This window comes from Bradyrhizobium sp. HKCCYLRH3059, from assembly GCF_051168035.1.
In the GTDB taxonomy this organism is placed as follows: domain Bacteria; phylum Pseudomonadota; class Alphaproteobacteria; order Rhizobiales; family Xanthobacteraceae; genus Bradyrhizobium.
In genome coordinates this window covers 56,820-172,162 of record NZ_JBNPUF010000011.1, presented here as the reverse complement: position 1 = coordinate 172,162, position 115,343 = coordinate 56,820, and the positions used below count along the sequence as shown (strand labels likewise).

The 115,343-nt window shown below is 66.3% G+C and carries 96 protein-coding genes, 1 other RNA gene and 1 pseudogene (2 of these 98 cut by a window edge); 21 read left to right on the top strand and 77 right to left on the bottom strand.

Going from position 1 to position 115,343, the window contains the following annotated elements; genetic code table 11:
- The 3 genes from ACQR13_RS28775 to ACQR13_RS28765 all read right to left on the bottom strand — a co-directional run.
- Positions 1–928 carry the 5' portion of a sugar ABC transporter ATP-binding protein gene (locus ACQR13_RS28775; protein WP_316165959.1) on the bottom strand. 575 nt of this gene lie to the left of the window's left edge, so only the first 928 of its 1,503 coding nucleotides appear in the window; its start codon is at positions 926–928; its stop codon lies beyond the left edge, outside the window.
- Between the two features lie 13 nt (positions 929–941).
- The gene (locus ACQR13_RS28770) at positions 942–1,895 is read right to left on the bottom strand and encodes a sugar-binding protein (RefSeq protein ID WP_315713416.1); all 954 of its coding nucleotides are present in this window, start codon (positions 1,893–1,895) and stop codon (positions 942–944) included.
- A 500-nt stretch (positions 1,896–2,395) separates the two neighbouring features.
- Positions 2,396–4,675: a fused MFS/spermidine synthase gene (locus ACQR13_RS28765; RefSeq protein ID WP_316169805.1), complete on the bottom strand. Its 2,280-nt coding sequence runs from the start codon at positions 4,673–4,675 to the stop codon at positions 2,396–2,398.
- Between the two features lie 200 nt (positions 4,676–4,875).
- Between ACQR13_RS28765 and ACQR13_RS28760 the strand changes: the two genes are divergently transcribed.
- Entirely contained in the window at positions 4,876–6,477 is a 1,602-nt protein-coding gene (locus ACQR13_RS28760; RefSeq protein ID WP_316169806.1) for a phytoene desaturase family protein, read from the top strand.
- Between the two features lie 175 nt (positions 6,478–6,652).
- Here ACQR13_RS28760 and ACQR13_RS28755 read toward each other — a convergent pair whose 3' ends face one another.
- Positions 6,653–6,817: a Flp family type IVb pilin gene (locus ACQR13_RS28755; protein ID WP_315713419.1), complete on the bottom strand. Its 165-nt coding sequence runs from the start codon at positions 6,815–6,817 to the stop codon at positions 6,653–6,655.
- A 267-nt stretch (positions 6,818–7,084) separates the two neighbouring features.
- Here ACQR13_RS28755 and ACQR13_RS28750 point away from each other — a divergent pair, with 267 nt between their 5' ends.
- The 3 genes from ACQR13_RS28750 (at position 7,085) to ACQR13_RS28740 (ending at position 11,715) form a co-directional block, all read left to right on the top strand.
- Positions 7,085–7,981: a 50S ribosomal protein L11 methyltransferase gene (locus ACQR13_RS28750; protein WP_315752440.1), complete on the top strand. Its 897-nt coding sequence runs from the start codon at positions 7,085–7,087 to the stop codon at positions 7,979–7,981.
- A gap of 512 nt (positions 7,982–8,493) precedes the next feature.
- Entirely contained in the window at positions 8,494–10,317 is a 1,824-nt protein-coding gene (locus ACQR13_RS28745; RefSeq protein ID WP_315825270.1) for an aminopeptidase P family protein, read from the top strand.
- Positions 10,318–10,437: 120 nt separating this feature from the next.
- Positions 10,438–11,715, top strand: a complete 1,278-nt coding sequence (locus tag ACQR13_RS28740; protein ID WP_315769148.1) for a multidrug effflux MFS transporter — start codon at positions 10,438–10,440, stop codon at positions 11,713–11,715.
- A gap of 191 nt (positions 11,716–11,906) precedes the next feature.
- On the opposite strand, the gene ligA is transcribed toward ACQR13_RS28740, so the two are convergent.
- From ligA to murC, 10 genes are all read right to left on the bottom strand, one after another.
- Positions 11,907–14,054, bottom strand: a complete 2,148-nt coding sequence (ligA, locus tag ACQR13_RS28735; protein ID WP_434863471.1) for an NAD-dependent DNA ligase LigA — start codon at positions 14,052–14,054, stop codon at positions 11,907–11,909.
- Positions 14,055–14,161: 107 nt separating this feature from the next.
- Entirely contained in the window at positions 14,162–15,835 is a 1,674-nt protein-coding gene (recN, locus tag ACQR13_RS28730; RefSeq protein WP_315713425.1) for a DNA repair protein RecN, read from the bottom strand.
- A gap of 125 nt (positions 15,836–15,960) precedes the next feature.
- Positions 15,961–16,851, bottom strand: a complete 891-nt coding sequence (locus ACQR13_RS28725; protein WP_315713426.1) for an outer membrane protein assembly factor BamD — start codon at positions 16,849–16,851, stop codon at positions 15,961–15,963.
- A 391-nt stretch (positions 16,852–17,242) separates the two neighbouring features.
- Positions 17,243–18,202: a UDP-3-O-acyl-N-acetylglucosamine deacetylase gene (lpxC, locus tag ACQR13_RS28720; RefSeq protein ID WP_315713427.1), complete on the bottom strand. Its 960-nt coding sequence runs from the start codon at positions 18,200–18,202 to the stop codon at positions 17,243–17,245.
- A 347-nt stretch (positions 18,203–18,549) separates the two neighbouring features.
- Positions 18,550–20,388 (bottom strand): cell division protein FtsZ, encoded by a 1,839-nt coding sequence (ftsZ, locus tag ACQR13_RS28715; protein ID WP_316226152.1) that lies wholly within the window; start codon positions 20,386–20,388, stop codon positions 18,550–18,552.
- 90 nt (positions 20,389–20,478) lie between these two features.
- Positions 20,479–21,798 carry a cell division protein FtsA gene (gene ftsA, locus ACQR13_RS28710; protein ID WP_315713429.1) on the bottom strand — a complete coding sequence of 440 codons (1,320 nt, stop codon included), beginning with the start codon at positions 21,796–21,798 and terminating at the stop codon, positions 20,479–20,481.
- On the bottom strand, positions 21,795–22,844 hold the full coding sequence (locus ACQR13_RS28705) for a cell division protein FtsQ/DivIB (protein ID WP_315713430.1): 1,050 nt from the start codon (positions 22,842–22,844) through the stop codon (positions 21,795–21,797). The genes ftsA and ACQR13_RS28705 overlap by 4 nt, the downstream gene beginning before the upstream one ends.
- Before the next feature lie 288 nt (positions 22,845–23,132).
- Positions 23,133–24,134, bottom strand: a complete 1,002-nt coding sequence (locus ACQR13_RS28700; RefSeq protein WP_315752434.1) for a D-alanine--D-alanine ligase family protein — start codon at positions 24,132–24,134, stop codon at positions 23,133–23,135.
- A 70-nt stretch (positions 24,135–24,204) separates the two neighbouring features.
- Complete coding sequence (gene murB, locus ACQR13_RS28695; RefSeq protein WP_315752433.1) at positions 24,205–25,128, bottom strand: UDP-N-acetylmuramate dehydrogenase; 924 nt, start codon at positions 25,126–25,128, stop codon at positions 24,205–24,207.
- A gap of 202 nt (positions 25,129–25,330) precedes the next feature.
- The gene (gene murC, locus ACQR13_RS28690; RefSeq protein WP_434841423.1) at positions 25,331–26,734 is read right to left on the bottom strand and encodes a UDP-N-acetylmuramate--L-alanine ligase; all 1,404 of its coding nucleotides are present in this window, start codon (positions 26,732–26,734) and stop codon (positions 25,331–25,333) included.
- Positions 26,735–27,093: 359 nt separating this feature from the next.
- Between murC and ACQR13_RS28685 the strand changes: the two genes are divergently transcribed.
- Positions 27,094–27,831, top strand: coding sequence for a carbonic anhydrase (locus ACQR13_RS28685; protein ID WP_315769162.1), 738 nt, complete (start codon positions 27,094–27,096; stop codon positions 27,829–27,831).
- 4 nt (positions 27,832–27,835) lie between these two features.
- On the opposite strand, the gene ACQR13_RS28680 is transcribed toward ACQR13_RS28685, so the two are convergent.
- The 10 genes from ACQR13_RS28680 to rsmH all read right to left on the bottom strand — a co-directional run bounded on the left by ACQR13_RS28680 (position 27,836) and on the right by rsmH (position 39,841).
- Complete coding sequence (locus tag ACQR13_RS28680; RefSeq protein WP_315813927.1) at positions 27,836–28,558, bottom strand: hypothetical protein; 723 nt, start codon at positions 28,556–28,558, stop codon at positions 27,836–27,838.
- Between the two features lie 161 nt (positions 28,559–28,719).
- Entirely contained in the window at positions 28,720–29,823 is a 1,104-nt protein-coding gene (murG, locus tag ACQR13_RS28675) for an undecaprenyldiphospho-muramoylpentapeptide beta-N-acetylglucosaminyltransferase (protein WP_316174264.1), read from the bottom strand.
- Between the two features lie 45 nt (positions 29,824–29,868).
- Positions 29,869–31,020, bottom strand: coding sequence for a putative lipid II flippase FtsW (gene ftsW, locus ACQR13_RS28670; RefSeq protein WP_434863470.1), 1,152 nt, complete (start codon positions 31,018–31,020; stop codon positions 29,869–29,871).
- Between the two features lie 85 nt (positions 31,021–31,105).
- Positions 31,106–32,506 (bottom strand): UDP-N-acetylmuramoyl-L-alanine--D-glutamate ligase, encoded by a 1,401-nt coding sequence (gene murD, locus ACQR13_RS28665; RefSeq protein ID WP_434863469.1) that lies wholly within the window; start codon positions 32,504–32,506, stop codon positions 31,106–31,108.
- Between the two features lies 1 nt (position 32,507).
- On the bottom strand, positions 32,508–33,614 hold the full coding sequence (gene mraY, locus ACQR13_RS28660; protein WP_315713440.1) for a phospho-N-acetylmuramoyl-pentapeptide-transferase: 1,107 nt from the start codon (positions 33,612–33,614) through the stop codon (positions 32,508–32,510).
- Between the two features lie 186 nt (positions 33,615–33,800).
- Positions 33,801–35,177 (bottom strand): UDP-N-acetylmuramoyl-tripeptide--D-alanyl-D-alanine ligase, encoded by a 1,377-nt coding sequence (locus ACQR13_RS28655; RefSeq protein ID WP_316201735.1) that lies wholly within the window; start codon positions 35,175–35,177, stop codon positions 33,801–33,803.
- Positions 35,174–36,634, bottom strand: a complete 1,461-nt coding sequence (locus tag ACQR13_RS28650) for a UDP-N-acetylmuramoyl-L-alanyl-D-glutamate--2,6-diaminopimelate ligase (protein WP_315752423.1) — start codon at positions 36,632–36,634, stop codon at positions 35,174–35,176. Before ACQR13_RS28650 ends, ACQR13_RS28655 begins: the two co-directional genes overlap by 4 nt.
- A gap of 70 nt (positions 36,635–36,704) precedes the next feature.
- Positions 36,705–38,453, bottom strand: a complete 1,749-nt coding sequence (locus ACQR13_RS28645; RefSeq protein WP_315752422.1) for a peptidoglycan D,D-transpeptidase FtsI family protein — start codon at positions 38,451–38,453, stop codon at positions 36,705–36,707.
- Positions 38,450–38,842, bottom strand: coding sequence for a cell division protein FtsL (ftsL, locus tag ACQR13_RS28640; protein ID WP_315713444.1), 393 nt, complete (start codon positions 38,840–38,842; stop codon positions 38,450–38,452). The genes ACQR13_RS28645 and ftsL overlap by 4 nt, the downstream gene beginning before the upstream one ends.
- Positions 38,843–38,845: 3 nt before the next feature.
- A complete protein-coding gene (rsmH, locus tag ACQR13_RS28635) occupies positions 38,846–39,841 on the bottom strand; it encodes a 16S rRNA (cytosine(1402)-N(4))-methyltransferase RsmH (protein ID WP_434841425.1) in 996 nt (331 codons plus the stop codon).
- Positions 39,842–40,396: 555 nt separating this feature from the next.
- Here rsmH and ACQR13_RS28630 point away from each other — a divergent pair.
- Entirely contained in the window at positions 40,397–41,248 is an 852-nt protein-coding gene (locus ACQR13_RS28630; RefSeq protein ID WP_315713446.1) for a peptidoglycan recognition protein family protein, read from the top strand.
- A gap of 4 nt (positions 41,249–41,252) precedes the next feature.
- On the opposite strand, the gene ACQR13_RS28625 is transcribed toward ACQR13_RS28630, so the two are convergent.
- Together ACQR13_RS28625 and ACQR13_RS28620 are read right to left on the bottom strand one after the other, a co-directional pair.
- A complete protein-coding gene (locus tag ACQR13_RS28625; RefSeq protein WP_315752419.1) occupies positions 41,253–42,497 on the bottom strand; it encodes an RNA polymerase sigma factor in 1,245 nt (414 codons plus the stop codon).
- A gap of 34 nt (positions 42,498–42,531) precedes the next feature.
- Positions 42,532–42,885 (bottom strand): YciI family protein, encoded by a 354-nt coding sequence (locus ACQR13_RS28620; protein WP_315713448.1) that lies wholly within the window; start codon positions 42,883–42,885, stop codon positions 42,532–42,534.
- A gap of 139 nt (positions 42,886–43,024) precedes the next feature.
- Here ACQR13_RS28620 and rnpB point away from each other — a divergent pair.
- Positions 43,025–43,466: RNase P RNA component class A (gene rnpB / locus ACQR13_RS28615), an RNA gene on the top strand.
- Positions 43,467–43,513: 47 nt separating this feature from the next.
- On the opposite strand, the gene ACQR13_RS28610 is transcribed toward rnpB, so the two are convergent.
- From ACQR13_RS28610 to ACQR13_RS28600, 3 genes are all read right to left on the bottom strand, one after another.
- A complete protein-coding gene (locus ACQR13_RS28610; protein WP_315752418.1) occupies positions 43,514–45,331 on the bottom strand; it encodes an ABC transporter ATP-binding protein in 1,818 nt (605 codons plus the stop codon).
- 274 nt (positions 45,332–45,605) lie between these two features.
- The gene (locus ACQR13_RS28605) at positions 45,606–47,195 is read right to left on the bottom strand and encodes a DHA2 family efflux MFS transporter permease subunit (RefSeq protein ID WP_315752417.1); all 1,590 of its coding nucleotides are present in this window, start codon (positions 47,193–47,195) and stop codon (positions 45,606–45,608) included.
- 225 nt (positions 47,196–47,420) lie between these two features.
- Positions 47,421–48,752 carry an efflux RND transporter periplasmic adaptor subunit gene (locus ACQR13_RS28600; protein WP_316192833.1) on the bottom strand — a complete coding sequence of 444 codons (1,332 nt, stop codon included), beginning with the start codon at positions 48,750–48,752 and terminating at the stop codon, positions 47,421–47,423.
- A gap of 187 nt (positions 48,753–48,939) precedes the next feature.
- Between ACQR13_RS28600 and ACQR13_RS28595 the strand changes: the two genes are divergently transcribed.
- Both ACQR13_RS28595 and ACQR13_RS28590 read left to right on the top strand, forming a co-directional pair.
- A complete protein-coding gene (locus ACQR13_RS28595) occupies positions 48,940–49,578 on the top strand; it encodes a TetR/AcrR family transcriptional regulator (RefSeq protein ID WP_316192832.1) in 639 nt (212 codons plus the stop codon).
- A gap of 767 nt (positions 49,579–50,345) precedes the next feature.
- On the top strand, positions 50,346–50,921 hold the full coding sequence (locus tag ACQR13_RS28590) for a hypothetical protein (protein WP_316159281.1): 576 nt from the start codon (positions 50,346–50,348) through the stop codon (positions 50,919–50,921).
- 1,023 nt (positions 50,922–51,944) lie between these two features.
- On the opposite strand, the gene nikR is transcribed toward ACQR13_RS28590, so the two are convergent.
- A complete protein-coding gene (nikR, locus tag ACQR13_RS28585; RefSeq protein WP_316192831.1) occupies positions 51,945–52,436 on the bottom strand; it encodes a nickel-responsive transcriptional regulator NikR in 492 nt (163 codons plus the stop codon).
- A 174-nt stretch (positions 52,437–52,610) separates the two neighbouring features.
- Here nikR and ACQR13_RS28580 point away from each other — a divergent pair, with 174 nt between their 5' ends.
- Both ACQR13_RS28580 and ACQR13_RS28575 read left to right on the top strand, forming a co-directional pair.
- Positions 52,611–54,983 carry a TonB-dependent receptor gene (locus ACQR13_RS28580; RefSeq protein WP_410052251.1) on the top strand — a complete coding sequence of 791 codons (2,373 nt, stop codon included), beginning with the start codon at positions 52,611–52,613 and terminating at the stop codon, positions 54,981–54,983.
- A gap of 333 nt (positions 54,984–55,316) precedes the next feature.
- Complete coding sequence (locus tag ACQR13_RS28575; RefSeq protein WP_316174269.1) at positions 55,317–55,931, top strand: class I SAM-dependent methyltransferase; 615 nt, start codon at positions 55,317–55,319, stop codon at positions 55,929–55,931.
- A 101-nt stretch (positions 55,932–56,032) separates the two neighbouring features.
- On the opposite strand, the gene ACQR13_RS28570 is transcribed toward ACQR13_RS28575, so the two are convergent.
- Together ACQR13_RS28570 and ACQR13_RS28565 are read right to left on the bottom strand one after the other, a co-directional pair.
- A complete protein-coding gene (locus ACQR13_RS28570; protein ID WP_315713457.1) occupies positions 56,033–56,299 on the bottom strand; it encodes a hypothetical protein in 267 nt (88 codons plus the stop codon).
- A 278-nt stretch (positions 56,300–56,577) separates the two neighbouring features.
- Positions 56,578–57,762: an extensin-like domain-containing protein gene (locus ACQR13_RS28565; RefSeq protein WP_316192830.1), complete on the bottom strand. Its 1,185-nt coding sequence runs from the start codon at positions 57,760–57,762 to the stop codon at positions 56,578–56,580.
- 463 nt (positions 57,763–58,225) lie between these two features.
- Here ACQR13_RS28565 and ACQR13_RS28560 point away from each other — a divergent pair, with 463 nt between their 5' ends.
- Positions 58,226–58,996 (top strand): DUF2147 domain-containing protein, encoded by a 771-nt coding sequence (locus ACQR13_RS28560; RefSeq protein ID WP_316201733.1) that lies wholly within the window; start codon positions 58,226–58,228, stop codon positions 58,994–58,996.
- 78 nt (positions 58,997–59,074) lie between these two features.
- Here ACQR13_RS28560 and ACQR13_RS28555 read toward each other — a convergent pair whose 3' ends face one another.
- Together ACQR13_RS28555 and ACQR13_RS28550 are read right to left on the bottom strand one after the other, a co-directional pair.
- Positions 59,075–60,442, bottom strand: a complete 1,368-nt coding sequence (locus ACQR13_RS28555; RefSeq protein ID WP_316201732.1) for an ATP-binding protein — start codon at positions 60,440–60,442, stop codon at positions 59,075–59,077.
- Positions 60,429–61,199, bottom strand: coding sequence for a response regulator (locus ACQR13_RS28550; protein ID WP_316201731.1), 771 nt, complete (start codon positions 61,197–61,199; stop codon positions 60,429–60,431). Before ACQR13_RS28550 ends, ACQR13_RS28555 begins: the two co-directional genes overlap by 14 nt.
- 230 nt (positions 61,200–61,429) lie before the next feature.
- Between ACQR13_RS28550 and ACQR13_RS28545 the strand changes: the two genes are divergently transcribed.
- From ACQR13_RS28545 to ACQR13_RS28535, 3 genes are read left to right on the top strand one after another with little or no spacing between them, the layout of a single operon-like run.
- Positions 61,430–62,905, top strand: a complete 1,476-nt coding sequence (locus tag ACQR13_RS28545; RefSeq protein WP_316192826.1) for an efflux transporter outer membrane subunit — start codon at positions 61,430–61,432, stop codon at positions 62,903–62,905.
- A gap of 41 nt (positions 62,906–62,946) precedes the next feature.
- Positions 62,947–64,230, top strand: coding sequence for an efflux RND transporter periplasmic adaptor subunit (locus ACQR13_RS28540; RefSeq protein ID WP_316201730.1), 1,284 nt, complete (start codon positions 62,947–62,949; stop codon positions 64,228–64,230).
- On the top strand, positions 64,230–66,191 hold the full coding sequence (locus tag ACQR13_RS28535) for a MacB family efflux pump subunit (RefSeq protein WP_315713465.1): 1,962 nt from the start codon (positions 64,230–64,232) through the stop codon (positions 66,189–66,191). The genes ACQR13_RS28540 and ACQR13_RS28535 overlap by 1 nt, the downstream gene beginning before the upstream one ends.
- Positions 66,192–66,237: 46 nt before the next feature.
- Here the strand turns inward: ACQR13_RS28535 and ACQR13_RS28530 are convergent, their stop codons facing one another.
- From ACQR13_RS28530 to cyoA, 7 genes are read right to left on the bottom strand one after another with little or no spacing between them, the layout of a single operon-like run.
- Entirely contained in the window at positions 66,238–66,771 is a 534-nt protein-coding gene (locus ACQR13_RS28530) for a response regulator transcription factor (RefSeq protein ID WP_315713466.1), read from the bottom strand.
- Positions 66,761–68,113 carry an ATP-binding protein gene (locus ACQR13_RS28525; RefSeq protein WP_315769204.1) on the bottom strand — a complete coding sequence of 451 codons (1,353 nt, stop codon included), beginning with the start codon at positions 68,111–68,113 and terminating at the stop codon, positions 66,761–66,763. Before ACQR13_RS28525 ends, ACQR13_RS28530 begins: the two co-directional genes overlap by 11 nt.
- A gap of 46 nt (positions 68,114–68,159) precedes the next feature.
- Positions 68,160–68,993, bottom strand: a complete 834-nt coding sequence (locus tag ACQR13_RS28520; RefSeq protein WP_434841430.1) for an SURF1 family protein — start codon at positions 68,991–68,993, stop codon at positions 68,160–68,162.
- Entirely contained in the window at positions 68,993–69,352 is a 360-nt protein-coding gene (gene cyoD / locus ACQR13_RS28515; protein WP_315752397.1) for a cytochrome o ubiquinol oxidase subunit IV, read from the bottom strand. The genes ACQR13_RS28520 and cyoD overlap by 1 nt, the downstream gene beginning before the upstream one ends.
- Positions 69,349–69,978 carry a cytochrome o ubiquinol oxidase subunit III gene (cyoC, locus tag ACQR13_RS28510; RefSeq protein ID WP_315752396.1) on the bottom strand — a complete coding sequence of 210 codons (630 nt, stop codon included), beginning with the start codon at positions 69,976–69,978 and terminating at the stop codon, positions 69,349–69,351. The genes cyoD and cyoC overlap by 4 nt, the downstream gene beginning before the upstream one ends.
- On the bottom strand, positions 69,975–71,984 hold the full coding sequence (gene cyoB, locus ACQR13_RS28505) for a cytochrome o ubiquinol oxidase subunit I (protein ID WP_315752395.1): 2,010 nt from the start codon (positions 71,982–71,984) through the stop codon (positions 69,975–69,977). Before cyoB ends, cyoC begins: the two co-directional genes overlap by 4 nt.
- A gap of 24 nt (positions 71,985–72,008) precedes the next feature.
- A complete protein-coding gene (gene cyoA, locus ACQR13_RS28500; RefSeq protein ID WP_315752394.1) occupies positions 72,009–73,184 on the bottom strand; it encodes a ubiquinol oxidase subunit II in 1,176 nt (391 codons plus the stop codon).
- Between the two features lie 154 nt (positions 73,185–73,338).
- On the opposite strand from cyoA, the gene ACQR13_RS28495 reads away from it, so the two are divergent.
- On the top strand, positions 73,339–74,649 hold the full coding sequence (locus ACQR13_RS28495) for an MFS transporter (RefSeq protein WP_315752393.1): 1,311 nt from the start codon (positions 73,339–73,341) through the stop codon (positions 74,647–74,649).
- A 4-nt stretch (positions 74,650–74,653) separates the two neighbouring features.
- On the opposite strand, the gene ACQR13_RS28490 is transcribed toward ACQR13_RS28495, so the two are convergent.
- The 7 genes from ACQR13_RS28490 to ACQR13_RS28460 all read right to left on the bottom strand — a co-directional run bounded on the left by ACQR13_RS28490 (position 74,654) and on the right by ACQR13_RS28460 (position 82,627).
- Positions 74,654–76,366: a thiamine pyrophosphate-binding protein gene (locus ACQR13_RS28490; protein ID WP_316172372.1), complete on the bottom strand. Its 1,713-nt coding sequence runs from the start codon at positions 76,364–76,366 to the stop codon at positions 74,654–74,656.
- Between the two features lie 28 nt (positions 76,367–76,394).
- Positions 76,395–77,333 carry an AEC family transporter gene (locus ACQR13_RS28485; RefSeq protein WP_316172371.1) on the bottom strand — a complete coding sequence of 313 codons (939 nt, stop codon included), beginning with the start codon at positions 77,331–77,333 and terminating at the stop codon, positions 76,395–76,397.
- Between the two features lie 37 nt (positions 77,334–77,370).
- Positions 77,371–78,924 (bottom strand): AMP-binding protein, encoded by a 1,554-nt coding sequence (locus ACQR13_RS28480; protein WP_316172370.1) that lies wholly within the window; start codon positions 78,922–78,924, stop codon positions 77,371–77,373.
- Between the two features lie 81 nt (positions 78,925–79,005).
- On the bottom strand, positions 79,006–79,638 hold the full coding sequence (locus ACQR13_RS28475) for a hypothetical protein (RefSeq protein WP_315825299.1): 633 nt from the start codon (positions 79,636–79,638) through the stop codon (positions 79,006–79,008).
- Complete coding sequence (locus ACQR13_RS28470; RefSeq protein WP_315713478.1) at positions 79,635–80,165, bottom strand: c-type cytochrome; 531 nt, start codon at positions 80,163–80,165, stop codon at positions 79,635–79,637. The genes ACQR13_RS28475 and ACQR13_RS28470 overlap by 4 nt, the downstream gene beginning before the upstream one ends.
- Before the next feature lie 67 nt (positions 80,166–80,232).
- Positions 80,233–82,011 (bottom strand): PQQ-dependent dehydrogenase, methanol/ethanol family, encoded by a 1,779-nt coding sequence (locus tag ACQR13_RS28465; RefSeq protein ID WP_315825300.1) that lies wholly within the window; start codon positions 82,009–82,011, stop codon positions 80,233–80,235.
- Positions 82,012–82,102: 91 nt separating this feature from the next.
- Positions 82,103–82,627, bottom strand: a complete 525-nt coding sequence (locus ACQR13_RS28460) for a copper chaperone PCu(A)C (RefSeq protein ID WP_315825301.1) — start codon at positions 82,625–82,627, stop codon at positions 82,103–82,105.
- A gap of 140 nt (positions 82,628–82,767) precedes the next feature.
- On the opposite strand from ACQR13_RS28460, the gene ACQR13_RS28455 reads away from it, so the two are divergent.
- Entirely contained in the window at positions 82,768–83,481 is a 714-nt protein-coding gene (locus tag ACQR13_RS28455; RefSeq protein WP_315713481.1) for a GntR family transcriptional regulator, read from the top strand.
- A gap of 100 nt (positions 83,482–83,581) precedes the next feature.
- Positions 83,582–84,268, top strand: coding sequence for a GntR family transcriptional regulator (locus tag ACQR13_RS28450; RefSeq protein ID WP_315825303.1), 687 nt, complete (start codon positions 83,582–83,584; stop codon positions 84,266–84,268).
- A 121-nt stretch (positions 84,269–84,389) separates the two neighbouring features.
- Here ACQR13_RS28450 and ACQR13_RS28445 read toward each other — a convergent pair whose 3' ends face one another.
- The 29 genes from ACQR13_RS28445 to ACQR13_RS28305 form a co-directional block, all read right to left on the bottom strand.
- Complete coding sequence (locus tag ACQR13_RS28445; protein WP_315825304.1) at positions 84,390–85,757, bottom strand: sensor histidine kinase; 1,368 nt, start codon at positions 85,755–85,757, stop codon at positions 84,390–84,392.
- Positions 85,732–87,189, bottom strand: coding sequence for a sigma-54-dependent transcriptional regulator (locus tag ACQR13_RS28440; protein WP_315713484.1), 1,458 nt, complete (start codon positions 87,187–87,189; stop codon positions 85,732–85,734). The genes ACQR13_RS28445 and ACQR13_RS28440 overlap by 26 nt, the downstream gene beginning before the upstream one ends.
- Positions 87,190–87,197: 8 nt before the next feature.
- Positions 87,198–88,238 (bottom strand): hydrogenase expression/formation protein HypE, encoded by a 1,041-nt coding sequence (gene hypE / locus ACQR13_RS28435; protein ID WP_315825305.1) that lies wholly within the window; start codon positions 88,236–88,238, stop codon positions 87,198–87,200.
- Entirely contained in the window at positions 88,235–89,362 is a 1,128-nt protein-coding gene (hypD, locus tag ACQR13_RS28430; protein WP_315825306.1) for a hydrogenase formation protein HypD, read from the bottom strand. The genes hypE and hypD overlap by 4 nt, the downstream gene beginning before the upstream one ends.
- Entirely contained in the window at positions 89,359–89,595 is a 237-nt protein-coding gene (locus ACQR13_RS28425) for a HypC/HybG/HupF family hydrogenase formation chaperone (RefSeq protein ID WP_315713487.1), read from the bottom strand. The genes hypD and ACQR13_RS28425 overlap by 4 nt, the downstream gene beginning before the upstream one ends.
- Complete coding sequence (hypF, locus tag ACQR13_RS28420; protein WP_316172368.1) at positions 89,595–91,862, bottom strand: carbamoyltransferase HypF; 2,268 nt, start codon at positions 91,860–91,862, stop codon at positions 89,595–89,597. Before hypF ends, ACQR13_RS28425 begins: the two co-directional genes overlap by 1 nt.
- Positions 91,859–92,836 carry a hydrogenase nickel incorporation protein HypB gene (gene hypB / locus ACQR13_RS28415; protein WP_315769231.1) on the bottom strand — a complete coding sequence of 326 codons (978 nt, stop codon included), beginning with the start codon at positions 92,834–92,836 and terminating at the stop codon, positions 91,859–91,861. The genes hypF and hypB overlap by 4 nt, the downstream gene beginning before the upstream one ends.
- A complete protein-coding gene (gene hypA / locus ACQR13_RS28410) occupies positions 92,836–93,177 on the bottom strand; it encodes a hydrogenase maturation nickel metallochaperone HypA (RefSeq protein WP_315752375.1) in 342 nt (113 codons plus the stop codon). Before hypA ends, hypB begins: the two co-directional genes overlap by 1 nt.
- On the bottom strand, positions 93,170–94,270 hold the full coding sequence (locus ACQR13_RS28405) for a nickel-dependent hydrogenase large subunit (protein WP_315769233.1): 1,101 nt from the start codon (positions 94,268–94,270) through the stop codon (positions 93,170–93,172). Before ACQR13_RS28405 ends, hypA begins: the two co-directional genes overlap by 8 nt.
- Positions 94,267–94,770, bottom strand: coding sequence for a [NiFe]-hydrogenase assembly chaperone HybE (gene hybE, locus ACQR13_RS28400; protein ID WP_315769234.1), 504 nt, complete (start codon positions 94,768–94,770; stop codon positions 94,267–94,269). The genes ACQR13_RS28405 and hybE overlap by 4 nt, the downstream gene beginning before the upstream one ends.
- A complete protein-coding gene (locus ACQR13_RS28395; RefSeq protein WP_434863468.1) occupies positions 94,767–94,979 on the bottom strand; it encodes a rubredoxin in 213 nt (70 codons plus the stop codon). The genes hybE and ACQR13_RS28395 overlap by 4 nt, the downstream gene beginning before the upstream one ends.
- Positions 94,976–95,839: a hydrogenase expression/formation protein gene (locus ACQR13_RS28390; protein ID WP_315769239.1), complete on the bottom strand. Its 864-nt coding sequence runs from the start codon at positions 95,837–95,839 to the stop codon at positions 94,976–94,978. The genes ACQR13_RS28395 and ACQR13_RS28390 overlap by 4 nt, the downstream gene beginning before the upstream one ends.
- Entirely contained in the window at positions 95,836–96,282 is a 447-nt protein-coding gene (locus tag ACQR13_RS28385) for a hydrogenase accessory protein (RefSeq protein WP_315769264.1), read from the bottom strand. Before ACQR13_RS28385 ends, ACQR13_RS28390 begins: the two co-directional genes overlap by 4 nt.
- A gap of 237 nt (positions 96,283–96,519) precedes the next feature.
- Positions 96,520–96,810 (bottom strand): HypC/HybG/HupF family hydrogenase formation chaperone, encoded by a 291-nt coding sequence (locus tag ACQR13_RS28380; protein WP_315825312.1) that lies wholly within the window; start codon positions 96,808–96,810, stop codon positions 96,520–96,522.
- A gap of 22 nt (positions 96,811–96,832) precedes the next feature.
- Positions 96,833–97,420 (bottom strand): HyaD/HybD family hydrogenase maturation endopeptidase, encoded by a 588-nt coding sequence (locus ACQR13_RS28375; protein WP_315825313.1) that lies wholly within the window; start codon positions 97,418–97,420, stop codon positions 96,833–96,835.
- Positions 97,421–97,434: 14 nt separating this feature from the next.
- Positions 97,435–98,178, bottom strand: coding sequence for a Ni/Fe-hydrogenase, b-type cytochrome subunit (gene cybH / locus ACQR13_RS28370; protein WP_315752369.1), 744 nt, complete (start codon positions 98,176–98,178; stop codon positions 97,435–97,437).
- 13 nt (positions 98,179–98,191) lie between these two features.
- Positions 98,192–99,982, bottom strand: coding sequence for a nickel-dependent hydrogenase large subunit (locus ACQR13_RS28365; RefSeq protein WP_315713498.1), 1,791 nt, complete (start codon positions 99,980–99,982; stop codon positions 98,192–98,194).
- Between the two features lie 21 nt (positions 99,983–100,003).
- Entirely contained in the window at positions 100,004–101,095 is a 1,092-nt protein-coding gene (locus ACQR13_RS28360) for a hydrogenase small subunit (protein WP_315713499.1), read from the bottom strand.
- 233 nt (positions 101,096–101,328) lie between these two features.
- A complete protein-coding gene (locus ACQR13_RS28355; RefSeq protein WP_434863467.1) occupies positions 101,329–102,768 on the bottom strand; it encodes a nickel-dependent hydrogenase large subunit in 1,440 nt (479 codons plus the stop codon).
- Positions 102,765–103,781, bottom strand: a complete 1,017-nt coding sequence (locus ACQR13_RS28350) for a HupU protein (protein WP_315752484.1) — start codon at positions 103,779–103,781, stop codon at positions 102,765–102,767. Before ACQR13_RS28350 ends, ACQR13_RS28355 begins: the two co-directional genes overlap by 4 nt.
- Positions 103,782–103,796: 15 nt before the next feature.
- Positions 103,797–104,918: a HoxN/HupN/NixA family nickel/cobalt transporter gene (locus ACQR13_RS28345; protein WP_315752367.1), complete on the bottom strand. Its 1,122-nt coding sequence runs from the start codon at positions 104,916–104,918 to the stop codon at positions 103,797–103,799.
- Between the two features lie 176 nt (positions 104,919–105,094).
- Positions 105,095–106,411 carry a trypsin-like serine protease gene (locus ACQR13_RS28340; protein WP_434843163.1) on the bottom strand — a complete coding sequence of 439 codons (1,317 nt, stop codon included), beginning with the start codon at positions 106,409–106,411 and terminating at the stop codon, positions 105,095–105,097.
- A gap of 146 nt (positions 106,412–106,557) precedes the next feature.
- Positions 106,558–107,265, bottom strand: a complete 708-nt coding sequence (gene phoB, locus ACQR13_RS28335; RefSeq protein WP_315713503.1) for a phosphate regulon transcriptional regulator PhoB — start codon at positions 107,263–107,265, stop codon at positions 106,558–106,560.
- Between the two features lie 16 nt (positions 107,266–107,281).
- The gene (gene phoU, locus ACQR13_RS28330) at positions 107,282–107,998 is read right to left on the bottom strand and encodes a phosphate signaling complex protein PhoU (RefSeq protein WP_315713504.1); all 717 of its coding nucleotides are present in this window, start codon (positions 107,996–107,998) and stop codon (positions 107,282–107,284) included.
- 30 nt (positions 107,999–108,028) lie between these two features.
- Positions 108,029–108,850: a phosphate ABC transporter ATP-binding protein PstB gene (gene pstB / locus ACQR13_RS28325; protein ID WP_315713505.1), complete on the bottom strand. Its 822-nt coding sequence runs from the start codon at positions 108,848–108,850 to the stop codon at positions 108,029–108,031.
- Positions 108,847–109,728 (bottom strand): phosphate ABC transporter permease PstA, encoded by an 882-nt coding sequence (pstA, locus tag ACQR13_RS28320; protein ID WP_315713506.1) that lies wholly within the window; start codon positions 109,726–109,728, stop codon positions 108,847–108,849. The genes pstB and pstA overlap by 4 nt, the downstream gene beginning before the upstream one ends.
- 3 nt (positions 109,729–109,731) lie before the next feature.
- A complete protein-coding gene (pstC, locus tag ACQR13_RS28315; RefSeq protein WP_315713507.1) occupies positions 109,732–110,730 on the bottom strand; it encodes a phosphate ABC transporter permease subunit PstC in 999 nt (332 codons plus the stop codon).
- A 97-nt stretch (positions 110,731–110,827) separates the two neighbouring features.
- Positions 110,828–111,838, bottom strand: coding sequence for a phosphate ABC transporter substrate-binding protein PstS (gene pstS / locus ACQR13_RS28310; protein ID WP_315713508.1), 1,011 nt, complete (start codon positions 111,836–111,838; stop codon positions 110,828–110,830).
- 949 nt (positions 111,839–112,787) lie between these two features.
- The gene (locus ACQR13_RS28305) at positions 112,788–113,717 is read right to left on the bottom strand and encodes a LysR family transcriptional regulator (RefSeq protein WP_315752365.1); all 930 of its coding nucleotides are present in this window, start codon (positions 113,715–113,717) and stop codon (positions 112,788–112,790) included.
- Between the two features lie 117 nt (positions 113,718–113,834).
- On the opposite strand from ACQR13_RS28305, the gene ACQR13_RS28300 reads away from it, so the two are divergent.
- The 3 genes and pseudogenes from ACQR13_RS28300 to ACQR13_RS28290 all read left to right on the top strand — a co-directional run.
- The gene (locus ACQR13_RS28300) at positions 113,835–114,161 is read left to right on the top strand and encodes a Dabb family protein (protein ID WP_315713510.1); all 327 of its coding nucleotides are present in this window, start codon (positions 113,835–113,837) and stop codon (positions 114,159–114,161) included.
- 68 nt (positions 114,162–114,229) lie between these two features.
- Positions 114,230–115,132 (top strand): annotated as a pseudogene (locus tag ACQR13_RS28295) (NAD(P)-dependent oxidoreductase); the annotation flags it as partial.
- Positions 115,133–115,145: 13 nt separating this feature from the next.
- On the top strand, positions 115,146–115,343 hold the beginning of the coding sequence (locus ACQR13_RS28290; RefSeq protein WP_316192816.1) for an intradiol ring-cleavage dioxygenase. It continues 687 nt past the right edge of the window; 198 of the gene's 885 nt are visible here — the first part of the coding sequence; its start codon is at positions 115,146–115,148; its stop codon lies beyond the right edge, outside the window.

The following is a 115,343-nucleotide window of genomic DNA, read 5'->3' as shown; positions in this document are numbered from 1 at the left end:
GCAGCGGCTCGACGCCGAAGATGCCGCGCGCGAGCTCGGTGCGGCCGGAGCCGACGAGACCTGCAAGCCCGAGGATCTCGCCGCGCCGGAGCTGCAGGCTGACGGCCTGGTTGGGATAGGTCGCGGTCACGGCCTCCACCACGTCGAGCACGGCCTCGCCGGGCGGCGCGGCCGGCGGCACGTAGAGTGACCGCAGGTCCCGGCCGATCATCAGCCGGATCATCGCGGCAGGACTGAGCTCGTCCCGCGTGAGCGCGCCAACCATGCGGCCGTCGCGCAGCACGATCGCGCGATCGGCGCATTGCATGACTTCGTTCAAGCGATGCGTGATGAAGATGACGCTGACCCCGCCCGCCTTCAGGCCGGCGATGACCTGCATCAGCCGCTCGGTTTCCGACAGCGTCAGGCTGGAGGTCGGCTCGTCCATGATCACGCAGCGCGCATCGAGCGACAAAGCCTTCATGATCTCGACCAGCTGGCGCTGCGCCAAAGACAGCTCGGCAAGCGGCGTCTCCGGCTCGAAATCGGCCCCGAGGCGCGCGATCAGCGGGCGCACCCTGGCCCGCAGCGTCGCCCGGTCGATCAGCCGCAGCGGACCGCCATAGACCGGCTCGCGGCCGATGAAGACGTTGCCTGCGACATCGAGATTGTCGAACAGGTTCAGCTCCTGGTGGACGAAGGCGATGCCGGACGCGATCGCGTCCGCCACCGTGTAGCTGGTCCGCGCCGTGCCATCGATCCGGATCGTGCCGCTGCTCGGCTCGACGACGCCGCCGAGCACGCGCATCAAGGTCGACTTGCCGGCGCCGTTCTCGCCGACCAGGGCGATCACCTCGCCGGGCGCGACCGACAGGCTGGCGTGGTCGAGCGCGACCACGCCAGGATAGGTCTTGCCGATGTCGATCAGCTCGAGGAAGGGCTCGCGCACGCCGGCCGTCGCGCTACTTCTTCAGCATCTGCTTCATCTGCGCCATGAAGTCGTCGACGTTCGACTTCTCGATCACCTTGCCGGGCACGATGATGATGCCGTTCGCCGGCACGCCCGACTTGTCGCCCTCAACGACCTTCGCCATCAGCTTCATGCCCTGATAGCCCCACTCGAACGGCTGCTGCACGACGGTGCCCTCGATCGCGCCGTCCTTGACGCCGCCGAGCGTGATCGGATCCTCGTCGAAGCCGATGATCTTGATCTTGCCGAGCTTGCCGGCCTCCTTCAGCACCTCATAGATGCGCGGGGTGTTGTAGGAATAGAAGCCGACCAGGCAGCTCACGTCCGGCATCGCTGCCAGGATGTCCTCGACATTGCGCTTGGCCCGGGTCTGGTCGATCTCGTCGCCGCGCACGTCGACCAGTTCGACCTTCGATCCCTTGATGGTCTCCTTCACGCCTTCGATGCGCTCGCGAGCGTTGTCAGCCCCGAGCAGGCCGACGAAGCCGACACATTTGCCGCCGTTCGGGAGCGCCTTCAGCATCAGCTTGCCGGCATCCTTGCCGAGCTCGGTATTGGAGGAGCCGATATAGGCGATGCGTTTGGATTGCGGGGCGTCGCTGTCGGTGGTGAAGAGCACCGTCTGTGCGGCAATCTTGTTCAGGTGCTCAGTCTGGTTCTTCGGATCGACGGCGCTCACCATGATTCCGGCGGCCCCGGCCGCGACGAGGTCATCCAGCATCCGCTGCTGCACGGCGGCTGCCGCCTGCTCGGGATATTTGAGCTGCAGGTTGTAATTGGGCAGCTCGCCCTGCGCCTTCTTCACGCCGGCCTCGGCGATCTTCCAGAAGTCGGAGGCACCGTTGACGACGAAGGCGAGGACCTTCTTGTCCGCGGCTCCCGCGGAGCCGAGACCGAGCGCCATCGACAACAAGGCAGACGCACCGGCAATCCAAAGACGCTTCATTGAACCCCTCCCATGTGAAGCCGGCCTGCTTTGATGCGGCCGGCATTTGGTAGTCGAACGATATCTAGTCGCGAACAGTCGTCTCTCGTCCGAACCGCTGGCTCCGCCCGGACGAACAGCACCTCGATCTGGACAGCGTCCGCGCGATCGTTCGCTCAGGGCAAGACGACCAGACCGGTCCCTCACCGCTCAGTTTGCGATCCAGCTCGACTGCGCGTGCGTGCCCCAACCCACCCATTCGAAGACGCGCAAAGTACCGACCTCAAATGAGGGGCGCACCTCAAGGTAGCATGGTCATGACGGGCACGCAACAGAGGCCCGCGCAGAAAGCGCGAAACCACTGCGTTTTGCGATGCGGTACAGCAAAGTCGGCGATCAGACGCTCGAGAAATCGATGCGGCAATGCAACCGAGGCCCGCCGCTGACGAGGCGCGCACCTCTTTGGGCGCCATCATCACGGCGATCCAGGCCCGGCGACGTCGAACGGCGGCAGTGCCCTGTTACTCGCCGTCGCGAAGCCGCCGATACACCGCGCCGAGAATGTTCGAATAATCGTCGGTCCAGACCCGTTCGCCGTCGGTCGGCTCAGTTTCGGTCCACTTGTCCGAGGAGGCCAGCTTGCCGACGTCGGCGTCCTCGCGCGCGCTGATGACGACGTCGGTGGAGAAGATGTACTCGTCGTCGCGGCCGGAGTCCTCGTTGTAGACCCAGCTCTTCAGGTCGTTGGCGTCGGCGATGCCGACAACGACGCTCTCCAGCTCCAGATGCCGATTGGAGACGTGCATCACGACGGCGCCCTGCGGCGCCAGCTTCGCCTTGTAGATCGCCATCGCCTCCTCCGTCGCCAGATGGATCGGAATCGCATCCGAGGAATAGGCGTCGACGATGATCAGATCGTAGGCGCCGTCCGGCTCCTTGGCAAAGGTCAGCCGGGCATCGCCGATGACGGGCTTGATGTCCGGCGCGCAGTTCCTGATGTAGCTGAAATATTTCGTGTCGCTGGCGGTGTCGACCATGGTCTGATCGATCTCGAAGAATTTCCAGCTCTCGCCAGGCTCGGCTGCGCATGTGAGCGTGCCGGCGCCGACGCCGATGACGGCGACCTTGAGCGGCGCGCCCTTGCGCTCCCGGATCGCGGTGATGGCGCGGCCGATGCCGCCGTCCTTGTGATAGTAGGTGATCGGCTCGGGCCGCCCCGTCACCTTGGAGCCATCGGCGTTGAGATATTTCTGCGCGCCGTGAATGGTCGTGCCGTGCATCAGCACGTGGTAGTGCCCGTCCGATGTCACCACGATCTTGTGCACGCCGAAGAAGCTGCGCACCGTCTCGACGCGGCCGTCATCGGCCGGATAGGCGCGGATCAGGACGAGCGCGAGCGCGGCCGTCGCGAACACCTTCCAGCGGCCACCGTTCAGCAGCAGAGCGAGCAGCGCTGCGAGCACGCCTACGGCGCCCGCGACATAGACGCGGTGGTCCTCGAGATAGGTCGTGACCTTGCCGGTCATGCCGGCGGGCACCAGCAGCGCGACGGCGATGACCGCGAGCGGGAGCCAGTACCAGCGCGTGATCCCGGGCAAGCGCTCGTTGGCCGCGGGCCGGCACAGCGCCGCCAGCGCCAGCAGGATCGGATATTCGGCAACCCATGAGAAGGTGAAGGGGGCGATCAAGCCGGCGAACAGGCCGCCGACCATGCCACCGAACGACAGCGCGACATAGAAGCCGGTGAGATATTTGGCCGGCGGGCGCGTGCGCGCGAGCTCACCATGGCAGGCCATGGCGATGATGAAGAAGCAGAGCTGGTGACCGCCGAGCGTGAGCGCGAGATTCTGCTCGCCGCCGAAGGCGAGCAGCACGACGACGCCGGCGATCGCCAGCGGCTGCAGCGCCAGCATCCATTTGTGCGGCAGCAGCGGCCGCGACTGGAACACCAGCACCCAGGTCAGCAAATAGAGCGACAGCGGCAAAACCCATAGCAAGGGGGCGGCCGCGACGTCGGTGGAGATGTGCGCGGTCACCGCGATCAGCAGGCCGGAGGGCACTGCGGCCAGGAAGATCCAGCGCAGGCGCAGCAGCCAGCGTGGCGCCGGCGCATGGCTGTCGCCGGTGTGCAGCAGGCTCGTCACGATCACGGGCGACCGCAACAGCAGGACGCCGCAGCCGGCGATCAGCGCGATCAGGAGGCCATAGCCACCGGTCCAGATCAGGTTCTGCATGCGCAGGCTGAAGATCGGCTCGATCAGCAGAGGATAGGACAGCAGCGCCAGAAAGCTGCCGATGTTCGACGACGCATAGAGGAAATACGGGTCGGGCGCGGCCGGATGACCCGTGCGCACGAACCACGCCTGCAGCAGCGGATTGTTGGCGGCGAGCGCGAAAAACGGCAGGCCGATCGACACGGTGAACAGGCCGAGCAGCCACAGCCCGTAGCCCGAGGTCGGCGGATCGCCCCAGCTACTCGCGATCGACAGCGGCAAGCCCAGGATGGCGAAACCGAGCAGCAGCAGATGAATCGCGATCGGCAGCACCCGGCTGCGCAGCTGGGTGAGAAAATGCGCATAGGCGTAGCCCGCCAGCAGCAGGGTCTGGAAGAACACCATCGCCACCGACCACACCGCCGGCGAGCCGCCGAGCCGCGGCAGCACCATCTTGGTGAACAGCGGCTGCACCGAGAACAACAGCAGCGCGCTGACGAAAATGGCGGCGGTATAGACGACGAGCACCAGCCGGTTGCGTGCGGCGGAGGGCTGAGCGACGGCGGCGGGCGAGGCGATTGAGGTCATGACAACTCCGGCAGCAGCGCGGCCGGCATCAGATGCCGAGGCCGGACCGCGATGAGCAGACGAGACATAGCGGATCGCAGGGCGGTATGGCGAGCAGCTGAGGCAAAATGGAGTTTTCCTTGACGTCGCAGCCTTCCGGCGCGACAGCACCAGCCGAGGTTCCCGGTGCGGGCCATTAAACAGGGCTTCTTGAAGCTGACATGAATGAAACCGACGCCATCATCATCGGCGCGGGCCACAACGGCCTGACCTGTGCGGCCTATCTCGCCATGGCGGGCCTGCGGGTGCATGTGGTCGAGCGTCGCAAGGTGGTCGGCGGCGCTGCGGTGACCGAGGAGTTTCATCCGGGCTTCCGCAACTCCGTCGCGTCCTACACGGTGAGCCTGCTCAATCCGCGCGTCATCTCCGACCTGAAGCTGCTCGAGCACGGGCTCGAGATCGTCGAGCGCCGGGCGCAGAACTTCCTGCCCTCGCCGGACGGTCGCTATCTGCTGACGGGCGAGGGTCGCACGCTGGCTTCGGTTGCGCGGCTGAGCCAGCGCGACGCCGACGCGATCGGCCCGTTCTCGGCCCGGCTCGAGGCGATCGCGGATGTGCTTCGCAGCCTCGTGCTGCGGGCGCCACCGAATCTGGTCGCCCAGTTCGGGCTGTCGGCGATCCGCGAGGCGTTCAACGCGCTCGGCACCGCCAACACCCTGCGCGCACTGTCGCTGGAGCAGCAGCGCGACCTGCTCGACCTTTTCACGCGCTCGGCCGGCGAGATGCTCGACGAGATCTTCGAGACCGACCTGGTGAAGGCGCTGTTCGGCTTCGATGCCATCGTCGGCAACTATGCCAGCCCCTACGCTGCCGGCTCGGCCTATGTGATGCTGCATCACGCCTTCGGCGAGGTGAACGGCAAGAAGGGCGTCTGGGGCCATGCGATCGGCGGGATGGGCGCGATCACGCAGGCGATGGCCGGGTGCCTGAAAGAGCTGGGAACGCTGGTCGAGGTCGAGGCCGGCGTGCGCGAGGTGATCGTCGAGCGCGACCGCGCGGTCGGCATCGTGCTCGAGGATGGCCGCACCATCCGCGCCCGCCATGTCGTCGCCAACGTGAACCCGAAGCTGCTGTATACGCGCCTGGTGCCGGCCGGTGCCGTGCCCGAGCCGTTCCTGAGCCGCATCCGGAACTGGCGCTGCGGTTCGGGCACGTTCCGCATGAACGTGGCGCTCGACCGGCTGCCCTCGTTCAGCGCGCTGCCGGGCGAAGGCGACCATCTGTCCGCGGGAATCATCCTTGGCCCGAGCCTCGGCTACATGGACCAGGCCTATCTCGACGCGCGGGCGCATGGCTGGAGCCGCGATCCCGTGGTCGAACTGCTGATCCCCTCCACGCTCGACCCGACGCTGGCGCCCGCGGGCCGGCACGTCGCCAGCCTGTTCTGCCAGCATGTCGCGCCCGAGCTGCCGGACGGCCGCTCCTGGGACAATCATCGCGACGAGGTCGCCGACCTGATGATCGCGACCGTCGACCGCTATGCGCCGGGCTTTGCGGCCAGCGTGCTCGGCCGGCAGGTGCTGTCACCGCTCGACCTCGAACGCCAGTTCGGGCTGATCGGTGGCGACATCTTCCACGGCGCGCTGACCTTGAACCAGTTGTTCTCGGCCCGCCCCATGCTCGGTCACGCCGACTATCGCTCGCCGCTGAAGGGGCTCTACCATTGCGGCTCCGGCAGCCATCCCGGTGGCGGCGTCACCGGCGCCCCCGGCCACAATGCGGCCCAGGCGATCCTGGCGGACCATCGCGCTTTGTTCGGCTGAGGATAAGGGGTGGAAAGGCGCGGCACACCCCTGTGGACAAGCGGTGGATCAACCGCCAAAGAAGCAGTGCACGGCCGTGTGGATATGCTGTGGACCCGGCGTTCGATACGCCCTCTCAAGAGCAGAAAAACCGGGCGCTGAGGCCCGGTTCTTCGAGGACGCCGCGGCGGTCGGATTACTTCAGCGACGTGTTGATCGATTCGAACTTGCTGCTGAGCGAGCTGCCCAGGCCGTTGACGGCGGCAATGATCGCCAGCGAGATGCCCGCTGCAATCAGGCCGTATTCGATGGCGGTGGCGCCGGATTCATCACGCAAGAACTTCGACAGAATGGACTTCATCTGAACCTCGTTTCCCAACCCAGGAACCGAGGATCATCCGGTTCCCATGACGGGAAAATTAGGGGCCAGGACCCTAAAGTCGGGATAATGCCCCCAGTTCAAGTTGCAGAGATTCTTCGCTGCAATTGAACCTCAACTTTTATTCGGATCAGGAAAGGCATTATACAACCGCCGGATGTGCAGATCCGGCCGCATTGCGGCCCTATCGCTTGCGTTGGCAGGCAATTCCCTTAACCACGCCGTCAAATCTCGCCAGGATCCACCTTGATGACCTCAACGACCACGCCCGCCACCCACAAGGCCAGCTTCACGGTTGCCGATGAAGCGACCGCCCGCCCGGCGGTCGACGTCCTGACCGAGGTGTTCTTCGAGGGCGACGCGGCGGTGGCGGCGTTCGAGCGTCCGGACGGGCGCTGGGACGTCACGGTTCATTTTGCCGACCCGCCCGACCAGGCGCTGGTGCGCGAGTTGGTCGGCGGGGCGGCAGGCTCCGACGTGGCCCAGACCCTGGCGTTCGAGGTCGTCGAGGCCAAGGACTGGGTCAAGGCCAGCCTGGACGACCTCGTTCCGGTGCCGGCCGGCCGCTTCATGGTCCATGGCAGCCATGACCGGCAGCGGGTGCCCGGCAACAAGCTCGGGATCGAGATCGAGGCGGCGCTCGCCTTCGGCACCGGCCACCACGGCACCACCCGCGGCTGCCTGCTGCTGCTTGATCACGTGCTCAAGACGCGCGCGCCGCGACGGGTGCTCGACCTCGGCACCGGAACCGGCGTGCTCGCCATCGCCGCCGCCAAGGCGACGCACCGGTCCGTGCTGGCGAGCGACATCGATGCGCCCTCGGTCATGGTGGCGCGGGAGAACGCCCGGCTCAACGGCGCAGGCCCCCTGGTCCGGGTCATCCGCGCCACCGGCTTCGCCGCCCCGGACTTTGCCCGGTGCGGCCCGTTCGACCTGGTGCTGGCGAATATCCTGGCCAACCCGCTGCGCCAGCTGGCCGCGCCGATGCTGCGCCACCTCGCGCCTGGAGCCTTCGTGATCCTGTCGGGCCTGTTGACCCCGCAGGCACGCGCCGTCCGCGCCGCCTATCGTGCTCGCGGCCTGGTTCCGATCCGGCATTTGAGAATCGAGGGGTGGAGCAGCCTGTTGCTGCAGAAGCAGCAGTAAGGCGGATCAGCTCGCGGCGTGGATCGAACCTGCACGGTAACCTTCACGCTGGTGCGGCAAGCTCGCGACTACGTCTTCGGCTGGCTCTGCTGGGAGGTGGAGTCGGACTGATTACGCGAGGCACGTCGACCGCGCGGCGCAACGAGACGATTGACGAGATCGGCCAGCGCGCTGCGCGGCTTCTCGGCCGGTGCGGACGCCGGTCCGCTTGGCGCGGGCGCCGATAGTTTTTCGAAGGTAAAAGCAGGCATCGTGCATCCCCTCGCCGTTGAGTTGAGGCACTCCCCGGATCATGCGACCGACCGCGGATGATCTTTACGATCGCGGTCGTCACGTCCATACGTTTCCTCGCCGCACCTCTTTCGGATGACTGGCATGCGACAGCAAATCTTTTTGCACAGGCGAATGCAAGGAGATTCTTCGTGCACTGCACTGTCGGCTGAAGGAGTATTCGTCGCCGACGCGGCAAGATCCACTTCTGCGGCAGGATCCACTTCTAAAGTATGAGACCGATGTTCGAAGCTCTGTTCCAGACGTTCGAAGAACCCGAAACCGGCGTGGCGCTGACCGCGCGGCTGGCCGCGCTCCGCGAAGAGCTGGCCAGCCGCAAGCTCACCGGATTCATCGTGCCTCGCGCCGACCAGCAGCAGAACGAATATGTGCCGCCATCGGAGGAAAGGCTGGCATGGCTGACCGGCTTCACCGGCTCGGCCGGCCTCGCGATCGTGCTGCCGCAGGCAGCCGCGATATTCGTCGACGGCCGCTATACGCTGCAGGCCGGCAAGCAGGTCGACGGCAAGGCCTGGATGGTGGAATCGCTGATCGAGCCGCCGCCCGAGAGTTGGCTGACGCGACACCTGCAGAGCGGTGACCGCGTCGGCTTCGATCCGTGGCTGCATACGACGGCCGCGGCCGAACGTCTGGCCGCCGCTTGCGCCAAGGCGGGCGCGGAGCTGGTGCCGGTCGAGCGCAACCCGGTCGACAGCATCTGGACCGAACGGCCGCTGCCGCCGCTCGGCGCCGTCTCCATCCACGGCGCGGAATTGTCCGGCGAGAGCGAGGCGGACAAGCTCGGCCGGATCCGCCAGGAGATCGAGCGCCTCGGGGTCGAGGCGCTGGTGCTGTCCGATTCCCACAACGTCGCCTGGACCTTCAACATCCGCGGCGCCGACGTCTCGCACACGCCGCTGCCGCTGTCCTATGCGCTGGTGCCCAAGGCCGGACGTCCGACCATCTTCATCGATTCCCGCAAGCTCTCGAACCTGACGCGCGATCATCTCGAGCAGAGCGCTGATGTGGCGGAGCCGGACACGCTGACACTGCGCCTGAGCGAGCTCGCACAATCCGGCGCAGCCGTCGCGCTCGACAGCGCCACGGCCGCCGATGCCCTGACGCGGCTGATCCAGGGCGCCGGCGGCAAGGCGGTGCGCGGCGCCGATCCGGTCAGCCTGCTCAAGGCCGCCAAGAACGCGGTGGAGATCGACGGCACGCGGCGCGCCCATCAGCGCGATGCGGTGGCGCTGGCGCGCTTTCTCGCCTTCATCGATCGCGAGGCGCCGAAGGGCACGTTGACCGAGATCGATGCGGTCGAGGCGCTGGAGAGCTTTCGCCGCGACACCGGCGCACTCAGGGACGTCTCGTTCCCGACCATCTCGGGCACCGGTCCCAACGGCGCCATCGTGCATTATCGCGTCACCCGCAAGAGCAACCGCCGCATCATGCCGGGTGATCTGCTGCTGATCGATTCCGGCGCGCAATATCAGGACGGCACCACTGACGTCACCCGCACGATCGCCGTGGGCGCGCCGACCGAGGAGATGCGCGACCGCTTCACCCGCGTGCTGCGCGGCCACCTCGCGATCGCACGCGCGATCTTCCCCGACGGCACCACCGGTGCGCAGCTCGACACCCTGGCGCGGCAGTTCCTGTGGCAGGCGGGCATCGATTTCGAGCACGGCACCGGCCACGGCGTCGGCAGCTATCTGTCCGTGCACGAGGGACCCGCGCGCATCTCGAAACTCGGCACGACGCCACTGAAGCGCGGCATGATCCTGTCCAACGAGCCCGGCTACTACAAGACCGACGCCTTCGGCATCCGCATCGAGAACCTTGAGCTCGTTGTGGCGAAGGACGTCGCAGGCGCGGAGAAGCCGATGAACGGCTTCGAGGCGCTGACCCTGGCGCCGATCGACCGCCGCCTGATCGATGTCGTCATGCTGACCGCCGAGGAACGGGCATGGCTCGACGCCTATCATGCCCGGGTCAGGGAAACCGTCCGTGCAGCGCTCGACGACAGCGACCAGCGCTGGCTCGATCAGGCGACTGCGCCACTGTAGTCATCCGGACTGTCCAGCTACGAACTGTCCCGCTGCCCGCATGGGCGCATGCCGAAACAGGCATTTCCGCGAAGCGGAAGGCCGCTACAGTCAGGGCGTTCACCCGATTTGAGCGGCAGCATGCATGGAATGATCAGCAGACCGCCTGGGGCGGCGCCACCGCGCGCCGCTCCCTCGCGCACGCTGCTGGTCCTGCTGGTCGTAATGACCGGCCTGGCGCCGATCTCGCTATACCTGCTGGTGCCAGCCCTGCCGATGCTCGCGACCACGTTCGGGCGCGACGCCTCCGTGGTGCAGATGACGGTGTCGTTCTACATGGCCGGCATCGCGATCTCGCAGCTGCTGCTCGGGCCGCTGTCGGACCGCTTCGGCCGCCGCCCCGTGATGCTCGCAGGGCTCGCGCTGTCGATCGTCGCGAGCGTCAGCTGCATCTTCGCCGACACCCTGCCCCAGCTGATCGCGGCGCGCTTCTTCCAGGCGCTCGGCGGCGCCAGCGGCATGGTGATCAGCCGCGCCATCATCCGCGATCTCTATCCGCGCGAGCGCATCGGCGCGATGATCAGCCTCGTCGTCGCGGTCATGATGATCGCGCAGATGCTGTCGCCGCTGACCGGTGGCCTGATCGAGATCGCGTTCGGCTGGCACGCCATCTTCTACGTCGTCGCCGCGCTGTCGATCGTGATCGCGATCGCCGTGACCATGGCGCTGCCGGAGACCCGCCCTGCCCGCGTCGAAGACGCGAGCTTCCGCCGCGACGTCGCCATGCTGGTGAAGAGCCGCGCCTTCCTCGGCTACATGCTGTGCCAGGTGCTGGCCTCGCAGATCATCTTCGCCTTCGCCGGCGGCGGGCCGTATATCGTCGAGGTGCAGATGGGCCGCTCCTCGGCGGAGTATGGCGCGTGGTTTGCGACCACCGGCTTCGCCTATTTCGTCGGCAACCTGTTCTGCGTGCGCTACGCGCCGCGCCATTCGCTCGATCGGCTGATCTGGTTCGGACTGGGGCTGCAGCTCACCAGCGCCGCGCTGAACTTCACGTGGAGCCTGTTCGGCTTCAACCAGGTGCCTTCGGTGCTGTTCGGCACGCAGATGCTGCTGATGTTCGCCAATGCCGCCGTGATGGCGAACTCCGCCGCCGGCGCCATCAGCGTCCGGCCGGGCGCGGCCGGCACCGCCTCCGGCGCGATGGGCTTCCTGCAGATGGGCGTGGGCGCGCTGACGTCGCAGCTCGGCGCCTGGCTCGGCGGCCATTTCAGCAGCACGCTGCCGCTGACATCAGCGATGCTCACCCTGTCCCTCGCCTGCGCCTGCAGCATGATCTTCCTGGTCCCGCGCACGCAGATGAAGGTGACGAAGGAGCTGATCGAGACGGCGGAAGAGGACGAAGCCGGGGTAATGTGAGGGAGGTGCGTGAGCGACTGCACGACCGCGCGTCACTGTCGGCGTCATACCCCGCGCAGGCGGGTAACCAGCAGGCCGAAGCGTCCTGGCTCCATGACAAATGCCTCTGGAATACTGGATCATCCGCTTTCGCGGATGATGACAATTGTTAGGGCGCATCCAGCGTCTGTCGCACCGACACCGCGGAGCTGCTACTCCCCGATCAGCTGCAGCCACTCGTCCTCGGTGAGCACCTGCACGCCGTGCTTCTGCGCGTCCTTCAGCTTTGATCCCGCGCCGGGACCGGCGACGACGTAGTCCGTCTTCTTCGACACCGAGCCCGAGACTTTCGCGCCGAGCCGCTCGGCGGTCGCCTTGGCTTCATCGCGCGTCATCTTTTCCAGCGTGCCGGTGAACACCACGGTCTTGGTCGCGATCGGCGAATTGCGCTTCGGCTTCTCCGCGTCGAGGATCTTCACCTCTTTCGTCAGCCGCTCGACGATGCCGCGATTATGGTCCTCGCCGAAATAGGCGGCGACGCTCTTGATCACGGTGTCGCCGATCTGGTCGAGCGCATCCATCTCCGCGATCGCCTCCTCGTCGCCGTTGGCGACCTTGAGACAGGCTTCGTGGAACGCATCCCAGGAGCCGTAGCCGCGCGCCAACGCCAGCGCCGTGGTCTCGCCGACATGGCGCATGCCGAGCGCAAAGATGAAGCGCTCCAGCGCGATCTCGCGCCGGGCGTCGATGGCATTGAAGAGATTGCGCACCGAGGTCTCGCCATAGCCCTCAATCTCCTCGAGCTTCAGCTTGGCGTTGCGCGCGGCCAGCGTGAAGATGTCGGCGGGCTCCTTGACCCAGCCCTGGTCGAAGAAGAATTGGATCTGCTTCTCGCCCAGGCCGTCGATGTCGAAAGCGCGGCGCGAGGCGAACAGCTTGAGGTGCTCGATCTTCTGGAACGGACAGGCGAACTCGCCGGTGCAGCGGGCGCGCGAGCCCTCCTCGCCGGTCGCAATCTCCTCCCGCACGACGTCGGTATGCAGCGGGCACGGGCACGTCTTGGGGAAATGGAATTCCTTGGCGTTCTTCGGCCGCTTGTCGATGAGGACGTCGACCACCTGTGGGATGACGTCGCCAGCGCGCTGGATCACGACGGTGTCGCCGATCCGGATGTCGCGGCCCTCGCGCAGAACCTCGCCCTTGTTGCCGATCCCCTTGATGTAGTCCTCATTGTGCAGCGTCACGTTCTGCACGATGACGCCGCCGACACCGACCGGCTCAAGCTTGCCGACCGGCGTGAACGAGCCGGTGCGGCCGACCTGGATCTCGATGTCCTTGAGCACGGTCATGGCGCGCTCGGCCGGAAACTTGTGCGCGATGCCCCAACGCGGCGTGCGTGACACGAAGCCGAGCCGCTCCTGCCAGTCGATGCGGTCGACCTTGTAGACGACCCCGTCGATGTCGTAGTCGAGCTCGGCACGCTGCTCCTCGATGTGACGATGGAACGCGATCAGTTCCTGCACCGAGTGGCAGAGCCTGGTGAGCGGATTGGTCGTGAAGCCGCAGCGCTCGAACCATTTGATCATGCCGCTCTGCGTCTCCGCCGGCATCGCGCTCATTTCACCCCAGGCATAGGCGAAGAAGCCGAGGGGACGCGAGGCGGTGATGGCCGGATCCTTCTGCCGCAGCGAGCCTGCGGCGGAGTTGCGCGGGTTGGCGAAGATGGTGTCGCCCGCTTCCTTCTGGCGCTCGTTGAGCGCGAGGAAGGCCTGCTTGGTCATGTAGACCTCGCCGCGCACTTCGCAGATGTCGGGCAGGTTGCGGCCGTGCAGCTTGTGCGGCACGTCCTTCAGGGTGCGGATGTTGGCGGTGACGTCCTCCCCCTCGGCGCCGTCACCACGCGTCGCGGCGGTGACCAGCTCGCCGCCCTCGTAACGCAGCGACATCGACAGCCCGTCGATCTTCGGCTCGGCCGAGAAATCGATGCGATCGTCGGCAAGCTTGAGGAAGCGCGCAATGCGGCCGACGAAGTCGCGCACGTCCTCCTCGGCGAAGGCGTTGTCGAGCGACAGCATCGGCACCGCGTGCCGCACTTTCTTGAACCGGCCGGAGGGCGCGGCGCCGACCTTCTGCGACGGAGACTCGCTGCTGACGAGCTCAGGGAAACGCTTCTCGATCGCATTGAAGCGGCGACGCAGCTCGTCATAGGCGCCGTCCGAGATCTTCGGCGCGTCATCCTGATAATAGAGCCTGTCGTGGGTCTCGAGCTCCAGCGCCAGCCGTTTCCATTCCACCTTGGCCTGGGCCTTGGTGAGATCGGCAACGTCGATGAGCTGCTTCGGTTTTGCTGTCTTGGGCATGCGTATGATCTGCTCGTCGTTGCGGGACGGCCCGGAGGCCGTTCCGAAACGACGGTGTACACAATGCGCACGCCGGAGCCAAAGCGTTCGGCCCGCTCCGTTTCCAGCTACGCCGCCGCAGCCTCCAGCAGCCGGTCGGCGGCGGCGCGGGCTTCGGCGGTGACCTCGGCGCCGGCCAGCATGCGGGCGATCTCCTCGCGGCGGTGCAGGGTGGCGAGCGTGTTGACCCGGGTGACGACACGCTTGCCGCGATCCAGCGCATCCTTGGAAATCAGGAGATGCTGGTCCGCCCTGGCCGCGACCTGCGGCGCATGGGTCACGGCCATCACCTGAACCCCGTGCGCGAGCCGCGCCAGCCGGGCGCCGATGGCATCCGCGACCGCGCCGCCAACACCCGTGTCGATCTCGTCGAACACCAAGGTCGGCGCCGAGCCGCGGTCGGACAGCACGACCTTGAGCGCCAGCAGGAACCGCGACAGCTCGCCGCCCGAGGCGACCTTCATCATCGGGCCCGGCCGCGTGCCCGGATTGGTCTGGACCCAGAACTCGACACGGTCGATGCCCTCCGGCCCCGGCGCCTCGGCGTCGCTGTCGACCTGGGTCATGAACTTGGCGCGCTCCAGCTTGAGCGGGGCGAGTTCGGCATGGACGGCCCGGTTCAGCTTCTCTGCCGACTTGGTCCGCGCCGCCGACAGCTTGGCCGCCGCCGCGGCATAGCGCGCATCGGCTGTTGCCGCCGCCGCCTCCAGCTTCTTCAACTGCTCGGCGCCGGCATCGATCAGGACGACATCCGCGGCATATTTGGCAGCCAAGGCCGCCAGCCCATCCACCGGCGTCGAATATTTGCGCGCAGCCGCGCGCAGCGCGAACAGCCGCTCCTCGATGCGCTCCAGCTCCAGCGGATCGAAATCGGTGGCCGCGAGCGCCACCGTCAGATGCTGATCGGCCTCCTCCAGGGCGTTGATCGCCGAATCGATCGCCTTCACCGCCGGATCGACCAGCGCGGGCGAGCTGACCGCGCGTCGCTCCAGCCGGCGAACGGCCGCGGCCAGCGCGGCGATCGGCGACTGGTTGCCGCTGACCGCATCCTGCGCGTCGCGCAGATCGCCTGCGATCTTCTCGCCCTGCATCATGGCCGTGCGGCGGGCGGCGAGCTGCGTCTCCTCGCCCTCCTTCGGCGCCAGCTTCTTCAGCTCGTCCGAGGCATGCCGCAGATAGTCGGCCTCGCGGGCCGCGCGCTCCATGCCCGCCCGGTGCTCGTCGAGCGCCGTGACCGCGGTCCGGCGGGCCGCCCAGAGGGCCTCGACCGCGGCGACGTCCTTCTCCAGGCCCGCAAAGGCATCCAGCAGCCGGCGGTGGGTGGCGGCATCGACCAGCGCACGTTCATCATGCTGGCCATGGATCTCGACCAGGGTGGCGCCGATCGCTTTCAGCGTCTGCACGCTGACCGACTGGTCGTTGATGAAGGCGCGGGTGCGGCCGTCGCCGAACTGGACGCGGCGCAGGATCATCTCGCCATTGGCATCCAGGCCGTTGGCGGCGAGGATCCTGGCCGCGGGATGATCCTTGCCGATCTCGAACACGGCCGTGACCTGCCCCTGGTCGGCCCCGTGGCGCACCAGGCTGGCGTCGCCGCGACCGCCGAGCGCGAGAGCGAAGGCGTCCAGCAGGATCGACTTGCCGGCACCGGTCTCGCCGGTCAGCACCGCAAGTCCATGGGAGAATTCGAGATCGAGTCGTTCGATCAGGACGATGTCACGGATCGACAGTCGCGCCAGCATGGAACCGAAGTCCTTCGTAACGGGGCGGAACGCCCCTGAGCGAACGACTCGATGCTAGCAGCAAATAGAGAACAAAACAAGAATATAGAACAAAGCCAGATCAAACGAGCGATCCGGCCGATTGCTCAGCCCAGGCCGAGCTTCTTGAAGGCGCGCGAGATGTAGGAGCCCTTGTTCTCCTCGGGCTCGACGCCGCCCGACTTCACGAGATTGTAGGCGTCCTTGTACCACTTGCTGTCGGGGAAATTGTGCCCGAGCACGGCCGCCGCGGTCTGGGCCTCGCCGACGATGCCGATCGTCATGTAGGCCTCGGTCAGGCGATACAGCGCTTCCTCGACGTGCCGCGTGGTCTGATACTGCGTCACCACCGCCTTGAAGCGGTTGATGGCGGCCGTGTAGTCGCGCTTCTGCATGTAATAGCGGCCGACATCCATTTCCTTGCCGGCGAGCTGGTCGCGGGCGCCCTCCATCTTGGCCTTGGCATTGGTGGCGTATTCGGAGGTCGGATATTTACGCACCACCTCTTCGAGGGAGGCGATGGCCTTCTCGGTCCGGCCCTGGTCGCGGCTGATGTCCGGGATCTGGTCGTAATGCGAGGCAGCAATCAGGTATTGCGCATAGGCCGCGTCCGGGCTGCCCGGGTGCAGGGTAACGTAGCGGGTGGCGGCGCCGATGCAGCCATCGTAGTCGCCGGCCTGATAGGAGGCGTAGGCCGACATCAGCAGCGATTTGCGGGCCCAGTCGGAATAAGGATGCTGGCGGTCGACCTCCTCGAACTTCTTGGTCGCGCCTTTGACGTCCTTCTTCTCGTTCATCAGGTACAAGCCCTCATTGTAGAGCTTGTCCGCGGGCTCATCGACGAAGGTGTCGTCCTTGGCGAGGAACTTGTCCCAGAGTCCGCCGGTGCCGCAGCCGCTCAACGGCAGCGCCAGCAGGATCAGCGACGCGGCGAGCCGGAGCCGGCCGATGCTTGCTGCGGGATGACGGAGGTCGCGCGTGAGACGCTGTATCGACATGCTTCTTTGGAACCCGATGCCTGTGATCTGATCTACGCCGTGCACCATGAAGGTCGCTTCATGACCGCGAAGGAAGAGCCCCGCCAGTGGCACGCATCACGCGGCCCCGGCCTCTCTAGCCGAAAACACTTCATCAACCAACCGCATAGGAAGCCAATCCGCCCGGATTAAGGCAACACCGAGGCTGCCGCCGCGCATCATGGTTACCGCTGAAGAAGCCGTTGGAAAACATCGAAATGCCGATGATCCAGCCACGGAGAAGACGTGGCCAGTAACAAACATTGACAAAAAAGCAGCCGGAAAAAACCGAACGAAGTCGAAAGCAAAGCTCCCGGCAATGCCGCGCGTCGCGCAACCCCGTCGACGGATCAGCCGAGCGGCAGGACGGCGCTCAGGACACGTCCGGGCCGTAGGCCGGCGCAACCATGCCACCGACCATGCCGCCAACGACCTCCGCGGCCACGCGGGGACGCCGCACGGTCTCGCCTTCGACGATCCGCCAAGCCGTGCGATCCGCCATCAGAGCAGTCAGCACCGCATGGTTGAGCTTGTGACCACCACGGACCGAACGATAGGTTCCGAGCATCGGCAGGCCGGCCAGCGCCAGATCGCCGATCGCATCCAGCACCTTGTGGCGGGCGCATTCGTCGGCGTAGCGCAGACCTTCGGGATTGAGCAGGCGGTCCTCGTCGAACACAAGCGTGTTGTCGAAGGACGAACCGAGCGCGAAGCCGGCGCTCCACAGTCGCGACACGTCGCTCATGCAGCCGAAGGTGCGGGCGCGGGCGATCTCGCGGCGGAAGCGCTCGGGGCTGAGCTCGAAATGATAGGCTTGGCGGCCGATCACGGGGTTGGTGAAATCGATTTCGGCTTCGACCCAGAAGCCGGAGCTGTTTGGACGCAGCTCGCCCGTGGAGGCGCCGATGGTCACCTGGACCGGCTTGAGCACCTGAATGTAGCGCCGCGGAGCCGACTGATTGACGATCCCGGCCTGGTCGATGGCAGCGACGAACGGTGCCGCACTGCCATCCATGATCGGAACCTCGGGACCATCGACCTCGATCAGCGCATTGTCGACACCCATGCCGCGCAGCGCGGCGAGAACATGCTCGGCGGTGGACACCAGCGGACCGTTGCGGTCACCGAGCACCGTCGCCAACTCGGTGGCGATCACCGAGCCGAAGGACGCCTGGACCTCGCGGTCGGCGCCATCGAGGCCGGTGCGGAGGAACACGATCCCCGCATCGATCGGCGCAGGCCCGATCGTCAGGCTGACAGGCGCGCCAGAGTGGACGCCTACACCGGTGACGGTGGCTTGCGAACGAAGCGTTGTTTGCCGGCTGAATTTCATCGACGATCGCCCAAGACCCCGCCTGATCCCCTCGTCAGCCCGCCCCTCGCGAACCGACTCACTTTCAGGCATCCCCAAGTCACGGCAGAACTTAACGAGAGCCCCAAAGAGCGCCAACTCACGCTTCTTTACGGATTGTTACCCCATCTCTGCCGTATTCGCGCCAACCCTTAACCAAACTGGAACGAGGCCTTAACCCTCCCGGTTCCCGATCTAAACACCGAAAGAATAATTAATCATTTAAAATCAGTTAGTTGAACGGCAATCACGGAGCCCCGGCGGCCCATGGAAAAGGCCCGGCTCTCGCGAGCCGGGCCTGTTCAGCACCATCAGGGCTGTAACAATTCTCAGGTTGCCTGCCGGCGGAGGAAGGCCGGGATATCCAAATGGTCGTCTCCCTGTGGCGCCGGGGACACAGGCGCAGGACGGCCATGGACGTCCAGACCCTGCGGCGCGGGACGGCGGGCATATTCCGAGACAGGCGATTCGTGGCTCGCAACCTGCTGAGCAACGTTCCGCTGCGACTTACGTTCCGGCAGGGGCGGCATCTGCGGCATGGCAGGACCCGCGGTCCGCACCGGCAGCGGCGGCTCGGCGTCCTCGTCCCGGCGGCCGAGACCGACATTGGCGAGACGCTGCAGCAGCGACATTCGGGTCTTCTGCGGATGCTCGTCGCCCTCGTCGCCCCTCGCCTGACGGATCTCGGCCTGGGCCGGCATCGGCAGGTCCTCGAACTTGGGCATGCGCGGCGCGCGGACCGGAACCCGCTCAGCGGCCTGGGGAATGAAGGTCTCGGGCGGGGCCGCCGGCTCGATCGGAGCCGCGCGCTGCGCCTCGGGCTCCGGGAACAGGGACGGCTTCTGCGCAATCGGGCGGACCGTCACGTCGCCATAAGAGGCTGCCGGCGCCGGGGCAGCCGAGGGCGCGGGCTCGCTTGCCATTGCGGCGGCAACGGCGGCCAGCGTGTCGCGCTCGAGATTCGGCGCCGGACGCGGCGCAGGCGCCATCGGCGCGGGCGCCGCGGCGGCGACGGCCGGAGCCTGCGACGCCTGCTGCTCGAGCTTGGCGGCGCGTTCAGCCAGGCGCTGATTGTCGGCGCGCAGGCGCGCAGTCAGATCGGCGAGGCGGCTTTCAGGGAGACCCGCGGCAGCGGTCGGGGCGGCGGCAATCGGAGCGACAGCCGCCGCCGGCTGTGAGGTCGTGACGTTCCGGTTGAACTGCGCCTGCTCGATGCCGGTCGCGACCACCGAGACCCGAATCAGCCCGTCGAGCGATTCGTCGAAGGTGGCGCCGACGATGATGTTGGCGTCCTGGTCGACCTCCTCGCGGATACGGGTCGCAGCTTCGTCGACCTCGAACAGCGTGAGATCCTTGCCGCCGGTGATCGAGATCAGGAGGCCGCGCGCGCCCTTCATCGACGAATCGTCGATCAGCGGGTTGGCGATGGCGGCTTCGGCGGCAGTGAGCGCGCGCTTGTCGCCGGAGGCTTCGCCGGTGCCCATCATCGCCTTGCCCATCTCACGCATAACAGCGCGGACGTCGGCGAAGTCGAGGTTGATCAGGCCTTCCTTGACCATCAGGTCGGTGATGCAGGCGACGCCGGAATAGAGCACCTGGTCGGCCATCGCGAAGGCGTCGGCGAAGGTGGTCTTCTCGTTGGCGACCCGGAACAGGTTCTGGTTCGGGATGATCAGCAGCGTGTCGACGACCTTGTGCAGCTCGGAGATGCCCGACTCCGCGGTGCGCATGCGGCGCGCGCCCTCGAAGTGGAACGGCTTGGTGACGACGCCCACGGTGAGAATGTTCATCTCGCGCGCGGTCTTGGCAATGACCGGAGCTGCACCGGTGCCCGTTCCGCCACCCATGCCGGCGGTCACGAACACCATGTTGGCGCCCGAGAGATGATCGCGGATCTCGTCGATCACCTCCTGCGCGGCGGCGGCGCCGACGTCCGGCTGCGAGCCGGCGCCGAGGCCTTGGGTCACCTGCGTGCCCATCTGGATGATGCGCTGAGCCTTGGACATGGTCAGCGCCTGCGCGTCGGTATTGGCGACCACGAAGTCCACCCCCTGCAGGCCGGCCGTGATCATGTTGTTGACGGCGTTGCCGCCCGCGCCACCGACACCGAACACGGTGATCCGGGGCTTCAGCTCGTGGATATCAGGAGGGGTAATAGTGAGTGCCATGATTGCCTCTCGATCACGCGCGGGTGGGTTCGCCCCGGCCGCCGGCCGCGGTTGGTGTTGTTGAAAATCGCATGGGGTGGAAACCGGTCATCAGAAGCCCTCGCGTAGCCATCGTCCGACCTTTCCGAAGTAGCCGTCGGTTCCTGTCCCGACCTGCCGCGTATGCCGCGGTTCGACGTGTTCCAGGTGCGCGTATTGCGGATAGACCAGAAGCCCGGTGGGCACCGCGAAGGCGGCGTTCTTGGCCTCGTTGGGGAGACGGCCGAAACCGAGCGGACGGCCGACGCGCACCGGGCGGTCGAGGATCCGGGTCGCAAGCTCGACCAGCCCCGTCAGCTGGGAGGCGCCTCCGCTAAGGACGACGCGCGCCTTGGGTTCTGCCGCAAAGGGCGAATCCTTCAGCCGGTCGCGGACCATTTCAAAAATCTCCTCTGCGCGGTGCCTGACGATGTTCGCGATGGTGGCGCGGGACACGATCTGCGGAACATCCCGCTCGTTGTCACCGGCCGTCGGAACAGACATCAACTCACGCGCGTCGGACCCGCCAGTCAGCACCGTGCCATATAACGTCTTGATTCGCTCGGCATCTGCAATGCACGCTGATAGTCCGCGCGCAAGATCCATGGTCACGTGATGCCCGCCGAGCGCAAAACCGGAGGCATGGACGAAGCGGCCGCCGGAATAGATCGCGATCGTCGTGGTGCCGGCCCCCATTTCGACCACCGCCGCGCCGAGATCGGCCTCGTCGTCGGTCAGCACCGACAACCCGGCAACATACGGGCTTGCCGCCATGGCCTCGACGTTGAGATGGCAACGCTCCACCACGAGCATCAGGTTCTTGGCCACGGTGGCGTCGGTCGTGACCACGTTCATGTCGACGCCGAACTGCCGCGCCAGCATGCCGCGGGGGTCGCGGATGCCCTTCACGCCATCGAGCGTGTAGCCGACGGGCAAGGCATGCAGCACCGCGCGCCCGTCGCCGGTGGCGTGGTGCATGCCGGTTGAGGTCACGCGGCTGACATCGGCCTGGGTCACGGCGCCGCCGCGAATGTCCGAGGTGGCCTCGATCAGATGGCCCATGACGCGGCCGCCGGCGACCGGCAGCAGCACGGACTCGACCCGCACCTTGGCCATGCGCTCGGCCAGCGCGACCGCCTGCCGCACGGCCTGCTCGCATTCGACGGGATCGACGACGGCGCCGGCCTTGACGCCGCGCGACTGGATCTGGCTGTAGCCGATCAGCTCGACCGTGTGGGTGCGGCCGCGCAGCGCGTCGCTGGGCGGCGCCGGCTTCAGCCGCGCGATCATGCAGGCGATCTTGCTGGTGCCGACATCGAGAGAGGCCACAAGCGCGGTGCGCTTCTGGCCCATCGGGCGCGTCTTCGGAGTCTGGCGATCGAAGCCGGTCATGCGTCACCGGCCTTCTTCTTGGACTTCTTGTCCTTGAACAGCTCGTCGTGCGCCTTCGCTGCGTCCTCGGACAGTTGCACCGTCAGCCGGTCCGACAGCCGCAAGTCGATGGCGACGATGTCGCGCGAGAACAGCTTGTCGTCCTGGTCGAGCTGGGTCAGGGTCGCGAGCGCATTACCGACATCGTGCTCGGGCAGGCGAATATCGAGGCCGTCCTTGGTCCGCAGGTTCCAGCGACGCTCGCCGACGAACACGGCGGCCTTGGTGACCGCGCGCACCTGCGGGTAGCGGGCGAGCAGCGCCAGGAAATCACGCGCCCGGCTTTCGGCTCCCTTGCCGACCACGAGCGGCAGGGTCAGGAAACGGCGCGAGACATATTGCTCGAGCACGGCGCCGTCATCGGCGATGACCGAGAGGCGGCCCTCCTGCTGCCAGAGCGCGAACGCCTTGCGCTCGACGACGTCGATCTGGAGCTGGTTCGGAAAGAACTTCTGCACCGTGGCGTCGGCGATCCAGGGGTTGGCCTTGAGCCTGTCGCGCACCGCGGCGGCATCGAGGAACAGCAACGAGGAGCGGCCGGTGACGCCGCCGACGGCGAGGATCTCGTCCTGGGTGAGCTGCTTGCGGCCATTGATCGCCACGGCCGTGATGCGGAAGCCGGCCGCATTGGCCAGGGCATTGCGGGTGTCGGACAGGGCCGCGCTGACGTCCTGGGCGTGGCCGCCCTTGACGATGCCGAGCCAGACGCTGCCGAACAAGAGCACCACGGTCGCCACGGTGCCGAGCCGGCGCGGCAGATAGCGCTCGACGAGCTCGACCACGCGCGGCGGCGCCTCGCGCTCGACCATCGGCGCGCGCGCGGCCTGCATCGACGCCAGATCTCTTCGGCTCGACCGCCTGCCTTGCTTCGTGCCGCCGTGCGCGAAGCGGATACGCGGAAGGCGGGCCGAGACATACTCGCGCAGCAGGATTGCCGCGCCAAGGGCAGCGGCTTTCAGGTTCGCTTGAGGCCTCTGCGATCGAGCGAGGCGTCCTGCACCATCCATTGCACGAGCTCATCAAACTGTTGCGCCCGCAGATACTCGCGGACCCACGCCTGCGCTCCCGGCCGGCCGGACGCTGGTGACGTCGCGATGCGTGACGTCACGACCCGGCAGCCGAGCACCACTGAGGCGCCAGCGTTAACCTTCGGACGTCCTGGTAAACAAAAAGTAAAATCGGTCCGGAGAGACGAATTTTTTCTCCGATTTATGAGGACCTTGCCCGGAATTCTTAAGCATTTTACGGGTTACAGGAACCACCGGGAGACGCCGGGCCGGGTTCCTGCGGGGCGTCTACCGAACGCCGGATCGACGGCTGCGCCCCTCCGCCAAGGCGATCTGCTGATTGAGGAAATCGACAAAAGCGATCCCCTGCGCCGCGAGCGCCTTGGGATACAGCGAGGCCGCGGTCAGCCCGGGCAGCGTATTGGTCTCGAGATAAACGGGACCATTGGCCGAGACGATGAAGTCGGTCCGCGAATAGCCGCCGCAGGACAGCGCGCGATGCGCCTTGATCGCCTCCGTCTGCAGCGCGGCCGTCACCTCCGGACTGAAGCGGCCGGGACAGATCTCCTTCGTCGCCGCGGCGAGGTACTTCGCGAAATAGTTGAAGGCGCCGTCGGCGGGGAGGATCTCGATCGGCGGCAGCGCGATCAGCGAGCCGTCTACCTGTTCGAGCACGCCGCAGGTGGCTTCCGTTCCGGTGACGAACGGCTCGATCAGATACTCCTCGGTCGCGGCCGCCGCTTTGACGGCAACGAGGTCCTGGCTGGCGTTGACGAAGATCAGCCCAAAACTCGATCCGTCCTTCACCGGCTTGGCGATCAGCCGGCCGTAGCGCGCCAGCGCCGCTTCGGCGTCATCGAACGCGACGCCCTCGGCCGCTGTGACCCCGCCGAGCACGGCGAAGCGCTTGGCGGCAACCTTGTCGAAGGCGAGGTGCGAGGCGGCCGAGCTCGAGCCGGTGAACGGCACGCCGCGAAGCTCGCACATCAGTTGAAGCTCGCCATTCTCCGCCCGGCCGCCGTGGAGACCGAGCACCAGAACCCGATCCTCGGCCCTGGCGCGATCGAGCGCCTCGGCGAGCGTCCCGATACTCTCACCATCGGCGGTGAACGGCTCCTCGAACGGCTTGGCATGAGCCGTGAGCGCCGGGCCGCTCGCCTGATGCACCGTGTCGTCGGCCTCCCAGAACCAGAGGTCAGCCTCGGGCAGCGCGGCATGCAGCGCTTTGGCGCTGGCGACCGAGACGAGGCGCTCCTTGTTGGAGCCGCCGAACAAAATCGTGGTGCGCATCAATGTCTTCTCGGTTGATCTCACAACCGCAGTCGCGATTGCGCTGACGTCACTTGAGCAGGCGGGGCGATCAGCTCGCCTTGACTCCGATCCGCTTGATCTCCCACTGCAACTCGATGCCCGATTTCGCCTTGACCCGCTCGCGCACGGTCTCGCCGAGAGTCTCGATGTCGTCAGCGGTGGCGTTGCCGGTGTTGATCAGGAAGTTGCAGTGCATTTCTGAAACCTGGGCGCCGCCGACCTTGAGACCGCGGCAGCCTGCGGCATCGACCAGCTTCCAGGCGGAATGTCCCGGCGGATTCTTGAAGGTCGAGCCGCCGGTCTTCTCGCGGATCGGCTGCGCCGTCTCACGATGCGCCTGCACCTCGGCCATGCGCGCCCGGATCGCCTCCGGCGCCGACGGCGTGCCGCGGAAGCGCGCTACCGTGAAGATCAGCGACGGATCGACGCCGCTCGCGCGATAGGTGAACTTCATCTCGGCATTGTCGAAGCGGTGCGTCTTGCCATGGCGGTCAATCGCGATCGCCTCGACCAGGATGTCCTTTGTCTCGCCGCCATTGGCGCCGGCATTCATCCGCAGCGCGCCGCCGATCGTGCCGGGAATACCGAACAGGAATTCCAGGCCCGCGAGATTGGCCGACGCCGCGATCTCGGCGACGCGCTTGTCGAGCGCGGCGGTGCCGGCGGTCACGATGTCGCCCTCCGCCTTGACCTCGCCGAACGCGCGCGGCGCCAGCCGGATCACGACGCCCGGCACGCCGCCGTCGCGCACGATCAGGTTGGAGCCGACGCCGATGACGTAGAGCGGCAGATCACTGGACAGGTTCTTGAGGAAGTAGGCGAGGTCGTCAGCATCCGCCGGCGTGAACAGCACCTGCGCCGGTCCGCCGACGCGAAACCAGGTGAGAGGCGCGAGACTCTCGTTGGCGAGGAGCCGCCCGCGCAGCTCCGGCATTGCGGCTTTGAGCTCGGGCGTAATGTCGGGGAAACTCACGCGGCTGCTCTCACATCGTGCGCCGACATCGTCAGGGTCGGCACGCACTCTCCGTTCCCTCCCCCCTTGTGGGGGAGGGTCAGGGAGGGGGGTGAGCCCCAGGCGCCGGCGCTCGTGGTCCCCCCCTCTCCACCTCTCCCCCACAAGGGGGGAGAGAGCAGAGTATGCCGCGTAGCTGCCAGCTCGCCCAACGACACAGCCCTCATCCCAGCGCCTTCAACTCACCGGGCAGCGCGTAGGCCCATTGCGTGATGTTGCCGGCACCGAGGCACACGACCAGGTCACCGGGCTTGGCGAGACCCTTGACGATGCCGGCGAGATCGGCGGCCTTCGGCAGCGGCACCACGTCGCGATGGCCGTGGGCGCGCAGGCCCAGAACGAAGTGATCGCGATCGATGCCCTCGATCGGCGCCTCGCCGGCCGGATAGACGTCGGCAACGACGACCGCATCGGCGTCGTTGAAGCAGGTGCAGAACTCCTCGAACAGCGATTGCAGCCGGGTGTAGCGATGCGGCTGCACCACGGCGAAGACCTTGCCATTGGTGGATTCGCGCGCCGCCTTCAGTACCGCCGCGATCTCGACCGGATGGTGACCGTAGTCATCGATCACGGTGACGCCATTCCACTCGCCGGTGCGGGTGAAGCGGCGCTTGACGCCGCCGAAGCCGGCAATCGCCTTGCGGATGGCCTCGTCGGACAGGCCGAGCTCGCGCGCGACCGCGATCGCCGCCGTTGCGTTCGAGGCATTGTGCCGGCCTGGCATCGGCAGCGCGATGGCGGCAATCTCGTGCGTCTCACCGCTCTTGCGGTCGCGGAACACGACCTTGAACGACGAGCCGCCGCCCATCGGCGCGAGGTCGACAAGGCGGACATCGGCTTGCGGGTTCACACCGTAGGTGATGATGCGGCGGTCCTCGATCTTTCCGACCAGCGTTTGCACCACCGGATGATCGATGCACATCACGGCGAAGCCGTAGAACGGCACGTTCTCGACGAAGGCGCGGAAGGCGTCCTGCACGGCCTCGAAGGTCTTGAAGTGATCGAGATGCTCGGGATCGACATTGGTGACGATCGCGACATCCGCCGGCAGCTTCAGGAAGGTGCCGTCGCTCTCGTCGGCCTCGACCACCATCCATTCGCCGGCGCCAAGCCGCGCGTTGGTGCCATAGGCATTGATGATGCCGCCATTGATGACGGTCGGATCGAGCCCGCCGGCATCGAGCAGCGCCGCGACCATCGATGTCGTCGTGGTCTTGCCATGGGTGCCGGCGATGGCGACGCAGCTCTTCAGCCGCATCAGCTCGGCCAGCATCTCGGCACGCCGGACGACGGGAATGCGCTGGGCGCGCGCCGCCATCAGCTCGGGATTGTCGCGCTTGATGGCGGTCGAGACGACGACGACGTCGGCACCCGCGACGTTCTCGGCCTTGTGGCCGACGCTGACGGTGATGCCCTTCTCGCGCAGGCGTGCGACGTTCGCATTGTCCGAGGCGTCCGAGCCCTGCACGGTATAGCCGAGATTGCACAGCACCTCGGCGATGCCGCTCATGCCGATGCCGCCGATCCCGACGAAGTGGATGGGTCCGATCTCGCGCGGCAGTCTCATGGGGGCATCTCGTCTCAAGGGTTCCGGGCGCCCGGCGGGAGGGGAGCGGCCGCGAATCATCAGCCCTTCTTGCAAGACATGACCGACCTGGACAAGTGCGGCCAGGCCGTAAGAACTGCCAAATTCGCAGCCGTTCGCCCGATTTTGGCCGATTTTGGCAGCCCAGCCGGCGCGATCGGCCAGGAGTTCCCGCTCGATCCCACCTTTCACAAATTGTTAAGCGCGATCCCACGCTGCCCCCTCCCAACAGGATACCTGCAATTTTTGCGCGCTCACCGCGTCAGTTCGCGTGGCATGAGTAGCGGGCGGCCGGCGTGCCGGGCACGCATATTTCAATCTTTGATGGAGAACCCTCGCCGATGTGCTCGCTGTGTGAAACGCACCCTCCCGTATTGTCCCGGCGCCGGCTGCTCGGCGGCGGCGCAGTGCTGGCTGCCGCGGCGGTCGGCGCACTTCCGGCGTTTGCCAAAGAAGCCAAGCAGGCGAGCGACAGCGCGATGCCCCCCAACGCCATCTCTCCGGACGACGCGATGAAGCGCATCGTCGATGGCAACGCGCGCTACGTCGCCGGCAACCTCGACAACAAGGATTTCTCGGCCGGCCGGGCAGCGCGCGCCGCGGCCCAATACCCGATCGCCGCGATCGTGAGCTGCGCCGATGCCCGGGTCGCCCCCGAGCTGGTGTTCGATCAAGCGCCCGGTGAGCTGTTCGTGGTCCGGGTCGCCGGCAATTTCGTCAACGACGACGGTCTCGCCAGCCTCGAATATGGCGTCAAGTTCCTCGGCACGCCTCTCGTGTTGGTGCTCGGTCACAGCGGCTGCGGCGCCATCGATGCGACGATCAAGGTACTCAAGGACGGCACCAAGCTGCCAGGCCACCTGCCCGCACTGATCAATGCGCTCAAACCCGGCGTCGAGGCTGCGATCGCGAAGAAGCCGCAGGATCTGCTGGCCGAAGCCACCGCGGAGAACGTGCGCAGCAACGTCCGGCGCCTGTCGACCGCCAAGCCGATTGTCGGCCGCATGGTCGCCGAAGGAAAGGTGAAGATCGTGGGCGGCATCTATGACATCGGCACCGGCCGGGTCACGATGATCTGACGCCTCAAGCTGGCCGCAGCACGCGATCCGCACGCGCGGCTGCGGCCGCGAGCCAACACACTTGGTGGCAGAACCAGGCCTCCACGGAGGCCACGAAACCCGGCGTCAGCATCAGATGCCGGCGCCCGTCGCCGAAGCGGAGCAGACCGCGCCCCTCCATGGTCGTCAGGAGATTGCGGATATGGGAGCGCGAAACGCCGAGCGAGCTCGCAAGCTCCGCCGTCGAAATCGCGACGGCCTCGCGCCCAACGGCGGACCGGGCGACGAGCGTCAGCGCCAGATGGATGCCGCTGTCGTGCTCGTCGGTCCAGGCGAGATCGGGAAATCCCGTCAGGGGCCGATTGTCGCGGCACAGCCAGCTCGCACATTGCCGGATCGTCTCCGCATAGAACGCGGCGTCATCCTGCAGACGAAGGCTCAGTCCGCCGGCATGCGTCAATCGGGCGTGGCAATCCAGATGCATGGCAAGCCAGCCTCGCAGCCCCTCAAGGATGACGGGGCCGGGCACCAGGTAGCGGAGACGGGCATCCTCGGGATCGCGCTCGACGGTCACCAGCGACAGACCGCGCAACACCGCGACGAACGCCGCCGTCTGCCGCGGACCCGGCAGTCGCCTCTGCAGGCGTGTCAGGGTTGGCCGCTCGACCGGCTTGCGCGCCGACATGTGCATCATCACGATGTGCGCGGCGATTTCCGTCGGAGCGCGCTGACCGAACAGCTTGATCATCAGGCGTTGACCGCGCAGCGGCGCAATCAGCCGGTCGCAAAATCCGACGAGCACAGGCACAAAGGACGGATGGCGCCGCAAGTGCATCGGATGATCGTCAAGCAGGATAGCGCCATCGTCGGAGCTCCGGTTCATCATGGGATCACCGTGCGCTTGCGCGACTAGAGCGCCGCAGTCCTGATCACGAGATCGGCCAGCCGTTCCGCGGCATCGAGCCGCCCGGCTGTGCGCGCAGCCTGGGCCATCGCGGCGAGACGCGTCGGCTCGGCGGCGAGCGCCGAGATCTCGGAAGCCAGCCTGTCGGAGGTGAATTCGCTCTGCACGATCCGGATCGCGGCGCTCGCGTCCGACAGCACGCCGGCATTCGCGAACTGGTCCTGGTCGATGGCGCCCGGCAGCGGCACCAGGATCGAGGGCCGGCCGATCGCGGCGAGTTCGGCCACGGTGCCGGCGCCGGAGCGCGAGATCACGAGATGATTGGCGGCAAGCCGCGCCGGCAGGTCGGTGAAGAAGGGTTGCAGGTCGGCATTGATCTTCAGCCGGTCATAGACCGCGCGCACCCGCGCCATGTCCTCCTGGCGCACCTGCTGGGTCAGCACCAGACGGCCCCACAGCGCCGGCTCCAGCCGCTCGATCGCGCCGGGCACGATATCGCTCATGATGCGCGCGCCCTGGCTGCCGCCGACGACGAGCAGCCGCAGCGGCCCGGCGGTCTCCGGCGGGACATAGGGCACGCCCGCGGCTTCGAGGATTGCAGGTCGCATCGGGGTGCCGACCGTGGTCGTCTTGCCGGCCAGCGCAGGATCGCGGTCCAGCACGCCCGGCAACGAGGTTGCAATCGCCTTCACATGCGCGGACAGGAAACGATTGGCGCGGCCGAGCACGGCATTGGCGTCGTGGATCAGGCTGGGCACGCCGGCGAGGCGCGCCGCCAGCAGCGGCGGCACGGTCGGATAGCCGCCGAAGCCGATCACGGCCGCGGGCTTGAGCCGCCGCATCAGGTTGAAGGCCGCGATGGTGCCGGTGCCGAGCAGCAGCGCGGTGCGCGCGAGCGCGACCGGGGAGCGGCTGCGCACCGTCTCGCTCGGCACCACGTCGATCATGTCGTTGGTGAACAGGCCGCTGTAGCGCAGCGCGCGCGCGTCGGTGACGAGACGGACGCGATAGCCGCGCCTGATCAGCTCGACGCCGAGCGCTTCAGCGGGAAACAGATGGCCGCCGGTGCCGCCGGCCGCGAGCAGAATGAGAGGCGCGGTTGAGGTCATGCGCTGATGTTTACAGGCAATGTCTCGTCATTGCGAGCCAGCAGCCTAAGCGTAATTGCGCAGCGCGCCGGCTGCGTCGCCGGCCTCGAGCTCCATCCGCGGCCGCTGTCGGGTCAGCGCCAGCATCATGCCGACGCCATAGGCCAGCGACACGATCGAGGAGCCACCGTAGGAGATGAAGGGCAAGGTCATGCCCTTGGCCGGGATCAACTGCAGATTGACCGAGATGTTGATGGCCGCCTGGATACCGAACAGGATCGCGAGGCCCGAGGCCGCGAAGCGCGCAAAGCTATCCTCGGTCGCATAGGCGCGCGACAGCGTGCGGATCACGATGAACGCAAACAGCGAGACCAGCGCCAGGCACAGGATGATGCCGAACTCCTCGGCAGCGACCGCGAACACGAAATCGGTGTGGCTGTCCGGCAGGCTGCGCTTGGCGATGCCCTCGCCCGGCCCCAGCCCGAACCAGCCGCCGTTGGAGAACGCCTCCATCGCGGTGTCGACCTGGAAGGTGTCGCCGGAGGCCGGGTTCATGAAGCGCTTGATGCGGCCGGCGACATGCGGGACCAAGAGATAGGCGCCGAACAGGCCGGCGGCGGCGGCGCCCGCGAGGCCCGCGACCCAGATCATGCGCATGCCGGCGATGAAGAACAGCGAGCCCCAGACCATCAGGATCAGCATGGTCTGGCCGAAATCCGGCTCCATCACCAGGAGCGACACCAGCATCAGCAGCAGCACCAACGCCATTGTGGTCGCCGGCATGTCGGGCCGCCGCGCGGATTCCGAGAACAGCCAGGCGGAAACGACGACGAAGGCCGGCTTCGCCGCCTCGGACGCCTGGATGTTGACGCCGATCAGCGTGATCCAGCGCCGCGAGCCCTTCACCTCCGGGCCGATCGCGAGCGTCAGCACGATCAGCACGATGGCGATCGTGAACACCACCAGCGCGCTGCGCCGGATCTGGCGCGGCGACAGGAAGGAGACGCCGATCAGCACGATGAACGACGGCAGCAGGAAAAGGACGTGGCGGTTGAAGAAGTGGAACGGATCGAGCCCGATCCGGGTCGCCACCGGCGGGCTGGCCGCGAGCGACAGGATCACCCCGCACAGCATCAGCGCGAGGATGGAGCCGAGCAGCGGCTTGTCGATCGTCCACCACCAGTCGGACAGCGGATTGCGTTCTTCACGGGAGAGCATCGGGCGTCCACCTGAGCCGAATATTCGGCCCATTGGCGCCCAGGATGGTTATCGAAGGGTTAAGAAAATCGCTGGCAACGCTGCCTCAGGCCACCCGCTCTACGCCCGGTAGCGCCTGCACCAGGTCGCGGAAATGCGCGCCGCGGATTTCGAAGTTGCGGAACTGGTCGAAGGAGGCGCAGGCCGGCGACAGCAGCACCACGACATCCTTCAATCCCGAGGCCTCCGCATCGGCGGCCGCCTGTGAGACCGCGACCTCCAGCGTGCCGGACATGTCGTGCGGCACCTTGTCGCCCAGCGTGCCAGCGAACTCCGCGGCCGCTTCGCCGATCAGATAGGCCTTGCGGATGCGCGGGAAGAAACCCGCGAGGCTGGTGATGCCGCCGGCCTTCGGTTTGCCGCCGGCGATCCAGAAGATGTCGGCGAAGGACGACAATGCGTGCGCGGTCGCGTCTGCGTTGGTGCCCTTGGAGTCGTTCACGAACAGCACGTTGCCGCGACGGCCGACCTGCTCCATGCGATGCGCCAGGCCCGGGAAGCTGCGCAGCCCTTGCTGCAGCACGTCCTCCTTCATACCGATCGCGAGCGCCGCGGCGGCGGCGCAGGCCGCATTCTGAGCATTGTGCTGGCCGCGCAGCGAGCCGATGCCGCCAAGCCGGGCGACCTCATTGCGAGCCCCGCCTGCACTGCACACAATCGTCTCGTGCTCGACATACAGCCCGTCCGCCAGCGGGTTCTTCACCGAGATGCGCACGACGCGCTTGCCGGCCCGGTCGAGCCGGTCGGCGATCGCGCGCGAAAAACCGTCGTCGACGCCGACGATCGCGGAGCCCTTGGACTGGACATTCGCCACCAAGCGCTCCTTTACGGCCGCATAGTTCTCGATCGTGCCGTGCCGGTCGATGTGGTCCTCGCTGACATTGAGCAGGATGCCGACGCTCGGATCGAGCGATGGTGTCAGGTCGATCTGGTAGGACGACATCTCGATGACGTGGACGCGGCCCATGCGCGGCGGCTCGAGGGACAGGATCGCGGTGCCGATATTGCCGCCCATCTGGGTGTCGTAGCCGGCGACGCGCATCAGATGCGCGATCAACGCCGTCGTGGTCGATTTGCCGTTGGTGCCGGTGATCGCGACGAACGGCGCATCCGGCGCGTGCCGCCTGCGCTCGCGGCAGAACAGCTCGATGTCGCCGATCACCTCGACCCCGGCCTCGCGCGCCTTCAATACGGTCCAATGCGGCACGGGATGGGTCAGCGGCACGCCCGGCGCCAGCACCAGCGCGGCGAAGTTCGCCCAGGAGACGGTGCGCAAATCGGCGGTGATGAAACCCGCCTTCGCCGCTTCCGTCACCCGATCGGCGCCGTCGTCGGCAGCGATCACTTCGGCGCCGCCGGCCCGCAGGGCATGACACGAGGCCAGCCCCGAGCCGCCGAGCCCGAACACGGCGACGGTCTTTCCGGCAAATGCGGTGACGGGGATCATGTCAGCGCAGCTTCAGCGTCGAGAGACCGACCAACGCCAGCATCACCGAGATGATCCAGAACCGGATCACGATCTGCGGCTCGGTCCAGCCGAGCTGCTCGAAATGGTGGTGGATCGGCGCCATCTTGAATATGCGCTTGCCGGTCAGCTTGAACGAGGCGACCTGCACGATCACCGACACGGCCTCCAGCACGAACAGGCCGCCGATGACAGCCAGCACGATCTCGTGCTTCACCGCGACCGCGATCGATCCGAGCATGCCGCCGAGCGCCAGCGAGCCGGTGTCGCCCATGAAGATCGACGCCGGTGGGGCGTTGAACCAGAGAAAGCCGAGGCCCGCGCCGAGCACCGCGCCGCACAGCACGGCAAGCTCACCAGTGCCCGCGACATAGTGGATCTGCAGGTAGTCCGAGAACACCGCATTGCCGGCGAGATAGGCGATCAGGCCGAAGCTGGCGGAGGCGATCATCACCGGCACGATTGCCAGGCCGTCGAGCCCGTCGGTCAGGTTCACGGCATTGCCGGCGCCGACGATGACGAACGCTCCGAAGATGACATAGAGCCAGCCGAACTTGATCACCAGATCCTTGAAGAACGGAATGGCAAGCCCGGTCGAGGACGGATCGCGCCCGAGCCGCACCAGCGCGTAACAGGCGACCAGAGCGATCGCAGCCTCGATCAGCAGACGCAGTCTGCCGGCAAAGCCGGAATGCGACTGCTTGGTCACCTTCAGATAATCGTCATAGAAGCCGACGAAGCCGAAGCCGAGCGTCACCGCGAGCACGATCCAGACATAGGGGTTGAGCGGATTGGCCCACAGCACGGTGGAGACGACGAGGCCCGACAAGATCATCAAGCCGCCCATCGTGGGCGTGCCCTTCTTGCTGATGATGTGCGATTGCGGGCCGTCGGTGCGGATCGGCTGGCCCTTGCCCTGGCGCAGGCGAAGATGATCGATGATCCAGGGCCCGAACAGGAACACGAACAGCGCCCCGGTGACGACGGCGCCGCCCGTACGGAACGTGATGTAGCGGAACACGTTCAGCAATCCGCGAAAGACGGACAGGCTCGGAAACGTATTCGTCAGCTCGATCAACCAGTAGAACATCCAACCCGCCTATGCCGCCTCACCGAGACCGCGAACACGAATTCGGTCGCGAATCCGGTCCAGCCTCTTTTAACCATGATCGGGGCCGGGTGCGAATCATAGCCCGGCGGAATGACCCATCCGGCATGACCGCTTCGACCACCAGTGGAAAATATCCTTCTGCCGCGCCGCGATATCGCCCGATTTTCAAGTGGGCCGCTGCAGCGCCGCGGCGAGCTTCGACACGAACTTATTGACCCAGAAGATCTTCTTGCTGCCCTTGATGACGACGACGTCGCCCGGCGCAAGCAGCGCCGCGACCCGACCGGGATCCAGAGTCACCGGATCCTCATGCCAGCCGAGCCGCTTCGCGTGAGGCAGGCTATCGAACAGGTGACGCATCAGCGGACCGACGCAATAGACGCCGTCGACCCCCGCGAGATGAGCGACCATCCCCTGATGATAGGCCGGCGCCTCGTCGCCGAGTTCGAGCATGTCGCCGATGATGGCGATCCGCCGTCCCCGCACCGGTCGCGCCTGCAGACTGTCGAGCGCCGCCGCCATGCTGGCCGGGTTGCCATTGAAGCTGTCGTCGATCAGAACAATGTCGCCGACGGTCTGCTCGACGCCACGGCCGGTCATGATGCCGACATCGCCGAGCGTCGGCGCGAGCAGCGCTGGATTGAGCCCGGCCGCTGCGATGGAGGCGAGCGCCGCCAGCGCATTGTGCAGGCGATGCGGCGCACCCGGCGTCAGCGTGAAGGCGACGCGGCGACCGGCGATGTCGGCGCGCACATCCCAGGTCTCGCCGCGCGAGTCGTGCGAGAGCTCGCGGACGTCAGCGCCGCCACCGAAGCGGATCACCTTGCCGGTCCATTCCGGTGCTGCGAGATCGGCCGGCAATACGAGGACGCCGTCGGCCGGCAGCCCAAGCGCGATCGAGACCTTCTCTTTCCTGATCGCTTCCAGGCTGCCGAGCTTCTCCAGATGCACCGGCTGCACATTCACGACCAGCGCCACCGTCGGCTGCGACAGCTCCGTCAGCCGCGCGATCTCGCCTTTTTGATTCATGCCCATCTCGACGACCCACACCGAAGCGGAGGGATCGGCGTTGCACAGCGTCAGCGGTACGCCCCAGAAATTGTTGAAGCTCGACGGACTCGCAGAGGCACCGGGATAGGCGGCGATGAACTCCTTGGTCGAGGTCTTGCCGGCGCTGCCGGTCAACCCGATCACCGGGCCATGGAAGCGCGCCCGCGCGGAGCGCGCCAGCGCCCACAGCCCATCGATCAGCGTGTCCGGCACCACGAGCTGCGGCACCGTGATCCCATCGATCCTGTGGGGAACGATCATCGCCACCGCGCCGGCCGCTTCGGCATTCGCCGCGAACTCCCAGCCGTCGCGGCTGGAGGCGAAGCTCGATACGAAGCCGCCACTCGGTGTGCCACTCAGTGCCACGAACAGGCTGCCGGGCTTCACCGCGCGACTGTCCTGCGTGACGAAGTCGATCGGGGTCTCCGGGTAGTCCCCGGCGAGGCCGAGCGCGCGCGCCGCCTCTGCCACGGTCCACAGCGCCTTCGTCATGATGTCCTCGCTGCCAACGCGTCCGCGACCGCTTCATGATCGCTGAAATGCAGAATAGTGCTGCCGATGATCTGTCCGGTCTCATGGCCCTTGCCGGCGATCACGAGCGCATCGCCGGGCTGCAGCTCGCCGATCGCGACGCGGATTGCCTCCGTTCGGTCGCCGATCTCACGCGCACCGGGCGCGGCGGCCAGGATTGCAGCGCGGATCGCAGCCGGATCCTCGCTGCGCGGATTGTCATCGGTGATGATGACACTGTCGGCCTCTTCGGCGGCGATCGCGCCCATCAAGGGGCGCTTGCCGGTGTCACGGTCGCCGCCGGCGCCGAACACGACGACGAGCTTTCGCGGAGCATAGGGCCGCAGCGCATGCAGCGCCTTGGCGAGCGCATCCGGCTTGTGCGCGTAGTCGATGAAAATGGGTGCGCCATTGTGCTCGCCGACCAGCTCGAGCCGGCCCTTGGCGCCCTCGAGCTGCTCGAGCGATTCGAACACCGCTTGCGGATCGCTGCCGGTGCCGATCGCGAGGCCCGCCGCGACCAGCGCGTTCTCGATCTGAAACGCGCCGACCAGCGGCAGGCGGACCGCATGCATGCGGCCGCAATGCTGGATCTGGAGCTGCTGCGCAAAGCCGTCGATTGCAACGGCCACGAGGCGAATGCCCTCGCCTGCACCGTCGCCATGCGTCCCCACCGTCATCAGGCGAAGACCGCGCGTCTGCGCCGCAGCGATGACTTCCGGCGAGCACTCATGATCGGCCGAGATCACCGCAGGCCCGCCCGGCGGCACGAGATCGCGGAACAGCCTCAGCTTGGCGTTGAGGTAGTGCGCGATGTCCGGATGATAGTCCATGTGGTCGCGCGACAGGTTCGTGAACCCGCCGGCCGAGACCCTGACACCGTCGAGCCTGAACTGATCGAGCCCGTGCGACGAAGCCTCGAACGCTAGATGGGTGACGCCATCCTGCGTGATCTCGTCGATCTGCCGATGCAGCGCGATCGGATCTGGCGTCGTCAGCGAGCCGTAGACGGTGCGCTTGTCCGACACCAGCCCGACGGTGCCGATGCTGGCCGAGCTGTGGCCGAGGCGCTGCCAGATCTGGCGCGTGAAGGCCGCGACCGACGTCTTGCCGCTGGTGCCGGTGACGGCGGCAATCGTCGCCGGCTGGCGCGGATAGAACCGGGACGAAGCGAGCGCGAGTGCCCGCCGCGGGTTCGGCAGCGCGATGAATGGAACGGCCAGCCCTGTTCCAGGGCCCGCCGCACCGGCCACGGCGACCGCACCGGCCGCGATTGCCGCCGCAATGAAGCGGGAGCCATCGGTCTTGGTGCCGGAGAGTGCAAAAAACAGGTCGCCGGGCCGCACGGCTCGGCTGTCGACGGCGAGGCCGGATATCTCGACTGCGGCGATGGGAGCGTCGAGCGTCGCCTGATCGCCCAGGAGGTCGTGAAGTTTCATCCTGGTTCCGTGCCAGTCCTGGCCCCGCCCGGGATGGCGGCAGCTCCAAAGCCTGCGATTCGACGACGGCTTACTGTGTCAGCCGCGATGCCGCAAGAATTTGGCGGTCGGACGGCGGGAGGTCGAAACGGGGCTCAATTCCCAGCAGCGGCCCGATCCGGGAGATCACGTTGCCAGCGGTCGGCACCGCGTTCCAGCCCGAGGTGATGAAGCCATAGGTTTCCTTCAACGGCTGCGGCTCGTCCAGCATGATCAGGAGCTGGTATTTTGGCTTGTCCGCCGGGATCACGGCGGTGAAGAGGGTCAGCACCTTCTTCTTGGCGTAGCGGCCGTTGATCACCTTCTCGGCGGTGCCGGTCTTGCCGCCGATGTAGTAGCCCTTCACGTCGGCCTTGCGCGCGGTGCCGACCTCGGCGTTCAGACGCATCAGATACCGCATCTTCTCCGAGGTCTCCGGCTTGATCACGCGCTTGGCGACCTGCATCGCCTCTGCCTCGGTGCGCTTCATGAAAGTCGGCGGGATCAGATAGCCGCCATTGACCAGCGCACTGACGCCCATCACACCCTGCAGCGGCGCCACCGCCATGCCGTGACCGAACGCGATCGTGACCGTGTTCAATTCGCCCCAGCGCTTGGGCAGGATCGGCGAGGCGCTCTCAGGCAGCTCGGTGCGCAACCGGTCGAACTGGCCCATCTTGCGCAGGAACGCCTTGTGCGCTTCCACGCCCTGCGTCAACGCGATCCTGGCAGCGCCGACGTTGGACGAGAAGTAGAACACTTCCTTCATGTTGAGGAAGCGGCCCTTCGGCTCGTCGTCATGAATCGCGAACTTGCCGTAGTGCAGCGGCCCGCGTGCATCCCACAGCGAATTGAGATCATATTTGCCGGTGTCGAGCGCCATTGCCAGGGTGAACGCCTTGAAGGTCGAGCCCATCTCGTACACGCCCGTGGTCAGGCGGTTGATCCGGTCGGGATCGTGCGCTTCCTTCGGGTTGTTGGGATCGAAATCCGGCAGCGACACCATGGCGATGATCTCGCCTGTCCTGACATTGACGACGAGACCGGAAGCTGCCTTGGCCTTGAACTTGTCCTTGGCCTTGAGCAGTTCGTCGCGCAGCGCGTGCTCGACGCGCAGATCGACCGAGAGCTCGATTGGGCGCTGCAGGCGATCGGTGGCGAAGCCCGCGCGATGCAGGTCGGCAAGGCCCTGATTGTCGAGCCACTTCTCCATGCCGGCGATGCCCTGGTTGTCGATGTTCACCAGGCCGATCAGATGGGCCACCTCGTTTCCGGTCGGATAGACGCGCTTGTTCTCGCGCAGGAAGCCGATGCCCGGCAGGCCGAGGCGATGAATGTCCTGCTGCTGCTTCGGCGTCATCTCGCGCTTCAACCAGACGAAACCCTTGCGCGACAACAGTCGGTCGCGGACCTCGCCCGTATCGAGATCCGGCAAGGTCGCCGTCAGAAGCTCGATTGCCTCGTCCTTGTCGATGAGACGACGCGGCTCGGCGAACAGGCTCGGCGTCTTCACGTCGGTGGCGAGAACGGCGCCATTGCGGTCGACGATATCGGGGCGCGCGGTGGCGATGGCGTCCTGCTGCGCGGCGCGCCGCGCGCTCGGACCATCCGAGCCGATCGCGAACATCACGAGGCGGCCGCCGATGACCGCGTAGACGGCAGCAAAGGCAATGATCGCGAGGCCGACTCGCGCGCGCGCCTTGGCAGTCCGATCGACATCGCGCCCATACAGCAGCGTGCGCACCAGACGTTGCCGCCAGGGTTCCTGCGGCTTGACGTCGGGCCGAAGCTGATCGGTCATTGCTGATCCTCCGGGCGACGCACCGACCCGGTCACGGGGGGCTCTTCGTTGATCGCGTCGATCGCATCGATCATCGATCCGATCGGATCCGGATTGTCCGGTCGCGCAAATCGCGGCGGCCGCTCCGGCAGATTCTTCAGGCTGTCGTATTGTGTGGCGTTGAGCGGCTTCAGCGGCAGATGCCGCTCGACCAGCCCTTGCAGCCGCAGCGGCGCGTCGAGCTTGGCCCATTCCGCGCGCAACACTGCGATGGCCTCGCGCTGCTCGCGGATCTCGGCGCGCAATTGCAGCACGCGCTCGACCCGCGCCGTGGAGTCCATCTTGATGCGATAGACATAGGCCGCCGCGAAGATCAGCGAGCAGATCACGACGAGATGCAGGAGGCGCATCGGTCACCCTCCTCGCAGGACATCGGCCAGCCGCGGCCAGGGCGACGAGGATGCCGAAGCGTGCGCCGGCGCCGCCGTGCGCTCGGCACCGCGCAGCTTGGCGGACCGCGCCCGCGGATTGGCTTCGGTCTCAGCCTCCGCGGCCACGACCGGCTTGCGGTTGAGCAACTGGAAGCTCGGTGCCTCCTGCGCGATCTCGGGCAGATGGCGCGAGCCGCCGCCGGTCCTGCTGCGCTCGGCGAGGAACGTCTTGACGATGCGGTCCTCGAGCGAATGGAACGAGACGACCGCCAGCCGGCCGCCCGGCGCCAGCACGCGCTCCGCTGCCGACAGCGCCTGTTCGAGCTCGTCCAGCTCCTCATTGACGAGAATCCGCAGCGCCTGGAACGTGCGCGTCGCCGGATGGATGTCGCCAGGCTTGGATCTCACCACGCGCGCGACGATGTCGGCGAGTTGCCGCGTCGTCGTGATCGGCTGTTCCTTGCGCGCGGCGACGATGGCCCGCGCCACGGCGCGGGAGTGCCGCTCTTCGCCAAAGATGTAGATGACGTCGGCCAAAGCGCGCTCGGCAGCGTTGGCGACGACATCGGCGGCCGTCGGTCCCGTGCCGCCCATCCGCATGTCGAGCGGGCCGTCGAACCTGAACGAGAAGCCGCGCGCGGCGGAGTCGAGCTGCATCGAAGAGACGCCGACATCCATCACGATGCCATCGACATGCGCAAGGCCTCGCGATGCACAGATGTCGGCCAATGCCGAGAAACGGTTCTCGACCAGTGTCAGGCGACCGCCCGCCTCAGTGAGGAGACCTGCGCCGCCGGCGATTGCGGTGCTGTCGCGATCGATCCCGATGACGTGTGTTCCCGCCATTGCCAGGATCAGGCGCGTATAGCCACCGGCGCCAAAGGTCGCATCGACGTAGGTTCCGCCGCCGCGTGGCGCCAGCATCTCGACCGCTTCGGGGCCGAGCACCGGGATGTGCCGCTGGTCAGCCGTGCTCACCCGGCCGCTCCGCACGCGCGCCGTTGCTTCAGACTGACTTTGGTTGGCAGCGAGCCCATCGCGCCCTCGATCCTCGCGCCCCGTCAATTCGCCAAGCCATCTCCCGGGACGCTCCGTCATCCGTCGCGCCGTCACGACATCAGCAGCACGATCCGGCCATGTCGAGATCCTCGATCCGACAGCGATCGCGCGGCGCCGGAGCGCCCCGGAACCGCTTTCGATCGTGATCTGCCGTGCAGGACCTTGCATCGTGGCGGCTTGCCGTCCCGAAAGCCGGCTTGGCTCTTCACCACTCAGTAACGGCGTTTAGCGTTAACAAACCGTTGATGGTCTGTGGCGGATGTTGGGCACTTGGACCGCGAGGCGGAGCTGCCCGGTAGACCTTTCGTCCTGCTCGCCGCCGTGCCGTTCGGCGGACCGGCGATCGCGATACAACGGTCCGCTCAATAGCGAGGGCTCGCATGCGATTTCGATTGCGGCTGGGTCATGTAAAAGAGTAGTGCCTGCCCATATCCGGTTTGAGCCACCGCCGCCGCCGTCCGCTTCGAGTCGTTCATGCCAAGTCCCTCCGACAAGCCGGAATCGAAGCGTCCTCGTGCGCTGCAGATCCCCAAAGGCGTTTCCAACCTGCCGGTCTTCACGCCGGACTCGTCGGTCGCCTCCGACGTGATCCCGTCGGCCAATTTCGGCGAGCGCAAGGGTGGGCGCCAGCCGGACATGATCATTCTTCATTACACCGGCATGCCGGATGTCGAAGGGGCGATCACCAAGCTGTGCACCGCCGGCAGCGAGGTCTCCGCGCATTACGTCGTGCTCGAGGACGGACGCATCGTCCAGTGCGTGCCGGAGGCCTTGCGCGCTTGGCACGCGGGTCTCTCGTCATGGGACGGCGAGGAGGACATCAATTCCTGCTCGATCGGCATAGAGATCGTCAATCGCGGCCACGATTGGGGCTATCCGGATTTCCCACCGCGGCAGATCGCGGCGGTCATCGCGCTGTGCCGGGGCATCATGCTCCGCCGCAATGTCCCGGCGCATCGCGTGCTCGGGCATTCCGACGTGGCACCCGCGCGCAAGAAGGATCCGGGTGAGAAATTCCCGTGGCATTCGCTGGCGAATTCGGGCGTGGGCCACTGGGTGCAGCCGGCGGCGATCACCAAGGGCGAGACGCTGAAGCTCGGCAGCATCGGCGACGACGTCAAGGGCTTGCAGAAGGCGCTCGCCAAATACGGCTATGGCGTGCCGATCACGGGTAAATTCGACGGCATCACCATGGACGTCGTCACCGCGTTCCAGCGGCACTTCCGCCCCGAAAAGATCGACGGCATTGCCGACCGCTCGACCTTGTGGACGTTGCATGCGCTGCTGACGAGCCTGCCGGCCGAGGATCAGGCGCCGCGCGTCTGACACGTCAGGCCTCCACATCGAGCTCACCGAGCCGCCGTGCATAGAGACGCTTGAGCGGCGCGAGCTGCGTGGCTGCGCTCGCCTCGCGGTAGGCGGCGCGCGCCTCGTCGCGCCGACCGAGCCGCCGCAGAAGGTCTGCCCGCACCGCCGGCAGCAGATCGTACTGCTTCAATCCGCCGCGCGCGGCCAGCGCATCGACCAGTGCCAGCGCCCGCGCCGGGCCGTCGACCATCGAGACAGCGGCCGCATGATTGAGCTCGATCACAGGCGATGGCGCGATCCGCAGCAGAACCTCGTAGAGCCCCACGATCTGCCGCCAATCCGTTTCAGCGTAGCTGGCGGCCTGAGCATGAAGCGCGGCAATCGCGGCCTGGACCGTATAGGGCTGCGGGAGCCCCTTCATGCCCAGGGCCTGTTCGACCAGCCCAAGCCCTTCGGCGATCTGCTCACGATTCCACAGCGAGCGGTCCTGCTCCTCCAGCAGGACGATGTCGCCCGCCGCATTGGTACGGCCGGCGCGCCGCGCATCGTGCAGCAGCATCAACGCGAGCAGGCCCTTGATGTCGCGCGCCTCCGGCATCAAGCCAAGCAGCAGGCGACACAGCCGGATCGCCTCGCGCGCGAGATCCTCGCGAATCAGCTCGGTGCCTGAGGTCGCGAGATAGCCCTCGGTGAACACCAGATAGATCACGGTCAGGACGCCGCGCAGCCGCTCCTCGAGCGCATCGCGTCCCGGCACCTCGTAGGGAATGCCGGCGAGGCGGATCTTCTGCTTGGCGCGCACCAAGCGCTGCGCCATCGCCTCCTCGCCGGTGACAAGAGCGCGGGCGACCTCGGCCGTGGTGAGGCCGCAGACCGTGCGCAGCGTCAGCGCCACCTGGACCTCCGGCGCGAACGACGGATGGCAGCAGGTGAAGATCAGCCGCAGCATGTCGTCGTCGAGATCGGCCGGCGCGTCGGCGTCGTCGTTGGCGGCATCACGCTCGATGGCGTGAACGATCTCCGCCTCCTTGTCGCGAAAATTGCTCCGCCGCCGGATCCGGTCGATCGCCTTGTTGCGGGCGACATTGACCAGCCACGCCCGCGGGTTGGCGGGGGCGTCGGACCCCCGCCATTTGAGCAGCGCCGCAGCGAACGCATCCTGCAGCACGTCCTCGGCCAGATCGAAGTCACCGACGAGCCGGATCAAGGTCGCGAGTGCGCGGCCGGCCTCATCGCGGAACACCTTGTCGATCGCATCAAGCGTCATCGGTGACCCTTCTCGGCCGCGAACCGCACCGGTCTCAATGATTATATTGCCAGACCGGCCGCACCTCGATCGAGCCAAAACGGGCGCCGGGAATCCGCGCGGCAATCCCGATCGCCTCGTCGAGATTCTTGGCCTCGATCATGTAGTAGCCGCCGAGCTGCTCGCGGGTCTCGGCGAACGGACCGTCGGTGGTGAGGATCTTGCCGTCGCGCACCCGCACGGTCGTCGACGTCGTCGTCGGCTGCAGCCGGTCGCCGCCCTTGTAATTGCCGCTCGAGATGATCGACTGGGTGAAGGTCTGGTACTCCGCCAGCATTTTGCCCTCGGCCTCCTTCTCCATCTTCGCGTAGTCGACTTCGTTCTGGTAGATCATCAACAGATATTGCATCGAACTTGCTCCCTTGTTTCGGCCGGATCGCCGACATCCAGTCGAATGGCGCGCTCACGTAACGACACGCCCAGGATAATATTTTTGCAGGCGCAGCGATGGCTTGACCTGATGGCCGGGAAGCCCCATTCAAGCTGCGTCAGTCGGCCGGACGGCCGCTCCGGCAGGCGCCGAAAGGCCGCCGGGGAGGAAAGTCCGGGCTCCATCGACATGCGGTGCCGGATAACGTCCGGCGGGGGCGACCCCAGGGATAGTGCCACAGAGAACGAACCGCTTCCTCCCGCGAGGGAGGCGAGTAAGGGTGAAAAGGTGCGGTAAGAGCGCACCGCGGGGCCGGCAACGGAACCGGCATGGTAAACCCCACCGGGAGCAAAACCGAATAGGGACGGCCACGCGGAGACAATCGCCAAGGCAGATGATGCCAAGGCGATGACGTCCGCGGGAGCGATGTCAGGCTCGCCGTCCGGGTAGGTTGCCCGAGGTCGCGCGCAAGCGCGATCCCAGAGGAATGGCCGTCACGTATCGTCATGCGCAAGCATCACGGTGCCCTACAGAACCCGGCTTACAGGCCGGCTGATATGTTCATGAGGGGCTCGGCGCAGCAGCGCCGGGCCCCTCACCATTTTTGTCAACCGGCGGCCGAGAGCTGGCCGAACTCGGTGGCCTGGCGCTCGAACAGGCTGCGATAGAGTCCGCCGGGTCTGCCAACCAGCGTGGCGTGGCTGCCCTGCTCGACGATACGGCCGCGGTCGAACACCAGGATGCGATCGAGGCTGCGGACGGTCGCCAGCCGATGCGCGATCACGATCGCCGTCCTGCCCTTCATCAGCCGCTCCATCGCCTCCTGGATCAGCGCCTCGGATTCCGAATCGAGGCTCGAGGTCGCCTCGTCCAGGATCAGCACCCGCGCGTCCGCCAGGAACGCCCGCGCCAGCGCGACCCGCTGCCGCTCGCCGCCCGACAGCTTGACGCCGCGCTCGCCGACCAGCGTGCCGTAGCCCTTGGGCAGGCGCGTGATGAACTCATGCGCGTTGGCGAGCCGCGCCGCCTGCTCGATCTCGGCCTGGCTGGCGCCAGGACGGCCATAGGCGATGTTCTCGGCCAGCGAGCGGTGGAACAGGATCGGCTCCTGCTGCACGATCGCGATCTGGCTGCGCAGCGAGTCCTGCGTGGCATGCGCGATGTCCTGCCCGTCGATGAGGATGCGGCCGCCGCCAACGTCGTAGAGCCGCTGCACCAGCTTGACGAAGGTCGTCTTGCCGGAGCCGGAGCGCCCGACGAGGCCGATCCGCTCGCCCGGCCGGATGTCCACCGACAGCCGGTCGTACAGCGGGGTGCGATGGCCGCCATAGTGGAACGTCACCGCATCGAACACGATGTGCCCACCGGTCACCGCGATCGGCCTGGCGTCCTTGGCATCGATGATGCCGATCGGCTCGCTGTGGATCGCCACCAGCTCGTCCATGTCGTTGACCGCGCGCTGCAGGTTGTTGATATGCATGCCGACGTCACGCAGATACGCATGGATGACGTAGTAGCTCGTCAGCACATAGGTGACGTCGCCTGGCGAGGCCTTGCCCGCCATCCACAGCAGCACGGCGCCGCCGATCACCGAGGAGCGCAGGCACAGCAGCACGCCGAGCTGCACGGCCGCCGTCGTGTTGTAGCGCAGCCAGGTTCGGTTGACGCGACGGCTCCAACGGCTGACGACGCGCATCAGCCGGCCGTCCTCGCGGGCTTCCGCCCCGAACGACTTGACCACCGCATTGCAGCTCAGCGCGTCCGCCAGCGTGCCGCCGACCTTGGTATCCCAGGCGTTGGAGATCCGTGCGGCCGGGGCGATGTAGCGGGTCGAGAACACGACCGTCATCGCGACATAGAGCGCCGCCCCGACGGCGATCACGCCGCCCAGCGCGCCCCAGTGCAGGCCGAGCAGCACCATCGAGCCCAGCAACACCGAGAGCGACGGCAGCAGCGCCAGCAGGATGGTGTCGTTGTAGAGGTCGAGCGCCCACATGCCCCGGGTGATCTTGCGCACCGTGGAGCCGGCGAAGCTGTTGGCGTGCCAGTCGGTCGAGAAGCGCTGCACGCGTACGAATGCGTCGCGCGCCACGTCGGACATGATGCGCAGGGTGAACGGCACGATCAGTTGCAGGCCCGACAATCGCAGCACGATCGAGGCGAAGCCAAGGGCTACGATGGCGGCGAACGCCACCAGCGCGCTGTGCCGTGCATCGGCATTGCCTGGGCCCAGGGTGAGCGCATCGACCAGCCGGCCGGAGAACAGCGGCATGAACAGATCGGCAGCGGTGGCGCCCAGCAGCGCGCACGCAATGCCGAGCGTCATGCGTGGCTGCTTCAGCCAGTGGCGGGTCACGAACGGGATCACGACGCGGATCGCGGCGGGACGCTTGTCGGCCTTCAGGCCGGAGACGTCGACGGTCATGGCATCATCCGGCCGCGCTCGCAGCGCCAGCCGGCTCCAAATAGTGCAGACGCGACGCGGCGCGCGGTCTGCGGATGAGTAACTCAGGCGTTGGGAAGTTAAGCGATGGTGCTCAAAGCGAGCGGCCGAACACCAGAACAGGCATCGAGCGGGTGCATGCGATCTGCAGATGCGATGTGGTCATGCAAATCTCCCCGGTTCGAGCGACAATTCTTGTTCCATACCATCGACGGTATGATTTGGCAACCCGCGGCGCGCGCAGGAGCCGCTCACGTCAATGTGCGTCGCCGCCGCCCGCCATCGGCGAGCTCGGCTTGTTGAGCAGCATCACCATGAAGCTGAGCCCGATGTAGAAGCAGGTCAGCATGAAGAACGCATCGCCATAGCCCATCACGACGGCCTGGCGATGCACGATCTGCGACAGCTGCTTCATCGCCATCAGGGCCGAATCGCCCATGCCCTGCAGCTTCTGCTGCAGCATGTTGAGGGTCTCGACCGCGGTGGCATTGCCCCAGTTGACGCGCTCGTGGAGGCGGGAAATGTGCAGGTCGGTGCGATCGTTCAGCACCTGGTTGATCACGGCAAGGCCGACGGCGCCGCCGAGATTGCGCATCAGGTTGAACAGGCCGGATGCATTCTTGACCCGGTCCGGCGCCAGGGTGCCGAGCGCGATGTTGTTGGTCGGCACCATCGCGAACATCATGCCGACGCCGCGCAGCACCTGCGGCAGGAAAAGCTCCCAGAAGTCGTAGTCGCGGGTGATGCCGGTCATCTGGTAGGAGCCGATCGCGAAGATCACGAGGCCGAACGCGATCATCAGGCGCATGTCGATCTTCAGCATCAGGCGGCCGACCACCGGCGCCATCAGGAACATGGTGACGCCCGAGACGAACATCGTCTCGCCGATCATCAGGGCGCTGTAGCCGCGGACTTCGGCGAGATAGCGCGGATAGATGTAGGTCAGGCCATAAAGGCCGATGCCGATGCAGAATTGCAGGAGGCAGCCGACCGCGAAGTTGCGGTTGCCGAAAGCGAAGAGGTCGACGATCGGCTCGTCGGCCGTCAGCACCCGCCAGAAGAAGCACACCGCCGAGACGGCGCAGACCGCGGCGAAGATCGCGACCGAGGTGTCCTGCAGCCATTCATATTGCGGCCCCTCCTCCAGCACGTATTCGAGCGAGCCGAGGAAGCCGGCCATGAACAGCAGGCCCCACCAGTCGAAGCGGTCGAGCAGCTCGAAATGCGGCTCGTCGAAATCCACCAGCGCCAGCACGCCTGTCGTGATGATGATGCCCGGCACGATGTTGACGAAGAACAGCCAGTGCCACGACATCGCGTCGGTGATGTAGCCGCCGACCGTTGGACCCACCGTCGGCGCCAGCGTCGCGACCAGGCCGATGATCGGACCGACGATGTGGAATTTGGTGCGCGGGAACACCGTGTAGGCCGAGGCGAACACGGTCGGGATCATGCCGGCGCCGAGGAAGCCCTGCAGCGCGCGCCACACGATCATCTGCTCGATCGACGAGGCGAAGCCGCACAGGAAGCTCGAGATGGTGAAGCCGGCCGCCGAAATCGCGAACAACAGCCGCGTGCCGAGCGCGCGCGACAGGAAGCCGGACAAGGGAATCGCGATCACCTCGGCGATCAGATAGGCCGTCTGCACCCACGACACTTCGCTGGAGCTCGCCGACAGTCCGGCCTGGATCTCGCTCAGCGACGCCGAGACGATCTGGATGTCCAGGATCGCCATGAACATGCCGAACACCATGATCAGGAACGCGATCAGCCGCCGCGGCGCGATGCGGTCCGACGGCGCGGCCGGTGCGCTCATAGTGGGGTCGGCTGTCGTTGCGGTGGCCATGTTCTAATGAGTCCGCTGGAGTCGATGACCGCGCCTCGTCACAGGTGCGCTCCCCTCCCCCCGCGCGAAGCGGAGCTTCGCTAGGCGGGGAGGGGTCGGGGGTGGGGGTCCCCAACGGCGGTCTCGCCCGGAGACCCCCCACCCCACCCCTCCCCCGCAAGGGGGGAGGGAGCTGACTTCCGATGACGCAACAGCGAATGCAATCGCGTCAGTTAGATCACCTCGCTACTTCCCCTGCACCGTCGCCGGCGCGTCGAGATCTCCGTCGCTGTCGGCATCCTTGGCGCCGACGGTGGTGTCGACGGTGACGTAGACCGACATGCCGGCGCGCAGCAGGTTCTGCCGCGCCACCTCCTTCGGCACGCGGATGCGCACGGGCAGGCGCTGCACGATCTTGGTGAAGTTGCCGGTCGCGTTGTCCGGTGGCAGCAGGGTGAACACCGAGCCCGAGGCCGGCGAGATGCTGTCGACCACGCCCTTGAAGCCGCGTGCACCATAGGCGTCGACCTTGATCGTGACCGGCTGGCCCGGACGGATACGCCTGAGCTGGGTTTCCTTGAAGTTCGCGTCGATGAAGACGTCGTCGAGCGGCACGACGTTGCCGAGCCGCTGGCCGACCGCGACGAAGTCGCCGGTGCTGACGAGACGGTTGGAGAAGGTGCCGTCGACCGGCGCGCGCACGGTGGCGAATTCGAGATCGCGCTCGGCCTTGGCAAGCGATGTCTTCAGCTCGGCGAGCTGCGCCTGGGCCTCGACCTGCTGCGCCTTCGTCACCTCGACATTGTCGCGCGCGGCGTCGTACGCGGCACGGGCGGCGCGGACCGCCGCCATGCCCTGGTCGCGCGCGGCTTCCGACTGCTCGAAGGTCGCATGCGAGGCAAAACCCTTGCTGCTCAGCGCCTGCTGGCGCTCATAGTCGAGCCCGGCGCGCTTCATCGCGGCTTCGGATGAGGTGAGATTGGCCTGCGCCTGCTCGGCGGCACTCTGCTGTGCGGCGACCTGGCGACCGATGCGCGCGATCGTCGCCTCCTGCGTGGCGATCTTGGTGCGGGCGGCATCGACCGCGATCTTGTAGTCGCCGTCGTCGATACGGAAGATCACGTCGCCCTTGCGAACCACCGAATTGTCCCGCGGCACGATCTCCTGGATGTGCCCGGAGACGCGCGCGCCCAGCATGGTGTTGTTGGCGCGAACGTAGGAATCGTCGGTCGAGACCATGAAGCGGCCGACCAGATAATAGTGCGTGGCGTAGCCGGCGGCAGCGAGCGCGAGCAGCACGCCGATGCTGGCCAGCACCCGCTTGCGCTTGCCTGATTTCGGAGCGGGGGCGGGCCCGGCTTGCGGCGTCGTGGCTGTGGGAGCGCCGGCCGGCGCGGGCCGTTCGGGCTGAGCCTCGGTGCTGACGTCGGCCTTCGGGTCGGCCGGCTTAGCATCAGCAGGCTTGCGCTGCGCCGTGTCGCTGGCCTGCGGCCGGACCGGCTCAGACCTCGTCTGTTCCGGCGCCTCCTCAGCGTCCGGACGGCGCGCCCGCACAGCCTGATCTCTCGCAGCGGCCATCAGAGACTCCCACCCATGACAGCGGGGCCGTCCAGGCCCCGAAAATCCCGACCGAACCGTTCGGTCAATCCACATCTATCATTGACCGAACCGTTCGGTCAATTTATATCTTCGCTATCGCAACATATCCGCGCAGATGCGTTTGTGACGTTGGCGCCGGCCAAATCTTCGGGAACAGCCTAAACCAATGATTGAGGCGGACCACAACACCACCCAGGCAACGTCGGACGACGATTCCTCGAAGCGCCGGCAAATCCTCGCGGGTGCCCGCAAGGTGTTCATGGACATGGGTTTCGACGGCGCCAGCATGGGCGAGATCGCGCGCGTTGCCGGCGTCTCCAAGGGCACGCTCTACGTCTACTTCGCCGACAAATTCCGCCTGTTCGAGGCGATCGTCGAAGAGGAGAGCGTGCATCGGGGCGCCTCGAACTTCAGCTTCGATCCCGCCCGCGATGCCACGACCGTGCTGTACGAGTTCGGCACCGCGTGGATCGCGGTCGTCTGTCGCCCCGGCGGCGGATCGGCGATCCGCACCGTGATGGCGATCGCCGAACGCATGCCGGAGGTGGGACGGCGCTACTATGATTGCGTCATCGAGGGCACGATCGGCCGGCTCGCCGCCTATCTGCAGGCCCGCGTCGATGCCGGGGAGCTCGCCATCGACGATTGTCACCTCGCCGCATCGCAATTCCAGTTGATGTGCCAGGCCACGCTGTTCCTGCCCTTCATCTTTCAGGGAGCCCCCGCCCCCTCGCCCGACGAGACGCACAAGGTGGTGGCGAGCGCCGTCCGCATGTTCCTCGCGACCTACGGCATCAAGAGTTGAGACGCCGCTGACCGCCTTGATGCGCGCGGCGATGTCGGCCCAGAAGATGTCGGTCCAAGCGACGTCGATCCAAGACATGCGCTCTCCTTCTCGCGGCGGGTGACGCCCGAGCTCTGCAATCGGATCACCCTCGAACTGATCGGAGGGTGCAGGGAAGGCCGGGCGCTGGCCGCGCCCGTGGCCCGCCTGCTCAAAAAAATGCAGGCGGCAGGTACCACAGGTCTGGCCGAACACACCCGGCCCTCCCCGCGCGATGGGCTTACGACTTATACGTAATCTCCCCGGTGTCCGGGCTTGTAGCCACCGTCGCCATCCGGATCATCACCGAACGACTTAGCGCCAGCATCGGGGCGCCAGGACCATACGACTTCATCGTCCTGCCGGTCGCGTTCGTCCGCTCGCGATTCCAGCGCGCTGCGCGCCGACAGGCCACCGCTCCCCGCCTCCAACGCTCGTGACGACCGCGAAACGTCCCTCTTCGATCGAGGCGGGATGGCGGTAGACAACCACGAAATTCGGAAAAATGGAAGAACAAAATTTTTACGCGAGGGACTGGACAGGGCAAATCAGTTTGATCGGGCAAACGAAATCGGATTCTGCGCGCAGCCGGTTTTAACCGCGCGCGACCGCAGCAGCAGCGGGCGACGATACCACGGCGCCGTATCCGCGGAAGGAGCCTAGCGTCCGAGAAGGGTCGCGAGCCGACCTTGCAAGCGGTTGCGGATTGGGGCAATCGAAGCTCGGCAGCTGCGCATCCTGGGCCTACCATGTCAAAGTTCTTCGCTATGGAATCCGTCGGATCTCCCTGGGGTGACTACGGCGATATTCTTTTGAACGGCCTCGTTGAAGCGACCGAGTGCGTCGGGCCGCCGATCATCCGCATCTTGCGCACTGGCCCATATGTGCCGCCGATGACCCAGCCATTCGGCTTCATCATCGTCACCGACGAATTTCGACGTGACCTTGAACGCAGCCAGTTGACTGGCTTTGACTTCGAGCAGACTCAGTATGGGAAAGTCGTCCGCCTCGATTGGCAGACTTGGAGCACGGACACCAATGAGCCGATGTCGTATCCCGAGACAGGCGAACCAGAGGACTACATTTTGGGATGCCCCCACGACCCCACTCTTCTGGCGCAGATGCCTCGGTTGTGGGCTCTCGCCGTCCGGCCTACGCCCGAATTGCAGGTCCAGGGCACACATTCCTTCCGCGCAGATCGACATCCGGGCACGGACATCGCTCGTGAGCATACGCTCCATTGGGTAAGCGAGCGTATGAAGGTTTGGCTCGAAAGATCGTCGGCGGCGAGATGGATTGCGTTTCGTTCGATAAGGCCGAGATGAACAATGTCCGCTTCGGGACGAGACTGTTGACTAAGCCGCTGCTTAACGAGAACTGTCGTCGCCAACAACGTCTCGCTGCTGGTCCAAAATGCGCCTCAGCACCGACGAGGGTCGACGAATTGCTCGCTTGGCGCGTCGGCCAATCGATCTGCTGTGTCGGAAAAACGCATAACCAGCGAGCAGAATTGCAGTGACGCCAGAAATCACGTGACCAGCCGCTAGAGTCGCAAAGCAGAGCGGCCCACCGACGCAGATCACACCGGTCCATAGTAGACAGAATCCAAGGTAAGTCTTGCCTGTCGGGATGCCGCTGCTCATGGTCACAACCGTAGCGCCTTTATGATCTCTGGGCCCCGGCAAAATCGTCCGCGCCGCATCCGCACGTGGCCAATGGTGAATCTAGGATTGACGCTATCTGCCATTGTCCCGGTCGGACCAGGCGCTAGGTGTTTCGCCGACGGCATCCGCAGGCGCATGACCGGGCGCTGGCCCGCCGGCTCTGGGAGCGCTCGGAGCAGTTGCTCGACGCAGCCCCGACGATGTCACGCGCAGCCGTGCGGGCCATCTGATGGGTATCGGAAACATCAGTTGTAGGGTGGGCAAAGTAGCCGCCTGCAGGTCGGTCGCGTGCCCACCATCGCCCCGCGCACGAGAAAGCGGGATGGTGGGCACCGCGCGCGATGCATCACGTATGATCAGCGGCATCGGGGGCGCGCCTTTGCCCACCCTACCCTGTCGCCAACACAAGCGAAGCAGTCAGAGGCGCGGGAAGAGTCTGGATTGCTTCGGCGCAAGAGCGCCTCGCATTGACAGAGAGTGGGCAGGCTCCGCGCCAAAACCTCAACTGTCGTCGCCCGGCCCGACCGAGCGATCCAGTATTCCGCGGCGGCTGTGATGACACGCGACGTCATGGCGTACTGGATGCCCGCCGGAGCCTGCCCTCGGGCTCGCCAAAGGCGAGACCCGGGGGGCGGGCATGACATTGGAGGATTTGGCCGGCAGTGTGCCAAATCTCTTTCTGCTCTACTTCTTACCGCTCTTGGTCGTGTGGGAATGCGAATGGCTATGACTATGGGCGTGGCTATGACTATGCGCGTGCCCGTGGTCATGCGCCGGATCGACCGGCATCATCGCGACGTGGCCGTGGCGGACGCCGCGCTCGGCGATGACGTGGTCGGCGAACGCCTTGACCTCGCGACGCTCGCCCTTGAGCACGGTGACCTCGAGGCAGCTCTCCTGGTCGATGTGGACGTGCAGGGTCGCCTGGGCGAGGCCGGAATGGTCGTGCGCCTCCTGGGTCAGGCGCTTCGGCAATTCGCGCGCGGCATGGTCGTAGACGTAGCTGAGAGTCGCGATGCAGTGGCGGCTGTCGGCGGCGCCGGCATCGGCCGTTTCGAGGCCGCTGCGCAGCAGATCGCGAAACGCCTCCGAGCGGTTGTCGTAGCCACGCCGGGCCATGAAGGCGTCGACCTCGGCCAGAAGATCGTCGTCGATCGTGATCGTCAGGCGCTGCATGTCCCGTCTCCCTGAGCTGCGCGACAAGCGCCTATCCACCCGATGAGTATGATGTTTTCACGTTGACATCATACTGGTGTCACCTTAGCGTTCTTTAACACTCGACATCAGGGCGAACCAAGTGCGCGTGTCGCGGGCCAACGACGGCTCGCGGCAGATGATGACGCACGCCCGATGACGAGACCGAGGGGCGTGACGATGCGGTGGCGTGGGGCAAGTGTTGGCGTGCTGATGGCGGCATTGGCGCAGCAGGCAAACGCCCATCCGGAACGGGCCCCGGCCGAACTGCCGACGGTCGACGTCGATGCCCCCCGACGCGCGGCCAAGCCGAAACCGCAGGTCCGGCGCGAGGCGCAGCGGCCGAAGCCGGGCGCCGCCCGTGCGGCGACGAATGTAACGCCGGCCACCGCGGCGGCGGCTGCACCGTCCGGCGCGCCCAATGTCGGCTCCGGCCCCGCGCGGCCGCAGGGCATGGCGAGCGAGGTCGTGATATCCGGCGAGGAGATCAACGCCCGCCCGGCGACCCGCCCCGGCGAGGTGCTGGAAGCGGTGCCCGGCCTGATCGTCACGCAGCACTCCGGCGAAGGCAAAGCCAACCAGTATTTTCTGCGCGGCTACAATCTCGACCACGGCACCGACCTCGCACTCCATGTCGATGACGTGCCGGTCAACATGCGCACCCATGCCCACGGCCAGGGCTATGCCGATCTCAACTGGCTGATGCCGGAGACGATCGGCCGTGTCGACGTGCGCAAGGGGCCCTACTTCGCCGACGAGGGCGACTTCGCCTCGGTCGGCAGCGTCCATATCGGCCTGGTCGACAGCGTGCCTAAGGCGATCGCGCAGGTGACGGCGGGCAGCTTCGGCTATCGCCGTTTCTTCAGCATGGATTCGGTGCATGTCGGCGATGGCCATCTGCTGATCGCCGGCGAGGCCGGCCGCTATGACGGACCCTGGACCACGCCCGACGACGCCAAGAAGCTGAACGGCCTGATGCGCTATTCGCAGGGCACGGCGACCGACGGCTTCTCGATCACCGGCATGGCCTATGCGAACCGCTGGACCTCGACCGACCAGGTGCCGGAACGCGCCATCACCTCGGGCGATCTCGGCCGCTACGACGCATACGATCCGACGGACGGCGGCAAGACCAACCGCTTCGCGCTGTCCGGCCGCATCGCCGGCACCGACGAGGCCGGCTCGTGGAAGGCCAACGCCTATTTGGTGAAAAGCCAGCTCGATCTCTACAACAACTTCACCTACGCGCTGAACAACCCGACCTATGGCGACCAGTTTCACCAGCACGACGACCGGCTGATGCTCGGCGCCAATGCGTCACGCACCTTGAACGGCAGCTTCGCCGGCCGCCCCATGGAGACGACGTTCGGCGTCCAGACGCGCTACGACGACATCGCGCTGGCGCTGACCAATACGCGTCAGCGGGTGCTGCTCTCCGACATCGATCCCTTGAGCACCGGCGTCGTTCGCGCCGACAAGGTCGGCGAAGGCAGCGTCGGGCTCTATGTCGAGAACACCGTGCGCTGGACCGACTGGCTGCGCACCACGGTCGGCTATCGCGGCGACTATTATCAGACCCACGTCTATTCGCTGACCAACGGCAACAACACCGGCGATGCCGCGGCCAGCCTCGGCAGTCCGAAATTCAGGATGGTGATCGGGCCGTTCGACAAGACCGAGTTCTTCGTCGGCGCCGGCTATGGCATGCACAGCAACGATGCCCGCGGCGCGACCACTACGGACGATCCGGCTGCGCCGGGCACCAGGATCGACTCTTCGCCCCTTCTGGTGCGCACCAAGGGCGCCGAGGTCGGCGTGCGCACGCGCATCGTCCCCGGACTCGACTCGTCGCTGAGCGTGTTCATGCTCAACCAGGATTCCGAGATCCTGTTCTCCGGCGATGCCGGCAACACCGAGGCCAGCCGGCCGAGCCGGCGCTACGGCTTCGAGCTGACCAACCACTATCGCCCGGCGTCGTGGATCGACATCGATGCCGATCTGGCGATGACGCATGCGCGCTTCGTCGGCGACAACACCGACCAAGCGGCGGTCTACGCCTCGCTCGCAGGCTACCCCCAGGCCCAGCTCGGCAATGCGCCCGGCAACTACATCCCCAACGCGCCGGCGATGATCGCGTCGGCCGGCATCACGCTCGGCGAGAAGACCGGCTGGTTCGGCGGTCTGCGCTGGCGCTATCTCGGCTCCACGCCGCTGACCGAGGACAACTACTTCCGCTCCACCCCGACCAGCGTGTTCAACGGCCGCATCGGCTTCCGCGACGCCAATGGCTGGCGCATCCAGCTCGACGTGCTGAACCTGCTCAACAGCAAGGCCAGCCAGATCTCCTACGGCTACGGCTCGCTGCTGCCGACCGACCAGCTCTACCAGGCGTGCTACGGCTCACCGGCCTCCCCGTTGCCGCCCCCGCCGGTGCCGCCGGCCCAGGTCTGCCAGACCGGCGTGATGGACCGCGTGCTGCATCCGATCGAGCCGCTGACGTTCAGGGTGACGGTGGCGGGGACGTTTTGAGGCGGAGCTTGCTAGGTCTCACGCCCTCTCCTCGCGGACGGTGAACTCCCCTCCCCCTTGCGGGGAGGGGTTGGGGGTGGGGGACCACGAGTCCCGCTGTTCGTGATGGAGAGTCGATCTATCAAGAACACTGGAGAATCATCGCGCGCGTCGAACGACCGCAGTCGAACGCGTGAAATCGTTCACGCGTGAAGTGTGCCCCATGGAACGTTCAGCGCGTGGGGACCCCCACCCCCGACCCCTCCCCGCAAGGGGGAGGGGACTCACCGCCGGCTGGGCAAGAGTTCGAGCCGTCACGTGCTATAATGTGTGCCTCTCCTCGGGACCGAAACCATGTCCGACCGCACCACCCATTGGCAGACCGTCTACACCACCAAGGCCGAGACCGAGGTGAGCTGGTACCAGGACGACCCGGCGACGTCGCTGCGGATGATCCGCGAGGCCGGTGCGACACCGACATCGCGGATCATCGACATCGGTGGCGGCGCATCGCGGCTGGTCGATGCGCTGCTCGCGGCCGGCTACGGCGCGCTCGCCGTGCTCGACATCTCCGACGCGGCACTGGCGACGGCGCGCCGCAGGCTTGGCGCGGCGGCGGCCGGGGTGACGTGGATCGCCTCCGACGTCACCACCTGGACGCCGGACGCGCGCTACGAGGTCTGGCACGACCGGGCCGCCTTCCATTTCCTCACCGCGCCTGAGGACCGCGCCGCCTACGTCGACCGCCTGCGCGCGGCCGTGGTGCCCGGCGGGGCCGTCATCATCGGCACGTTCGCGTCCGATGGTCCGGAGAAGTGCAGCGGACTGCCGGTCGTCCGCTACGACGCCCACGGACTGGCCGCTGCGCTGGGTCCTGCTTTCACGCTGGAGGACAGTTGCACCGAGGTGCATCGCACGCCATGGGACTCGACGCAGCAGTTCCAGTTCTGCCGCTTCCGCGCCGGTTAGAGCATGATCCGGAAAAGTGGAAACCGGTTTTCCGAAAAGATCATGCTCAAACAAGGAGATGAGATCATGATGCGATTCCGTGGAATCGCATCATGATCTAGTCAGCAGCACAGAGGCGGGCCATCCGACACGACGAGAACCTCGGTGTCGGCATCCTCGCTGCGCGCGGCATCCTCCGCTCCACCAGCCGACGTCTCGCTCTCCGGCGGCGTGCGCCAGGGAATCGGCTTCGGCGGCATCCGCTCCAGACGCTGTGCATCGGCGACGGCGCGGCGTGCCGTCTTCAGCGAGCGGCAGACCAGCACGGCCTGCTCGGCGGTGCCGACCTCGAAGCCCGCCCCAATCGCCTTGATGCGATACGATGCCATCTCCGCCTCTCCCAATCCGGCAGCAACCAGAACCCCGCGCGCCTTGTTCCTGGCGACTGTGGCAGGTCTAGTGTCGGCCAAAGGCGGACGGCAAAACTGGTCAACGGACTCCTAATCCGCAGCGCGTGACGTCGGGGTTTCCGTTTCGGGGCGGGACAGAGCGCGGTCAGGCGCGGCTGACGGCGAAAGAAATCCACAGCCGCGCACAGGAATGGCGAATGGCGAGCAGGTGATCGTCCCGATCTCGATTCGCTACTCGCTGTTCCCTATTCGCCCTCTCAATAGTCCCGGAATTCGTCTTCCTCGTTGATCAGCTGGCCGATGCTGCGCGGCTGCTTGCGCGACGGGATCGAGCTGGTCACGTCGGGCTCGCGCTGGCCGTAGCCATAGCGCCGCTGCTGCGCACGTGCCGCCACCGCCTCGCCGGATTGCGCGGCTGGCTGGCAGATCATGCGGCGGCTGGCGCGGCGCATCAGGTCCACATGGATGTGGTCGTAGTGATAGACGTTGGAGCCGGGCGCCAGCACGGTGGTGAACTGCTGGCACGCCCCGCCCTGGATGTCGCGCAGAAAGCCCTGCTCCTCCGGCAGGCCGATCCAGCCGTCCTTGACGCTGATGCGGCGGCCGTCGGCGAGCGTGAAGGCGGCGATGTCGAGCGCGTTGCCGAAGGCATGCTCGGAAATGTGCGCGCTCGGATTGCCGTTCATGCCGCGGCAGGAATAGGCCGAGATCTGCTTGATCTCGACGACCTTGGTGCCGAACCAGCGCTGGGCTGCCGGCTGCACCGACTCCGCGATCCAGCGGTCGAGTGCCGAGACGATCGGACAGGCGAGCGTCGCGGTCGGCTTCACCGCGACCGGGCCGACGGTGCCGACCGGATCGCGCGACGGTCCGAGCCGCGGCGGCGGTTCCTGCTGCGGATAGGCGGTGCGAGCGCCCGGCTGACCGCCAGAGGGCGAATAGGCCGCGTCGGCCGGCTGATTGACGTCGTCCTCGCCGACCGGCGGCTCGAGCTGCAGTGGCGCGCCGGGAGGGGCGCCATAGGACGGCGATGCCGGACCCGGATAGGCCGCGCTCGACGACGGATAGGCGGGCTGCGGCGCCGCCTGTGGCTGATAGGTCGCGGGCGGGGCGTAGCGTTGCGGCGGCTGGTTGATCGGCCAGCGCGGCTGGCCGCCGATCGCGGCCGGCGGACGCAGGCTTTCATCGGCGAAGCCATAGCTCGTGGTCGCTTCGCCGAGCGCTGCCACCTTCAGCGGATAGTCGGCGCCGCACATGCCGGGGCCGGAGATCGGATTGATGCGGACGATATCCGCGCTCTCCTTCACCGCGCCAGATTTCAGGCAGGCGATCTCGGCCTCGGCCCGCCACGGCTCGCGCTCCTGGAAGAATCCACGGCCGCAACCCGCAAGCGAGACAAGGACGATGGAGCCGACGAGATACAAACGAACTCCGCGCGTCATATGCAGAGGTTTGCGGCAATTTGCTTAAGGACCTGTCAATGCCGTCCATTTACGGCGCGCAAACCATCGTGACGTGAAAGGCAGTCCATTTACGGGGAAGCGACAACCGCGCTGTCTTTTTTGCCGATGCCGATCGGATATGTGTGGCGCGCGCTTTGCGGAGCAGGCGTCAAGCGCGAGCGCACGCCAGGTGCGCGAGATGCGAAACGGGAGCGGTCCCATGAGCCTTGCCGATCGGCTGAGCATGGTGGTCACGTATGTCGTGTTTGCATTCGTCGGCGCGATCATCGTCGGGATGATCTGATCGCTGCGATCCGACCTCGATCGATTGACGGGCCGCGGTGGGCCGCGTGCGGCCCCAGCCGCATTGGCCTTTCGGCTGTGACCCTTGTCACAGATCGCGCCGTCACCCGCGTCTAAGAGTTCCCTCCAGGTTCACGACGCCGTCCGAGGGAGCTCATTCATGAAGACCGTGTATCTGGCCGCAGCAGCCGTTCTGATCGCGAGCAGCGCCGCGCAGGCCGGCAGCTCGATCGCGTTCAATTTCGACGGACACAAGATCCGCGTCACCGTGCCGCGCAACTGCCAGTCGCTGTCCTGCCTGCAGGTGTCCGGCATCGACCTCAGCGGGCTGAAATCATCCAAGCTCGACGATGACGATGCGCCGGCAGGCAGCGCGCCTGCGGCCGGCGCTCCGGCCCCCGCGGTCGCGGCGCCCGTGGCGGCTCCGCCGGTCGTCAACGCGCCGGCGCCCGCCGCCACCGCGCCAGCCGCGGCCGCGCCAGCCCCCGCATCGCCCGCTTCCGCTGCGCCATCCACGACCGTGCAGATGCCGGCGGCGCCGGCGCCGGTCGCGGCGACCGCGCCTGCTCCACAGCCAGCCCCGGCACCCGCGCCGGTCACGGTTGCCGCGGCGCCTGCCGCAGTTCAGCCGGCGCCGGCAGCCGATCCGAACTCGCCGCTCGGGCTGTGGGCCACCGAGGGCGGCAAGGGCAATGTCGTGATCGAGCCGTGCGGCGCCAACATCTGCGGCTTTGCCGAGAAGACGCGGGAGAAGATCCTGATCAACATGAAGCCGAAGGACAGCAAATGGGTCGGCCGCATCCACGATCCGGACGGCGGCGGCAACTACGACTCCACCGTGGTGCTCAAGAATCCGAACACGCTGCGGGTCCAGGGCTGCGCCTTCGGCGGCCTGTTCTGCGGCGGACAGACCTGGAAGCGCGTGAGCTGATTGCCGTCCCTCGACATCGGCGAACGCAAAGGCCCCGCCGGGATCAGCACCGGCGGGGTTTCCTCCTCGTGGCGTCTGCTACGCCACCTTGGCGGGGATCGCCGCGGGCATCGCGAGGCGCAGCGGCAGCGACAGCCGTACCCGCAGGCCGCGCGGGGCGTTGGGCATCAGCGCGATGCCGCCGTCATGCTTCTTCATGATCTCCTGCGCGATCGACAGGCCGAGGCCGAAGCCGCCGGCGGAGCGCGCCTGGTCGAGCTTGACGAACGGCTCCAGCGCCCGCGCCTGCAGCGCCTGAGGAATGCCCGGACCGTCATCGGCGACCTCGATCGCGATCATGCCGTCGGCCAGGGTCGACAGGCTGACCACGACCTCGCTGCCATGCTTGACCGCGTTCTCGACCACGTTGGTGACGGCGCGCGACAGCGCCCGGGCCCGGCCCTCGCAGACCAGCCGCGACGGTCCATCGAAGGTGACGGCGTGGCCGACATCGGCGAAGTCGCAGCAGATCGTCTCGAGCAGGCTCGCCAGCTCGATCCGCGCCGGCTGCTCCGCCTTGGTGTCGTCGCGCAGGTAATCGAGCGTCTCGTCGAGCATGCGGCTGACCTGGTCGATGTCGCGCAGCATCGCGCTGCGCATCTCGCCCTGCCCGATCCGCTCCGAGCGCAGCCTGAGCCGCGTCAGCGGCGTGCGCAGGTCGTGGCTGATCGCCGCCAGCATCCGCGTGCGGTCGTCGAGCAGCGCGCGGATGCGCGCCTGCATCTCGTTCAGCGCCTCGGCGACCTGGGCGATCTCCCTGGGCCCGCGCCGGCTCAGCGGCTCCTGCGCGCCCGGCGAGCGGCCGAATGCGGCCGCCGCGCGCGCCATCTCCGACAGCGGCCGGATGATCGCCCGCGCCGCGTAGATCGACAGCAGCACGCCCAGGATCAGGATGAGAAACAGGAACACCGCCGTCGGCTTCAGCACCATCGACCAGAATTCGAGGCGCGGCACGTCGTCGAACACCAGCGCACGCTCGCCGTCGACCTGGACGATGATCTGGGTCGGCGGCGCCGCGCCATAGCCGACGCCGTGGAGCAAGGTGACGTCACGCAGCACGCTGAGCTGACGGCGAGCCAGCCGCGAGGTCCATGGCACGTCGCTGACCGGCTTGGCGAGCAGCGTCAGCGAGGTCAGCGGCACCAGCTCGACCTGGATGCCGGAGCTGCGCAGGCTCGACAGGCTGCTGTCGACGGCCACGGGATCATTCGTGGCGCGGACGAAGTGCACCGCCTCGGCGACGCGCGCGATGCCGTAGGCCGGCGATTCCTGCTCGTCGGGCGGATCGAGAAACAGCAGCGCGGCCGCGATCATCAGCACCATGCCGAACAGCACCGACAGCGACGCCAAGGTCACGATCTGCGTGGTGAGGCCGAGGCGCGGGCACGGCTTGTTATCTGGCGTCATCGATGGTCTCGACTCTTGGCGTGAAGACGTAGCCGCCGAGGCGCACGGTCTTGATCAGGGTCCAGCTCCTGGCGCCGGGCTCGATCTTCTGGCGGATGCGGCTGATGTGAACGTCGATGCTGCGCTCGACCGGCCCGGCCTGCCCGCCGTGCGCCAGCTCGATCAGCTGCTCGCGCGACAGTACGCGGCCGGCATTGCGGCAGAACGCCAGCAGGATGTCGAACTCGGCGCTGGTCAGCGTGATCTTGACGCGGTCGGGATCGAACAGCGTACGCGTCGCCGGCTCGATGCGCCAGCCGTCGAACGTCATCGGCGCCTGCCGCGCCGCGATCACGGCCGGATGCAATTGCGACCGGCGCAGCAGCGCGCGGATGCGCGCCACCAGCTCGCGCGGATTGAACGGCTTGACGACATAGTCGTCGGCGCCGAGCTCGAGGCCGAGGATGCGGTCGATGTCCTCGCCCTTCGCCGTCACCATGATGATCGGCACGGTCGAGATCTGACGCAGGCGGCGGCAGATGCTCATGCCGTCGTCGTCCGGCAGCATCACGTCGAGCATGATGAGGTCGACCTGCTCGCGCTGCAGGAGGTCGTTCATCGCGGCGGCGGAGGATACGAAGCGCGGCGCGAAGCCGTGCTCCTGTAACAGCTCGGTGAGCAGCGCCGCAATCTCCCGGTCATCTTCGACGCAGAGAATGCGCGCGGCTGCCGGCATGTTTGCGTCTGCGGCCACGACGGTATTGTGTGACGACATCATGCGCGGAACATGGTCGATTTTGGTCGAAAAGAACAGCCCGAAGCGGCGCGCGATCGTGGCGAAAGTAAGCTGTATTGTTAAGGCGGAAACATTTCTTCACGCGACTTAACCCTGCGCAATCGTTAACCTGCCTAGGCTCTGCGCATCAAACAAACACCAACGGGGAAGTCCTGCGGCGTGGCCGACCAGCCGGCGCGGCCTCCTTTCGAACCGCGATAGTATCAGCCGCCGTGAAGCCCGTTTTGCTCGCACTCTGCCTCGCCACGCCGCTGCTCGCCGGCTGCGCCGTCGGCCCCGATTACGTGACGCCAGAGTTCGGCGTGCCGAAGCGCTGGAGCAGCGACCGCAATCGGCCGGCGCAGATTCTGAAGCTCGCGCATTGGTGGCGCAACCTCAACGATGACCTGCTCGATCAACTGATCAGCGAGGCGGTTGCCGGCAATCTCGACGTCGCCGCCGCCAAGGCGCGCATCCGCGAGGCGCGGGCGACGCAGCGCCAGGCCGTCGGCGCGCTGTTTCCCACGGTGAGCGGCACCGGCACCGCGACGGAGACCCGCAGCGCCAGCAGCTCGACAAGCGGCATCGCGATCGCTCCGACCACCTACAGCCAGTACCAGGCCGGCTTCGATTCGAGCTGGGAGCTGGATCTGTTCGGCGCCAACCGCCGTGCGGTCGAGGCCGCGACCTACGGCGTCGATGCCGCCGAGGACGATCTGCGCGCGACCTTGCTGACGCTGGTCGGCGACATCGCCTCCAACTACATCGATGCCCGCGCCTACCAGGCGCGCGCGGCACTGGCGCGGCGCACTGCCGCCTCGCAGCGCGAGACCGCGGCGCTGACCGAGCGCAAGCAGAATGCCGGTTCGGCCTCGGCCGTCGACACCGCCAAGGCGAGCGCGCTGGCCGCCAGCACCGAAGCAACCATCCCGACCTATGAGAGCAGCTATCAGCAGGCCGTGCACCGGCTCGGCGTCCTGCTCGGCCGCGACCCGACGGCCCTGAATCTCCGCCTGTCGCGCGCGACACCGATCCCATCGCCGCGCCTGCCGCTGCCGAAGGGCATCCCGGCCGACGTGCTGGTCATGCGGCCCGACGTGCGCAAGGCCGAACGGCAGGTCGCGCAGTTCACCGCGAAGATCGGCCAAGCCACCGCCGCGCTGTACCCGGATGTCAGCCTGACCGGCACGGTCTCGACCACGGCGCTGAAGCTCGGCGATCTCGGCAAGAGCTCGACGATCGGCTGGTCGATCGGCCCGAGCGTCTCGGTGCCGATCTTCAACGGCGGCAAGCTGCAGGCCGCCGTCGAGGTCGCGGAAGCGCAGCGTGACGAATACCACGTCGCCTGGCGCAGCGCGGTGCTGAGCGCGCTCGAAGACGTCGAGAACGCCATCGTGAGCCTCGGCCAGGAGCGCATTCGCATCCGCAGCCTGAGCGAGTCGGCGCGGCGCTATGGCGAGGCCGCGCGGCTGTCGCGCTCGCTCTACCAGACCGGCTCCAGCACGTTCCTCGACGTGCTCGATGCCGAGCGCTCGCAATTCACCGCCGAGGACAGCCTGCTCGCGAGCCGCGCTACGCTCGCGAAGAACTACGTGGCGCTGGCCAAGGCGCTGGGCGGCGGTTGGACCGCAGCGATCGACAGCTCGCTGCCCGAGGTCGTCGACAGCGGCACCGGCCCGCATCTCGCACAGGCCGTCGCGCCCAAATAATCTACGATCTGAACTTCAAAAAGTGCCTCCGAAGTGATCCGATGAACGCACCCTTATCCTACATGCCCCGACCGGTCGCGGTCGATGGCGGCCTCGCGCCGGCGCCGAAGCCGAAGCGGCCACGCCGCTGGCCGCTGCTGATCGCCGGAGCGCTCGTCGTTCTGGCCGCCGCGATCGTGCTGGTCATGAGGCTGACCAGCAATCCCAACGCCAATCTCGTCACCGCGCCCGTCACGACCGGCGACATCGAGCAGACCGTGCTCGCCACCGGCACGCTGAAGCCGGTCAAGCTGGTGGCGGTCGGCGCCCAGGCGTCGGGACGGCTGGTCGCGCTCAACGTCAAGCTGGGACAGAAGGTCAGGGCCGGCGATCTGATCGCCGAGATCGACTCGCTGACGCAACAGAACACGCTGCGCACCAACGAGGCGAGCCTGCGGAGCGTACGGGCGCAGCGTGACGAGAAGGTCGCCACCCTGGCGCTGGCCGAGGCGAACCTGGCGCGGCAGCAGGTCACGCTGGCGCAGAAGGCCTCGTCGCGCGCCGACTACGACAGTGCCGAGGCGACCGTCAAACAGACCCAGGCCCAGATCGCGCAACTCGACGCGCAAATCGTCGAGGCCGAGGTCGCGATCGAGACCGCGCGCGTCAACCTCGGCTACACCAAGATCACGGCCCCGATCGACGGCACCGTGCTGTCGATCGTCACCCAGCAGGGCCAGACCGTGAATGCGGTGCAGTCGGCGCCGACCATCGTCGTGCTCGGCCAGGTCGAGACGATGACCGTGCGGGTGGAGATTTCCGAGGCCGATGTCGTCAAGGTCAGGCCCGGACAGAACGTCTATTTCACCGTGCTGGGCGAGCCCGATCATCGCTACGAGGGCACGCTCGGATCGATCGAGCCGGCGCCCGAATCGATCAAGAGCGATTCGAGCTTCTCGTCGAGCACGACGACCACGTCGAGCAGCAGCTCGTCCTCGTCCACCACGTCCTCCGCGATCTACTACAACGGCGTGTTCGACATCGCCAATCCGGACGGGCGGCTGATGACCTACATGACGGCCGAGGTTCACATCCTGCTCGGCGAGGCCCGCAAGGTCCCGACCATTCCGTCGTCCGCGCTTGGCAACGCCAATCCCGATGGCAGCTACACGGTGCGCGTGCTGACCGGCGCAGGAACGCTGGAGAAGCGCACCATTCGCGTCGGCCTCAACAACAAGATCCGGGCCGAGGTGCAGTCCGGCCTGCGCGAGGGCGAGCGGGTCGTGATCTCGGCGCCCGAGGAGGGCACGAAGCGAACCGTGATGCCCCCGCCCGGAGGCGCGTGATGACGGAGGTCCTGATCGACCTGCAGAATGTCGGGAGGCGCTACGCGTCCGGCGAAGGCACGGTCCATGCTTTGCGTGGCGTCGACCTCCAGATCGCGCGCGGGGAGATGGTGGCGATCATCGGCCAGTCGGGCTCCGGCAAGTCGACGCTGATGAACATTCTGGGCTGCCTCGACCGCCCGACATCCGGCAGCTACCGGATCGCCGGCCGCGAGATGGGCTCGCTCGATCCGGACGAACTGGCGGCGTTGCGGCGCGAGCATTTCGGCTTCATCTTCCAGCGCTACCATCTGCTGGGCGAGCTCAGCGCCGCCGACAATGCCGAGGTGCCTGCGGTCTATGCCGGGCTCGGCCCGGCGGCACGCCACCGCAAGGCCGAGGCGCTGCTGCAGCGGCTCGGCATGGGCAGCCGTACCGACCACAAGCCGGGTCAGCTCTCGGGCGGCCAGCAGCAGCGGGTCTCGATCGCCCGCGCGCTGGTCAACGATCCCGACGTGATCCTGGCCGACGAGCCGACCGGCGCGCTCGACCGCGCCAGCGGCGAGGAGGTGCTGCGCATCCTCGACGAGATCAGCGCCTCCGGGCGCACCGTCATCATCGTCACGCACGATCCGAGCGTCGCGCAGCGCGCCCGGCGCATCATCGAGATCGAGGACGGCCGCGTCATTTCAGACCGGCTCAATCCGCGGACTTCGGAACCCGCGCCAGCCGCAGCGACCGAAGACCACGCAGCGCAGGCGGCGTCGTGGTGGCGCAGCCAGCTCGACCGTTTCCGCGAGGCCGCGCGGATGGCGCTGCTCGCCATGAATGCGCACCGGATGCGCGCATTCCTCACCATGCTCGGCATCATCATCGGCGTCGCCTCGGTCGTGCTGGTGCTGGCGCTCGGCAAGGGCTCGCAGGCCAAGGTGCTGAAGGACATCAACCGGCTCGGCACCAACACGCTGGAATTCTTTCCCGGCAAGGATTTCGGCGATACGCGCTCCAGCAAGATCAGGACGCTGGTGCTCGCCGATGCCAAGGTCATGGCGCAGCAGCCTTATGTCGATGCGATCTCGCCGACGGTCTCGACCACCAGCACGCTGCGGTTCGGCGCGATCGAGGTCAGCGCCCAGATCTCCGGCGTCGGCGAGCAGTATTTCCGGGTCAAGAACACCGAGCTTGCCGAAGGCAGCTATCTCGATGCCGATACCGTGCGCTCCTACGCCCAGGACGCCGTGATCGACGACAATGCGCGCAAGGCGCTGTTTCCCGATCCCGACGTCAGTCCGCTCGGCAGCGTGGTCCTGATCGGCAAGGTGCCCTGCCGCGTCGTCGGCATCACCAAGCAGCAGCAGGCCGGCTTCGGCTCCAGCTCCACGCCGATCGTGTACCTGCCCTACACGACCGTGCAGGCGCGCTTCCTCGGCAACCAGGTGCTGCGCAGCATCAGCGTCCGCGTCGACGAGGCGACGCCGATGGCGGCGGCCGAGCGTGCCGCAACGGCGCTGCTGACGGCGCGGCACAATGCCAAGGATTTCTTCGTCCTCAACACCGATGACATCCGCAAGACCGTCGAAAGCACGACGCAGGTGCTGACACTGCTGGTGGCGGCCATCGCCGTGATCTCGCTCTTGGTCGGCGGCATCGGCGTCATGAACATCATGCTGGTGTCGGTGTCGGAGCGCGTCGGCGAGATCGGGGTGCGCATGGCGGTCGGCGCCCGCCGCAGCGACATCCTGATGCAGTTCCTGATCGAGGCGGTGCTGGTCTGCCTGCTGGGCGGTGCGCTGGGCCTTGCGCTCGCGGTCGGCTTCGGCACGGTCTTCAACGCGCTCGACGTCGGCTTCCAGCTGATCTATTCGCCGCTCGCCATGGTCGGCGCCGCCGTCACGTCGATGGCGATCGGCATCGGCTTCGGCTACATGCCCGCCCGCAGCGCCTCACGGCTCGATCCGGCAACGGCTCTGGCAAGGGAGTAGGTCGGAACGAATGAGCTCCACTCCTCCGGACAACAACCGGATCGATCTACTTCACCGGGCGCTTCTCCAGCTTGCGCGCCAGCGTCCGGCGATGCATGCCGAGCCGTCTCGCAGCTTCGGAGATGTTGAAGTCGGTCTCGATCAGGGTCTGGTGGATGCGCTCCCATTCCAGGGTCTTGATCGAGGTGGAGCGCTCGGCCAACGCCACTTGCGCGTTGCCCTGCGCCTTGCGGAACGCCTCCTCGATGTCGTCGGTGTTCGACGGCTTGGCCAGATAGTGGCAGGCGCCGAGCTTGATCGCCTCGACAGCAGTGGCGATGCTGGCAAAGCCGGTCAGCACCACGATCAGCATCTCCGGATCGTGCGCATGCAGCTTCTCGACGCAGACGAGGCCGGAAGCCCCGCCGAGCTTGAGATCGACGACGGCATAACCGAACGTCTTCTCCTTGAGGATCTCGTCGACGTCCTCGAGCGAGCCGGCGACGACGGCCTCGTAGCCGCGCCGTTCGAACGAGCGCTTCAGGGTGCGTGCAAAACCGTCATCGTCCTCGACGATCAGGAGGGACAGGTCATTCGCCATCGCGCTCTCCAATGACAAGCGTCGACAACGGCAGTGACAGCCGGACGGTCGCTCCACGTCCCCGGTGGTTCCAGGCGGAAACGCTGCCGCCCAGCTTGCGGATCACGTTGACCACCAGGAAAAGGCCCAGGCCGCGGCCCGGGCGGCCCTTGCTCGACTGATAGGGACGTCCGAGTTGCCCCAGCATCGCCCGATCAAAACCCGGCCCGCGATCGCTGACGCTGAGCAGCAGCTGATCACCATCTCGTTCGACCACGAACTCCACCCACTCGCGCGAGACTTCGAACGCGTTGTCGAGCACGTTGACGATCGCCTGCTTCAGGGCGACGTCGGAGACGATCGCCGGATCCGAGCCGAACTCGTTGCGGAACATCAGATTGCGCGCCGAGCGCGCCGCGCTCCATTCGGCGACCAACGTCGTCAGGAACGCCTTCAACGTCGTCGGCGCCGAGCCTTCGCCGCGCGCCTGACCGGCCGAGACCAGGATGTCAGTCACGATCGACTTGCAGCGCTGCACCGCCGCTTCCATTTCGGTGAAATCCTCCGCGAGCGTCGGATCGGCAGAGATCACGGTCATGCGGCGCCAATCGTTCAGGATGACCGAGATCGACGCCAGCGGCGTGCCAAGCTCATGCGCGGCGCCTGAGGCGAGCAGGCCCATGCGGATGATGTGATCCTGCTCGACGGCGTGCTGGCGCAGATCGGCGAGTTTGGCGTCGCGCTCGCGCAGGTTCCGGTTGATGCGGGTGACGAAGACGACGAGCAGCACGGCGTCGAGCATGAAGCCGACGAACATGCCGGTGATGTGCAGGGTGAAGGCATCGCTGACATGATGCTGCGGCAGTTGCAGCGGGCGGTACTCGATGGTGAGCCAGATGAAGCTGAGCACCGTCAGCGCGACCAGCGACCAGGACGAGCGCGCGTCGAGCAGCACGGCCCCCAGCGTCACCTGCAGCAGATAGAGGCACGTGAACGGGTTCGACGCGCCGCCGGTGAGATAGAGCTCCGATGTCAACGCCACCACGTCGAGCATCAGCGCGATCAGCAAATGGCGATTGCCGACGTCGTCGCGCCTGCGCAGCCAGATATGGCTGGCGATGTTGAGCGCCACCAGCGCGCAGATGATCGCCGCCATCGGCAGCACCGGCAGCGCAATGCCGAACCAGGTGGTCACGAAGCCGATGGTGACGATCTGGCCGACCACGGCGATCCAGCGCAGCTGGATCAGCAGCACCATGTTCTTGCGGTTGGTCGCGTCCTTGGTCGGCAGCGGCGCGTTGATCTCGGGTGTGGCGATCGCGGCCACGACTCCGAACGGCAAATTGGGGGCCTCGCTGCTCATGAGGGCCCGTCCGATCTCCGCCGGCAGAACGGCAAGCGTCGATCGCTCAAGACGCCGTCCCGCATCCACCCATGTCCTGCCGCTGCTGATCCCATTCCACATCCTGCGCTGCCGGCGCGCCGGGCTCACGCTGCGCTCGGCGGAGCCGCTGCAGCCCGGCGCCGGCCAGCATGAGGGCCAATGTAAACCAGGTCAGCGCGTAAACCAGATGGTTGTTCGAAAACGAGATCACGGTGAGTCCGCCGATTGGAAGTCCGCCAGGATTCGGGGTCGCATCGGCATCGACGAAGAATGGTGCGACGTCGGACAGACCGCGCGCCGCCGCGATCGCCGCGACGTCACGTGAATACCAGCGATTCCCCGCGGGATCGTTGCGGCGGAGGAAGCCGCCGCCAGGCTCGGAGATCCGCAGCAATCCGGTCACGTTGACTGCGCCATCCCGGTTCCCCGCGCTGCGGCTTGCGGGGTCGCGGCGATCCGCGGGCACGAAGCCACGATTGACGAGCACGGCGCCGCCGGCGGTCTGCAGCGGCGTCACCACCCAATAGCCGGAGCCCTCGACCGTCAGCGCCTGGACCAGCGTCTCGCGGTCGTTGAGGAAGCGGCCGCTCAACGTTATCAGCTTGTACTCGTCGCTGCTGCGATCGATGGCCGGCCAATCCGCCGGGCTCGGCGCCGGCACGGGCGCGGCATGAACGCGGCGCTCGACGCGATCAATCAGGTCGAGCTTCCAGGCCCGCCGCTCGATCTGCCAGACGCCCAGCGCCAGCAGCATCGCGACGCAGGCAACCCACGCCGCAACGATCGCGAGCCGCAGCGCGCCGGATCGCCTGCGGCTGGCCTCGTCGCGTTCCCCTGCCCCGTCGGCAGGAGCTGACATCACGGCGTCTGGCCCATCTCGTGCACCGGCATCATGTTGGTGGTCAGGTGATGCATGACCCAGAGCGAGCCGCTGAGCGCGATCACCACCATGATGATGGTGAAGATCAGCGCCATCATGGTCCAGCCGCCCTCGGCCTTGGTGTTCATGTGCAGGAAGAAGATCATGTGGACGACGACCTGCACGGCCGCGAATGCCATGATGATCAGCGCCGTGGCCTGCTTGTCGAGCGAGCCGTTCATGACCAGCAGAAACGGAATCGCCGTCAGGACGACGGAGGCGCCGAAGCCGATCAGTTGGCCCGAGCGCGTGCCGGCATGGTCGTCCGCCGAACCGTGCGCGTGTGCATCAGAGCTCATCGAAGCATCCCCATCAGATAGACGAAGGTGAAGACACCAATCCAGATCACGTCGAGGAAGTGCCAGAACATGCTGAGGCAGACCAGCCGGCGGCGGTTAGCCTCGATCAGGCCGTGGGTCCCGACCTGCACCATCAGGGTGACCAGCCAGACCAGACCGAACGTCACATGCAGGCCGTGGGTTCCAACCAGCGTGAAGAACGACGATAGGAAGGCGCTGCGCTGCGGCGTCGCGCCCTCATGGATCATGTGCGCGAACTCGGTCAGCTCGATGCCGAGAAAGGCGAGGCCGAACAGCCCGGTCACCACGAGCCAGGCCTGCATCGCGCCAATGCGGTTCCGCTGCATCGACAGCATCGCGAAGCCATAGGTGAGCGACGACAGCAGCAGGAACGAGGTGTTGACCGCGACCAGCGACAGGTCGAACAGATCCTTCGGCGCCGGCCCGGCGGCGTACCTGGCGCCGAGCACGCCATAGACGGCAAACAGGATCGCAAAGATGAGACAGTCGCTCATCAGATAGATCCAGAAGCCGAGCATCGTGCTGCTGCCTTCGGGATGCTCGTGCTCGTCGACGACATAGAAGACCGGCTCCCCGGCCTTCATCGTGCCCATCGCAACGGTCATGACTTGGCTCCTGCCACGAGCAGCTTGGTGCGCGCGCGCTCGACGCTTATGACCTCATCGGCCGGGATGTGGAAGCTGCGGTGATAGTTGAAGGTGTGGCCGATCGCGACCGCGAGCAGCGCGACGAAGCTGCCTGCCGCCATCCACCACATGTACCAGATCAGTCCGAATGCCATGGTGGTGCTGAGGCCCGCCAGAATCACGCCGGTACCGGTGTTGCTCGGCATGTGGATCGCCTTGAAGCCGGCGAGCGGACGCGCGTAACCGCGGCGCTTCATGTCCCACCAGGCGTCGTTGTCGTGGACGACGGGCGTGAAGGCGAAGTTGTAGGCCGGCGGCGGCGACGACGTCGCCCATTCCAGGGTGCGCGCATTCCAGGGATCGCCGGAGACGTCGGCGAGCTGCTCGCGGCGGAGGATGCTGACCGCGATCTGGATCAGGAAGCTCGCGATGCCCAGCAGGATCAGGAACGCGCCGATGCCGGCGATGATGAACCATATCTGCAGGCTCGGATCGTCGAAGATGCGCAGCCGACGGGTCACGCCCATCAGGCCGAGCACGTAGAGCGGCATGAAGGCGAAGTAGAAGCCCACCGTCCAGAACCAGAACGACATCTTGCCCCAGAACGGATCGAGCCTGAAGCCGAACGCCTTGGGGAACCAGTAGGCGATGCCGGCGAACAGGCCGAACAGCACGCCGCCGATGATCACGTTGTGGAAATGCGCGACCAGGAACAGGCTGTTGTGCAAGACGAAGTCGGCCGGCGGCACTGCAAGCAGCACGCCGGTCATGCCGCCGATCACAAAGGTCAGCATGAAGGCGACCGTCCACATCATCGGCAGCTCGAAGCGGATGCGGCCGCGATACATCGTGAACAGCCAGTTGAACATCTTCGCGCCGGTCGGGATCGAGATGATCATCGTGGTGATGCCGAAGAACGAGTTCACGCTGGCGCCGGAGCCCATCGTGAAGAAGTGGTGCAGCCAGACCAGGTAGGACAGGATGGTGATGACGACGGTGGCGTAGACCATCGAGGTGTAGCCGAACAGCCGCTTGCCCGAGAAGGTCGAGGTCACCTCGGAGAAGATGCCGAAGGCCGGCAGGATGAGGATGTAGACCTCCGGATGGCCCCAGATCCAGATGAGGTTGACATACATCATCGGATCGCCGCCGAAATCATTGGTGAAGAAGTTGGTTCCGACGTAGCGATCGAGCGACAGCAGCGCCAGCACCGCCGTCAGCACCGGGAAGGAGGCGACGATCAGCACGTTGGTGCACAGCGAGGTCCAGGTGAAGACTGGCATCTTCATCATGGTCATGCCGGGCGCACGCATTTTCACGATCGTGCAGATCAGGTTGACGCCGGACAACAGCGTACCGACGCCGGCGACCTGCAGGGCCCAGATGTAATAGTCGACGCCGACATCCGGACTGTAGGAGAGGTTCGACAACGGCGGATAGGCCAGCCAGCCGGTGCGCGCGAACTCGCCGACGAACAGCGAGCACATCACCAGAACGGCGCCCGACGTGGTCATCCAGAAGCTGAAATTGTTGAGGAACGGGAACGACACGTCGCGGGCGCCGATCTGCAGCGGCACAACGTAGTTCATCAGGCCGGTGACCAAAGGCATCGCCACGAAGAAGATCATGATCACGCCGTGCGCCGTGAACACCTGATCATAGTGGTGCGAGTTGAGATAACCTTCGGAGCCGTTGAACGCGATCGCCTGCTGCAGCCGCATCATCAGCGCATCGGCAAAGCCGCGCAGCAGCATGACGATGCCGAGCACCATGTACATGATTCCGATGCGCTTGTGGTCGACGGTCGTGAACCACTCCTTCCAGAGATAGCCCCACAACCGGAAATAGGTGACGGCGCCGAACAGCGTGAGGCCGCCGAGCGCGACCATCGCGAAGGTGCCGACGATGATCGGCTCGTGCAACGGCAGCGACTCCAGCGTCAGCCGGCCGAAGATGAACCTGGTGAGATTGGCAGTGTCGAACATGATGTGACCCTCACGAATCCGACGTCACGAATCCGATTTGGAGGTTGTCCCCGTGATGAAGGTGGCCTTGGACGGCCGCAGCAGGCCGGGCCGCTCCAATCCACGGCCCTGCAGCGGCGTCCAGTCGAGCGGCGCCAGGACCGTCGGCGAGGAATCGTCGGCCATCCGCGTGACCTGATCGCCCGGCAGGCAGACGCCGCCGGCAACGAAGCTCGGCTCGGCGCCGAACACGGCGCCGCGGCCGGCGAACTTGTCGTAGGCGAGCGGCAGCGTGTTGCGGACGCCGGCCATGCCCATGCCGCCTCTCGCGTCGATCGCCATCATCTCGCTCATGCACATCTTGCCGGGCTCGACGCACATGTTGAGGATGGCGCGAAACAGGTCGCTATCCACCGATGCGTAGTAGCGGACCGGCTCGTTCGCGCTGGGACGCTCCAGCTTGAGATAGTCCGGCTTGCCAAGCCCGGCACCGCTGGCCTTGGCCTTCTCGATCCAACCGGCGAATTCGACATCAGACAGGCCATGAAAGGCAAAGCGCATGCCGGAGAAGCCGGCGCCGCTGTAGTTCGCCGAGAAGCCGCGATAGACGCCGGGCTTGTTGATGATGGCGTGCAGCCGGCTCTGCATGCCCGGCATCGCATAGATCTGGCCGGCGAGCGCGGGGATGTAGAACGAGTTCATCACCGACGACGAGGTGATCCTGAAATCGAGCGGCCGGTTCACCGGCGCCGCAAGCTCGTTGAGGCTGGCGATGCCATATTCGGGATAGATGAACAGCCACTTCCAATCGAGCGCGACGACGTCGACCTCGAGCGGCTTGTCCTGCGGCGTCACCGCGCGCTCGGCGGAGATGCGTCCGAGCGTGCGATAGGGATCGAGCAGATGCGTGCCCATCCACGTCACCGCGCCCAGGCAGATGATGATCAGCAGCGGCGCCGCCCAGATCAGAAGCTCGAGCTGGGTGGAGTGATCCCAATCCGGCGTGTAGGCCGCCGCCTGGTTCGACTGGCGGTAGCGCCAGGCCACGATGGCGGTTGCGGCCATCACCGGCACCACGATCAGCAGCATCAGCACGGTTGCGATGATCACGAGATCGCGCTGCTGGGCGGCCACGTCACCGGAGGGCGAGAGCACGACCAGATTGCAGCCTCCGAGCGCGAGCCCCAGCGGCAGCAGTGCCAAGAATTTCCAGTAACGCACGCTTAACCTCGTCGCACGGCGGATCTCTGAACGAGGCCTCACGTAGCGACCGGACGACACGGCCGACATTGGACAATTTGTCCAATACCGGAGCGGCGCCGAGGACGACAATTACGGGGCAACAATAGAGTATGAGAGGACTGCAGGCAGCGCGATGACACAGGCAGCGGCGACCGCCGACGGCGAAACCCATCTCTCCCGCACGCATGAGGCGCATCCGGGCGAGATCGCGATCGGCGTGATCATCGGGCGCACGTCGGAATTCTTCGACTTCTTCGTCTATGCCATCGCCTCGGTGATCGTGTTTCCGCGCCTCGTGTTTCCGTTCGCCGACGAACTGACGCAGACCCTGTATTCGTTCGCGCTGTTCGCGCTCGCCTTCATCGCACGCCCGTTCGGCAGCGTGATCTTCATGGCGATCGACCGCCGCTACGGCAAGAGCGCCAAGCTGATCACCGCATTGTTCCTGCTCGGCACCTCGACCGTCGCGATCGCGTTCCTGCCGAGCTACCACACCGTCGGCGCCGCGGCGATCTGGCTGCTGGCGCTGGCGCGGATCGGCCAGGGCCTCGCCTGGGGCGGCGCCTGGGACGGGCTGGCGTCGCTGCTCGCCATGAATGCGCCGGAGCACCGGCGCGGCTGGTATGCGATGATCCCGCAGCTCGGCGCGCCGCTCGGGCTGATCGTCGCCAGCGTGCTGTTCGCGTTCTTCGTCGGCTATCTCTCCGCGGCCGACTTCTTCGACTGGGGCTGGCGTTACCCGTTCTTCGTGGCGTTTGCCATCAACGTCGTGGCGCTGTTCGCGCGGTTGCGCATGGTCGTGACGCCGGAATATGACGAGCTGTTCCAGTCGCGCGAATTGCAGCCGGCACGCGTCGCCACCACGATTCGACACGAGGGTCGCAACATCGTGATCGGCGCCTTCGCGCCGCTGGCGAGCTTCGCGCTGTTCCACATGGTGACGGTGTTTCCGCTGTCCTGGGTGTTCCTCTTCACCAAGGAGACCCCGGCGCGCTTCCTGATCATCGAGGCCGTCGGCGCCGTGTTCGGCGTCGTCGCGATCGTGGTGTCCGGCATGCTGGCCGACCGCATGGGGCGCAAGTCGCTCCTGATCAGCTCGGCGATCGCGATCGCGGTGTTCTCCGGCTTCGCTCCGCAACTGCTCGACGCCGGCCCGGTCGGCGAGACCATCTACATGGTGCTCGGCTTCATCCTGCTCGGCCTGTCGTTCGGCCAGTCCTCGGGCGCGATCGCCGCCAACTTCGCGCGCACCTATCGCTACACGGCCTCGGCGCTCACCGCCGACCTCGCCTGGCTGTTCGGCGCCGGCTTCGCGCCGCTGGCGGCATTGGTGCTGGCGGCCAATCTCGGCCTGCTGTCGGCCGGCGGCTATCTCTTGTCCGGCGCCGTCTGCACCCTGCTCGCGCTGTGGCTCAGCGCGCCGCGCCAACTGCAGCAGGTGTGAGGCCTCACGAGCCGCGCCACTTCCGTTCCGCCTCGTCCCACGCAGCAAGCGGCTGCAGGTCCGGCACCCAGGCGAGGCCCGTCTTGGCATCCGACGACACCGCTTCCGGCGTGACGACCATGTCGAGCAGCGCCGGGCGGTTGGCCAGCGCGCGCTGGATCGCGGGGCCGAGCTGCTCCGCGGTCTCGACGCGCTCGGCATGCATGCCGAAGGCGCGCGCCATCGCCGCGTGATCGGCAAATTGTAGCCTGGTGCCGACCACCTTGCCATGGGTGACGGTCTGGTCGTGGACCTCGATCTGCCAGGCGCCGTTGTTGGCGACGACGATCAGCACCGGCGCCTTGTGGCGCACCGCGGTGTCGACCTCGATCGCGTTGAAGCCGAACGCGCCGTCGCCGGTCGCGACCACCACCGGCTTGTCTGGATAGGCCAGGCTCGCGGCAATGCCATAGGGCACGCCGATGCCGATACAGCCGAACGGGCCGGGATCGAGCATCAGGGGCGCGCTCAGGCCGACGCGGGCGAAGGACAGGAAATCACCGCCGTCGGTGATGACCACGGCGTCATTGCCGATCGCGTCCTGAATGGCCGAGAGCACGCGATTCGGATGCAACCGGCCGTCGGAGCCGGCCGGCGCCATCGCCATGCTCTGCTTCAGCTTGGCCGCGCGCTCCTGATGCGCGGCCCGCAGTCTTGCGGCCCATTGCCGATCGACGGCCGACTCGCGGTTGCCCGCCAGCCCCACCATCGCGCGCAAGGTCTCCGCTGGTGTCGCCAGGATCTCGGCCGCACCGCGACGGTTGTCGCGCAGCTCGCTGGCGGTGTCGCTGATGCGCACCAATTTGGCGTCCTTGAACACGGCCGGCGAGCCATAGGCGAGCTGGAAGTCGAGCCGGCGGCCGACCGTCAGCACCACATCGGCATCGCCCATCACGGCGCCGCGCATCGCGCCGACAACAGACGGATGATCATCAGGTACCAGCCCCCTGCTCTCACCGGTGTCGAGATAGACGGCGCCGAGCCGGTCGAGCAGCGCGATCAGCTCAGGGCCGGCACCGCGCGCGCCGCGGCCGGAGATGACGAGCACGCGGCGCGCCGACCACAACAGCTCGACCGCCTTCTCGACCTCGGCCGGATCAGGCCGCGCTGCCGCACGCGGCTTCGGCGCGAGATGCTCCTCCAGTTGCAGCGCCTTGGGCACGATGCCGCGCAAGGTATCCACCGGGAAATCGATGAAAACGGGCCCGGGCTCGCCGCCGTCGCCGAAGGCGCGGGAGATCGCCTCGTCGAGCTCCTGCAGCACCAGCGACGGCTCGCGCACGGTGCGCGCATAGCGCGTGATCGAGCGCACCAGCTGAGTGTGGTCCATGTCCTGCAGGCCGCCGCGGTTCTCCTGCGGCCGCGGATTGCCGCCCGAGATCACCAGCACCGGCGCGCGCGAGACATGGGCATTGGCGATGCCGGTGACCGCGTTGGTCATGCCCGGCCCGGCGGTGACCAGCGCGACGCCGAGCTCGCCGGTGAGCTCCGTATGCGCCTGCGCCATGTGCACGGCGGCGCGCTCGTCGCGCACGTCGATGATGCCGATGCCTTCCGCGTCCAGCCGCATCCAGATCGGCATGATGTGGCCGCCGCACAGCGCGAACACGCGGCTGACGCCGCGGCGCTTGAGCAGGCGGGCGATCAGATCGGCGGCACTGTCGGGAGAGATCTTCATCTGACGACTCCTGCGGATGGTGACGTGATCAGCCCGGCGCGAGCCAGGCCACGAGCAGCGAGACGGTGAGGACGGCGAAGATGTGTGAAACGAGAATCGAGCCGGAGGTGACGCCGGCCTCCAGGCCGTAGAGCTTGGCGATCGTGAATGGTCCCGAGCCGATCGGCAGCGCGCTCAGGATCACGGCCGAATGCGACCACAGCGGCGGCATCGAGAACACCTGAAAGGCGAGCAGCGCGGTCACCGCCGGCTGCATCACGAGCTTCAGCGAGACGAGGATGACGATCGAGGTCGCATCGCGCGTCGCGACGCGCTCCTGTGCCAGGAACAGCCCGATGCAGACCAGCGCGGCCGGCGAGGCTGCGCCGCCGAGCAAGGTCGTGAAGCTGAGGAATGGCGCCGGCAGTGAGAATCCGCTGAGGCCGACCGCCAGGCCGGCGACGGGCGCGATGAACAGCGGGCTGGTCAGCAGCGAACGCGCCACCTTGGCGACCGTCGCGCCCAGCGTGGCGCCCTTCTGCAGATCCATCTCGACGACCACGATCGCAAACAGGAACAGCACGCAGGCCGTGAACAAGGTGGCGATGATCGAGGCCGGCGCGCTGTCCGGACCGAACACCAGGAGGCACATCGGAATGCCCATGAAGCCGACATTGCTGTAGCCGGCGTCCAGCCCCTCGATGCTGGCGTTCGCAACGCGCCGGCCGCGCAGACGGCTGATCACGAAGCCCGTCGCGAACGTCGCGGCGATGCCGCCGCAGAACGCGCCGATGAAGCCGAACTGGCTGACCTGCTCGACGCCGATCTTGGACATCGCGGTGAAGATCAGCGCCGGCAGCGCCAGATAGACGGCAAAACGGTTGAGATTGTCGGTCGCGGTGCGATCGAACACGCCGAACCAGCCACACAGGAATCCGGTCAGGATCAGCGCGAAGATCGGAAGGGCGGAATTGAGGACGGCCTGCATCGCAACTACATATCAGACCGTAAGCCATTGCAGCGACTCACTGCGAGAATCTCTTCTTCAGCTCGCGATGCAGGATCTTGCCCGTCGCGTTGCGCGGCATCTCGGCGTCGGTGATGAAGGCGTAGGAGCGCGGCCGCTTGAAGCCGGCGAGCCGTTCTTTCGCCCATTCGACCAGGTCGCTCTCCTTCACCGCCATGCCGTCGCGCGCCACGATCACGGCATGGACCCGCTCGCCCCATTTGTCGTCGGGCAGGCCGATCACCGCGATATCCTTGACACCAGGATGCGCGCCGACCTGCGCTTCGACCTCGGAGGGATAGATATTCTCGCCGCCCGAGATGATCATGTTGCTCTTGCGGTCGGCGAGATGGATGTAGCCGTCGGCATCGCGGCGCGCCATGTCGCCGACCGAGCAGTAGTCACCGCGGAACGCCTCCGCGGTCTTCTCCGGCAGGCGCCAATAGCAGTCGAAGGTGTGCGCGTTCGACGAATAGAGCTCGCCCGCCTCGCCGTCCGGCACCTCGTGGCCGGCCTCGTCGAGGATGCGGATCGGTGCGGCGCCGACGCATTCGCGCCCGACCGAGCCGGGCTTGGTGAACTGCTCATGCGGATGCAGCATGGTGACCCAGCCGGTCTCGGTCGCGCCATACAGCTCGTAGAGCCCGGACTTCGGAAACATCTCCATCACTTCGCGCTTGGTCTCCGGGCGCGCCGGCGCCGAAGAGATCATCAGCTTGGTGACGGCGCTGAAATCATGCTGCGCGCGCACCGCGCGCGGCAGATCCAGCATCATGATGTAGTGAGTCGGCACCAGCGACGTGAACGTGGAGCCGCCATCGGCAAGCGTCGTCACGGCGTGCTCGGGATCGAAGCTCTTGCGCGAATAGATCGAGTTGACGCCGCCGATATAGCCGAACGCGCCGAAGAAGTTCAGCGAATTGGCATGGCACATCGGCATCACCAGCAGCGCGCCGTCGTTGCGGTTCAGCTTCAGCTCGATCTCGGTGACCATCGACAGCAGCACGGCGCTGCGATGACTGCGCAGCACGCCCTTGGGCTTGCCGGTCGTGCCCGAGGTGTACATCAACGTCCAGGGATCGGACAGCGCGACCTGCTGGTCCGGCTCGCGGTCCGCAGCCGCGGCGATGACGTCCTCGTAGCCGCGATAGCCTGCCGGACGCGGCCTGGTGCCAAAGTGGATGAAGCGGTCGTCGGCGATGCCAAGATCCTTGCGCGTCTCCTCGACCAGGCCCACGAGTTCGTCCTGCACGATGACAGCGGCCGCTTCGGCATTCTGCACGATGAACTGCATCTCGGGCGCGGTGAGGCGGAAATTGATCGGCAGCGCCACCAGGCCGGCCTTGGCCGTGGCTGCATAGATCTCGCACCATTCGACACAATTGTAGGCAAGGATCGCAACCCGATCGCCCTTGGCAAGGCCGAGCCCGAGCAGCGCGTTTGCGAGCCGGCACGCGCGCTCGTTCCACAGCGCAAAGCTCATCGCACGTTCGAGATCTCGGGCACCGGTGCGCTCCGGCGACATGCGCGCATGGGCCGACAGCATCTGCCCGAAATTCAAGAGATCCCTCATCGTCGTTTCCTCCCGGCAACCGGGTTCACGACGCCGACTGGCGCGCGCCTCCAGCGGAGCGCGATGAAGGTCGGCGGCGGATTAGTTGATATCCTTGGTGATCCGCACCAGCGTCTGATCGACGAAGCTCTTGGCGTCCTGATCCGGCTTGCGGAACAGCTCGCGCTCGACCGTCAGGGTCCGGCCGGGCACCGTCTTCTTGCAGACCTCGCGCAGGAACACGCCCCCGACGGGCTGCTCGCCTGCGGTCGGCTGCTGCTCCTTGCACTCCCAGCCCTCGGCGCCATAGCGCGACTTCACCTGGTTGCCGAGCAGGAACGCCTTCTTGCGAATATAGAGCCGCGCCTTCGGATCGGTCTCGATCGTCAGGCCGGTGACGGTGCCCTTGTCGTCGACCAGGACCGTCAGCAGCACGGGATGACCGGCCACCTTTGTGCCGTCCTGGCTGGTCTCCGGATCGAAATCGAAGCGCACCGCGTGCCGCGCCTGCTCGTCCGCGGGACAGTCGCGCCATGCCGACCACGCATTGAGCTTGCGATTCGGATCCTTGGCGCAAGTCAGATTGACATAGCCCTGATCGGGCAGGTCGCCGACCGGCATGCCGACGGTGATGTCACGCAGATCGTAGTTCGGCACCGCCTGCGCGGAGGCCGCGTGCATCACGAACGACAGCACGAACGTGGCGAAGATCGCAGCGCAGGTCGACCGCTTCATTTCGATGGCTCGCTTGCAGGCTTGGTGGCATTCGCCTTGTAGATATCGCAGACCCGCGACGTGTTGCCGAAGAAGGCGGTGCACTCGTCGTAGGTCGGCTCGCCGCGCCCCTTGATGTGCGCGAGCACGTAGTCTGCGACCGCCTCGATGTCGTTCGGCCGCAGGAACACGCCGCCTTCCGGCGGCATGCGCTCGCCGACATCCTGGCGGCTCATGCCGTAGCACTTCGCCGTGTCATAGGAGCCGCGCGCGAAGTACGGCATGCCCGTCCCGGGCCGGCCGCAGGTCACGGTCTCGATGATCTGGTCACGAGTGAGCTGCGTCCTGCGCAGCGACAGCGCGTCGCCGCCATAGCCACCACCGCCATTGCCGTGCCATTTGTGGCAGCCGACGCAGTTCGCGCGCTTGAACACGGCCTTGCCGGCCTCGGTCGGATCCGCCGGCGCCGCGGACTGCGCCAACGCGAGCGAAGCGGAGCCGAGGACGAGAGCCGACGTCACGGCGAACGTGATCGCACTGAGTTTCATCTGATCTTCTTGTCGAACAGGGGATAGGAGGCGGAGCGGAGGCCATGCCTCCGCTCCGCAGCCGACTTCACAGCGAGAAGACGTAGAGCATCGAGCCGGGCTGGATCTTCTTCAGCTCGGGCGTGGATTCGATGAACCACTTGTCCCAGGCGCCGCCGAGACCGACCAGGATCGCGACATACTGCTTGCCGTCGACCGAGAACGTCACGGGAGGCGCATTGACGCCGCCACCGGTGTTGAACTCCCACAGCTTCTGCAGGGTCTTGGCATCGAGCGCCATCACCTCGCCCGAGGGCTGGCCGGTGAAGACGAGGTCAGGCGTCGACAGCATGCCGCCGAGATTCGGGAACGGCGTCTCCATCTTGCCGGCGATCTTGCCGGTGGTGACGTCGATCGCGGTCACGCTGCCCGTGATCTTGAACGGCTGGCTCGGTCCGCCGCCGGTCCAGAACTCGCGCGGCTTCAGCTTGTCCTTGGTCGCTTCTTCCACGGTGATCCGGTTGCAGCTCTCGATGACAGGGATGTACCAGAGCTTCAGGTCCGGATTGTACGAGGTCGGCGGCCAGTTCTTGCCGCCCATGTTGCCTGGGCAGATGTCCGCGACCTTGTTCTCACGATGCGGCGACACCGACGCATTGTAGCGCTGCACCGGGTTCTTCGGATCATACTCGATCGGCTTGCCGGTCTCGGCATCGAGCCCCTTGGTCCAGGTCACCTTCTTGACGAAGGGAAGGCCCCAGATGAACTTGCCGCTGGTGCGGTCGATCGCATAGGCAAAGCCGTTGCGGTCGGCCTCGAGCGCGAGCTTCAGGGTGGAGCCGTTCGGCGCGGGCACATCGACCAGGACATTCTCGGCGACGCTGTCATAGTCGAAGGGATCGTTCGGCGTGTGCTGATAGTGCCACTTGATCTTGCCGGTGTTGGCATCGAGCGCCAGCGAACTGTCGGTGTAGAGGTTGTCGCCCGGACGATAGGCGTTGTCCCAGTCCGGACCGGGATTGCCGACGCCCCAGATGATGGTGTCGGTCGCCGGGTCGTAGGTCCCGGTCACCCAGGTCGAGCCGCCGCCGGCCGCGGCCGCGTCGTTGCTGTCCTTCCAGGTCTCGCTGCCCGGCTCGCCCTTCCCCGGAATGGTGTGAGTGCGCCAGACCTCCTTCTGCGTGCCGAGATCGGTCGCCGCGATCCAGCCGCGGATGCCGTATTCGGCGCCGGCCACGCCCGAGATCGCCATGTTCTTCACGATCAGCGGCGCACCGGTGATCACCTCGCCCTTGTCGGGATCGGCGACCTGGCGCTGCCAGGCGACCTGTCCGGTCTCCTTGTTGGTCGCGATCAGGCGGCCGTCGAGCGTGTGCGAAATGACGAGATTGCCCCACAGCGCGACGCCGCGATTGTCGACGCCGCAGCAGGCGATCGCACCGGCCCAGTCGTGATCCGTCTTCGGATCCATCTTCCAGACCAGTTGGCCTTTGCCACCGCGCGCGTCGATCTTGTAGACCGAGCCCCAGCCGTCGGTGACGTAGATCATGCCGTTCTCGACGATCGGCGTGCCTTCGAGACCGCCGTGGCTCCAGATGCCGCCGCCCTCGACGCCGCCGAGATGCATCGTCCAGGCGACCTTCAGGTTCTTGACGTTATCCTTGTTGATCTCCTTCAGCGCCGAGAACCGTGTGCCCGAGTAGTTCTTATGATGGTGCAGCCAGTTGCCGGCTTCGTTGTCGGCGTTGAGAAGCCGTTCGGGGGTCATCTCGTCGGCGGCCTGCGCCGGCGATGCAAGCTGGAAACAAGCGAAGGCTGCGCTGGCCAGCAGCACCGCCCGCAGGGTCGACCTGACGTTAGTCCTCATCGTTTCCTTCTCCCATTATATTGATTATGAGTTCGAGCGAATACCGCTCCGCCAAGCGCGACGGCGGAGGGCAGCAGGCGACAAACACGCTTCAAGGGGACTTGCGAACCTCGACCTCCGTTTCGATGGATCCTGCTTTCTGGAACACGATCGTGCAGGTGAAGCGCTGGCCTGGCTCGAGCGGCTCCCGCGTCTGCAGCAGCATCACGTGATAGGCGGTCGGCAGCAGCACCAGCGTGCTGCCCGCGGCAATTGGAATGTTGGGAATGGAGCGCATCGCCGGCGCGCCTTCGCCGCGGTCGACGGTGTGCCGCTCCGAAAAATTGGCGATCGGACAACGCACGCGCATCAACGCTTCCGGCGCGCTCGTGTCATTCTTGATCGTGATCAGCAACGGGATGTCGCGTCCCACCTCGGGCGCCGCCGGCACCCACGCATCCGACAGGGTCAGGCCTTCTCCGGCCACCCCGAGCGCAGGCGCCATCGCTGCAACCGACGCCACAGAGGCCGCCAGCAATGCGCGCGAGACCGCCGGCATCACGCCGGCGCGCACGCTGCCCTCCGAGCGCGCGGACCAAACCTGATCGCGCTCCAGACTGGTCGGATCTTCCGACAACGGAGTCCCTCCCCTATATGGCCGCCTCTTTAACTTGCCCTAGGGCGGCGCCCTTTTTTGAATTCGTACTCTGAATTCGAATACGTCGCAAATGGATTTTCTGTCTTGACATGCTAATGTCCGGCAAAATGTGATGACCCATGCGAATCGTGCCCGCCGCTCCCTCTCTGGTCGACCAGGTCGTCGAAGCCATCACTGACGAGATCGTCAGCGGCGTTCTCGCGCCGGGCTCGCGGCTGATCCAGGACGATCTGGCCCAGGCTTACGGAGTGTCGCGCCAGCCGGTTCAGCAGGCGCTGATCCTGCTGCGCGGCTGCGGGCTGGTGCAGAGCGCGCCGGGCCGCGGGTTGATCGTGGCGCCGCTCGACCCCGGCTTCGTCCGGGACCTCTATGAGATGCGGGCAGTGCTCGAAGGCCTCGCGGCGCGACTGGCCGCCGAGCGGGCGAGCGATCGCGCTGCGCGCGAAGGTCCGGCCTACATCGCGGCCGGCTACGAGGCGGTGAAGAGCGGGCTCGTCAACCGCAAGATCGAGACCGACATCGCCTTCCATCGCTTCCTCGGCGACCTCTCCGGCAACGCGCTGATCGGCGAGACGATGGCACCGCATTGGCCGTGCCTGAAGCGGGTGATGTCCGACGTGCTGCAGAAGGAGCAGAGCATGTCACGGATGGTCTGGGACGAGCATGAGGACATTCTTGCAGCCGTCATCGAGGGCCGCAGCGCCGAGGCCGAACGGCTGAGCCGGGAGCACATTTCGCGCGCGGCCAGCGTGTTCATCCATCACCTCGAAATCCAGCAGGACAGCAAGTCCAAGCAGCGGCGGACGCTCACTGCGCGGAAATTCCCGCTATGACTCCGTTCAAACCGACAGCGGCCGCAATGCGAGCGCTGGGCTCCGGCACGGCAGCCTCGCATTCGCGACCGGACATCACACCTGATCCCGTGGAGGCCGTGTGCCGCCGCTGAAGACCCAGCCGAGCCTGACCGAACGCGTCTACGAGCGCATTCTCTCCGACATCGTCGGCGGGGAGTTGCCGGAATCTGCCCGCCTCATCCAGGACGATCTGGCCCGCGACCTCGGCGTCTCGCGCCAGCCGGTGCAGCAGGCCCTGCTGCTGCTGCGCAATCAGGGCTTTGTGCGCGAGGCGCCGGGCCGCGGCCTGGAAGTCGCGCCGATCGACACCGACTTCATCCGCAACCTCTATGAAATACGCGCGGTCGCCGAGGGCCTCGCCTGCCGGCTCGCGGCGACCCGCGGCGCCAAGCGAGCGGCCGAGGAAGGCCCGAATTTGATCGAGCAGGGCCGGCGCGCCGAGCGCGAGCATTCGGTCGAGAAGCTGATCGAGGCCGACGTCAGGTTTCATGAATTCCTCTACGAGATCTCCGGCAACTCCGTCATCCAGGACACCACCCTGCCGCATTGGCTGCATCTGCGCCGGCTGATGGGCGAGGTGCTGATGCGCGACGAGACGCCGCGGCGGATCTGGGATCAGCATGAGGACATCCTGCGGGCGGTGATCGCGGGCGATGCGCAGACAGCCGAGGATCTTGCCAGGCAGCACATCACGCGAACCGCAACCGTGCTGCTGGCGCGGTTGACCAATCAGCGCGAGCGCGTGCCGGTCGCAACGGCGTCCTGATCACCTCGGGCTTGGCTTCTGCCCGCAACATCCGACGGCACCGCCGTCAGGAACCCCAGCATCGTTTCGAAGGGATACCCAGCATCCCACTTCAGCGTCGGCAGCAGCGCCGCCGCTATGGTCAAGCCGCCGGCAAGCTGAAAGAGAACGTGGCGCCGCCCTGCGGCTCGTTGCTGGCCAACAGCTCGCCGCCGTGCTCGCGGACGATGCCGTAGCTGATCCACAGCCCGAGCCCCGTCCCCTCCCCGACGCGCTTGGTCGTGAAGAACGGCTCGAAGATGTGGGTCAGATGATCCTTGTCGATGCCCGGGCCGTTATCGGTGATGCGAAAGGCGATCTCGCTGCCCTGGCGCGCCACCGCGACCAGAAGGCGCGGCAGGTCGGTCGATCGCATCGCGTCGATCGCGTTCTCCACGAGGTTGACGATCACCTGATGCAGCTGGCCTTCGTTGCCCAAGATCCACAGATCCGGCTCGACCTCGATCTGGATGTCGACACGATGCTGCTTGGTGCGCCCTGCCCACAGCACGGCCGTATTGATCAGTCGCTCGATGTTGACGCGCTCGACCTCGCCGAGCTTCGAGAACGACAGGCGGCGCAGGTTCTTGACGATCTCGCTGATGCGCACCGCGCCTTCCACCGTGCCGTCGATCAGCGGCCCGAAATCCTCGAGGATGGCGTCGATCCTCAGATCCGAGCGAAGCGCGGCGATGTCCTCGCTGACCGGCTGCTCATGGATGGCATCGAGATAGCCGACCAGCGAGGTGCGGTAGCGCATCAGGGTGTGGATGTTGCCATAGACGAAGCTGATCGGATTGTTCAGCTCGTGGGCCACGCCGGCGACGAGCCGGCCGAGGCTCGCCATCTTCTCCTGCTCGACCAATTGCCGCTGCGCCCGCTGCAACTCCTGATGCGCCTTGTGCAGGGCCTCATAGGCGCGGCGCAGCTCGCCGATCGGACGGCCCGTCAGCACGACGCCGATGAAGCGGCCGCGATGGTCATGCCGCGGCGAGCTGTTGATCGCGAACAGATCGGAGCTGACGCCGGCTGCCGCGGCAAAGCGCAATTCACCGTCGACCACATCGGCGCTGCTGCGCGGCTTCAGCAGCGAGGCGAGCTTGGGCCGATGATCGGGATCGATCATCTCGGCGATATCGCGACCGGCGATGTCGGCCAAGGCCCGTCCCGATGTCTGCAGGAATGCGGAGTTGGCCTGCTGTACCGTGCCCCCGGCGTCGCAGACGACCAGGATGTCGGAGACGGACTCGATGACGTTGGTGACGAAGGCCTGGGCTTCCTCGAGCTCGGCGTTCTTGTGCTCGAGATCGACCTCGTAGCGCAGCAGGTCGGAATAGACCTCGTCCATCTTGCGGATCACTTCGATCCACACGCCTTCGCGCTCGCTGTCGAGTTCGAGCGTACTGCTGCTCGCGATCAGCTTGAGCAGCGTGTCAGCCCCGGACTCAGGAGAGTGAGTGGCCTTTGCCATGTTTCTTCAGATCGTATCTCGACAATTTGTTCCGGAGCCCCACCCTTGACAGGCCGAGCTCGCTGGCGACGCGACTGATGTTACCATCATATTTCTCCAGACAGTGAACGATGATGGTCTTTTCAAGATCCTCGACCCTGTCCTTCAGGCTCCCGGAACCGTTGAGCTTGCCATTGGCGATCGCGGGCGCGGCGCGGCGGCCGTTGCGCCGGCCGGCGAACGGCGGACAGCGCAGTTCGTCGGCATCGGCCAGCACGGCCATGCGCTGGATCTCGTTCTGCAACTCGCGAACATTGCCGGGCCAGTGATAGCGGGAGAATTCCTCCAGCGCCGCCGGTGCGAACCGCAGATGCGGCCGGTTGAACGATGTCTTCACCGCCGACAGCACGCCCTCGGCGATCAGCGGAATATCCATCGGACGCTCGCGCAAGGACGGCATGTGCACCGGAAACGCGGCGAGCCGGTAGTACAGATCGCGGCGGAAGCGGCCGGCTTCGACTTCGGCCTCGAGATCCCGGTTGGTGGCCGCGACCACGCGCACGTCGACCTGGCGCACGCGCTGCGCGCCGAGCGGCCGGATCTCGCTCTCCTGCAGCACGCGCAGCAACTTGACCTGAAAGGCGGGGGATGTCTCGCCGATCTCGTCGAGAAAGATGGTGCCGCCGTCGGCGACCTCGAACAGGCCGATGCGGTCCTGATAGGCGCCGGTGAACGCGCCCTTCTTGCAGCCGAACAGCTCGCTCTCGAGCAGCTCATCGGGCAGCGCGCCGCAATTCTCGACCACGAAGGCCTTGGTGGCGCGCGCAGAGCCATAGTGAATCGCACGCGCCAGGAGCTCCTTGCCGGTGCCGGATTCGCCGGTGATCAAGACCGAGATGTCGTAGTCGGCGGCGCGCCGGCCGAGCTCGATCACGTTGCGCATCGGGCTCGCCGCCGAATGCACGATGCGGTCGAAATCATAGAGCTGCTTGGCGGCGCCGCGCTTGACCGACACCACCTTCTTGATGTGGGCCGGCGTGGCCTTCACGTCGACGCCGGCGGTCTCCGTCTCCTTCTGCAGCCGGTACAACTGCACGGCCTCGCGGACGATCTCGATCAGGCGATCCGGCTGCCAGGGCTTTGTGATGTACTGATAGATGCCGGCCTCGTTGAGGCCGGCGATGATGTCCTCGGAGTCCGAATAGCCGGAGATGATCATCCTGACAGGGTCGGGCCACATCTCGCGCACGCGCTTCAGGAAGCTGACGCCGGATTCCTGCGGCATGCGCTGGTCGCAGATCACGGCGTGCACGATCTCGCCTTCGAGCAGCTTCTCCGCGTCGTTCGTGTTGCCGGCACACAAGACCTCGAAGTCCTGGTTGAGGACGCGGCGCAGCGCCTCCTGCGACCGGACCTCGTCATCCACGACCAGTATCGTTCCCTGGATCCCCATCGCGCGTCTCAGCAGATCCGCGGCAACTGCTCGCCGGACAGCCAGTCGACGATACGGCCGCCGCCGAAGCTCGTCGCCATCTGGACGAAGCGGTGATCATCGGCCACCGCTTCGCCGATGTCAGCCGCATCGCGGCCGAGCGGATGCGCCCTCATGGCGGCGAGCACGGCGCCGGCCAGCTCCGGCGCGACCACCGCGACGAGCTTGCCCTCATTGGCGACGTGGAGCGGATCGAGCCCGAGCAGCTCGCAGGCGGCAGCGACCGCAGGCTTCACCGGAATCGCTTCCTCCTGCAGACGGAAGCCGAGATTGGACTGCTGCGCGATCTCGTTCATCGTGGCCGCAACCCCGCCGCGCGTGGGATCGCGCATCAGCCGGATGCCGGCGCCGCCGGCTGCAACCATGTCGGCGACGAGCCCGTGCAGCGAGGCCGAGTCGGAGATGATCTCGGTGTCGAAGGTGAGGTTCTGCCGCCGCGACATGATCGCCACGCCGTGATCACCGAGGCTGCCGGACAACAGCACGCGGTCGCCGGGCCTGGCCTTGTCGGCCGAGAGATCGAGGCCGTCCGGCAGCACGCCGACGCCGGCGGTGGAAATGAACACGCCATCCGCCTTGCCGCGCTCGACCACCTTGGTGTCGCCGGTGATGATCGCAATGCCCGCCTCGCGCGCCGCCTCGCCCATCGCATCGGCGATCCGTTTCAGGTCGGAAAACGCAAACCCCTCCTCGATGATGAAGCTCGCCGACAGATACAGCGGCCTGGCGCCGGCCATGGCGATGTCGTTGACCGTGCCGTGCACCGCCAGCGAGCCGATATTGCCGCCGGGGAAGAACAGCGGCGAGACCACATAGCCGTCGGTCGTCATCACCATGCGGCCGGCGGCGACGTCGAACGCCGACTGGTCGTTGCCACGCGCCAGCCATTCATTGCCGAACGCCTCGTGGAACAGGCCGGCAATCAGTTGCGCCATCGCGCGACCGCCGGCGCCATGCGAGAGATCGACGCAGCCGTTCTTCATGTCGAGCCGGCGCTGATGCATGCTCATGATGCAAGCCTCCGCTGATGGTCGCGGAAGCGGCCATAGGTCCAATGCGCCGCGCAGGCACCTTCCGACGACACCATGCAGGAGCCGATCGGCGTCTCCGGCGTGCAGGCGGTGCCGAACAGCCGGCAGTCCACCGGCTTCTTCAGGCCGCGCAGAATGGCCGGACATTCGCAGGCCGGATTGTCGGCCACAACCAGCTCGGACATGGCAAAGCGCAGCTCGGCGTCGAGATGCGCGAAGGCGGGCCGCAGTTTCAATGCGCTCGCCGGAATGCTGCCGAGGCCGCGCCATTCGAACTGGTCGCGCAGTTCGAAGATCTCGGCGACCTCGCGGATGGCGCGCTGGTTGCCGCTGGCGGTGACGGCGCGACGGTACTGGTTCTCCACCTCGTGGCGGCCGTCATTGACCTGCTCGATCAGCATCAGGATCGCCTGCATCATGTCGAGCGGCTCGAAGCCCGCGATCACGACGGGCTTGCCATCATCGCGCGCGAACGGCGCGTAGGGCTCGGTGCCGATCACGGTCGAGACATGCGCCGGCCCGACGAAGCCGTCGATCTCGACCGTGTCGTCGCTGTCGAGGATCGCGCGCATCGCCGGCGGTGTCAGCACGTGGTTGCAGAACACGGTGAAGTTCGACAGCTGCTTCTTCTCGGCGGCCCGGATCATCACGGCGGTCGGGGGCGTCGTGGTCTCGAAGCCGATGGCGAAGAACACCACCTCGCGACCAGGATTCTGCTCGGCCAGCGCGATCGCATCCAGCGTCGAATACACCATGCGGATGTCGGCGCCGCGCGCTTTCGCCTTGAGCAGCGAGGACCCGCGCGAGCCCGGCACGCGCATCAGGTCGCCATAAACGCAGAGGATGACCTCGGGCCGTTCGGCCAGCGCGGTCGCCATATCGATGCGCCCGGCCGGCAGCACGCAGACCGGACAGCCGGGGCCATGGATCATGCGCACATTGTCGGGCAGCATGTCCTCGAGGCCATAGCGCGCGATCGCATGGGTATGGCCGCCGCAGAACTCCATGAAGCGATAGGCGCGCGCCGGCTCGGCCTTGGCGCGGATGGCGCGCGCAAGACCCGTCGCCAGCTCCTTGTCGCGAAACTCGTCGGCATATTTCATGGTCTGACCTCCGCCACAGCCTCGCCCATCTGCCGGAGCAGGTCGAGCGTCTCGCGCGCCTCCTCCGGATCGATCTTGGCCAGCGCGTGGCCGACATGAAGAATGACGTAGTCGCCGACGGCGATCTCCTCGATCAGCGCGACCGAGACCTCCTTGCTGACACCGTCGATCGAGACGATCGCCATGTCGTCAGGTAGAAGCTTGATCACCTCGGCAGGAATGGCCAGGCACATCAGACGGTCCCTCCAGACATCATGTTGTTTTGTGTGAGATGCAGACCGGCCACCCAGGCCTGCCCGAGGCTGAGGCCGCCGTCATTGGGCGGCAGACGGCGCGGCAGCAGCGGATCGAGGCCTGCGGACCGGCAGCCGCGCACGATCTGTTCGGCCAGATGCGCATTGAGAAAACAGCCGCCGCTCAGCACGATCGTACCGATGCCGGTCGCACGCGAGGCTCTCACGATCCAGTCGACGCAGGCCGCGGCCAACGTGCCGTGAAACAGCCCCGCGGCTTCGACGGCGTCGAGATCACGCGCGATCAGATGCGCGAGCAGCGGCCGCAGCGACAGCACGCCATCGGCAATGGTCCAGCCGCGCTCCAGCGCTGCCGGTTCGCGCACCAGCGCCTCCAGCTTCATGGCCGCCTCGCCTTCGTAGCTCTGCACCGTGGTGACACCGAGCAGTCCGGCCACGGCATCGAACAGCCGGCCGGCGCTGGTGGTGACCGGAGCATCGGCACGATCCAGCAGCATGGAGATGTTGCGCGACTGTGTCTGGGCCGCGAAACGCCGCCCGATCTCGTCACCGCGACCGATGTCGTGCAGCACGGACGCCGCCATCCGCCACGGCTCCCGTGCGGCCCGGTCGCCGCCCGGCATCTTCAACGGTGCGAGATGGCCGACGCGCCGGAAGCCCGCGCCGTCGCAGGACAGCAGCTCACCGCCCCAGGCGCCGCCATCGCTGCCATAGCCGTAGCCATCCAGCACCAGCGCGAGGGCGGGGCTGGTCACGCCATGCTCGGCCATGACGGAGGCCGCATGCGCCTGGTGATGCTGCACCGGCAGCGTCGGCAGACCGTGTGCCTGCGCGAACCGCGTCGACGCCATGTCCGGATGCAGGTCATGAGCGATCGCGACCGGCTGGACATCGAGGATGGCGGTGAGATGCGCAATCGTCTCCTCGAAGAAGCGGATCGCCGCCGCCGTGTCGAGATCTCCGAGATGCTGCGACACGAACGCCTCGTCGCCGCGCGTCACCGTCACCGTCGCCTTCAGCTGAGCGCCGACCGCGAGCACCGGCGGCATGGTGCGCGCGAGCCGGATCGGCTCCGGAACATAGCCGCGCGCACGCCTGACGAAGCGGGGAACGCCGGCCACGACGGCAAGCACGGAATCGTCGGCTCGGATGACGATGTCCCGGTCGTGGGTGACGATCAGATCCGCAATGCCGGCAAGATCCGCGAGCGCCTCGGCGTTGTCGGTCAGCAGCGGCTCCCCGCTCGGATTGGCGCTGGTGCAGACCAGCGCCCATGGTCCGTCGGCAGCCACGCGGCGGCCCGCCTCCAGCACATGGAAGATCAGATGATGCAGCGGAGCGACCGGCAGCATCACCCCGATCTTTGCGAGCCCTGGTGCGACCGAGGACGCAACACGCTGGCGTGAGCGCAATAGCACGATCGGCCGCGCCCCCCGCTCCAGCAGCGCGCGCTCAGGCGCATCGATCTCGGCAATCTCAGTTGCGGCGTCGACCGTGGCCAACATCACGGCAAACGGCTTGCCGTCGCGCTGCTTACGCGCGCGCAGTCGCCGGACGGCCTGCTCATCCTGGGCGTCACAGAGCAGCTGATAGCCGCCGAGACCCTTGATGGCGACGATCCTGCCATTCGCGAGCGCGGCGGCAATATCATCGATGCCATGGCTGAGCCGCGGACCGCAGCGCGGACACGAGATCGCCTCGGCATGAAAGCGGCGCCCTGCAGGATCTTCGTAGTCGGACCGACACGCCTCACACATCGGAAAGTGCTTCATCGCCGTGGACACGCGATCGTAAGGCAGGCGCTCGGCGATGGTGAAACGGGGGCCGCAATGGGTGCAGTTGACAAAAGGATAGAGATGGAAGCGGCTGCCGGGATCGAACAGCTCGGCCAGGCATGCGGCACAGGTGGCGGCGTCCGGCACGATCCGCGTCGTGACGCGCCCGCCCACGCTCCCGGCGATCCGGAAGCCCGTGCCGATACCGGCCGCGATCGGCTCGACGGCGATGTCGTCGATGCGCGCCAGCGGCGGTGTCTGCCGCGGCAGAGCCTCGACGAATTCGGCGACCTCGTCGCCCTCGACCTCGATCAGCACGCCATCAGCATCGTTGGCGACGAAGCCGCCGAGCCGATGGCGGGTTGCCAGACCATGGACATAGGGACGAAAGCCGACGCCCTGCACGGCCCCGCGGACGCGGAGCCGGAGGCACGTATGGTTCGCCGCCGATGTCCGGCCGGGCGTGCTCATCCCCGCACCGCGTTCGCTGCGCCCGCCCGCATCCGCTCAGACTGCTTCCTGATCCAGGCGTAGAACGCCGAAAGGCCCTCGCCTGTCTTCGCGGAGATCGTCAGTACCTCGATCTTCGGATTGACTCGGCGGGCATATTCGATCGTCTGCGCAAGATCGAAATCGAGCACCGGCGCCAGATCGATCTTGTTGATGAGCATCAGCGATGACGCTGCAAACATGTCGGGATATTTGAGCGGTTTGTCCTCGCCCTCGGTGGTCGAGAACACGACGATCTTGCAGGCCTCGCCGAGATCGAAGGCGGCCGGACATACGAGGTTGCCGACATTCTCGATGAACAGCAGCCCGCCGCGCAGTGACGGCAGCCGGCCAAAGGCTTCGCCGACCATGGCCGCGTCGAGATGACAGCCCTTGCCGGTGTTGATCTGGATCGCCGGCACGCCGGTGGCGCGGATGCGCTCGGCATCGTTGGAGGTCTGCTGGTCGCCCTCGATCACCGCGACGGGCCGACTCTGCTTGAGATCGGAGACGGCGCGGACCAGCAGCGAGGTCTTGCCGGCGCCCGGGCTGGAAACGAAGTTGAATGCCAGCACGTCATGCGCGGCGAAGCGCGCGCGGTTTTCTGCCGCGAGCCGGTTGTTCTTGCCGAGAATGTCGCGTTCGATCTGGATGATGCGCCCGCTGGAGAGGCCGGCAACCTCCTGCCCGGCCGGATTGGCCGAACAGTCGACGTGGTCGGCAGCATGATCATGTTGATGATCATGCGCGCGACCGTGATCATGCGGGTCATCATCGTGATGGTGACCATGCTCGTGAACATGATCATGATGATGATGGCCGTGATAGTGATGATGTCCGGACTGATCATGGCTGTGATCGTGTCCATGAGCCTGATGATGCTTACCGTGATCGTGATGATGATCACCGGATTCGACGGAGGGCTTGCCGTCGCTGCAGCCACACACCGTGCACATTACTCGACCTCCAGCTCCTTGACCCGCATGTCCTCACCGCCCGTGACCTGCAGCTGATGACTGCCGCAGGCCGGACAAGACTGATAGCGTTGACTGATCTCGACGCCGCGCGAGCAGCCCAGGCACCATGCCGTGCCCGGCTGTTCGATGATCTCGAGCGCTGCCCCGTGCAACAGGGTTTTCGCGGTCACCGCCTCGAAACAGAATCGCAGCGCCTCCGGCGCGACATGGCTGAGCGCACCGATCTCCAACCACACGGTCTTCACCGTGGAGAAGGCGCCCTTACGTGCCTCCTGCTCGACGATCTCGACGATGCCTTCGCACAGCGCCATCTCATGCATCGGCCATCCCCCGGAACGCCAGGTGATAGCCGACGCAGGGATCGAACGATCCGACCATCGTATGGATGGCCTGGCGATCGACGGTGCCGCGCAGCGCAACCCCCGTGAGGCTCCTCACGACAGGACCGCGCGGGTGAAAATTCCATTCCGTCGGCGCCAGATACTCGAAACGCGAGACCGCGCCGTGCGCATCCAGCTCGATCGCGTGATGCAGCCGGCCGCGCGCGCATTCGACTGCGGCGGCACCGCGCCGCGACCCGAGCGCGTAGCTTGCGACGGCATGCGGGTCGGCCGCCTGGTCCTCCGCCTCGCCGGTCTCGATCCAGCGGAACAGCTCAGCAATCTCAGCGATCTTGGCTGAGAGGCGTTCGACGGGACCAGCCGATGCCAATTGATGGCGCTCCGCATAGCGGGCCCAGACTCCGGTCTCCGGAACGCGGCCGTCGAGCTCGGGAGCCTCAGCAAAGGCAGATCCCACGTCGATCAATTGCGCGACGATGGCGCCATCATCGGCGGCCGACAGGATGCCGTGCTCGGCCGGCATGTGCCTCCATCCTCCATCATCGGCGGCCTTCCGGGCCGCGTCCATCATCGATGCAAGCAGAGTTCCCGGCAGAACCGGTTCCCCTGGCAAGCCTATGCCCAGAGCCACCATGCCCGTCTTGATCTGAGACAAGGTTGCAGCGCGAGATTGCTGCGAGACGCCGGAATGCGTCTGTAGCGCCGCGATCGCCTGCAAGAGCCGTTGAACCGGCTGCGCAGCACTACGATTGTCCGCCATTGAAGCGATCAGCAGACCGCGCATGAGTTCGGCGAAGCGTTCCGTCAGCACGGCCTCGATCCGACGATGACGCGTCGACGGCTTCGCCTGCTCGCCGCGCGCCGCTTCCAGCGCCGAGAGCAGCGCGACCTGATGCGCACCGGCGCACAGCGAGAACAGCCGCGGCAGGGCCGCAAGCAGCATCTCGGCCGGCTTGCCGGCGAACAGCCGTCCCAGCGGCGGCCGCGTGCGCGGCTGAATGTCGACGCCTGCGATCCGCCGATCGGCGACCGACAGCGTCACGTCGATGCGGTTGCGAAAGCCGAGGGTCATGCGCGGCCCTCGGAGAGGGTGCCGCGCAGGAACGCGCGGCGATCGATCGTGCTCGACGCCTTCGCGGCGCGTTCGGACAACGCCTCGTCCTCAGGTGCCGCCATCAGCGCGGCCAGCGCGGCCTCCGCCGCCGCACGCGCCGCGGCCATGTCCGCGAACTCGAACATCGGCGAGAACAGCGAGCAGCTCGCGATCCGCCCGATCCCGGCGATATCGCCGATCGTGAACTCGAACGAGCCGGCCGGAAGCACGATCTTGACGACGGATCCCGCGGAGCCCTGGGCGGCCGGAGTGACCAGGTTCATGAACCAGGGCGTGACGACGATGCCGAGGATGCGGCCCTCAACCACCGAAAATCCGATCGCCTCGACGTCGAGCGCGTGGTGATAGATCGGCAGCTCGCGCATCGCACGCGCGCCGATCCCACGATAGACGCCGGCGAGACGCTCGCCCCACGCGACCGGCGTGACGTCAGACCTGCCCTGCGCGTCAGCGCTCATTGCTCGACCACCATGAACTTGGTCTTCGGCGCGTCGCAGTTCGGGCAACGCCAGTCGTCCGGCAGCGCCGCGAACGGCGTGCCCGGCGCAATCTGGGCGACGCCATCACCTTCGGCCGGGTCGTAGCGCGTCCAGCAGATGCCGCACTCCAACAGCGCGTCATCAGCGAGATCGCTGCGGACACCGTAATTCTCGAAGCCGCCGTTCATGTGAAATAGGCCTCGATGATCTGGGTCAGGCGCTCGGCCGAATCCTCGAAATCCTCGGCTGCAGCGAGCGCGACCACCGGCACGCCGCCGACTTCGAGGGTGTCGAGAATGATCGTATCCATGGCGTTGAAGAATTGCACCGACCAGACATGGCGGATGCCGGTCGCGAGCACGCGGCAGGTGCCGTAGCCGCGCGACATCAACTGGATCGGGCCGTTGCCGAGCGTCTGCTGCATGAAGCTCATGTCGGCCGGGCTCATCGGCAGCAGCGTGAAGTTGATGGTCTGCGAGCGCTGGCCCGGTCGCCAGGACAGCGCGCGCTCGCGGATCTCGGCGAGCACCGGCAGCGCGTTCATCGTGCCCTCGGGCACCGGTCCGATCGCGATGTCATTTGCGGTCAGGTCGGCGGCCGCGCGCGACACGATCTCCGGCACGGCGCCGACTTCGATGTAGTCGTGGCGCTCATCCGCTTCCAGCCGCACCCGCCAGATGCCGGCGAGCACCGATTCCTGGATCTGGGCCAGCGTCCCGTCGGGAAGAGCCACGACGCCCGCAACCTCGCCCTCGCCCAGCACGTCGTCGATCAGCCGCCGCTCGAGATCGTTGAGGCCTTCGAGACGGAATAATTGCGTCGGTGCGCCGGCCGTCTGCGCCGCGGTGGCGGATGCAATCGTCGACAGCAGTTCGACCGCGCGCGGACAGCTCCGCGCCAGCGCCTCCGAGTCGAGCGAGGCCAGCTTGGCCAGCGCTCCGGAGGCGGTCAGCCCCTTGTGGGAGGTATCGAGCGCCTCTTCGCCGATCGGAAAGATGTTGACCGGCTCCTCGGCTCCTTCAGGCGCGATCCAGAATCCCGGCTTCATCGCTCGACTCCCGCAGGCTGATGGACTGGGACGATGCTGGCGACGACCGCCGCCGTCGCGCCCTGCGGCCGGTCGATCAGCCGCGAGATGCGATCGACATAAACAGACCAGTCCTGGATCTTGGCAATCAGGCCGAGCGTCTCTCCCCCGCGGCACAGGATCAGGCTCGGCTGCACACGCACGCCGAATCGCGCCCCGATCTCGGCCTCCGCTTCGCGCGCGACGACCGCGCCGCGCAGCCGGCCCTGAAACGCCGTGATCAGCTCCGGCAGCACGATGGCCACGTCCAGTGCCTCTGGAAACCGCGCGGGATCCCCGGCCGACAGCAGCACGGCGACAAGCCCGGCGCAATCAGCCTCGGAGAGAAAGGCATCGACGGTGCCCGTATCGACCTCCGGCAACCCGCCTCGCGCGCGCGCGGGGTCACGCTGCTGCATTTCCATCGGTGTTTCTCCCTGACCAGTTATCGTTGCCATATTCCCCATGATCAGCAATCGACGTGCCAGACGCCCACGCGGGGCCAAGAATTCTCAAGACATTGAAATATATTAAGTTTTTATTGCAACTAAAGGATTGCGCGAGAAATTGGAAAGGTGCTTTCCAGGCAAGGCCTGCAAACTTACTTCGTATATGGAAATCTTGTTATCAGTAATTTGGCGCCGCCCGAGGGCATGACGCCGCTACCGCAGATGCTCCGGAAGCTCCGGCTCGCGCCCGATCAGATCCGCGAAGAAGTCATCGCAATTCTCGCCGTTCACGGCCGCCTGCAGGCCGCGCAGCGCCTCGCCGATCAGCCGCGCTTCCTCATCATCGAGCAGGCGAACGGCATTGTCGATATAGACGAGCACCCTGGCTCCGACCGGCGGATTCGACAGCAACAGCACCGAGACGCGGCGCTCCTCGCCGTCGAAGCTGCACAGCGCCGAGACGCCATCGGTCTCCAGGATTGTCATCGGCAGGCCAAGACACATGGCGGATTCCCTCGCGGCGCGGTCAATCGGCCGTGCGCGCCCCCAGTTCGTAGCTGTGATGGTCGATGTCGTTCGCGAGCAGGCGTTCGTCGCCGGCGAGCGGTGCACGCCGCGACACGGCCGGCGAGCCCCATTCCGCCAGCAGGGCGCAGGCCAGCTCGATCGCCGGCGCGATCTGCGCACGAACCGGCGCCGTCAGCGGACCGCCCCAATCCTCGAGGTCGAGCGGCTGGCAGCCGATCAGCGCAAGCCGCTGCGGATAGCGGCCGAGCAGGTCGGCCGCGCTCAGTACTTCCTGGAAGCCCGTCTGGTGGAGGCTCATCTTCTTGGCGCCGGTGAAGCGCGGCACCTCGTCGTCGCGGACGAGCTTGAGCTCGCCCGGCACCAGGCCATAGTCGATGGCGTCGAACACGATCAGGCCGTCGGCTTCCTCGACATAGTTGACGAGGTAAAGTCCCTGCGTGCCGCCATCGAGGATCGTGACATTGTCGGGCACGGTGAAGCGGCGGTGGAATTCCTCCACCACCCGCACGCCAAAGCCTTCGTCCGCCCAGAGAATGTTGCCGATCCCGAGCACCAGAATGCGATCGCGCCCGCGCTCATCGACCATGCCGGCCCCCCCTGCTACTCGCGGAACTGCCGCTCGCCCGAGATCATCGAGGAGATGATGCTCTGACGTGACATGATGTCTTCGCGAATGGCGGCATAGACGTGCACCATCACGAAGGTGACCAGCGCCCACATCCCGAGATGATGCCAGGTGTGGACGTCCTGGCTGTTCGGCCAGATCGCGAACACCCAACCGAACAATTTGTGCTGCCAGCTGTCGATGCCGGTGCCTTCCGAATAGAGCGCAAAGCCGGTGATGATCATGAAGGTCACGAACAGCGTGAAGCCGGTAAACATGGCTGTCTGCGCCAGGGGATTATGGCCGACATACATCTTCGGCTCACGCTCGAGGAAAGCGTACCAGCGGATCTCGTGCAGCACCTCCTTCCAGAACTGCTTGCGGTGCACCGGAATGTAGAAGATCTGCCGGGAGTGGTGGTTGCCGACGAAGGCCCAGAAGATGCGGGCAAGGAAGAACACCGCCAGCACCTGTCCGGCCGCGAAATGGGCAAAGCGGATGTAGCCCATCACGAAATTCGCCGACGCCTCGCCTTCGACGCTGGGGAGCGGAGTCCCGATCAGATAGCCGGTGATCATCAGCACGACGATCGCGAACGCATTCACCCAATGGCAGATGCGCACCGGTGCTTCGTACACATAGACCGTGGGCCGGCCGACCGCGTGTTCACCGGCGGCGTCGGCCGCGATCGCCGCAAGGTTGGGCTCTGCCTCGGCGGGACGTGCAATGGCATCCATCATGGTGCGTCTCCCACTACCTGACCGTGACCGTCGCCATTTGCTGGCCGTCCGGGCTCATCACGTGGGTCGAGCACGCGAGGCACGGATCGAACGAATGGATCGTGCGCAGGATCTCCAGCGGCTTCTCCGGATCCGCCATCGGCGTATCCATCAGGGAGGCCTCGAAGGCGCCGATATTGCCCTTGGGATCGCGCGGCGAGCCGTTCCAGGTCGTCGGCACGACACACTGGTAGTTGTCGATCTTGGTGTCCTTGATCTTGATCCAGTGCGCCAGCGCGCCGCGCGGCGCCTCGGTGAAGCCGTAGCCCTTGGCCTCCTTCGGCCAGCTCTCCGGCTTCCACTTCTCGATGTTCGCGGTCGAGGAATCGCCGGCCTTGATGCGTGCCACCAACTTGTCCTGGAAGTAGCGCATCTGGTTCGCCGCCCATTCGCATTCGAGCGCCCGTGCCGCGGTGCGGCCAAGCGTGGAGAACAGCGCTGTGACCGGCAGGTTCAGCGTCTTCAGAAGCCTGTCGGTCGGCTCCTTGAACTCCGGTCGCCCTTGCGCATAACCAATGATGTAGCGCGCCAGCGGTCCGACCTCGACCGCGTTGCCGCGCCAGCGCGGCGCCTTGATCCAGGAATATTTTCCGCCCTCGTCGAGCTCCTTGATGTCCGTCTTGGTGCCCTTGGCGTTGGGGCCGAGCTGGTAGTTCGGCTCAGTGACGCCGTCCCAGGGATGCAGCCCCTTGCTCTCGTCGGGATATTTGTACCAGGAGTGGGTGACGAACTCCTGGATCTGCTCGGGGTCGCCGTGATCGATCGGCAGGATCTCGTTCAGATTCCCGTTGAGGATCACGCCACGCGGCAGCTTGAGATTCTTCCCTGAATAATCGTTCGCATTCTCCGGAATGTCGCCGTAGGACATCACGTTCTTGCCGGAGAGACCGCCGCCATAGAGCCAGTCCTTGTAGAAGGAGCCGATCGCCGCCACGTCGGGCAGATAGACCTTCTGCACGAACTCGATCGAGCGATCGATGATCGAGGAGACGAGGTTCAGCCGCTCCATGTTGATCGCACCGACCGCGCCGGTGCCGTCGACATTGATCGCACACGGCACGCCGCCGACCAGCCAGTTCGGATGCGGGTTCTTACCGCCGTAGATGGTGTGGATCTTGACGATCTCCTTCTGGAAGTCGAGCGCTTCCAGATAGTGCGCCACCGCCATCAGGTTCGCCTCCGGCGGCAGCTTGTAGGCCGCATGACCCCAATAGGCGTTCTTGAACGGACCGAGCTGACCGGACTCGACGAACTTGGTCAGCCGGATCTGCAGGTCCTTGAAATAGCCCGGCGAGGACAGCGGCCAGTCCGAGACCGACTGCGCCAGCGCCGAGGTCGCCTTTGGATCGGCCTTGAGCGCCGAGACCACGTCGACCCAGTCGAGCGCATGCAGATGATAGAAGTGCACGAGGTGATCGTGCACCTGCAGGCAGAGCTGCATGATGTTGCGGATCGAGTTGGCATTATCGGGGATCATGATCCCCAGCGCGTTCTCGACCGCGCGGACCGAGGTCAGCGCGTGCGTGCCGGTGCAGACGCCGCAGATCCGCTCGGTGAAGGCCCAGGCGTCGCGCGGATCGCGGTTCCGCAGGATGGTCTCGATGCCGCGCCACATGGTGCCGGTCGAGACCGCGTTGCGGATCACGTTATTGGAATCGACATTCACCTCGACGCGCAGATGGCCCTCGATGCGCGTCAGCGGATCGACGACGACACGCTTGCCGGAATTGTCGAGATTGAAGCCGTTGGGAGTCTGGATGCCCATCGTTGCCTGCCCTGAATTCGATTAATGATCTTGCTTGGCGTCGTCGCGCTTGCCGGCGAGCCGCTTCACGGCCGTCACCGCCGCGTGCGCCGCAACCGCTGCGCCCACCGTGCCCGCGGCCACCATGCCGACCTGGTCGGCGTTGTGCTCGATGCCGAACTGCTTGATGTTGGTGAGGCGGTCGTAGAACGAGCCCTTGTCCCAGAAGCCGTCCTCCGAGCAGCCGATGCAGCCGTGACCGGACTGGATCGGGAACGACACGCCGCCGTTCCAGCGCACCGTCGAGCAGGCGTTGTAGGTGGTCGGGCCCTTGCAGCCCATCTTGTAGAGGCAGTAGCCCTTGCGCGCGGCCTCGTCGTCCCACTCCTCGACGAACTGGCCGGCGTCGAAATGCGGTCGGCGATAGCACTTGTCGTGGATACGCTGTGAGTAGAACATCTTCGGCCGGCCCTGGCGGTCGAGCTCGGGCAGCTTGCCGAACGTGGTGATGAAGGTGACGACGCCGGTCATGACCTCGGCGATCGGCGGGCAGCCCGGCACCTTGATGATCGGCTTGTTGGTGATGACCTTGTCGATCGGCGTCGCCTGCGTCGGATTCGGCTTCGCCGCCTGCACGCAGCCCCAGGACGCGCAGGCGCCCCAGGCGATGATCGCCATGGCGTCCTCGGCCATCATCTTGAGCTTCTCGACGAACGGCTTGCCGCCATCGATGCAGAACATGCCGCCCTCGTTCAGCGGCGGATTGCCCTCGACCGCAAGAATGTACTGTCCCTTGTACTTCGCACGCGTCTCTTCGAGGATGGCCTCCGCCTGGTGGCCGGCCGCCGCCATGATGGTGTCGTCATAGTCGAGCGAGATCATCGACAGCACGGCATCCTTCACCAGCGGATGCGCCGAGCGGATGAAGCTCTCCGAGCAACACGTGCATTCGAGCCCGTGCATCCAGATGACGGGCGTGCGCGGCTTGGTCTCCAGCGCATTGGCGATGCGGCTGGCCGCGAGCGGCCCGAGGCCGAGGCTCGTTGCGGTGAGGCTGCAGAACTTGTGAAAGCTGCGCCGCGTGATGCCCTGACGCCTGATGACGCTGTAAAAAGTTTCCGTTGCCGCGCCCATGAGTCCTCCCCTGACATCGCGTTGGCGATCATCTGATCGCGTTCTGGCGAGAAGGACAGCAAGATGCGGGCCAGCATCACGGCTGGATTTGAATCATAATGATTTCAGATGCTTGAGGCGGTGCGATCGCAGCGACGGAGCCTTCGGTGGTGGATCGCGCGCGACAATCGGAAATCACGCGCTTTGCACCGACAATCTTGTTTCCGCTTGCCGCCTGCCTGTGTGCAGCGCGCTCAATGCGCCGTGCAGACCATGCAGGGATCGAACGACCGCACCACGTGCTGGATGCCGACCGCACGCGCGCCGGCGGTGCCGACCTCAGTGCCGACCAGCGCCTGTTCGAGCGGGCCCGCGACCCCATCCGCGTCGCGCGGAGAGAAATTCCAGCTCGTCGGCGCGATGATCTGATAGCGCTCGATCCGGCCGGAGCGCACCGCGAGCCAGTGGCCGAGGCTGCCGCGCGCAGCTTCCACGAGCCCGACGAAATTGCCGTCGGCCGCGCCGGCGCTGTTGTCGCAGAACGGCTCGTTGAGACGCAGCCCCTTGATCCAGTGCTCGATCGACAGCGCGAGCCGCGCAGTTTCGATCAGCCGGGCGATGACACGATTGCGGACATTGCTGCGACCGCTCGCGAGCAGCGCGGTGATCAACGGCTGACCGTCGATGGCCTGCCTTGCGAGAGCGCCGACCTCGACCGGTTCTCCCGCAAGACGCGGCGCCTTGCACCAGCTATAGGCGTCGGCTTTGTCGGCATCGGGCACGGTGCGGCTCTCGGCCGGATCGAGCGACGTATCGTGCATCCAGGCGTGCGAGACGTCCTCGGTAATGCCGTCCGACGGCAAAGCGTGGACCTCGCCACTGCTCGTGCGGACACCAGCGCGAAAACGAGCCCCATTGAAATCGTGATACGCGCCGAAGCTCATCAAGAGACCGGGTCCGCTGCCGAGGTCGGCCAGCGCGAGCGCATCGGCCAGCCGCAGGAAATGCGCGAAGTCGCCGGCGCGGCCCTCCCGCCAACGGTCGAGCTCGTCCGATGTCGACAAGGCGAGCACGTTCTCCAGCTTGTCGGCAAACACGACGCGTTCAAGGAAACCGCGAAACGACGCCGCGATCGCGTTGAGCTGCACGCGCTCGCCGAGCTCGATCGCGCGCGTCGTCCCGCCTGGCTGGAAGGCGAGACTGTGCGGCCATTTGCCGGCGATCAGGCCCATGATCTCGAGCAGTCGCGCGCGTGCAGGCAACGCATCGCGGGCCGCGCTGCCCTTCGTCGCCGCGAAGCGCTCGGCCGTAGCCGAATGCCAGGCATGCGAGGCGTAGGCGTCGCGGGCGAAGTCCGGCATGAAGAAGATGTAGAAATGCGTCAGATGGTCCGCTGCGTTCTCGGCCGCGTGCGCGATGTTGCTCGCGAGGATGCCGTTTGGTGCTGCCGCAATGCCCATGGCCTGGCGCAACGCCGCGGCGGCCGCGATCGATTGCGACACCGAGCAGATGCCGCAGATTCGCGGCGCGATCACCAGGGCGTCCAGCGGCGGCCGCCCCTCCAGGATCTGCTCGAAGCCGCGATAGAGCGGCGCCGTCACCTCCGCCCTGGTGACGCGACCGCTCTCGATATCGAGCCTGACCTCGAGATCGCCTTCGACACGATTGAACGGTCCGACCGTGATCCGCGTCATGGACGGCGCTTGTCGCCGGCACGGCCCGGCGGCACCACGACATGATCCGCCGTCGCATTGACTCGGACGCGACGCGGCGTGGCCGATTTCGACAGCGCTGCGAGCGCGACGAACCAGGCTTTCGGCATGTCGGTCGGAAGCCCCACGGGAATGCCGGCGAGCTTGGCCGTCTGCAGATAGTTCTGCGCGCTCTCGAAGCCCGGCGAGGTGCAGGCGATGCAGGCGTAGCCGCCCTTGGTGCAAGAGCCGCCGCCGTTCCACGAGCGCTGATTGCAGTCGCCGACCGCTTGCGTCGCGCGGCAGCCGAGATGCTCCATCAGGCAGCCGCGCTCCGACATCGTCTCCGCGCTCGCCTTGAACTCGTAGAACTCGTTGCGCGAGCAGCCGTGATGCGCCAGGTGATTGGCGATGAAGGTCGGACGGCCGACTGCGTCGAGGCCGTCTGCCGACAGATCGCCCGAGGTGAGCGCCAGCAGGCTTTCCATCATCCAACCCGGATGCGGCGCACAGCCTGCGACGTTGATCACCGGCAGCCCGCGTTTCGAGCGGAAGCCCGCGCCGAGCGCGCCGCCGATGTCGCTGCCCTCGAACTGCAATCCGACCGCATCGGTCGGGTTGATGCCGGCAGCAGGAATGCCGCCATAGGCGGCGCAACTGCCGACGGCAACGACGTAGTCGGCCAGCGGCGCCAGATCGAGCAGCCAGTGATAGATCGAGCGGTTGGTGCCGGCGAGCATGTTGAAGCGGCCGGTCAGACCAGGTCCGCGCGCCACCGAGCCTTCGAGCACCAGCAGATCGAGCCGCTCGCGGCCGTCGCGGATCGCCTCCAACAGCTCCACGACCTCGTCCCCTGTCTGCTCGCTGACGGAGGGATGCCACACCAGATCGATGCCGGATTGGCGCAATTCGTCGAACCAGCCGGACGCGCCGCTTTCCAGGATCGACATGGTGCAGCCGCCGCAGCTCGCACCCTGCAGCCATAGCATCCTGATCGTTCCCTCAGAGCCGACCATCATAAGGCCCCGCTCCTAGCCCGTCTTAAGCGTTCCGCTTCGTATCACCGGCGGGTTTAGCGCCCCCGCATGAACACTGGCAAGCGCTTCCCCGGGGATAGCCTCGGAACCGCGCTGGCTGCGACCGAGCAGCATGGCGACCGCCCAGATCAGTCCGAACAGGCCAATCGCGACGATCCCGAGATTGGCGACATCGTCGCCCAGCGCGGTGGCGACCCCCGTCCATCCCCCGGTCAGGCCAAGCCGCGGCGCCAACAGCGTGATCGCCTCGAAGCCGCCGATCACCAGCGCGATGGCAACGGATGCGCCGGTGATCACGAGGTTATAGCGCAGCTTGCGTGCGGGATCGGTCAGCGCCCAGCGATAGGCGCCCGCCATCAGCATGCTGTCGGCGGTGTCGACGGTGGCCATCGCAGCCGCGAACAGCGCCGGAAACACCAGGACATGGGCGAGGCTCGCGCCGCGCGCTGCCTCGGTCGCCGACAGGCTGAGAAGCCCGATCTCGCTCGCAGTGTCGAAGCCGAGACCGAACAGGAAACCGAGCGGATACATGTGCCAGGCGCGTCCCACCAGGCGGAGCACCGGGCGCAGCAGGCGGATGAGGATGCCCCGTCCGGAGCTTCCGGCGGTTTCCATCTCGGACTGCGGCTGTGCGGCGCGGCGCCAGAGGTTCACGAACAGAATGAGGTTCGCCAACGCGATCAGCAGCAGGAAGCCGGCCGACACCGACGTGCCGATGACGCCGCCGATCGCCCTGATCGCGCTCTCTTCATCCAGGAGGTCGGCGCCGGCGATGAGGCTCACGACGATGGTGGCGATGACGACGACGCTGGAATGGCCGAGCGCAAAATACAGGCCGGCGGCGCGCGGGGCGCTACCGTCCTGCACCAGCTTCCGCACGACGTTGTCGATCGCCGCGATGTGATCCGCATCGACCGCATGGCGCAGTCCGAGCAGCCAGGCCAGCATCGCGGTGCCGACGATGGCGGGCCGGTCGGCGTAGAGCGCGAACGCCCAGGCCCAGGCGAGCGCGTTGGCGGCGACCAGCCCGCCGACGAGCGCAACGTTGCGGCCGGGCTGCGATCGCCACCACAGCAGCCGAGGGGCACGAGGATGATCAATTTGAACAATCGTCATACTCGGACTATAGCAAGAGCCAGGCCAGTTCGGTAAAGCCCCCCGCTGCAGGCAAAAGCTGCGGGAAAACGTGGGCGGCCCTTCCCGGATTGCCCTCTTGCTTGGCAACCCGCTATCCAGTCACGCACAGATCATGACCAGCGGCGGGACATCCTCTTCTCTCGTCCCTCCTTCGCTCACCGCATCGAGGCACTCTGTGCCGCGATCTCGCGCCGCACGACCGCCTCGAACTGGCTCGCGGGGGCGGCGAACATCAGCCGGGTCTCCTCATGGAACGCCGAGAAGATGCCGACCACGGCCGGCTGTCCGCCGACTTCGGCCATGATGGGGGAGCCCGAATAGCCGAAATTGGCGAGGCAATGCACCGTCAGCAGCATCCCGTCCTTGGTCATGCCGGCGCTGCAATTGCGCTGGCCGGTCGGCGAATAGCGCCGCTCCTGGCCATAGCCGATCTCGGAGATGGTTCCGGCCGTGGTCGCAGCCTGCAATTCCTCGCGCGTCAGCGCCCTGACCTCAACCGGCTTCGACGGCAGCGCGTCCTTCAGCACGATCAACGCCCAATCGGCGGGCGAGCGGTCGAGCGACCACCTGTCGTGCCGGGTCGGGACGAAATCAGGCGCCACGATCAGCTTGTCGGCGACAGACGATGCCGCCGGCGTGCCCCTGTTCATGCCGGCCAGGAAGCGGACGTTGCCGGGGCTGACCTGCGCCACGCCGTTGAACACGCAATGCGCCGCGGTGAGCACGACGCGCGGCGCGACCAGCGTGCCGGTGCACCAGCCGCCGGTCGAGTATTGCGCGACGGTGACGACGCCGATCGACGACGCCGGCCACGAGGTGGGATCGACGACCTCGCCGATGTGGCGGTCGAGCCCGAGCAGTTGCTCCGGACGCGGAGCGGCGATGCCGGCCTCCGCCGATTCCGGCTTCGGCCGCCAGGCCGCAATGGCACTCTGAGCCTGGACGCGCTGCGGCTCGGTCAACTTGACCCGCTGCACGTCGCGGCCGGCCGATCGCACGCCGCTACGGCCCGCCATCACCAGCCAGGCATAGCCCTGCACGACGTCCTGTTTCACACCGCGGCCGTCGAGCAGCATCAGGCCGAGCATGTATTGCGACTGGGCGAAGCCCTGCGCCGCGGCGCGGCTGAACCAGCGGCCGGCTTCGCCGTAATTGCTCGCAACACCTTCGCCATTGACGTAGGCGATGCCGAGATAGTGTTGCGCGACAGCGAGCCCCTGATCGGCGGCCTTGCGGTACCACGCCAGCGCCTCGGCGGGGTTGCGCGGTTGGCCCCAGCCGAAGGCGTGCATGAAGCCGACGTCGAACTGCGCCCGCGCATCGCCCTTGGCGGCCAGCGGCAGCAGCCGTCGCATCGCCGCCGCATGCTGCCCGTTGCCTGCCGCCGCGACCGCGTCTTCGAGCTCGGCGGCCGTGGCGCCCGCCGCGCCGCCGAGCAGCACGGCAAGAGATATGATGATGGTCTTGATCAAGGGCGTCCGCTGGCACCGAAACATCGTGACGGCCACGAAGCAGACACGATCAAGACGGCGGCGGCGTGGCGGAAAGCGGACCGCGATCTCCTCAATCGGGCCGCCTCGCGTCTCACACCTGCTGCGTCCTCACGCCGGATCGCCCCTTACACCTGCTCGCTCTTGGCGAAGCGATCATCGAGCGCATAACCGGCGCCGCGCACGGTGCGGATCGGGTCCTGCTCGCGGCCGGGATTGAGCAGCTTGCGCAGGCGGCCGATATGGACGTCGACGGTGCGCTCGTCGATGTAGATGTCGCGGCCCCAGACACTGTCGAGCAGCTGCTCGCGGCTGAACACGCGGCCGGGATGCTCCAGGAAGAACTCGAGCAGGCGGTATTCGGTCGGGCCGAGATCGATCGGCCTACCAGAGCGCGCCACGCGGCGCTTCTCGCGGTCGAGCTCGATGTCGCCATAGGACAGCACGGTCGCCAGCCGCTCCGGACTCGCCCGCCGCAGCAGGCCTTTCACCCGCGCCAGAAGCTCCGGCACCGAGAACGGCTTGACGATGTAGTCGTCGGCGCCGGTCGCGAGGCCGCGCACGCGCTCGCTCTCCTCGCCGCGTGCGGTGAGCATGATGATCGGCAACTGCCGGGTCTCGGTCCGCGCCCGCAGGCGGCGGCACAGCTCGATGCCGGACAGGCCCGGCAGCATCCAGTCGAGCACGACGAGATCGGGAACACGCTCCTTCAGGCGCGTGTCGGCTTCGTCGCCGCGCGCCACTGTCTCGACCTCGTAGCCTTCGGCCTCGAGGTTGTAGCGCAGCAGCGTCGTCAGCGCCTCCTCGTCCTCCACCACCAGAATTCGGGCGCCCATGTCTGAACCGTCTCTCTCAGTTGCCGGGGATCGTCGATGCGAAGCTCGTCATGTCGCCCTTCGGGCGCTTGTCCATGATCTGCTGGCCTTCGATCATATAGAACACCGTCTCGGCGATGTTGGTCGCGTGATCGCCGATGCGCTCGATATTCTTGGCGCAGAACATCAGGTGGATGCAGAACGAGATGTTGCGCGGATCCTCCATCATGTAGGTCAGGAGCTCGCGAAACAGCGAGGTGCAGATGGCATCGACTTCCTCATCGCCCTTCCACACCGTCATCGCCGCCGGCAAATCGTGCGCGGCATAGGCGTCCAGCACCGTCTTGACCTGCGACTGCACGAGATCGGTCATGTGCTCGAGCCCGCGGATCAGCTTCAGCGGATGGAAGTCGCTCTCCAGCGCCGCGACGCGCTTGCCGATGTTCTTGGCGAGGTCGCCGATGCGCTCCAGATCGGTCGCCACGCGCATCGCGCCGACGATCTCGCGCAGGTCGACCGCCATCGGCTGTCGCCGGGCGATGGTGAGAACGGCGCGCTCCTCGATGATGCGCTGCAGCTTGTCGACCTCGGCGTCGGTGGCGACCACCTTCTGGCCGAGCGCGATGTCGCGTCGCACCAGCGCATCGACGGAATCGACGATCAGCCGCTCGGCGAGGCCGCCCATCTCCGATACCAGACGGGTGAGGTCCTGCAGATCGCTGTCGAACGCCTTGGCGGTATGTTCACTGGCCATGATGATCTCCTGAAGACAATGTCGTCGGCGTCAGCCGAACCGGCCGGTGATGTAATCCTGGGTCCGCCGATCGCTCGGCGAGGTGAAGATCTTGCTGGTGTCGTCGAACTCGATCAGCTCGCCGAGATACATGAAGGCGGTCTTGTCGGAGACGCGCGCCGCCTGCTGCATGTTATGCGTCACGATGGCGATCGTATAGTTTTCGGCGAGTTCCTGGATCAGCTCCTCGACCTTGGCGGTCGAGATCGGATCGAGCGCCGAGCACGGCTCGTCGAACAGGATCACCTCCGGCCGGACCGCCACGGTACGCGCGATGCACAGCCGCTGCTGCTGGCCGCCGGACAGCGACAGGCCCGAGGCGTTGAGCTTGTCCTTGACCTCGTTCCACAACGCGCCGCCGCGCAGCGCCTTCTCGACCCGGTCGTCCATCTCCGACTTGGAGATCTTCTCATAGAGGCGGATGCCGAAGGCGATGTTCTCGTAGATCGTCATCGGGAACGGCGTCGGCTTCTGGAACACCATGCCGACCCGGGCACGCAGCAGGTTCAGATCGAGCTTGGGATCGAGGATGTTGGTGTTGTCGAGCATCAGCTGCCCGGTCGCCCGCTGCCCCGGATAGAGATCGTACATCCGGTTGAAGATGCGCAGCAGCGTGGACTTGCCGCAGCCGGACGGGCCGATGAACGCGGTGACGCGGTTGGTGCCCAGCGACAGGTTGATGTTCTTCAGCGCATGATGGTCGCCGTAGTAGAAGTTGAGGTTGCGCGCGGTCACCTTGGCCGGCGCATCCGGAAGCGCCTTGCCGTGAAGAGCGTGATTGGGCTGACTGACGGAGACGGACAGTTCGGTCATTTGGTGTTCCTCTCGGCGCCGAGAATGCGTGCACCGATGTTCAGGGCGAGCACGGCCAGAGTGATGAGAAGGGCTCCGCTCCAGGCCAGTTGTTTCCAGTAGGCATAAGGGCTCTGGACGAAATTGTTGATGGTGACGGGCAGGTTCGCCATCGTCTTGGAAAGGTTGAGGCTCCAGAACTGGTTCGACAGCGCGGTGAACAGCAGAGGCGCGGTCTCGCCGGCGACGCGGGCGGTCGCCAGCAGCACGCCGGTGATGAGGCCCGAGCGCGCCGCCCGATAGGCGATGCGGCGGATCACCAGCGAGCGCGGCAGGCCGAGCGCAGACGCCGCCTCGCGCAGCGGGTTGGGCACGAGCAGCAGCATGTCCTCGGTGGTGCGCAGCACCACCGGGATCACGATGACCGCCAATGCAAGGGAACCCGCGAGTGCCGAGAAGCCGCCCATCGGCACCACGACCGCACCATAGATGAACAGGCCGATGATGATCGAGGGCGCCGACAGCAGGATGTCGTTGATGAAGCGGATCACCGAGGTCAGGCGGTCGTTGCGGCCGTATTCGGCGAGATAGGTGCCGGCGAACAGGCCGAGCGGCGCGCCGATGCCGACGCCGATGATCGTCATGATCAAGGAGCCGACGATGGCGTTGCGCAGGCCGCCTTCGCTGGAGCCGGGCGGTGGCGTGTCGGCGGCAAAAACCTGCAGGCTGAGGCCGGCGAGTCCGTTATAGAACAGCGTGAACAGGATCAGCGCCAGCCAGGTGACGCCGAACATCGCGGCAGCAACGCAGAGGCCGCGGATCACGATGTCTCTGCGGCGCCGGCGCGCATAGATCGGATTGACCGGCGCATCGAGTGTAAGCGTGTCAGCGCTGGACATGGCTTATTTTCCCGCCTTGGCTTCGAGCCGCATGAGCATCAGCCGCGCGCTCGCCAGCACGAAGAACGTGAGCACGAACAGCAGCAGGCCGAGCAGGATCAGGCTCGACTGGTGCAGCCCGTCGCTCTCCTGGAATTCGGAGGCGATGGCGGCCGAGATCGTGGTGCCCGGTGCGAAGATCGAGGATGAGATACGGAACGAGTTGCCGATGATGAAGGTCACCGCCATCGTTTCGCCGAGCGCACGCCCCAGCGCCAGCATGACGCCGCCGATCACGCCGACACGGGTGTAGGGAATGACGACGCTGCGCACGACCTCCCAGGTGGTGCAGCCGACCCCGTAGGCGGCTTCCTTCAGCACCGGCGGGACCGTCTTGAACACGTCGACCGAGATCGAGGTGATGAACGGAAGCACCATGATCGCCAGGATCAGCGAGGCGTTGAACAGGCTGAGATAGGACGGCGGACCGGCGAAGATGTCCTGCAGCACGGGGATGCCGGCGCAGAGATTGATCATGAACGGCTGGAACGTATAGGCCAGGAACGGCCCCAGCACGAAGAAGCCCCACATGCCGTAGATGATCGAGGGAATGCCGGCGAGCAGCTCGATGGCAAGTCCGATCGGACGGCGCAGCCATTGCGGGCAGAGCTCGGTGAGGAAGATCGCAATGCCCAGACCGACCGGAATGGCGATCAGCATCGCGATGAAGGACGTGACCAAGGTGCCGTAGATCGGGCCGAGCGCCCCGAGCACCGGCGGATCGGCCGACGGCGCCCAGCGCCGCGTCCACAGGAATTCGAAGCCATATTCTCTCATGGCCGGCCATGCGCCGACGATGAGCGACAGGATGATGCCGCCCAGGATCAACAGGACGGAGATCGCGGACAGCCGCGTGATCCAATAGAAGGTCACGTCGCCGAGCTTGAAGGCGCTGAGCGCGCGTGCCCGGTCATAGGGGCCGGCAGCAGCCGCGATATCGCTGACTTCGGTCTGAACCGCCATCTCTGCCAATTCTGCCCCCTGTTCCTTGGACACGCCTCAACCCCGGTAGCGCCCCTCCCCCGGAGGCCGGGAGAGGGGGATTTTCGATACGTCCAGCTCAGCTCTTGATGTCGGCCGACCAGGTCTTCTCGATCAGCTTCACGACGCTGTCGGGCATCGGGATGTAGTCGAGCTCCTCAGCCATCTTGGCGCCCTTCTCGAACGACCACTTGAAGAACTTGATGGCTTCGCCGGACGCCGCCTTGTCGGCCGGCTCCTTGTGCATCAGGATGAAGGTCGCCGCCGTCATCGGCCAGGACTTGTCGCCGGGCTGGTTGGCGAGGATCACGTAGTAGCCCGGGGCCTTGGCCCAGTCGGCATTCGCGGCCGCGGCCTGGAAGGCCTCGACGGTCGGCTGCACGGTCTTGCCGGCCTTGTTGATCATGCCGGTGTAGGTGAGCTTGTTCTGCTTGGCATAGGCGTACTCGACATAGCCGATCGAGTTCTTGGTCTGGCCGATGTTGCCGGACACACCCTCATTGCCCTTGGCGCCGACACCGACCGGCCACTCGACGGCGGTGTTGAAGCCGATCTTGCTCTTCCAGTCTGCGCTGACCTCGGAGAGGTAGTAGGTGAAGTTGAAGGTCGTGCCCGAACCGTCGGAGCGGCGCACCACGGCAATCGCGTCGGACGGCAGCTTGACGTTGGGGTTCAGCTTCTTGATCGCGGCGTCATCCCACTTGGTGATCTTGCCGAGATAGATGTTGGCGAGCGTCTCGCCGTCCAGCACCATCTCGCCCGGCTTCACGCCCTCGAGGTTGACGACCGGCACGATGCCGCCCATCACCATCGGCCACTGCACCAGGCCGTCCTTCTCGAGCTGCTCGGCCTTGAGCGGCGCATCGGTGGCGCCGAAGGTGACGGTCTTGGCCTGGATCTGCTTGATGCCGCCGCCGGAGCCGATCGACTGGTAGTTCAGACCGTTGCCGGTCTCCTTCTTGTAGGCGTCGGCCCACTTGGAATAGATCGGGAACGGGAACGTCGCGCCCGCACCGGTGATGTCGGCAGCGAACGCCGACGTCGATGCGGCGACCAAGCCGGCAGCGACGATAGCTTTGATGAAATTCATAGCTGGTCTCCATGCTTGGGAAGCGAAGCGCCATCTGCGCCCGATTGCGCTTCCCCGGCCGCTTTACGGGGCCTCAGTGTGGCTTTTATAAAGGTTCGATGACAGTCGGATGACAGTCACAAGCCGTTGATAATTCTAGGTATTTAGATTTTCATCCGAGTTTTTACGGATCGAGGGCGGTCGTTCGGGGAGGCATCGCCCCTGGCCTTTCGCAAGCATCGCTCAATCAAGATGGGCCTCCTTTGCCCGTGTCGCCCGCCGCACCTTTCGGTGTCGTCCCGGCCTTGCGCAGGGACCCATAGCCACCGGCGGATGTGGCCGGACGGGATCGGTCGACCATCGTGCCTCGCACGCCTCCCTGGAGTTTTCGGTCCCGGATCGGCGCACGCGGTGCGCGCTTGTCCGGGACGACGCCATGAGGATTGGGTTGGCGCCGTTGGCCAACGAGACACGATCTCGCCGTCTCGCGGCTGGTGAGACCCGAGTGATGCATTCGTCGTGTCCCTCTGAACAACGAGAGGGCGCGAGGAAGGCCGGACCTCGGCTGAGGCCCGTGGCCCGCCTGCTCAAAAGAATGCAGGCGGCAGGTACCACAGGTACAGCCGGACAGACCCGGCCTTCCCCGCGCGACGGTGTTAACGGTGTCCTTCGTGCTCTCCCTGGGGATCGGCTTTCTTGCCCCCATCGCCCGCGCGTGCCGTCAAGCAACGACCACGGACTTGACCTCAGCATCGAGAGGCCAGGACCACACGACTTCGCCGTCCGTGCCGCCTGCGCTCGTCTGGCACAGCCGTCACGTCCATCGCAGCCCGCCTCCACGTTCGTGACGACGCGTACGTCCCTCTGCTCGAGGCGGGTTGCACGCAAGAGACCACGATTTCCGAAAAATAGCAAGATAATTATTTTTCTCAGAACATGATCCGCCCTCCCCCCGCACGCGGGCATCGGCTCAATCCGGCTTGGGCGGCTCGATCCAGATCCCCGGGTCGGAATGGGCGCGGATGTGGTCGACGAGGAAATCGGCGAACACCCTGATCTTGGCCGGAAGCCTGACGCGGTTCTGGTAGGCGATGTTCATCGTCAAGAGCGGCAGCTCCCAGTCGAGCAGGACCGGCACCAGCCTGCCGGCCAGAATGTCGCTCTGCACGATGTAGAGCGGCTGGATCAGGATGCCGAGCCCGGCAAGCGCCGCCCCCTTGATCACCTGGCCGTCATTGCTGTCGAGCGTCGGCGCGATCCGAATGCTCTGGGCTGTCGCGCCGTTGCGCAGGGACAGGGAATACGGATCATTGGCAAGATTGTAGATCAGCATGTCGTGGCGCACGAGATCACCGGGAACGACGGGACAGCCACGGCTCGCGAGATAGGACGGCGCCGCCGCCAGCACGCGCCGCATCTGCCCGATGCGACGGACGACGATGCCCGAGTCCGGCTCATGCTCGCGGGTGCGGATCGCCACGTCGATGCCCGCCTCAATGAAATCCGGATAGCGGTTGGCGGCGATGATCTGCAGGTTCAGCTTCGGATACATCGCGCGGAACGCCGGCAGCATCGGCGCGAGATAGATCGTCGCGAACGACAGCGAGCTGGTGACGCGCAGCATGCCCTGCGGCGACAGCGCGCGATCGCTGACGGCATCCTCGGCCTCGGCCAGCTCGTTGAGCAGCGGGCCGCAGCGCTGCAGCAGTTCCTGCCCGGCTTCGGTCAGCCAGAGACGGCGCGTGTTGCGCTCGATCAGGCGCACCGCGAGCCGTTCCTCCAGCGCGCTGAGATGCCGGCTCGCCGCGGCGTTGGACATCCGTAAGGACTCGGCGGCCTTGGACAGGCTGCCCAGCTCGGCCGTCCGGGAAAACACCTCGAGTTGGAGCAGACGGTCCATTGTTACGCTAAGCGGAAAACAGAGTTACAATTTTTGTCCTTTATTTCCATTTCCTGCAAGGCAAAATCGTCCGACAAGAACAAAGCCCAAGAACAAAGCTCAGGTGAGGACGCTGGAATGACGGGGCCGATCAGGCACATCGTGATGTGGCGGCTGCGCGCCGAGACGGCCGCCGAGCGCGCGGCGGCCCGGCTCAAGGTCAAAACCCTGTTCGAGGGCCTCAAGGGCCGCATCGACGGCCTGACCCACATCGAGGTCGGTCTCGATGTCAGCGACGTCGACTATGCCTGCGACGTCGTCCTGTTCTCCGAATTTGCCAGCAGCGCCGCGCTGCGGGCCTATGCCTCGCATCCCGAGCACCTGCGCGTGCGCGAGGAGCTCGGCGACCTCAGGATCGGCCGCTTCCAGGTCGATTATCCCATCGCTGCAGCGCCCCGCGCGTGACGGAGGCGTTCACCTTCGACGGCCTGCCCGGCCGCGGGCCCGGCACGTGAAGCAAGCAACGGACGGCATCGATGTCATTTCCTGATAAGCGCCTCGCCTTCATCGGCATCGGCAAGATCGGCCTGCCGATCGCGGCGCGGCTTGCCAAGGCCGGCTATGACGTCACCGCGTTCGATCCCAACGCCGCCCGGCTCGATGAGGCACGTGCGCTCGGCATGGCCGCCGCGTCGTCCGCGACGGAGGCGGTGCGCGACCATGCCGTGGTCATCTCGTCGCTGCCCGACGACGCCGCACTGCGCGCGGCGATGCTCGGCAGCAACGGACTGATCGCGGTCATGGCGCCGGGCGCGATCCTGATCGAGACCAGCACCGTCGGCGTCGACGCGTCGAGCGCAGTCGCTGTCGCCGCCAACGCCCGCGACGTCGCCTATCTGCGCACGCCGATCTCAGGCAATGCCAGCATCGCCCACACCGGCGAGCTGACGTGCTTCGTGTCCGGTCCAAGAGAGGCGTTCACCCTGATCACGCCGGTGCTGGCCGGCTTCACGCGCGCGCAGACCTATCTGGGCGCGGCGGAAGAGGCGCGCTACGCCAAGCTCGCCGTCAACCTGATGATCGCGACGACGGCGGCGATGATGGCCGAAAGCCTCGCCCTCGCACGCAAGGGCGGCATCGCCTGGCCCGACATTCTGCAGGTGCTGCATGACAGCGCAGTCGCCTCGCCGATGGTGAAGTACAAGACCGCGCCGCTGCTGGCGCGCGACTTTGCCGCGACGTTCTCCTGCGCGCAGATGGCCAAGGATCTCGATCTGATTCTCGGCGCCGGCCATGCCGTCGGCGTGCCGCTGCAGCTCGCGGCGCAGGTCCGTGAGACCTATGGCGCGCTGATCGCGTCAGGCGATGCCGACACCGACTTCCTCGCCACCGTCCGGCATGTCGAGCGGCTGTCCGGGCTCGGCGAGCCTCTCTGAAAGGAGCCGCCTCTTGCGCAACTTCAACGAGACCACGATCACAGATGCCGTGCTCGAACGCCTGGCGGGCGCGCGTGATGCGCGGATCAAACAGGTCAGCGAGGCGCTGGTGCGGCATCTCCATGCCTTCGTGCGCGAGGTCCGTCCGACCCAGCAGGAATGGGAATACGGCATCGACTTCCTGACCCGCACCGGCCAGATGTGCGACGAC

Bases quoted from the DNA above. Each gene is read 5' to 3' on its own strand.
- ligA (WP_434863471.1), bottom strand. From the start codon at position 14,054: ATGCCCAAGACAGCAAAACCGAAGCAGCTCATCGACGTTGCCGATCTC.
- ACQR13_RS28760 (WP_316169806.1), top strand. From the start codon at position 4,876: ATGAATGAAACCGACGCCATCATCATCGGCGCGGGCCACAACGGCCTG.
- ACQR13_RS28375 (WP_315825313.1), bottom strand. From the start codon at position 97,420: ATGGTCGATGAGCGCGGGCGCGATCGCATTCTGGTGCTCGGGATCGGC.
- ACQR13_RS28525 (WP_315769204.1), bottom strand. From the start codon at position 68,113: ATGAGCAGCGAGGCCCCCAATTTGCCGTTCGGAGTCGTGGCCGCGATC.
- ACQR13_RS28365 (WP_315713498.1), bottom strand. From the start codon at position 99,982: ATGGGCATCCAGACTCCCAACGGCTTCAATCTCGACAATTCCGGCAAG.
- ACQR13_RS28740 (WP_315769148.1), top strand. From the start codon at position 10,438: ATGCATGGAATGATCAGCAGACCGCCTGGGGCGGCGCCACCGCGCGCC.
- cyoD (WP_315752397.1), bottom strand. From the start codon at position 69,352: ATGAGCTCTGATGCACACGCGCACGGTTCGGCGGACGACCATGCCGGC.
- ACQR13_RS28300 (WP_315713510.1), top strand. From the start codon at position 113,835: ATGACGGGGCCGATCAGGCACATCGTGATGTGGCGGCTGCGCGCCGAG.
- ACQR13_RS28360 (WP_315713499.1), bottom strand. From the start codon at position 101,095: ATGGGCGCGGCAACGGAAACTTTTTACAGCGTCATCAGGCGTCAGGGC.
- ACQR13_RS28765 (WP_316169805.1), bottom strand. From the start codon at position 4,675: ATGACCTCAATCGCCTCGCCCGCCGCCGTCGCTCAGCCCTCCGCCGCA.
- ACQR13_RS28725 (WP_315713426.1), bottom strand. From the start codon at position 16,851: ATGTCGATACAGCGTCTCACGCGCGACCTCCGTCATCCCGCAGCAAGC.
- ACQR13_RS28685 (WP_315769162.1), top strand. From the start codon at position 27,094: ATGTGCTCGCTGTGTGAAACGCACCCTCCCGTATTGTCCCGGCGCCGG.
- ACQR13_RS28380 (WP_315825312.1), bottom strand. From the start codon at position 96,810: ATGTGTCTTGGCCTGCCGATGACAATCCTGGAGACCGATGGCGTCTCG.
- ACQR13_RS28750 (WP_315752440.1), top strand. From the start codon at position 7,085: ATGACCTCAACGACCACGCCCGCCACCCACAAGGCCAGCTTCACGGTT.
- ACQR13_RS28645 (WP_315752422.1), bottom strand. From the start codon at position 38,453: ATGACCGATCAGCTTCGGCCCGACGTCAAGCCGCAGGAACCCTGGCGG.
- recN (WP_315713425.1), bottom strand. From the start codon at position 15,835: ATGCTGGCGCGACTGTCGATCCGTGACATCGTCCTGATCGAACGACTC.
- ACQR13_RS28570 (WP_315713457.1), bottom strand. From the start codon at position 56,299: ATGGCATCGTATCGCATCAAGGCGATTGGGGCGGGCTTCGAGGTCGGC.
- murD (WP_434863469.1), bottom strand. From the start codon at position 32,506: ATGATCCCCGTCACCGCATTTGCCGGAAAGACCGTCGCCGTGTTCGGG.
- pstC (WP_315713507.1), bottom strand. From the start codon at position 110,730: ATGGCGGTTCAGACCGAAGTCAGCGATATCGCGGCTGCTGCCGGCCCC.
- pstS (WP_315713508.1), bottom strand. From the start codon at position 111,838: ATGAATTTCATCAAAGCTATCGTCGCTGCCGGCTTGGTCGCCGCATCG.
- ACQR13_RS28590 (WP_316159281.1), top strand. From the start codon at position 50,346: ATGTCAAAGTTCTTCGCTATGGAATCCGTCGGATCTCCCTGGGGTGAC.
- ftsL (WP_315713444.1), bottom strand. From the start codon at position 38,842: ATGCGCCTCCTGCATCTCGTCGTGATCTGCTCGCTGATCTTCGCGGCG.
- ACQR13_RS28650 (WP_315752423.1), bottom strand. From the start codon at position 36,634: ATGAAACTTCACGACCTCCTGGGCGATCAGGCGACGCTCGACGCTCCC.
- ACQR13_RS28580 (WP_410052251.1), top strand. From the start codon at position 52,611: ATGACGAGACCGAGGGGCGTGACGATGCGGTGGCGTGGGGCAAGTGTT.
- ACQR13_RS28655 (WP_316201735.1), bottom strand. From the start codon at position 35,177: ATGACGAAGGCGCTGTGGACCGTGGCAGAGGCGGCGCGCGCGCTCGGC.
- ACQR13_RS28680 (WP_315813927.1), bottom strand. From the start codon at position 28,558: ATGATCAAGCTGTTCGGTCAGCGCGCTCCGACGGAAATCGCCGCGCAC.
- ACQR13_RS28405 (WP_315769233.1), bottom strand. From the start codon at position 94,270: ATGACCCTCGGCTTTCGCAACCGCATCGACGTGACGCTGTCGGTCGCC.
- hypD (WP_315825306.1), bottom strand. From the start codon at position 89,362: ATGAAATATGCCGACGAGTTTCGCGACAAGGAGCTGGCGACGGGTCTT.
- lpxC (WP_315713427.1), bottom strand. From the start codon at position 18,202: ATGAAATTCAGCCGGCAAACAACGCTTCGTTCGCAAGCCACCGTCACC.
- ACQR13_RS28595 (WP_316192832.1), top strand. From the start codon at position 48,940: ATGATTGAGGCGGACCACAACACCACCCAGGCAACGTCGGACGACGAT.
- ACQR13_RS28425 (WP_315713487.1), bottom strand. From the start codon at position 89,595: ATGTGCCTGGCCATTCCTGCCGAGGTGATCAAGCTTCTACCTGACGAC.
- ACQR13_RS28480 (WP_316172370.1), bottom strand. From the start codon at position 78,924: ATGAGGGATCTCTTGAATTTCGGGCAGATGCTGTCGGCCCATGCGCGC.
- cybH (WP_315752369.1), bottom strand. From the start codon at position 98,178: ATGATGGATGCCATTGCACGTCCCGCCGAGGCAGAGCCCAACCTTGCG.
- ACQR13_RS28540 (WP_316201730.1), top strand. From the start codon at position 62,947: ATGAACGCACCCTTATCCTACATGCCCCGACCGGTCGCGGTCGATGGC.
- ACQR13_RS28610 (WP_315752418.1), bottom strand. From the start codon at position 45,331: ATGACCGTCGACGTCTCCGGCCTGAAGGCCGACAAGCGTCCCGCCGCG.
- ACQR13_RS28535 (WP_315713465.1), top strand. From the start codon at position 64,230: ATGACGGAGGTCCTGATCGACCTGCAGAATGTCGGGAGGCGCTACGCG.
- ACQR13_RS28350 (WP_315752484.1), bottom strand. From the start codon at position 103,781: ATGGTCGGCTCTGAGGGAACGATCAGGATGCTATGGCTGCAGGGTGCG.
- ACQR13_RS28440 (WP_315713484.1), bottom strand. From the start codon at position 87,189: ATGGGGATCCAGGGAACGATACTGGTCGTGGATGACGAGGTCCGGTCG.
- pstB (WP_315713505.1), bottom strand. From the start codon at position 108,850: ATGACCGAACTGTCCGTCTCCGTCAGTCAGCCCAATCACGCTCTTCAC.
- ACQR13_RS28745 (WP_315825270.1), top strand. From the start codon at position 8,494: ATGTTCGAAGCTCTGTTCCAGACGTTCGAAGAACCCGAAACCGGCGTG.
- ACQR13_RS28555 (WP_316201732.1), bottom strand. From the start codon at position 60,442: ATGACGCCAGATAACAAGCCGTGCCCGCGCCTCGGCCTCACCACGCAG.
- ftsA (WP_315713429.1), bottom strand. From the start codon at position 21,798: ATGACCGGCTTCGATCGCCAGACTCCGAAGACGCGCCCGATGGGCCAG.
- ACQR13_RS28345 (WP_315752367.1), bottom strand. From the start codon at position 104,918: ATGACGATTGTTCAAATTGATCATCCTCGTGCCCCTCGGCTGCTGTGG.
- ACQR13_RS28465 (WP_315825300.1), bottom strand. From the start codon at position 82,011: ATGAGGACTAACGTCAGGTCGACCCTGCGGGCGGTGCTGCTGGCCAGC.
- cyoC (WP_315752396.1), bottom strand. From the start codon at position 69,978: ATGACCGTTGCGATGGGCACGATGAAGGCCGGGGAGCCGGTCTTCTAT.
- ACQR13_RS28755 (WP_315713419.1), bottom strand. From the start codon at position 6,817: ATGAAGTCCATTCTGTCGAAGTTCTTGCGTGATGAATCCGGCGCCACC.
- ACQR13_RS28470 (WP_315713478.1), bottom strand. From the start codon at position 80,165: ATGAAACTCAGTGCGATCACGTTCGCCGTGACGTCGGCTCTCGTCCTC.
- nikR (WP_316192831.1), bottom strand. From the start codon at position 52,436: ATGCAGCGCCTGACGATCACGATCGACGACGATCTTCTGGCCGAGGTC.
- murG (WP_316174264.1), bottom strand. From the start codon at position 29,823: ATGACCTCAACCGCGCCTCTCATTCTGCTCGCGGCCGGCGGCACCGGC.
- ACQR13_RS28565 (WP_316192830.1), bottom strand. From the start codon at position 57,762: ATGACGCGCGGAGTTCGTTTGTATCTCGTCGGCTCCATCGTCCTTGTC.
- phoU (WP_315713504.1), bottom strand. From the start codon at position 107,998: ATGGCCAGTGAACATACCGCCAAGGCGTTCGACAGCGATCTGCAGGAC.
- ACQR13_RS28455 (WP_315713481.1), top strand. From the start codon at position 82,768: ATGCGAATCGTGCCCGCCGCTCCCTCTCTGGTCGACCAGGTCGTCGAA.
- ACQR13_RS28620 (WP_315713448.1), bottom strand. From the start codon at position 42,885: ATGCAATATCTGTTGATGATCTACCAGAACGAAGTCGACTACGCGAAG.
- ACQR13_RS28520 (WP_434841430.1), bottom strand. From the start codon at position 68,993: ATGTCAGCTCCTGCCGACGGGGCAGGGGAACGCGACGAGGCCAGCCGC.
- ACQR13_RS28490 (WP_316172372.1), bottom strand. From the start codon at position 76,366: ATGAAGATCTCTCCCGACAGTGCCGCCGATCTGATCGCCCGCCTGCTC.
- ACQR13_RS28355 (WP_434863467.1), bottom strand. From the start codon at position 102,768: ATGACGCGGATCACGGTCGGACCGTTCAATCGTGTCGAAGGCGATCTC.
- ACQR13_RS28550 (WP_316201731.1), bottom strand. From the start codon at position 61,199: ATGATGTCGTCACACAATACCGTCGTGGCCGCAGACGCAAACATGCCG.
- ACQR13_RS28495 (WP_315752393.1), top strand. From the start codon at position 73,339: ATGACACAGGCAGCGGCGACCGCCGACGGCGAAACCCATCTCTCCCGC.
- murC (WP_434841423.1), bottom strand. From the start codon at position 26,734: ATGAGACTGCCGCGCGAGATCGGACCCATCCACTTCGTCGGGATCGGC.
- hypA (WP_315752375.1), bottom strand. From the start codon at position 93,177: ATGCATGAGATGGCGCTGTGCGAAGGCATCGTCGAGATCGTCGAGCAG.
- hypF (WP_316172368.1), bottom strand. From the start codon at position 91,862: ATGAGCACGCCCGGCCGGACATCGGCGGCGAACCATACGTGCCTCCGG.
- ACQR13_RS28305 (WP_315752365.1), bottom strand. From the start codon at position 113,717: ATGGACCGTCTGCTCCAACTCGAGGTGTTTTCCCGGACGGCCGAGCTG.
- ACQR13_RS28630 (WP_315713446.1), top strand. From the start codon at position 40,397: ATGCCAAGTCCCTCCGACAAGCCGGAATCGAAGCGTCCTCGTGCGCTG.
- ACQR13_RS28385 (WP_315769264.1), bottom strand. From the start codon at position 96,282: ATGGAAATGCAGCAGCGTGACCCCGCGCGCGCGCGAGGCGGGTTGCCG.
- mraY (WP_315713440.1), bottom strand. From the start codon at position 33,614: ATGTTCTACTGGTTGATCGAGCTGACGAATACGTTTCCGAGCCTGTCC.
- cyoB (WP_315752395.1), bottom strand. From the start codon at position 71,984: ATGTTCGACACTGCCAATCTCACCAGGTTCATCTTCGGCCGGCTGACG.
- ACQR13_RS28395 (WP_434863468.1), bottom strand. From the start codon at position 94,979: ATGAACGGCGGCTTCGAGAATTACGGTGTCCGCAGCGATCTCGCTGAT.
- ACQR13_RS28485 (WP_316172371.1), bottom strand. From the start codon at position 77,333: ATGCAGGCCGTCCTCAATTCCGCCCTTCCGATCTTCGCGCTGATCCTG.
- hybE (WP_315769234.1), bottom strand. From the start codon at position 94,770: ATGAGCGCTGACGCGCAGGGCAGGTCTGACGTCACGCCGGTCGCGTGG.
- ftsZ (WP_316226152.1), bottom strand. From the start codon at position 20,388: ATGGCACTCACTATTACCCCTCCTGATATCCACGAGCTGAAGCCCCGG.
- ACQR13_RS28475 (WP_315825299.1), bottom strand. From the start codon at position 79,638: ATGAAGCGGTCGACCTGCGCTGCGATCTTCGCCACGTTCGTGCTGTCG.
- hypB (WP_315769231.1), bottom strand. From the start codon at position 92,836: ATGTGCACGGTGTGTGGCTGCAGCGACGGCAAGCCCTCCGTCGAATCC.
- ACQR13_RS28390 (WP_315769239.1), bottom strand. From the start codon at position 95,839: ATGAAGCCGGGATTCTGGATCGCGCCTGAAGGAGCCGAGGAGCCGGTC.
- ACQR13_RS28700 (WP_315752434.1), bottom strand. From the start codon at position 24,134: ATGCGCACCACGATTTTGTTCGGCGGCTCCAACAAGGAGCGCCTCGTC.
- ftsW (WP_434863470.1), bottom strand. From the start codon at position 31,020: ATGCTCTCCCGTGAAGAACGCAATCCGCTGTCCGACTGGTGGTGGACG.
- ACQR13_RS28600 (WP_316192833.1), bottom strand. From the start codon at position 48,752: ATGGCCGCTGCGAGAGATCAGGCTGTGCGGGCGCGCCGTCCGGACGCT.
- ACQR13_RS28560 (WP_316201733.1), top strand. From the start codon at position 58,226: ATGAAGACCGTGTATCTGGCCGCAGCAGCCGTTCTGATCGCGAGCAGC.
- ACQR13_RS28605 (WP_315752417.1), bottom strand. From the start codon at position 47,195: ATGGCCACCGCAACGACAGCCGACCCCACTATGAGCGCACCGGCCGCG.
- ACQR13_RS28705 (WP_315713430.1), bottom strand. From the start codon at position 22,844: ATGGATGGTGCAGGACGCCTCGCTCGATCGCAGAGGCCTCAAGCGAAC.
- ACQR13_RS28770 (WP_315713416.1), bottom strand. From the start codon at position 1,895: ATGAAGCGTCTTTGGATTGCCGGTGCGTCTGCCTTGTTGTCGATGGCG.
- pstA (WP_315713506.1), bottom strand. From the start codon at position 109,728: ATGTCCAGCGCTGACACGCTTACACTCGATGCGCCGGTCAATCCGATC.
- phoB (WP_315713503.1), bottom strand. From the start codon at position 107,265: ATGGGCGCCCGAATTCTGGTGGTGGAGGACGAGGAGGCGCTGACGACG.
- ACQR13_RS28530 (WP_315713466.1), bottom strand. From the start codon at position 66,771: ATGGCGAATGACCTGTCCCTCCTGATCGTCGAGGACGATGACGGTTTT.
- ACQR13_RS28625 (WP_315752419.1), bottom strand. From the start codon at position 42,497: ATGACGCTTGATGCGATCGACAAGGTGTTCCGCGATGAGGCCGGCCGC.
- ACQR13_RS28445 (WP_315825304.1), bottom strand. From the start codon at position 85,757: ATGGCAAAGGCCACTCACTCTCCTGAGTCCGGGGCTGACACGCTGCTC.
- ACQR13_RS28575 (WP_316174269.1), top strand. From the start codon at position 55,317: ATGTCCGACCGCACCACCCATTGGCAGACCGTCTACACCACCAAGGCC.
- hypE (WP_315825305.1), bottom strand. From the start codon at position 88,238: ATGAGCATGCATCAGCGCCGGCTCGACATGAAGAACGGCTGCGTCGAT.